The 112998-nt window shown below is 62.8% G+C and carries 106 protein-coding genes and 3 pseudogenes (2 of these 109 running past the window's edge); 39 read left to right on the top strand and 70 right to left on the bottom strand.

Features of this window, described 5'->3' with window-relative positions; all coding sequences use genetic code 11:
• The 9 genes from ribE to OXH74_RS11455 form a co-directional block, all read left to right on the top strand.
• Nucleotides 1–164, top strand: the 3' end of a protein-coding gene (ribE, locus tag OXH74_RS11415) for a 6,7-dimethyl-8-ribityllumazine synthase (RefSeq protein WP_215377774.1). Its footprint begins 313 nt before the window's first position; 164 of the gene's 477 nt are visible here — the last part of the coding sequence; the start codon falls outside the window, past its left edge; its stop codon occupies nt 162–164.
• Nucleotides 161–634 carry a transcription antitermination factor NusB gene (gene nusB, locus OXH74_RS11420; protein ID WP_375741272.1) on the top strand — a complete coding sequence of 158 codons (474 nt, stop codon included), beginning with the start codon at nt 161–163 and terminating at the stop codon, nt 632–634. Before ribE ends, nusB begins: the two co-directional genes overlap by 4 nt.
• A 14-nt stretch (nt 635–648) precedes the next feature.
• A complete protein-coding gene (thiL, locus tag OXH74_RS11425) occupies nt 649–1617 on the top strand; it encodes a thiamine-phosphate kinase (protein WP_375741273.1) in 969 nt (322 codons plus the stop codon).
• Entirely contained in the window at nt 1610–2110 is a 501-nt protein-coding gene (locus OXH74_RS11430; protein WP_215377782.1) for a phosphatidylglycerophosphatase A, read from the top strand. Before thiL ends, OXH74_RS11430 begins: the two co-directional genes overlap by 8 nt.
• A 47-nt stretch (nt 2111–2157) precedes the next feature.
• A complete protein-coding gene (locus OXH74_RS11435) occupies nt 2158–2913 on the top strand; it encodes a substrate-binding periplasmic protein (RefSeq protein WP_375741274.1) in 756 nt (251 codons plus the stop codon).
• Nucleotides 2900–3553, top strand: coding sequence for a TIGR02281 family clan AA aspartic protease (locus OXH74_RS11440; RefSeq protein WP_375741275.1), 654 nt, complete (start codon nt 2900–2902; stop codon nt 3551–3553). The genes OXH74_RS11435 and OXH74_RS11440 overlap by 14 nt, the downstream gene beginning before the upstream one ends.
• 116 nt (nt 3554–3669) lie before the next feature.
• Nucleotides 3670–4284 (top strand): GTP cyclohydrolase II, encoded by a 615-nt coding sequence (gene ribA / locus OXH74_RS11445; RefSeq protein WP_375741276.1) that lies wholly within the window; start codon nt 3670–3672, stop codon nt 4282–4284.
• Nucleotides 4281–4700 (top strand): MFS transporter, encoded by a 420-nt coding sequence (locus tag OXH74_RS11450; protein WP_375741277.1) that lies wholly within the window; start codon nt 4281–4283, stop codon nt 4698–4700. The genes ribA and OXH74_RS11450 overlap by 4 nt, the downstream gene beginning before the upstream one ends.
• Nucleotides 4700–5497: a cobalamin-binding protein gene (locus OXH74_RS11455; protein ID WP_375741278.1), complete on the top strand. Its 798-nt coding sequence runs from the start codon at nt 4700–4702 to the stop codon at nt 5495–5497. Before OXH74_RS11450 ends, OXH74_RS11455 begins: the two co-directional genes overlap by 1 nt.
• Before the next feature lie 26 nt (nt 5498–5523).
• Here the strand turns inward: OXH74_RS11455 and dxs are convergent, their stop codons facing one another.
• From dxs to OXH74_RS11470, 3 genes are all read right to left on the bottom strand, one after another.
• The gene (gene dxs / locus OXH74_RS11460; protein WP_375741279.1) at nt 5524–7419 is read right to left on the bottom strand and encodes a 1-deoxy-D-xylulose-5-phosphate synthase; all 1896 of its coding nucleotides are present in this window, start codon (nt 7417–7419) and stop codon (nt 5524–5526) included.
• A 102-nt stretch (nt 7420–7521) separates the two neighbouring features.
• Nucleotides 7522–8475, bottom strand: a complete 954-nt coding sequence (locus OXH74_RS11465) for an alpha/beta fold hydrolase (protein WP_375741280.1) — start codon at nt 8473–8475, stop codon at nt 7522–7524.
• A 14-nt stretch (nt 8476–8489) separates the two neighbouring features.
• Complete coding sequence (locus tag OXH74_RS11470; protein WP_375741281.1) at nt 8490–11759, bottom strand: carboxyl transferase domain-containing protein; 3270 nt, start codon at nt 11757–11759, stop codon at nt 8490–8492.
• Nucleotides 11760–11970: 211 nt separating this feature from the next.
• Here OXH74_RS11470 and OXH74_RS11475 point away from each other — a divergent pair, with 211 nt between their 5' ends.
• Nucleotides 11971–12843: a phosphatase PAP2 family protein gene (locus OXH74_RS11475; protein WP_375741282.1), complete on the top strand. Its 873-nt coding sequence runs from the start codon at nt 11971–11973 to the stop codon at nt 12841–12843.
• Nucleotides 12844–12942: 99 nt separating this feature from the next.
• Nucleotides 12943–13950, top strand: a complete 1008-nt coding sequence (locus tag OXH74_RS11480) for an Ldh family oxidoreductase (RefSeq protein WP_375741283.1) — start codon at nt 12943–12945, stop codon at nt 13948–13950.
• Between the two features lie 63 nt (nt 13951–14013).
• Here OXH74_RS11480 and OXH74_RS11485 read toward each other — a convergent pair whose 3' ends face one another.
• From OXH74_RS11485 to OXH74_RS11565, 17 genes are all read right to left on the bottom strand, one after another.
• Nucleotides 14014–14670, bottom strand: a complete 657-nt coding sequence (locus OXH74_RS11485; RefSeq protein ID WP_375741284.1) for a DUF3313 domain-containing protein — start codon at nt 14668–14670, stop codon at nt 14014–14016.
• 261 nt (nt 14671–14931) lie between these two features.
• Nucleotides 14932–16515: an aldehyde dehydrogenase (NADP(+)) gene (locus tag OXH74_RS11490; RefSeq protein ID WP_375741285.1), complete on the bottom strand. Its 1584-nt coding sequence runs from the start codon at nt 16513–16515 to the stop codon at nt 14932–14934.
• 219 nt (nt 16516–16734) lie between these two features.
• Entirely contained in the window at nt 16735–17652 is a 918-nt protein-coding gene (locus OXH74_RS11495) for a dihydrodipicolinate synthase family protein (RefSeq protein ID WP_375741286.1), read from the bottom strand.
• 115 nt (nt 17653–17767) lie between these two features.
• Nucleotides 17768–18817, bottom strand: coding sequence for a proline racemase family protein (locus OXH74_RS11500; protein ID WP_375741287.1), 1050 nt, complete (start codon nt 18815–18817; stop codon nt 17768–17770).
• Between the two features lie 80 nt (nt 18818–18897).
• The gene (locus OXH74_RS11505; RefSeq protein ID WP_215377818.1) at nt 18898–19620 is read right to left on the bottom strand and encodes an amino acid ABC transporter ATP-binding protein; all 723 of its coding nucleotides are present in this window, start codon (nt 19618–19620) and stop codon (nt 18898–18900) included.
• Nucleotides 19613–20263, bottom strand: a complete 651-nt coding sequence (locus OXH74_RS11510; RefSeq protein WP_375741288.1) for an amino acid ABC transporter permease — start codon at nt 20261–20263, stop codon at nt 19613–19615. Before OXH74_RS11510 ends, OXH74_RS11505 begins: the two co-directional genes overlap by 8 nt.
• 10 nt (nt 20264–20273) lie before the next feature.
• Entirely contained in the window at nt 20274–20939 is a 666-nt protein-coding gene (locus OXH74_RS11515) for an amino acid ABC transporter permease (protein WP_375741289.1), read from the bottom strand.
• A gap of 46 nt (nt 20940–20985) precedes the next feature.
• Nucleotides 20986–21807, bottom strand: coding sequence for a transporter substrate-binding domain-containing protein (locus tag OXH74_RS11520; protein WP_375741290.1), 822 nt, complete (start codon nt 21805–21807; stop codon nt 20986–20988).
• 264 nt (nt 21808–22071) lie between these two features.
• Nucleotides 22072–22815 (bottom strand): helix-turn-helix domain-containing protein, encoded by a 744-nt coding sequence (locus tag OXH74_RS11525; protein WP_375741291.1) that lies wholly within the window; start codon nt 22813–22815, stop codon nt 22072–22074.
• Between the two features lie 132 nt (nt 22816–22947).
• Entirely contained in the window at nt 22948–24195 is a 1248-nt protein-coding gene (locus OXH74_RS11530) for an FAD-dependent oxidoreductase (RefSeq protein WP_375741292.1), read from the bottom strand.
• A complete protein-coding gene (locus OXH74_RS11535) occupies nt 24192–24428 on the bottom strand; it encodes a (2Fe-2S)-binding protein (protein ID WP_375741293.1) in 237 nt (78 codons plus the stop codon). Before OXH74_RS11535 ends, OXH74_RS11530 begins: the two co-directional genes overlap by 4 nt.
• Nucleotides 24425–25543, bottom strand: a complete 1119-nt coding sequence (locus OXH74_RS11540) for an NAD(P)/FAD-dependent oxidoreductase (protein ID WP_375741294.1) — start codon at nt 25541–25543, stop codon at nt 24425–24427. Before OXH74_RS11540 ends, OXH74_RS11535 begins: the two co-directional genes overlap by 4 nt.
• Entirely contained in the window at nt 25540–26484 is a 945-nt protein-coding gene (locus tag OXH74_RS11545) for a 4-hydroxyproline epimerase (protein WP_375741295.1), read from the bottom strand. Before OXH74_RS11545 ends, OXH74_RS11540 begins: the two co-directional genes overlap by 4 nt.
• Nucleotides 26485–26602: 118 nt before the next feature.
• Complete coding sequence (ispA, locus tag OXH74_RS11550) at nt 26603–27490, bottom strand: (2E,6E)-farnesyl diphosphate synthase (protein WP_375741296.1); 888 nt, start codon at nt 27488–27490, stop codon at nt 26603–26605.
• Complete coding sequence (locus OXH74_RS11555; protein WP_215377839.1) at nt 27487–27729, bottom strand: exodeoxyribonuclease VII small subunit; 243 nt, start codon at nt 27727–27729, stop codon at nt 27487–27489. Before OXH74_RS11555 ends, ispA begins: the two co-directional genes overlap by 4 nt.
• Before the next feature lie 139 nt (nt 27730–27868).
• Complete coding sequence (locus tag OXH74_RS11560) at nt 27869–28627, bottom strand: sulfite exporter TauE/SafE family protein (RefSeq protein ID WP_375741297.1); 759 nt, start codon at nt 28625–28627, stop codon at nt 27869–27871.
• A gap of 397 nt (nt 28628–29024) precedes the next feature.
• Nucleotides 29025–29450, bottom strand: a complete 426-nt coding sequence (locus OXH74_RS11565; protein ID WP_375741298.1) for a 3-isopropylmalate dehydratase — start codon at nt 29448–29450, stop codon at nt 29025–29027.
• A gap of 373 nt (nt 29451–29823) precedes the next feature.
• Between OXH74_RS11565 and OXH74_RS11570 the strand changes: the two genes are divergently transcribed.
• Nucleotides 29824–30033, top strand: coding sequence for a cold-shock protein (locus OXH74_RS11570; RefSeq protein ID WP_028626465.1), 210 nt, complete (start codon nt 29824–29826; stop codon nt 30031–30033).
• A 195-nt stretch (nt 30034–30228) separates the two neighbouring features.
• The gene (locus tag OXH74_RS11575; protein WP_375741299.1) at nt 30229–30894 is read left to right on the top strand and encodes a methyltransferase; all 666 of its coding nucleotides are present in this window, start codon (nt 30229–30231) and stop codon (nt 30892–30894) included.
• Here the strand turns inward: OXH74_RS11575 and OXH74_RS11580 are convergent.
• The gene (locus OXH74_RS11580; protein ID WP_375741300.1) at nt 30891–31136 is read right to left on the bottom strand and encodes a hypothetical protein; all 246 of its coding nucleotides are present in this window, start codon (nt 31134–31136) and stop codon (nt 30891–30893) included. The genes OXH74_RS11575 and OXH74_RS11580 overlap by 4 nt on opposite strands.
• A 129-nt stretch (nt 31137–31265) precedes the next feature.
• Nucleotides 31266–31967, bottom strand: coding sequence for a FadR/GntR family transcriptional regulator (locus OXH74_RS11585; protein ID WP_375741301.1), 702 nt, complete (start codon nt 31965–31967; stop codon nt 31266–31268).
• A gap of 281 nt (nt 31968–32248) precedes the next feature.
• Here OXH74_RS11585 and OXH74_RS11590 point away from each other — a divergent pair, with 281 nt between their 5' ends.
• The 4 genes from OXH74_RS11590 to OXH74_RS11605 are packed head-to-tail and all read left to right on the top strand — an operon-like array spanning nt 32249 to nt 35091.
• A complete protein-coding gene (locus tag OXH74_RS11590; protein ID WP_375741302.1) occupies nt 32249–33034 on the top strand; it encodes a transporter substrate-binding domain-containing protein in 786 nt (261 codons plus the stop codon).
• Between the two features lie 26 nt (nt 33035–33060).
• Nucleotides 33061–33726, top strand: coding sequence for an amino acid ABC transporter permease (locus OXH74_RS11595; RefSeq protein WP_375741303.1), 666 nt, complete (start codon nt 33061–33063; stop codon nt 33724–33726).
• Entirely contained in the window at nt 33723–34373 is a 651-nt protein-coding gene (locus OXH74_RS11600; RefSeq protein ID WP_375741598.1) for an amino acid ABC transporter permease, read from the top strand. The genes OXH74_RS11595 and OXH74_RS11600 overlap by 4 nt, the downstream gene beginning before the upstream one ends.
• On the top strand, nt 34360–35091 hold the full coding sequence (locus OXH74_RS11605) for an amino acid ABC transporter ATP-binding protein (protein ID WP_375741304.1): 732 nt from the start codon (nt 34360–34362) through the stop codon (nt 35089–35091). Before OXH74_RS11600 ends, OXH74_RS11605 begins: the two co-directional genes overlap by 14 nt.
• 538 nt (nt 35092–35629) lie before the next feature.
• Here OXH74_RS11605 and OXH74_RS11610 read toward each other — a convergent pair.
• On the bottom strand, nt 35630–36907 hold the full coding sequence (locus OXH74_RS11610) for a tetratricopeptide repeat protein (protein WP_375741305.1): 1278 nt from the start codon (nt 36905–36907) through the stop codon (nt 35630–35632).
• Nucleotides 36908–37018: 111 nt separating this feature from the next.
• On the opposite strand from OXH74_RS11610, the gene OXH74_RS11615 reads away from it, so the two are divergent.
• Complete coding sequence (locus OXH74_RS11615) at nt 37019–38077, top strand: GlxA family transcriptional regulator (RefSeq protein WP_375741306.1); 1059 nt, start codon at nt 37019–37021, stop codon at nt 38075–38077.
• 84 nt (nt 38078–38161) lie between these two features.
• Nucleotides 38162–38317 (top strand): annotated as a pseudogene (locus tag OXH74_RS11620) (transposase); the annotation flags it as partial.
• A 181-nt stretch (nt 38318–38498) separates the two neighbouring features.
• On the opposite strand, the gene OXH74_RS11625 reads toward OXH74_RS11620, so the two are convergent.
• The 6 genes from OXH74_RS11625 to OXH74_RS11650 all read right to left on the bottom strand — a co-directional run bounded on the left by OXH74_RS11625 (nt 38499) and on the right by OXH74_RS11650 (nt 43949).
• A complete protein-coding gene (locus tag OXH74_RS11625; RefSeq protein WP_375741307.1) occupies nt 38499–38969 on the bottom strand; it encodes a DUF1348 family protein in 471 nt (156 codons plus the stop codon).
• 45 nt (nt 38970–39014) lie between these two features.
• Nucleotides 39015–39248, bottom strand: a complete 234-nt coding sequence (locus tag OXH74_RS11630; RefSeq protein WP_375741308.1) for a hypothetical protein — start codon at nt 39246–39248, stop codon at nt 39015–39017.
• A 15-nt stretch (nt 39249–39263) separates the two neighbouring features.
• Nucleotides 39264–41318 carry a pyridoxamine 5'-phosphate oxidase family protein gene (locus OXH74_RS11635; protein ID WP_375741309.1) on the bottom strand — a complete coding sequence of 685 codons (2055 nt, stop codon included), beginning with the start codon at nt 41316–41318 and terminating at the stop codon, nt 39264–39266.
• A 53-nt stretch (nt 41319–41371) separates the two neighbouring features.
• Nucleotides 41372–41998 (bottom strand): glutathione S-transferase family protein, encoded by a 627-nt coding sequence (locus OXH74_RS11640; protein WP_375741310.1) that lies wholly within the window; start codon nt 41996–41998, stop codon nt 41372–41374.
• Between the two features lie 148 nt (nt 41999–42146).
• On the bottom strand, nt 42147–43049 hold the full coding sequence (locus OXH74_RS11645) for a LysR family transcriptional regulator (protein ID WP_375741311.1): 903 nt from the start codon (nt 43047–43049) through the stop codon (nt 42147–42149).
• A gap of 3 nt (nt 43050–43052) precedes the next feature.
• Complete coding sequence (locus OXH74_RS11650; protein ID WP_375741312.1) at nt 43053–43949, bottom strand: LysR family transcriptional regulator; 897 nt, start codon at nt 43947–43949, stop codon at nt 43053–43055.
• A gap of 64 nt (nt 43950–44013) precedes the next feature.
• Here OXH74_RS11650 and OXH74_RS11655 point away from each other — a divergent pair, with 64 nt between their 5' ends.
• On the top strand, nt 44014–44403 hold the full coding sequence (locus OXH74_RS11655) for a hypothetical protein (RefSeq protein WP_375741313.1): 390 nt from the start codon (nt 44014–44016) through the stop codon (nt 44401–44403).
• Between the two features lie 500 nt (nt 44404–44903).
• Here the strand turns inward: OXH74_RS11655 and OXH74_RS11660 are convergent, their stop codons facing one another.
• The 3 genes from OXH74_RS11660 to OXH74_RS11670 all read right to left on the bottom strand — a co-directional run bounded on the left by OXH74_RS11660 (nt 44904) and on the right by OXH74_RS11670 (nt 46517).
• Nucleotides 44904–45362 (bottom strand): MarR family winged helix-turn-helix transcriptional regulator, encoded by a 459-nt coding sequence (locus OXH74_RS11660; protein ID WP_375741314.1) that lies wholly within the window; start codon nt 45360–45362, stop codon nt 44904–44906.
• A 171-nt stretch (nt 45363–45533) separates the two neighbouring features.
• Nucleotides 45534–45986: an Ohr family peroxiredoxin gene (locus OXH74_RS11665; protein ID WP_375741315.1), complete on the bottom strand. Its 453-nt coding sequence runs from the start codon at nt 45984–45986 to the stop codon at nt 45534–45536.
• Nucleotides 45987–46064: 78 nt separating this feature from the next.
• Nucleotides 46065–46517, bottom strand: coding sequence for an Ohr family peroxiredoxin (locus tag OXH74_RS11670; protein WP_375741316.1), 453 nt, complete (start codon nt 46515–46517; stop codon nt 46065–46067).
• Nucleotides 46518–46971: 454 nt separating this feature from the next.
• On the opposite strand from OXH74_RS11670, the pseudogene OXH74_RS11675 reads away from it, so the two are divergent.
• Nucleotides 46972–47594: pseudogene (locus tag OXH74_RS11675) on the top strand (transposase); the annotation flags it as partial.
• A gap of 392 nt (nt 47595–47986) precedes the next feature.
• Here the strand turns inward: OXH74_RS11675 and OXH74_RS11680 are convergent.
• The 7 genes from OXH74_RS11680 to OXH74_RS11710 all read right to left on the bottom strand — a co-directional run bounded on the left by OXH74_RS11680 (nt 47987) and on the right by OXH74_RS11710 (nt 55317).
• A complete protein-coding gene (locus OXH74_RS11680; RefSeq protein ID WP_375741317.1) occupies nt 47987–49618 on the bottom strand; it encodes an AMP-binding protein in 1632 nt (543 codons plus the stop codon).
• A 6-nt stretch (nt 49619–49624) separates the two neighbouring features.
• Nucleotides 49625–50374: an enoyl-CoA hydratase/isomerase family protein gene (locus tag OXH74_RS11685; protein ID WP_375741318.1), complete on the bottom strand. Its 750-nt coding sequence runs from the start codon at nt 50372–50374 to the stop codon at nt 49625–49627.
• Nucleotides 50375–50376: 2 nt separating this feature from the next.
• Nucleotides 50377–51618 (bottom strand): CaiB/BaiF CoA transferase family protein, encoded by a 1242-nt coding sequence (locus tag OXH74_RS11690; RefSeq protein ID WP_375741319.1) that lies wholly within the window; start codon nt 51616–51618, stop codon nt 50377–50379.
• Entirely contained in the window at nt 51615–52361 is a 747-nt protein-coding gene (locus OXH74_RS11695; RefSeq protein WP_375741320.1) for an enoyl-CoA hydratase/isomerase family protein, read from the bottom strand. The genes OXH74_RS11690 and OXH74_RS11695 overlap by 4 nt, the downstream gene beginning before the upstream one ends.
• 14 nt (nt 52362–52375) lie before the next feature.
• Nucleotides 52376–53338, bottom strand: a complete 963-nt coding sequence (locus tag OXH74_RS11700) for an NAD(P)H-dependent flavin oxidoreductase (protein ID WP_375741321.1) — start codon at nt 53336–53338, stop codon at nt 52376–52378.
• 3 nt (nt 53339–53341) lie between these two features.
• Nucleotides 53342–53875 (bottom strand): MarR family winged helix-turn-helix transcriptional regulator, encoded by a 534-nt coding sequence (locus OXH74_RS11705; RefSeq protein WP_375741322.1) that lies wholly within the window; start codon nt 53873–53875, stop codon nt 53342–53344.
• A 62-nt stretch (nt 53876–53937) separates the two neighbouring features.
• Nucleotides 53938–55317, bottom strand: coding sequence for an aspartate aminotransferase family protein (locus tag OXH74_RS11710; protein ID WP_375741323.1), 1380 nt, complete (start codon nt 55315–55317; stop codon nt 53938–53940).
• Between the two features lie 254 nt (nt 55318–55571).
• Between OXH74_RS11710 and OXH74_RS11715 the strand changes: the two genes are divergently transcribed.
• The 5 genes from OXH74_RS11715 to ltrA all read left to right on the top strand — a co-directional run bounded on the left by OXH74_RS11715 (nt 55572) and on the right by ltrA (nt 61378).
• Nucleotides 55572–56624, top strand: a complete 1053-nt coding sequence (locus OXH74_RS11715; protein WP_375741324.1) for an ABC transporter substrate-binding protein — start codon at nt 55572–55574, stop codon at nt 56622–56624.
• 25 nt (nt 56625–56649) lie between these two features.
• Nucleotides 56650–57720: an ABC transporter ATP-binding protein gene (locus OXH74_RS11720; protein ID WP_375741325.1), complete on the top strand. Its 1071-nt coding sequence runs from the start codon at nt 56650–56652 to the stop codon at nt 57718–57720.
• 104 nt (nt 57721–57824) lie between these two features.
• On the top strand, nt 57825–58685 hold the full coding sequence (locus tag OXH74_RS11725) for an ABC transporter permease (protein ID WP_375741326.1): 861 nt from the start codon (nt 57825–57827) through the stop codon (nt 58683–58685).
• Complete coding sequence (locus tag OXH74_RS11730) at nt 58685–59527, top strand: ABC transporter permease (protein ID WP_375741327.1); 843 nt, start codon at nt 58685–58687, stop codon at nt 59525–59527. Before OXH74_RS11725 ends, OXH74_RS11730 begins: the two co-directional genes overlap by 1 nt.
• Nucleotides 59528–60022: 495 nt before the next feature.
• Nucleotides 60023–61378, top strand: a complete 1356-nt coding sequence (gene ltrA, locus OXH74_RS11735; protein ID WP_375741599.1) for a group II intron reverse transcriptase/maturase — start codon at nt 60023–60025, stop codon at nt 61376–61378.
• 641 nt (nt 61379–62019) lie between these two features.
• On the opposite strand, the gene OXH74_RS11740 is transcribed toward ltrA, so the two are convergent.
• Both OXH74_RS11740 and OXH74_RS11745 read right to left on the bottom strand, forming a co-directional pair.
• Entirely contained in the window at nt 62020–62832 is an 813-nt protein-coding gene (locus OXH74_RS11740; protein ID WP_375741328.1) for a cupin domain-containing protein, read from the bottom strand.
• A 36-nt stretch (nt 62833–62868) separates the two neighbouring features.
• Nucleotides 62869–63792 (bottom strand): hydroxymethylglutaryl-CoA lyase, encoded by a 924-nt coding sequence (locus tag OXH74_RS11745; protein ID WP_375741329.1) that lies wholly within the window; start codon nt 63790–63792, stop codon nt 62869–62871.
• Between the two features lie 170 nt (nt 63793–63962).
• On the opposite strand from OXH74_RS11745, the gene OXH74_RS11750 reads away from it, so the two are divergent.
• Nucleotides 63963–65396, top strand: a complete 1434-nt coding sequence (locus tag OXH74_RS11750) for an NAD-dependent succinate-semialdehyde dehydrogenase (protein ID WP_375741330.1) — start codon at nt 63963–63965, stop codon at nt 65394–65396.
• 236 nt (nt 65397–65632) lie between these two features.
• On the opposite strand, the pseudogene OXH74_RS11755 reads toward OXH74_RS11750, so the two are convergent.
• The 3 genes and pseudogenes from OXH74_RS11755 to OXH74_RS11765 all read right to left on the bottom strand — a co-directional run.
• Nucleotides 65633–66523 (bottom strand): annotated as a pseudogene (locus OXH74_RS11755) (transposase); the annotation flags it as partial.
• Nucleotides 66524–66825: 302 nt separating this feature from the next.
• On the bottom strand, nt 66826–67191 hold the full coding sequence (locus OXH74_RS11760) for a cupin domain-containing protein (RefSeq protein WP_375741331.1): 366 nt from the start codon (nt 67189–67191) through the stop codon (nt 66826–66828).
• A 121-nt stretch (nt 67192–67312) separates the two neighbouring features.
• Nucleotides 67313–69826 (bottom strand): CoA transferase, encoded by a 2514-nt coding sequence (locus OXH74_RS11765; RefSeq protein WP_375741332.1) that lies wholly within the window; start codon nt 69824–69826, stop codon nt 67313–67315.
• A gap of 711 nt (nt 69827–70537) precedes the next feature.
• Here OXH74_RS11765 and OXH74_RS11770 point away from each other — a divergent pair.
• From OXH74_RS11770 to gcvA, 4 genes are all read left to right on the top strand, one after another.
• A complete protein-coding gene (locus OXH74_RS11770; protein ID WP_375741333.1) occupies nt 70538–72103 on the top strand; it encodes a BCCT family transporter in 1566 nt (521 codons plus the stop codon).
• A gap of 94 nt (nt 72104–72197) precedes the next feature.
• On the top strand, nt 72198–73355 hold the full coding sequence (locus OXH74_RS11775) for an iron-containing alcohol dehydrogenase (protein ID WP_375741334.1): 1158 nt from the start codon (nt 72198–72200) through the stop codon (nt 73353–73355).
• Between the two features lie 57 nt (nt 73356–73412).
• On the top strand, nt 73413–74909 hold the full coding sequence (locus tag OXH74_RS11780; RefSeq protein WP_375741335.1) for a CoA-acylating methylmalonate-semialdehyde dehydrogenase: 1497 nt from the start codon (nt 73413–73415) through the stop codon (nt 74907–74909).
• Between the two features lie 208 nt (nt 74910–75117).
• Entirely contained in the window at nt 75118–76041 is a 924-nt protein-coding gene (gcvA, locus tag OXH74_RS11785; protein WP_375741600.1) for a transcriptional regulator GcvA, read from the top strand.
• 20 nt (nt 76042–76061) lie between these two features.
• On the opposite strand, the gene OXH74_RS11790 is transcribed toward gcvA, so the two are convergent.
• Nucleotides 76062–76985, bottom strand: coding sequence for a LysR family transcriptional regulator (locus OXH74_RS11790; protein WP_375741336.1), 924 nt, complete (start codon nt 76983–76985; stop codon nt 76062–76064).
• A gap of 456 nt (nt 76986–77441) precedes the next feature.
• Between OXH74_RS11790 and choX the strand changes: the two genes are divergently transcribed.
• The 4 genes from choX (at nt 77442) to OXH74_RS11810 (ending at nt 81126) form a co-directional block, all read left to right on the top strand.
• The gene (choX, locus tag OXH74_RS11795; RefSeq protein ID WP_375741338.1) at nt 77442–78392 is read left to right on the top strand and encodes a choline ABC transporter substrate-binding protein; all 951 of its coding nucleotides are present in this window, start codon (nt 77442–77444) and stop codon (nt 78390–78392) included.
• Between the two features lie 95 nt (nt 78393–78487).
• Nucleotides 78488–79615, top strand: a complete 1128-nt coding sequence (locus OXH74_RS11800) for a TauD/TfdA family dioxygenase (protein ID WP_375741340.1) — start codon at nt 78488–78490, stop codon at nt 79613–79615.
• A complete protein-coding gene (locus OXH74_RS11805; protein WP_375741341.1) occupies nt 79615–80214 on the top strand; it encodes an HD domain-containing protein in 600 nt (199 codons plus the stop codon). The genes OXH74_RS11800 and OXH74_RS11805 overlap by 1 nt, the downstream gene beginning before the upstream one ends.
• Before the next feature lie 150 nt (nt 80215–80364).
• Nucleotides 80365–81126: a TerC family protein gene (locus OXH74_RS11810; RefSeq protein ID WP_375741342.1), complete on the top strand. Its 762-nt coding sequence runs from the start codon at nt 80365–80367 to the stop codon at nt 81124–81126.
• Between the two features lie 1370 nt (nt 81127–82496).
• On the opposite strand, the gene OXH74_RS11815 is transcribed toward OXH74_RS11810, so the two are convergent.
• From OXH74_RS11815 to OXH74_RS11845, 7 genes are all read right to left on the bottom strand, one after another.
• On the bottom strand, nt 82497–82865 hold the full coding sequence (locus OXH74_RS11815; protein WP_375741343.1) for a hypothetical protein: 369 nt from the start codon (nt 82863–82865) through the stop codon (nt 82497–82499).
• Nucleotides 82862–83068 (bottom strand): helix-turn-helix transcriptional regulator, encoded by a 207-nt coding sequence (locus tag OXH74_RS11820; protein ID WP_375741601.1) that lies wholly within the window; start codon nt 83066–83068, stop codon nt 82862–82864. Before OXH74_RS11820 ends, OXH74_RS11815 begins: the two co-directional genes overlap by 4 nt.
• Nucleotides 83069–83187: 119 nt before the next feature.
• On the bottom strand, nt 83188–84000 hold the full coding sequence (locus tag OXH74_RS11825) for a DUF6387 family protein (RefSeq protein ID WP_375741602.1): 813 nt from the start codon (nt 83998–84000) through the stop codon (nt 83188–83190).
• A 66-nt stretch (nt 84001–84066) separates the two neighbouring features.
• A complete protein-coding gene (locus tag OXH74_RS11830; protein ID WP_375741344.1) occupies nt 84067–85302 on the bottom strand; it encodes a tyrosine-type recombinase/integrase in 1236 nt (411 codons plus the stop codon).
• Between the two features lie 205 nt (nt 85303–85507).
• A complete protein-coding gene (gene ppa / locus OXH74_RS11835) occupies nt 85508–86035 on the bottom strand; it encodes an inorganic diphosphatase (protein WP_375741345.1) in 528 nt (175 codons plus the stop codon).
• 78 nt (nt 86036–86113) lie between these two features.
• A complete protein-coding gene (locus OXH74_RS11840; RefSeq protein WP_375741346.1) occupies nt 86114–86932 on the bottom strand; it encodes a zinc-dependent peptidase in 819 nt (272 codons plus the stop codon).
• A gap of 6 nt (nt 86933–86938) precedes the next feature.
• A complete protein-coding gene (locus OXH74_RS11845) occupies nt 86939–87604 on the bottom strand; it encodes a DedA family protein (protein WP_375741347.1) in 666 nt (221 codons plus the stop codon).
• Nucleotides 87605–87756: 152 nt separating this feature from the next.
• On the opposite strand from OXH74_RS11845, the gene OXH74_RS11850 reads away from it, so the two are divergent.
• On the top strand, nt 87757–89343 hold the full coding sequence (locus tag OXH74_RS11850; RefSeq protein WP_375741348.1) for a protein kinase: 1587 nt from the start codon (nt 87757–87759) through the stop codon (nt 89341–89343).
• A gap of 135 nt (nt 89344–89478) precedes the next feature.
• Here OXH74_RS11850 and OXH74_RS11855 read toward each other — a convergent pair whose 3' ends face one another.
• The 4 genes from OXH74_RS11855 to eat all read right to left on the bottom strand — a co-directional run bounded on the left by OXH74_RS11855 (nt 89479) and on the right by eat (nt 93981).
• Nucleotides 89479–89934 (bottom strand): GNAT family N-acetyltransferase, encoded by a 456-nt coding sequence (locus OXH74_RS11855; protein ID WP_215377912.1) that lies wholly within the window; start codon nt 89932–89934, stop codon nt 89479–89481.
• A 377-nt stretch (nt 89935–90311) separates the two neighbouring features.
• Entirely contained in the window at nt 90312–91145 is an 834-nt protein-coding gene (gene eutC / locus OXH74_RS11860) for an ethanolamine ammonia-lyase subunit EutC (protein WP_375741349.1), read from the bottom strand.
• 17 nt (nt 91146–91162) lie between these two features.
• The gene (locus OXH74_RS11865) at nt 91163–92557 is read right to left on the bottom strand and encodes an ethanolamine ammonia-lyase subunit EutB (RefSeq protein WP_375741350.1); all 1395 of its coding nucleotides are present in this window, start codon (nt 92555–92557) and stop codon (nt 91163–91165) included.
• A gap of 56 nt (nt 92558–92613) precedes the next feature.
• Nucleotides 92614–93981 carry an ethanolamine permease gene (gene eat, locus OXH74_RS11870; RefSeq protein ID WP_375741351.1) on the bottom strand — a complete coding sequence of 456 codons (1368 nt, stop codon included), beginning with the start codon at nt 93979–93981 and terminating at the stop codon, nt 92614–92616.
• A gap of 298 nt (nt 93982–94279) precedes the next feature.
• On the opposite strand from eat, the gene OXH74_RS11875 reads away from it, so the two are divergent.
• Nucleotides 94280–95332 (top strand): AraC family transcriptional regulator, encoded by a 1053-nt coding sequence (locus OXH74_RS11875; protein ID WP_215377922.1) that lies wholly within the window; start codon nt 94280–94282, stop codon nt 95330–95332.
• Nucleotides 95333–95648: 316 nt separating this feature from the next.
• Here OXH74_RS11875 and OXH74_RS11880 read toward each other — a convergent pair whose 3' ends face one another.
• A complete protein-coding gene (locus OXH74_RS11880; protein WP_375741352.1) occupies nt 95649–97169 on the bottom strand; it encodes an aldehyde dehydrogenase family protein in 1521 nt (506 codons plus the stop codon).
• A gap of 316 nt (nt 97170–97485) precedes the next feature.
• On the opposite strand from OXH74_RS11880, the gene OXH74_RS11885 reads away from it, so the two are divergent.
• Nucleotides 97486–99387, top strand: coding sequence for a sigma-54-dependent Fis family transcriptional regulator (locus tag OXH74_RS11885; RefSeq protein WP_375741353.1), 1902 nt, complete (start codon nt 97486–97488; stop codon nt 99385–99387).
• A 228-nt stretch (nt 99388–99615) separates the two neighbouring features.
• Here the strand turns inward: OXH74_RS11885 and hpaI are convergent, their stop codons facing one another.
• The 8 genes from hpaI to OXH74_RS11925 all read right to left on the bottom strand — a co-directional run bounded on the left by hpaI (nt 99616) and on the right by OXH74_RS11925 (nt 107101).
• Nucleotides 99616–100419, bottom strand: a complete 804-nt coding sequence (hpaI, locus tag OXH74_RS11890; RefSeq protein ID WP_375741354.1) for a 4-hydroxy-2-oxoheptanedioate aldolase — start codon at nt 100417–100419, stop codon at nt 99616–99618.
• A gap of 105 nt (nt 100420–100524) precedes the next feature.
• Complete coding sequence (gene hpaH / locus OXH74_RS11895; protein WP_375741355.1) at nt 100525–101328, bottom strand: 2-oxo-hept-4-ene-1,7-dioate hydratase; 804 nt, start codon at nt 101326–101328, stop codon at nt 100525–100527.
• Nucleotides 101329–101341: 13 nt separating this feature from the next.
• Nucleotides 101342–102646: an MFS transporter gene (locus OXH74_RS11900; RefSeq protein WP_375741356.1), complete on the bottom strand. Its 1305-nt coding sequence runs from the start codon at nt 102644–102646 to the stop codon at nt 101342–101344.
• Between the two features lie 47 nt (nt 102647–102693).
• The gene (locus OXH74_RS11905) at nt 102694–103086 is read right to left on the bottom strand and encodes a 5-carboxymethyl-2-hydroxymuconate Delta-isomerase (RefSeq protein WP_375741357.1); all 393 of its coding nucleotides are present in this window, start codon (nt 103084–103086) and stop codon (nt 102694–102696) included.
• 143 nt (nt 103087–103229) lie between these two features.
• The gene (hpaD, locus tag OXH74_RS11910) at nt 103230–104087 is read right to left on the bottom strand and encodes a 3,4-dihydroxyphenylacetate 2,3-dioxygenase (RefSeq protein ID WP_375741358.1); all 858 of its coding nucleotides are present in this window, start codon (nt 104085–104087) and stop codon (nt 103230–103232) included.
• A gap of 107 nt (nt 104088–104194) precedes the next feature.
• Nucleotides 104195–105655, bottom strand: a complete 1461-nt coding sequence (hpaE, locus tag OXH74_RS11915) for a 5-carboxymethyl-2-hydroxymuconate semialdehyde dehydrogenase (protein WP_375741603.1) — start codon at nt 105653–105655, stop codon at nt 104195–104197.
• Between the two features lie 5 nt (nt 105656–105660).
• Nucleotides 105661–106431 carry a fumarylacetoacetate hydrolase family protein gene (locus tag OXH74_RS11920; RefSeq protein ID WP_375741359.1) on the bottom strand — a complete coding sequence of 257 codons (771 nt, stop codon included), beginning with the start codon at nt 106429–106431 and terminating at the stop codon, nt 105661–105663.
• Between the two features lie 10 nt (nt 106432–106441).
• On the bottom strand, nt 106442–107101 hold the full coding sequence (locus OXH74_RS11925; protein WP_375741360.1) for a fumarylacetoacetate hydrolase family protein: 660 nt from the start codon (nt 107099–107101) through the stop codon (nt 106442–106444).
• 241 nt (nt 107102–107342) lie between these two features.
• Here OXH74_RS11925 and hpaA point away from each other — a divergent pair, with 241 nt between their 5' ends.
• The gene (gene hpaA / locus OXH74_RS11930) at nt 107343–108260 is read left to right on the top strand and encodes a 4-hydroxyphenylacetate catabolism regulatory protein HpaA (RefSeq protein WP_375741361.1); all 918 of its coding nucleotides are present in this window, start codon (nt 107343–107345) and stop codon (nt 108258–108260) included.
• Between the two features lie 208 nt (nt 108261–108468).
• Here hpaA and OXH74_RS11935 read toward each other — a convergent pair whose 3' ends face one another.
• The 5 genes from OXH74_RS11935 to OXH74_RS11955 form a co-directional block, all read right to left on the bottom strand.
• On the bottom strand, nt 108469–109587 hold the full coding sequence (locus tag OXH74_RS11935; protein ID WP_375741362.1) for a class II histone deacetylase: 1119 nt from the start codon (nt 109585–109587) through the stop codon (nt 108469–108471).
• 18 nt (nt 109588–109605) lie between these two features.
• The gene (locus OXH74_RS11940) at nt 109606–110790 is read right to left on the bottom strand and encodes an MFS transporter (protein WP_375741604.1); all 1185 of its coding nucleotides are present in this window, start codon (nt 110788–110790) and stop codon (nt 109606–109608) included.
• Nucleotides 110787–111659 carry a transporter gene (locus tag OXH74_RS11945; RefSeq protein WP_375741363.1) on the bottom strand — a complete coding sequence of 291 codons (873 nt, stop codon included), beginning with the start codon at nt 111657–111659 and terminating at the stop codon, nt 110787–110789. The genes OXH74_RS11940 and OXH74_RS11945 overlap by 4 nt, the downstream gene beginning before the upstream one ends.
• Nucleotides 111660–111770: 111 nt before the next feature.
• The gene (locus tag OXH74_RS11950) at nt 111771–112757 is read right to left on the bottom strand and encodes a LuxR C-terminal-related transcriptional regulator (RefSeq protein WP_375741364.1); all 987 of its coding nucleotides are present in this window, start codon (nt 112755–112757) and stop codon (nt 111771–111773) included.
• Between the two features lie 140 nt (nt 112758–112897).
• A protein-coding gene (locus tag OXH74_RS11955; RefSeq protein WP_375741365.1) for an MFS transporter crosses the window boundary here: on the bottom strand, nt 112898–112998 show its 3' portion. The gene runs 1159 nt beyond the window's last position; only the last 101 of its 1260 coding nucleotides appear in the window; its start codon lies beyond the right edge, outside the window; the stop codon is at nt 112898–112900.

A 112998-nucleotide genomic window follows, 5' to 3' on the forward strand; every position in this document is an offset into this window, starting at 1 on the left:
TTTCCATGGAGTTCGGCGTTCCGGTCGCCTTCGGCGTCCTCACCGTCGACTCCATCGAGCAGGCCATCGAGCGTTCCGGCACCAAAGCAGGCAACAAGGGCGCTGAAGCTGCCCTGTCCGCCCTGGAGATGGTCAGCCTGCTGGCTGCCCTGGAGGCCAAGTGAGCAACGCAGACGGTTCGGCGCCCAAGGCACCGAAAGGCAAGATCGCAGCCCGTCGCCAGGCCCGCAGCCTGGCGATGCAAGCGCTGTACTCGTGGCATATCGCCGGCCAGGCACTCAACGAGATCGAGGCGCAGTTCCGCGTCGACAACGATTTCAGTACGGTCGACGGCGCGTACTTCCACGAGATCCTGCACGGCGTGCCCCGCCTGAAGACTGAGATCGACGCAGCCTTCCTGCCCTGCCTGGATCGCGCCATCGAGGAAGTTGATCCGGTCGAACTGGCGATCCTGCGCCTATCCACCTACGAGCTGATGAACCGCGTCGATGTGCCTTATCGTGTGGTCATCAACGAAGGTATCGAACTGGCCAAGGTGTTCGGCGCTACCGACGGGCACAAGTTCGTCAACGGCGTGCTGGACAAGCTGGCTCCGCGCCTTCGTGCAGCGGAAGTCCGCGGCGGCAAGCGCTGATCGCAGCCTGGCCTGTGGGTGAGTTCGAGCTGATCCGTCGCTTCTTCGCCTCTGCCGCCTGTGCGGCCGGAGGCGAAGGCATTGCCCTGGGCATCGGCGATGATTGTGCCTTGCTGCACCTGCCGGCCGGCGAACAGCTTGCAGTGTCGACCGACACCCTGGTGTCCGGGGTGCATTTCCCCCAGGACGCCGACCCCTATCGCCTCGGCCAGCGCGCGCTGGCAGTTTCCGCCAGTGACCTGGCCGCGATGGGCGCCACGCCCCTGGCCTTCACCCTGGCGCTGACCCTGCCCGATGCCCGGGCCGACTGGCTCGAGGAATTTGCCCTCGGCTTGTCCAGCATGGCCCGCGACTGCCACCTGGGCCTGGTTGGCGGCGACACCACCCGTGGCCCGCTGAGCCTGACCCTCACCGTCTTCGGCCGCGTGCCGGCCGGTCGCGCCCTGACCCGCGCCGGGGCACGCTCAGGTGACCTGCTTTGCGTTGGTGGCAGCCTGGGTGATGGTGCTGGCGCCTTGCCGCTGGTGCTGGGGGAGCGGGAGGACAGCAGCCCCGAGGCGCATTACCTGCTGCAGCGCTACTGGGCCCCGCAGCCCCAACTGGCCCTGGGCCAGGCCTTGCGCGGGCGAGCGACTGCCGCGCTGGATATCTCCGATGGCCTGTTGGCTGACTGTGGCCATATCGCCGCGGCGTCTTCTGTGGCGCTGTGGGTAGAGGCCGCGCGCCTGCCCCTGTCGCCAGCCCTTCAACAACTGTTCCCAAGGGATTTCGCGCTCAACTGTGCGTTGGCCGGCGGTGATGATTACCGCCTGGCCTTTACCCTTCCCGCGAACGAACTGCCTGCCGTACAGGCCGCCTGGCCGGATGTCCGCGTGGTTGGCCGGGTCGAGGCCGGGCAGGGCGTGCATCTGCTGGACGCGGCCGGGAACGAATCACGGCCACCAGCGCTGGGTTATCAACATTTCGGGAGTCAAGGTGACTGATCGCGAATCGGCCTCTACACAGCCGATCCCCCATTCGGTATGGAGCAACCCCTGGCATTTCATCGCCTTCGGCTTCGGTTCCGGCACATTGCCCAAGGCGCCCGGCACCTGGGGCTCGATGGTGGCGCTGCCGTTCATCCCGTTGTGGCAGATGCTGCCCGACTGGGGCTACTGGCTGATGCTCGGGGTGACCATGCTGTTCGGCTTCTGGCTCTGCGGCAAGGTGGCCGATGACCTGCGCGTGCATGACCATGAAGGCATCGTCTGGGACGAGATGGTCGGCATGTGGATCACCCTCTGGTTGGTGCCGGAAGGCTGGCACTGGCTCCTGCTAGGCTTTGTAGTGTTCCGGGTGATGGATATCGTCAAGCCCTGGCCGATCCACTGGATCGACCGTCACGTCCATGGCGGCGTGGGGATCATGCTCGATGACGTGCTGGCCGGCGTGTTCGCCTGGTTGGCAATGCAGTTGATTATCTGGGGCCTGGCCTAAGGCTCCAGGGAGCATTCGTCGGGAGGGGGCCTGCGGGAGGTCGGGTGATGCGCCATTGGATACTGGGTGTTCTGATCGCCTGCCTCGTCCTGCCCGTGGCGCGGGCACAAGACCTACCGCCAACTGAAATTCGCCTGGCCAGTGAAGTCTGGCCGCAACATACCGAGGCTGACGGCACGGGGCTGGGCTGGGACGTGCTGCGCAAGGTGTTCGAGCCCGAAGGCATCCTGATCAAGATCCGTTCCGTGCCCTACACGCGTTCGATCGGGCTGGTACAGCGGGGGGATGCGGACGCCTGGCTGGGCTCCTATCGCAATGAGGTGAAGGGCGTGGTCTATCCACGTTGGCACTATGACGCCGATCAGGTTTCCGCGCTCTCCCTTGCTTCAACGCAGGCTCCGACGCTGGCCACCATCGGCCAGTATCGACTGGTCTGGGTGCGTGGCTACGATTACCAGGACTACCTGCCCAACCTGCGCCACTTCGGGGAGATCCAGCGTCGAGCCGGCGTGCTGTCGATGCTTGACCAGGGACATGTGGATTTCTTCATCGATGCGCACACCGAAGTCGACGGCGTGCTCAAGGATTCGCCGCAGCCCGAGCGCTACCGGGTGACGCTCCTGAGGAGCCTGCCGCTTTACCTCGGGTTTGCCGATACCCCGCGCGGGCGCCATCTGGCTGAGGTCTTCGACCGGCGGATGACGGCACTGGTCGCCAGTGGCGAGTTGCGTCCGCTGTTCAAACGCTGGAAGCAACCTTACCCCTTCGACAAGGACCTGGAGACGCCCCATGCCGCGCAGTGAGTCATACCTGGCAGCCCTCATCCTGCTGGCCGTTGCGAACTTCGCCGGAGCGGCCCAGGTGCAGGTCGTCGGGCTTTTTCCCGGCGCCGCGGTGATCAACGTCGACGGTCAGCGCAAGCTGGTGAAGGTCGGGCAGACTGGTCCGGGCGGCGTTCAGGTGATCAGTGCCGACAGCAAGGGCGCGGTGCTGCGGATCGACGGTGTCGAGCGCGCCTACGGGCTGTCCCGGGAATACAACGAGATGGGCAGCACCGGCTCACTGCAGAAGACGCAGCTGAGTGTCGCTCGTGGTAACGACGGCCACTTCCAGGTGGCGGGTTCGATCGATGGTCACCCGGTGCAGTTCCTGATCGATACCGGCGCGACCAGCGTAGCGATGAACGAGAACCAGGCACGTCGCCTGGGCATCGATTACCGGGTGACCGGGCTGCCGATGAAGGCCAGTACCGCTGCAGGTCCCGTCAACGCCTGGCGCGTGAAGTTCGACCGCGTCAAGGTCGGGGCCATCGAGGTGCTTGGCGTCGAAGGCGCAGTCATCGAGGGCGGGGCCCCGGTCGACGTGCTGCTGGGCATGAGCTTTCTCAACCGTGTCCGTTGGCGCGAAGAGCAAGGTGTGCTGATGCTGGAGTCCAAATTCTAGGGGCCTGCCGTGGCCGTGATCGACCAATTCGATACTTATCCCCAACCATTCAATCTGACTCGCCGGATAGCGCTGCTGCTACAATGCCGGCCTTGCGAATCTCCAGGAGTTTCTCGGTGTCTGTCGTCTTTGTCGCCGCCTCCCAGCTGCCCACACCTTTCGGCGTGTTCACCATGCATGGCTTCCTCGATGAGGCCAATGGCAAGGAACACGTTGCCCTGACCCTTGGCGAGGTGGCCGACGGTGCGCCCGTGCTGGGCCGCCTGCACTCCGAATGCCTGACCGGCGATGCGCTCTTCAGCCTCCGCTGTGATTGCGGGTTCCAGCTGGAGGCAGCCCTGCGTGCCATCGCCAATGAAGGCCGTGGCGTGCTCCTCTACCTGCGCCAGGAAGGGCGCGGTATCGGCCTGCTGAACAAGATCCGCGCCTATGAGCTGCAGGATGGTGGAGCGGATACCGTGGAAGCGAACGAGCGCCTGGGGTTCGGCGCTGACCAACGTGACTACGCCATGTGCCAGCCGATGCTCGAGCACCTGGGCATTACCGCCGTGAAGCTGATGACCAACAACCCGCGCAAGGTCAAGGCGCTGGAAAGCTACGGCCTCAATGTGGCCGAGCGAGTCCCGCTGCAGACCGGCCTCAATCCGCATAATCGCAAGTACCTGGCCACCAAGGCCGGCAAGCTTGGGCACATGCTCGGCAACATGCATCAGGCGGAAGCCGAGTCTTGAGCCGGCCCGAGGTTCGCCGCCGGTTGTCCGTGGCCTGGTGGTGCCAGCTGGGCCTGACCCTGTCGCCGCTGTTCCTGGTCAACCTGTTGTTCGGCGATCGCGAACCTCTGCTGCCCGTGCTGCAGATGCCGATGTTCATAGCCGGGCTGGCCTCCATGTTCCTCAGTCTGCGGTTGTTCGGCGGCTACAAGCGCGCCTTGGTGGCGACTGAGGCCGCACTGGACGGGCCTGAAGAACCGGCAGCCTGGGAAGCCCTGGCCAACAGCCGGCGCCGCGCTTTCCTGGCCGCGGGTCTCCCGGCCTGGATCGCCGCCCTGGGCGTATTCGTCGGCCTCAATGGCGTCGCCCTATTCCTCCTCGCCTTGAGCAGCGTCGTGTTGCTCTACCTCTATCGAATTCCCCGCCAACTCGCCTGATGCGCCGGCTTACCGCTCTCCTGCTGCTCTGCCTGGCGTTGCCCGCTGCGGCCCAGTTGCGGGTGGTGAGCCTGGCGCCGTCGCTGAGCGAGGTGATGCTCGAACTCGAGGCGGGCGACATGCTGGTCGGCGTGCTCGATGCCGGAGAACGACCGGCCGCCCTGGCTGGCCTGCCCTCGGTTGGACGCTATGGCCAGCTGCAGGCAGAAAGCCTGCTGAGCCTGAAGCCCGATCTGGTGCTGCTCTGGCCCGATAGCGTTGGTGCCGCCGGCCGCGAGCAGTTGCGCAAGCTCGACGTCCCGCAGTTGGTCGTGGCTCCGCGCGACCTCGTGCAATTGGCCGGGGCCTTCGCCGAGATCGGCGCACGTATCGGTCGGCCGGAAAAGGGGCGCCAGTTGGCAGAGCGTTTCGCAGCGGGGCTCGCTGAGTTGCGCCAGCGTTATCGCCGCGCGGTGCCGCTTCCGGTTTTCTATCAAGTGTGGGATCAGCCGCTCTATACGTTGGGCGGCCAGCAGATCATCAGTGATGCGTTGCGCGTCTGCGGGGCCGAGAATGTCTTTGCCGAGCTAGTCCTGCCGGCACCCCAGGTCAGTGTCGAAGCCGTGCTGCAGCGCAATCCTCAGGTCATCCTGGTCAGCGAGCCCGCCCAGGCCAAGGCCTGGGAGGCCTGGCCGCAGTTGGCGGCGGTGCGCAACAAACAAGTCTGGGCCGTGCCCGATCGCGGCCTGGAGCGGCCGAGTTTCCAGATGCTGGGGGCGATGGAGGCGCTGTGCCGGCTACTGGCGCGCGCCCCGTAGGAGCGAGCAGGCTCGCTCCTACGGGGTCATTGGTCCAGCAAGGCCATCCGCGTGCGGATCGATGCTTCGATACCCGCGGCATCCAGACCACATTCGGCGAGCATTTCCGCCGGCTTGGCGTGTTCGACGTAGTAGTCTGGCAGGCCCAGGTGGAGGATCGGCTTGACCAGATTTTCGCGGGCGAGGAACTCGCTCACGGCGGCACCGGCGCCACCCATCACGCTGTTCTCTTCAATCGTCACCAGCAGCTCGTGGCTCCCAGCCAGCTCGCGCACCAGGGCTTCGTCCAGAGGTTTGACGAAACGCATGTCGACCACGGTGGCGTCAAGGGCTCCGGCCACCTTCAGCGCCTCGGCCAGTTGCACGCCGAACACCAGTAAGGCGACTTTCTGGCCGCGGCGACGGACCACGCCCTTGCCGATTTCCACTGGCGTCAGGACCGGATCGATCGGTGCGTTCGGGCCACTGCCACGCGGGTAGCGGACGGCAGCGGGGCCTTCGAACTGGTAGCCGGTGGTCAGCAGCAGGCGCAGCTCGTTCTCGTCGCTGGGCGTCATCACCAGGATCCCGGGGATGCAGCGCAGGTAGGAGAGGTCAAAGCTGCCGGCGTGGGTTGGGCCGTCCTCGCCGACGAGGCCGGCGCGGTCGATGGCGAACAGTACGTCGAGGTTCTGCACCGCCACGTCATGGATCAGTTGGTCGTAACCGCGCTGCAGGAACGTGGAGTAGATCGCCACCACCGGCTTGGCGCCATCGCAGGCCATGCCGGCCGCCAGGGTCACGGCGTGCTGTTCGGCAATGGCGACATCGAAGTAGCGGTCAGGGAAGCGCTGGCTGAAGGCGACGAGGTCAGAGCCTTCCTTCATCGCCGGAGTGATGCCCACCAGACGCGGGTCCTGCCCGGCCATGTCGCACAGCCATTGGCCAAAGACGTTGGAGTATCGGGGGCCGGAGGCTTTCTTCGGTGCAGTCGGAGCGTTGATCGGCTCCAGCTTGGTGATCGCGTGGTAGCCGATCGGGTCGGCTTCGGCCGGGGCAAAGCCCTTGCCCTTCTTGGTCACCACGTGGAGGAACTGCGGACCCTTGAGGTCACGCATGTTGCGCAGGGTGGAGACCAAGGTGGGCAGGTCGTGGCCGTCGATGGGGCCGATGTAGTTCCAGCCCAGTTCCTCGAACAGGGTCCCGGGGACCAGCATGCCCTTGGCGTATTCCTCGGTGCGACGGGCGATTTCCCAGGCGCCGGGCAGGCGCGACAGCACCTTCTTGCTGCCTTCACGCATGCTCGCGTAGGTGCGGCTGGAGAGGATCTTGGCCAGGTAGTTGGACAGGCCGCCGACGTTGTGCGAGATCGACATGTCGTTGTCGTTGAGGATCACGAGCATGTCGGCCTGAACGTCCGAAGCATGGTTGAGCGCCTCGAAGGCCATGCCGGCGGTCAGCGCACCGTCGCCGATGACGGCAATCGACTTGCGGCTGGAGCCTTGCATGCGCGCGGCGATGGCCATCCCCAGGGCAGCGCTGATGGAGGTGCTGGAGTGGCCGACGCCGAAGGTGTCGTACTCGCTCTCCACGCGGCGCGGGAAGGCGGCGATGCCGTCCTTCTGGCGCAGGGTACCCATCTGCTCGCGGCGCCCGGTGAGGATCTTGTGCGGGTAGGCCTGATGGCCCACGTCCCAGACCAGCCGGTCGTCGGGTGTGTCATAGACGTAATGCAGGGCGATGGTCAGCTCGACCACGCCCAGCCCGGCACCGAAATGCCCGCCGGTCTGGCCGACGGTATAGAGCAGGTACTGGCGCAGTTCGTCGGCCAGGGTTTCCAGCTCTGCCTCGCCAAGCCGGCGCAGTTGATCCGGCGTCGCCGCGCGGTCAAGCAGGGGCGTTACGGGGCGTTCGCGGGGAATCTCATGGAACGTCGTGGGCATCAGGCGAATCGTTATAGGAAAAAAAGATGCGGAAGTTTACCTGATGCACCCGGAACTGCCCAAACACCGTGTCAGCCAGTTCGCGCCGTAAGGGGTAATCGCCTACGCCGGATACTGTCGCGCGAGGAAGTCCAGCAGGCGCTCATTGACCTGCTCGGGGCATTCGTTCTGGATCCAGTGGCCGCAACCGGGCAGCCGATGCTGCTCGAGGCGTGGCACTAGGTCAGCCATGCGCTTGAGCGTGTAGGCCTCCAGCCGGGCCACCGGGTCCAGGTCGCCAACCAGAAACAGCGCGGGCTGCTCGATCTGCCGACCGGCGAGGTGTTCCGTCTGCTGCCAGTTGCGGGTGAAGTTGCGGTACCAGTTGAGTGGTCCACGAAAACCGTGTTCGGCCAGAGCGCGGTGATAGATGGCGAACTCCTCGGCATCGCACCAGCCCGGCAGCGCTGGCGATTCGCTCAGGCCGTCCAGCAGGCGGGCGTCGGCGGGTTTGTCGCGCAGCATGGCGTCGCCCAGGTCGCTGAGCAGCAGGCGCAGGCTGCGGTCGAGGTCGGCGTCGAGCTCGGTTTCTGCCACGCCAGGTTCCTGGAAATAGAGTATGTAGTTGAAGCGGCCGGCATTCGCCTCACGCATGATTTCGATGGCGGGTCGTTTGGGTCGGCCGCCGAAGGGGACCGACATGGCGCCCATGGCCTTGATGCGTTGCGGCTCCAGCAGTGCCAGGTGCCAGGCGACCGGCGCCCCCCAGTCGTGACCGACCACACAGGCCTGGGGCTGGCCGAGGCTGTCCATGGCGGCCTGGATGTCCGCGCAGAGGGTCAGCAGGGCGTAGTCCTCGATCGCTTCCGGGGCGCTGCTCTGGCCATAGCCACGCATTTCTGGCACCAGGACGCGGTAGCCGGCCGCCGCCAGCGGTTCGATTTGCTGGTGCCAGGAGTACCAGCATTCGGGGAAGCCATGCAGCAGCCAGACTGGCTGCCCTTCGATCGGGCCGGCCATATAGAGGCTGAGGGTAACGCCGTTGACGGCCAGCAGCCGGTGTTCGAGTGGGGGCATTGAAGGGCTCCGGGTTACCAGGTATCGACGAAGGGACGCTTCCTGCCGTCGCGCGGCGTGGACCGGGCGGCAGCATTGAGCCCGCGCAGCAACCAGGCGCGGGTTTCTGCCGGATCGATCACGGCGTCTATCTCCAGGAAGCTGGCCATGTTGATCGCCTTGCCGTTCTGGTAGGCCTTGGCGACCATCTTGTCGAACAGCCTCTGCCGCTCGGCGGGGTCTTCAACGGCCGCCAGTTCCTTGGCAAAGCCCAGGCGCACCGCGCCTTCCAGGCCCATGGCGCCGAACTCGCCACTGGGCCAGGCAATGGTGAACAGCGGCGAATGAAAGCTTCCTGCCGCCATGGCCTGGGCACCGAGGCCATAGCCCTTGCGCAGCACCACGGTAAAGAATGGCGTGCTGAGGCTGGCGGCGGCGACGAACATGCGCGACACATGGCGCACCGTGGCCTGCTTCTCGGATTCCGGGCCGACCATGAAGCCCGGGGTGTCGCACAGCGAAACCATGGGGATGTCGAAGGCATCGCACAGCTGCATGAAGCGCGCAGCCTTGTCACCGGCCTGGGCGTCGATGGCGCCGCCGAGGTGGGTGGGGTTGTTGGCCAACACGCCGAAGGGCTTGCCTTCGATGCGGATGAACGCGGTGATCAGCCCCGGTGCGAAGGCGCGGCGAAGCTCCAGCACCGAATCCCGGTCGGCGAGGGTGTCGACCAGGGAGCGGATGTCGTAGACGCGCAGACGGTTTGCCGGAATGGCATGGCGCAGCTCGCGCTGGTCGGCGCAGGCCCAGTCCTTGAGTGGCCCCTGGAAGTACGAGAGGTACTGCCGGGCGACGCGCACCGCTTCGGCCTCATCCTCCACCAGCACGTCGATCACCCCGTTGGGGCCCTGGATCGAGGTCGGGCCGACCTCTTCGGCCTTGAAGTTGCCGAGGCCGCCACCTTCGATCATGGCCGGGCCAGCCATGCCGATGCTGGCGTTGCGGGTGGCAATGATCACGTCGCAGCAACCCAGCAGTGCGGCGTTGCCGGCGAAGCAGCGGCCGGACACCACGCCGAGCAGCGGCACCAGGCCGGATAGCCGGGCCATGCCGACGAAGGTGTGGCAGTCCAGTCCGGCCACGCCGACGAAATCGGTATCGCCCGGTCGGCCACCGCCCCCTTCGGCGAATAGCACTAGCGGCAGGCGCCACTGCTCGGCGAGGCTGAGCATGCGGTCGGTTTTTTTGTGGTTCATCACTCCCTGGGTGCCGGCGAAGACTGTGTAGTCGTAGGCAATCGCCATGCAGCGCGCCGCCTCGGGACCGAACTGGTCGGCATTGACCGTACCCAGCCCGGCCACCAGGCCATCGGCCGGGCTTTGCTGGATCAGATCCTCCAGCGAGCGGCGGCGGCGCTGGGCGGCCAGGGCCAAGGCACCGTATTCGATGAAGCTGTCTGCATCGAGCAGGTCGTCAAGATTTTCGCGAGTGGTGCGCTGGCCGGTCTTGCGGCGCCTGGCTACAGCGTCCGGGCGGCGTTCGTCGTGGGTGATGGCATGGCGCTCCAGCACTTCGGCCAGATCAGCACGGATGTGGTCGAGGTCGCGGCTTTCTTCGGTCGCGACGCTGGGGCCGTCCACCAAGGCGGGTTCGAGGAACAGCAGCGGTGCTCCCTCGAACAGGCTGGCACCCGGTGCGGCGGCCAGCGCGCGGACGATGCCGCTCTGGCCGGCTTTGACCACGAATTCCATCTTCATCGCCTCCAGCACGGCCACGTCCTGACCGACGGCAACGCTGTCGCCGACCTGTACGTCGAGGCTGACCAGCACGCCCTGGCTCGGTGCGATCAGCAGCACGCAGCCGGGCGGAGCGTCGACCTGCTCCCGGCGGGTATCCACGGCGGTTCCACCGCTGAAGAACAGGTGCGGATGGGCGGCCGGCTGCGCGGCCAGCAGTTCGCTGATGTGGCGTTCGATGAAGTGCGTGTCGAGGCGCTCGCTCGCCAGCTCGGGCCGGCGAAGCAGGTTCTGCAGGAAGTGGATGTTGCTGGCGACGCCTTCCAGACGGAATTCGCAGAGTGCGCGGTAGGCGCGGCGCAGGGTTGTGGATAAGTCGTCACCCTGGACGATCAGCTTGGCCAGCAGCGAGTCGTAGCAGGGGCTGGTGGCATAGCCGGCGTAGCCGTAGCTATCGACGCGGATGCCTGGGCCGCTCGGCGGCTCATAGGCGCTGAGCACCCCGCCCGCCAGGCGGGCGCTGCCATCGGCCTGCATGCTTTCCAGATTGATCCGCAATTGCACGGCGAAGCCGCGCGGGGCCGCGGGGGCCAGCAGGCCGAGCTCGGCGAGGCTAGCGCCCGCGGCGAGGCGCAGCTGTGTCTGCACCAGATCGACGCCGGTGATGGCCTCGGTGATGGTGTGTTCCACCTGGACGCGTGGGTTGGCCTCCATGAACACGAAATCGTCACGTGCTGTATCGACGAGGAACTCGAAGGTGCCGATCCCGCGATACCCGGAGGCGCGGGCCAGGTTCAGGGCGGCGTCGAGGATGCGCTGGCGCAGGCGCGCATCGAGCAGCGGCGCGGGGGCGATCTCGATGACTTTCTGGTGGCGTCGCTGCAGGCTGCAATCACGCTCCCAGAGATGGCTGACCTGCTGGCCATCGCCGATGACCTGCACCTCGATGTGCCGGGCGTTTTCGATCAGGCGCTCGATGTAGAGGTCGCTGTTGCCGAAGGCAGTGCGGGCCTCGGACTGGCAACGCTGATAGGCCTGCTCCAGTTCGCCGGCCTCGCGTACTGCGCGCATGCCACGCCCGCCGCCGCCGGCCAGGGCCTTGAGCATGATCGGGCCGTTTTCCAAGTGGGCGCGAGCCTCTTCCAGACTGGTGGCGCGGTTGCTGCCGGCGGCCAAGGGCACGTCGTATCGAGCGGCCAGTTCGCGTGCGCGGGCCTTGTCGCCGAACAGTTCCAGCACCTCCGGCGAGGGGCCGACGAATAGGATGCCGGCCTGCTCGCAGTGCCGCGCGAACTCTGCATTCTCGCTGAGGAAACCATAGCCGGGGTGCACCGCATCGCAGCCATGGGCGCGGGCGATCTCCACCAGCTGCATCTTGTCCAGATAGGCCGAAGCACCGCTGCCGGCGAGCGGCACAGCAAGGTCGGCCTTGCGCACATGCAGTGAGGCCGCGTCGTCTTCGGCGAACACCGCCACGCTGCGGATACCCAATTCGGCGGCGGCGCGGGCGATGCGGATGGCGATTTCGCCTCGGTTGGCAATCAACAGCGTACGGATGACAAGGCTCACGGCGGGCATTCCGGTGTGTTGGGATGAGGTCCATCTTAGGCAGCGGTCGGTGCTGGCGGCAGCCAACCGTAGTTCGACGAATACCCGGACCACATGGCGGCTGATGGACCTTGCCATCCGGTGATTCGAATTGTCCGAATCCGCCCTTGCTGGGTTGCCCCTGCGTGCAGTATCAGTGGCGGCCTTCGCCCTAGACGCTCAAGGACCGTCCATGAACGAGCTGTTGCACAACCTGGACTGGGTGCTGCCGCTGCGCAGCGATTGGCTGACTCCAACCATGCGCTTCTTCACCCTGCTGGGGTACGAGAAGTTCATCCTCTTCTTCCTGCCGTTGGGTTACTGGGCCTGGAACCGCACAGTGTTCCTGCGCCTGCTGGTGCTGGTGGCGATCACCGCGCTGGCCAATGCCTGGCTCAAGGACTTCTGGCAGGACCCGCGACCGGACGTCGCCCTGCGCATGGACCATGACGTGGGCGAGAGTTTCGGCCTGCCCAGCGGCCATGCGCAGATCGCCGTGGTGCTCTGGTGCTGGCTGGCCTACGAGGTACGTCGTGGCTGGTTCTGGTTGCTCAGCGCCGTGGTGGTGGCTGGGATCATCTTCAGCCGCCTGTACCTGGGTGCCCATGACGTCGAGGACGTTCTCGGTGGTGTGGCGCTCGGCATTGCAACCCTCGGGGCTTTCGGCGCGCTGCATACCTGGAAGGGCTGGCGCGATGCCCCAGCCTGGGTGCATCTGGCGCTGATCGTCGCGGTGGCAGCGCTCGCCTATGTCACCTGGTATGGCCTGCCACCGTCCTACGTGCCGCTGCTGGCGGGGCTGATGGTCGGTGTGCTCTACGGCTACCGCCATGTCCACTTTTCAGTGGAGGTAGCGGCCTGGCGTCGTATGCTGGCGGCCGTTCTCGGTGCGCTGGCGTTCCTCGGCCTGCAATGGGCGCTCAAGCAGATCGGCGTGGCGCTTTCCTTCGAAGGCCAGGCCTGGCAGGGGCTGCGTGGCCTGTTGATGGGGCTGTTCGTCGCTGCACTGATGCCCTGGCTGCTGGTGCGGCTGGGCTTGCTACGGGCTCAGTTACAGGTGGCCTGAGGTGCTGTGCTGAAATCGGCATCGCCCGGGGAGAATGGAGTCAAGCGGAACCTGTCGTGAACCGCCACTGTGGCTGATGGCTACAGAGGAGAGACGCCAATGATCCAGATGACCCTCGGCCAGGTACGCGAACTGGTGGAAGCCGTCCTGCGCCGGCATGGCTTCAGCGAGCCCCATGTGCTTGCGGTGGCCGGCACCATCCTGGCGGGTGAGCGGGACGGCTGCACCTCTCACGGGGTATATCGGCTGCCTGGCTGTATCGCCACGCTGAAGGCCGGCAAGGTATCGCCCACCACCGAGCCGGAGGTTTTCGACTGCGCCCCCTCGGTGGTGCGCGTCGACGCCCACGGGGCCTTTGCCCAATGCGCTTACCTGGCCGGTCTGCCGCTGCTGGTGGAGAAGGCACGGCGCACCGGCATCGCGATCCTGGCAATCAACCGTTGCGTGCACTTCTCGGCACTCTGGCCAGAGGTGGAGCCGCTCACCGAGCAGGGCCTGGTGGCCCTGGCCTTCACACCCAGCCATGCCTGGGTGGCGCCGGCGGGCGGCATCAGGCCGTTGTTCGGCACCAACCCCATCGCCTTCGGCTGGCCGCGGCCTGACAAGCCGCCATTCCTCTTCGACTTTGCCACCAGTGCCGCTGCCCGTGGGGAGATCGACCTGCATCGCCGCGCCGGCAAACCGATTCCGCTGGGTTGGGGCATCGACCAGGACGGTCAGCCCACCACCGACCCGCTCACCGCGCTCAACGGCGCCATGCTCACCTTCGGCGGGCACAAGGGCTCGGCCCTGGCTGCCATGGTCGAGTTGATCGCCGGGCCCATGATCGGTGACCTGACCAGTGCCGAATCATTGGCCTTCGACGAGGGCACCCGGTCGTCTCCCTATGGCGGCGAGTTGATCATCGCCATCGACCCGCGGCGCATCCTCGGTGCCGAAGCCGATCAGCATTTGCAGCGGGCAGAGGCGGTGTTCGAAGGCATGCTCGGGCAGGGCGCGCGGCTGCCATCGCAGCGGCGCTATGAGGCGCGGGCGCGCAGTGCAGTGGAGGGGGTGAGGATTCCCGAGGCGCTGTACAGGGAAATTCAGGCGCTGGTGCAGGGCTGAAGCGAACACATCGTGTGGGCGCGCAGGGCAGCGTTTCCGTTGCTGCCCTGCTGCAGGCCCGACTCACGGATACATGCGAATGTCCTTTGCCATGTCGTTCACGATGGCCTTGAGGTCATCCAGGGTGACATTCTGCTCGTCGTTGTCGAGTGTCTTGCCAAAGCCCTTGCGCACCACGCGAGCGACCGACTTGCCGGTCGCGGCATCGACGAGCTCGCCTTCCATGTACAGCTCGGTGTTCTGATCGCGGTGCCCAGTCGCAGCCATGGCACCAGCGGTAACCAGCGCGATCGGAATCACCTCGTACGGCTTGAGCCCTTGGGTCGCGGTGTCCACACCAGTAATGGCGCCTTTGAAAATCAAAGTACCTGGGCTCGGATTGGTGGTCAGCGGCAGTCGGCTCGCCAGGGCCTGGCTCACCTGGTCATTGGTGTATTGCAGGAGCGATGTCAGTGTTTCATTGCTGATCTGCTCGGTCGGCTTGGGGGGTGGATAGAAGTTGATCGGCTGGTAGACCAATCCGGAATAATTGCGCAGGTTGAAGTCCGGGGCCGTCCAGCGCAAAACGGTTTTGCCTGTGCTTGTTTCGACTTCCTGCAGATTGTCGTAACTGGAGAGAAAGCCCGAGTACTGCTCCTGGCTGGTCGTACGCGAGGTGCAGCCATTCAGGATCAAGGCTGCAGCCAGGCTTCCTCCCATTAGCCACTTGTTTGCGCGCATGCGGTAGTTCTCCGGGGAAAGGTGGTGAAACGATAGATCACTTACCCACTCCTGGCCTGGTGGCAGAAGCTATTTTTAATCGCCCAAAGTTTGCCTTGAATTGATGACCGGCATTGTCTTTTGCCGGTCGATGTCGCGTGCACCTGATTCCGGGTGTCGAAACGACGCGATGGTGTCGTTCCTCGGGAAAGCATGACGAAAGCAAAAAAAGCCCCGGCATTGCCGGGGCGAATCGGGATTCCCTGGGGCTTGCCGGCACACCTAGCCCAGGGCGTCCCGCGTGGTCACACCGTCCACCAGGCGTTGGATGCCCAGCGGATTGGCGTTCTTGAGAGAGTCAGGCAACAAGACGTCCGGATAGTTCTGGTAGCACACCGGGCGCAGGAAGCGGGCGATGGCCAGGGTGCCGACCGAGGTGCCGCGCGCATCCGAGGTCGCCGGGTAGGGGCCGCCGTGGACCATCGCGTCGCAGACTTCCACCCCGGTCGGATAGCCGTTGAGCAGCAGGCGCCCGGCCTTCTGCTCCAGCAGCGGCAGCAGCGTGGCGGCCATCTCCAGGTCACCTGAATCGGCGATCACGGTGGCGGTCAGCTGGCCGTGCAGGCCGCCGAGGGCTTGCTGCAGTTGCACCAGATCGGCCACTTCCACCAGCACCGTGACCGGGCCGAAAACTTCTTCCTGCAGCAGTTCATCGCCCGCCAGCAGCAGGCCGACATCTGCCTGGAACAGCTGCGGCAGCGCCTGGTTACCCTGCTGCGGCCGGCCGGCCAGGTGGCGGATGCCGGGGTGGGCGTGTAGGCGGGTGAGACCGGCGACGTAGCTCTTCAGGGTGCCGGCGTTGAGCATGGTCTGCTCCGACTGGTCGGCCATGCGCGCGGCGAACCGCTGGATAAAGGCGCTGAAGGCCGGCGAACGGAGACCAATGACCAGGCCAGGGTTGGTGCAGAACTGCCCGCAGCCGAGCACTACCGAGGCGGCCAGTTCCCTCGCTATCTGTTCGCCCCGCGTGGCAAGTGCCTCGGGCAGCAGGATCACCGGGTTGATGCTGCTCATCTCGGCGAATACCGGGATCGGCTGCGGCCGCGCGGCGGCCATGTCGCAAAGGGCGCGACCGCCTTTCAGCGAGCCGGTGAAGCCCACTGCCTGGATCGCCGGATGCTTGACCAGCCACTCACCGACACCAGTGCCGTAGAGCATGTTGAACACGCCGGCCGGCATGCCGGTCTGGTCCGCCGCGCGGAGGATGGCGTCGGCCACCCATTGCGAGGTGGCCATGTGGCCGCTGTGGGCCTTGAACACCACCGGGCAGCCGGCGGCCAAGGCGGCTGCGGTGTCGCCGCCGGCGGTGGAGAAGGCCAGCGGGAAGTTGCTGGCACCGAACACTGCCACCGGGCCAAGGCCGAGTTGGCACTGACGCAGATCCGGGCGTGGCAGCGGTTGGCGCTGCGGCAGTGCGCGGTCGATGCGCGCGCCATGGCAGTCGCCGCGGCGCAGCACCTGGGCGAACAGCCGCAGCTGGCCGCTGGTGCGGCCGCGCTCGCCGTGGATGCGCGCCGCCGGCAGCGCGGTTTCGCGGCAGACAGTGGCGATGAAGTCTTCGCCCAGGGCATCCAGCTCGACGGCAATGGCGTCGAGGAACTCGGCACGGCGCAGCGCCGACAGCTGCCGGTAAGCCGGATAGGCCGCTTCGGCGGCGCGCGCGGCGGCGTCCACCTCGGCGGCGGTGGCCTGGTGGAAGGCGCCGGGCAGCGCCTCACCCGTCGTCGCGTCGAGGCTGTGCAGCCGCACCTCGCCCTCGCCGCTGCGGGTGCCGCCGATGAAGTTGAAGCCGGATTGCGATGTCATGGTCATTCGTATCTCGGAGATGGCCCGTAGATCCTATGTTTTAGTGCAAGCCCGGATTCAATCCGGGCCGCAAGTCAGAGTGGCTTTTGTGTGGGGGCGAATTCATTCGCGAAGCAGGCCGAGGGTCTGCCCTGGAGGCTCCTGAGGGGCTGCTGCGCAGCCCTTTGCGAATGAATTCGCACCCACCAGGGAGTCTGCCGCGTAATCACCGCGAGTGGCTTACAGGCCGACGTCCGGCAGTTGCGGACGGTTGGCCATGGCCTTGGCCATGATCGCCTCGACGTGGCGGCGGTCCTCGCCTTGCAGCGCCAGGCGCGGTGGGCGGGTGAGGGCACTGCCGCGACCGGCGATCTCTTCGCAGAGCTTGATGCACTGGACCAGGTCGGGGCGGGCGTCGAGGTGCAGGATCGGCATCAGCCATTCGTAGATCGGCATGGCTTCGGCGAAGCGGCCGGCCTTGGCCAGGCGGAAGATGGTTTCACCTTCCTTGGGGAACACGTTGGACATGCCGGAGATCCAGCCTTGGGCGCCGACGGCGATGCTCTCCAGCACCACATCGTCGAGGCCGGCGAAGAGGATGAAGCGATTACCCACCTCGTTGCGCACGTCGATGAAGCGGCGGGTGTCGCCGGAGGAGTCCTTGAAGCAGACCACGTTCTCGCAGTCGGCCAGGGAGATCAGGATCTGCGGAGTGACGTCGTTCTTATAAATGGGGGGGTTGTTGTAGACCATCACCGGCAGGTCGGTGCTCTTGGCCACGGTGCGGAAGTGTTCGGCGGTTTCGTGGGGCTTGGAGGAGTAGACCAGCGCCGGCATCACCATGATGCCGTCGACACCGACCCGCTCCACTGCCTGGGCGACCTTGCAGGCGCCGGCACTGGTGAATTCGGCGATGCCGCAGATCACCGGCACGCGGCCGCCGGACGCGTCCTTGGCGACTTCGGTGACGGCCATCTTTTCTTCGATGGTCAGCGAGGTGTTCTCGCCGACGCTGCCGCACACCACCAGGCCGGACACACCGTCGCGCACCAGGTTGGAAATGACCTTGTGGGTTTCCTCCAGGTTCACGGAGAAATCGCTGTTGAATTGGGTCGTGACTGCGGGGAACACACCGCTCCAGTTGACGCTCTTGCTCATGGGGTAACTCCATCGTGGGGCTTAGAGTGGGCGAAGCCTGCCCGCCAATCCGGCACTTGGGGACTGGCTGCTTGGGCACACTGGATTCGCTCGGGTTTTCGGGATTGGGGAGGCATCAACTCATGGCGCTACCCTCCGGCCCCCTGGGCCAGGTGTCGGACAGCCGATAGCCGCCGGGCCAGGGATCGCTCGGGTCGAGCAAGTGCTGATGGATGCCGGTGATCCAGGCGCGGCCGCTGATGCTGGGGATGATCGCCGGGTGCCCGGCGACCTCGGTCAGCGCCTCGATCCGGCAATTGAACTGCGAGCCGATGATGGACCGGCCGACGAAGGCTTCGCCCAGCTCCAGCTGGCCCTTGGCGTGCAGCACGGCCATGCGCGCCGAGCAGCCGGTGCCGCAGGGCGAGCGGTCGATCTTGCCAGGGCGGATCACCACGGCGTTGGCCGCGCCTGCGGTGCCTCTTTCTCGGCTGACGGGGGCAGCGATCTGGCAGAAGGAAATGTGGTCCCAGTCCGGGTTGAGCGGGTGAACGAAGCCCAGTTGCTCATTGGCTGCGCGGGTGATTCTCAGGCCTGCTGCGGCCAGGTCCGCAGCTTCGTCGGCCGTCAGGGCAAAGCCCAGCCGCTGGGCGTCGGCGATGACGAAGCTGTCGCCACCGTAGGCGGTGTCCACCTGCAATGAGCCGAGGCCTTCCACTTCGATCCAGGCGTCCAGCTTGTCAGCGAAGGAGGGCACGTTGCGCACGGTGATGCGTTCGGCCTTGCCATCACGGCAATCGGCGGTGACTTCGATGAGCCCACCCGGCGCTTCCAGCACCAGATGAGTTTGCGGTTCGGTCATCGGCAGGATGCCACTGTCCAGCAGCACGGTGGAGACGCACAGCGAGTTGGAGCCGGACATGGGCGGCGTGTCCGCCGGCTCCATGATGATCCAGGCCATTTGCGCCCGCGGGTCCTTGGCCGGGACCAGCAGGTTGACGTGACGGAACACGCCGCCGCGCGGTTCGTTGAGGACGAAGTTGCGCAGGGTCTGGTCGCGGGCGATCCAGCGCGATTGTTCCCAGACGGTAGCGCCGGGCGGCGGGGCGACGCCGCCGACGATCACGTCGCCGACTTCGCCTTCGGCATGGCAGCTGACGACGTGGATGAGCTTGCTTGAACGCATGGGTGGCTCCTGGTTGATGTCCGGCTTCCCTCACCGCAGCCCTCTCCCTCCGGGAGAGGGCCGGGTGCGAGGGATGATCTTCAAAGCACCGACTTGAGGAACTCGGCGGTTTCCGGGCGTTGTGGTTGGCCGATGACCTGGTCCGGTGAGCCGATCTCGTGGATGTGGCCATTGCGGAAGAAGGCCACGCGGTCCGATACGTCGCGGGCGAAGCGGATCTCGTGGGTGACCAGCACCATGGTCATGCCCTCGCTGGCGAGCATGCGCATGGTGTCCAGCACCTCGCCTACCAGTTGCGGGTCCAGTGCCGAGGTGGCCTCATCGAACAGCATGTAATCCGGCGACATGGCCAGTGCGCGGGCAATCGCCATGCGCTGCTGCTGGCCGCCGGAGAGTTTGTTGGGGAACACCTTGAGCTTGTCGCCGAGGCCCACATGGGTGAGCTGGCGCACGGCGATTTCCTCGGCTTCCTGGCGGCTTTTGCCGAGCACCTTGCGCGGCGCCAGCATCACGTTCTCCAGCACGGTCAGGTGGGGGAAGGCGTTCCACTGCTGGAAGACGATGCCGATCTTCTGCCGCAGTTTGTTCAGGTCGGTGCCGGCGGCGTGGACCTCGGTACCGTCGACGCGGATCTGCCCGCCCTGGATCGGCTCCAGGCCGTTGATGCACATCAGCAGGGTCGACTTCCCGGAACCGGAGCCACCGATGATCGAAACCACCTCGCCCTTGTTCACGGTCAGGCTGACGCCCTTGACCACATCGAGCGAGCCGAAGGATTTGTGCACGTTGTCGATCTCAATCATTTTCCTGCCACCTTTTTTCCAGCTGGGCGCCCAGGCGGGCGATCACCAGGCTCATGACGAAGTAGATGACGCCGGCGATGCCGAGCACGAACAGGGGCTCCTGCAGCCGGGTGACGATGGTTTGCGAGGCGCGCAGCAACTCGACGATGCCGATCCAGAGCACCAGCGAGGTGTCCTTCATGACCGCCAGGGTCAGGTTGATCCAGCCGGGGAAGGCGACCCGCGTGGCCATGGGCAGGACGATGTGCAGCAGGTCCTGGGTGTGGCTCATGCCCAGCGAGCGGGCGGCGCGGCGGGTGGCCAGTGGCACCGCCAGCACACCACCGCGGACGATCTCCGCGCAGTAGGCCGTGGCGTAGGTGCCGAGCACCACGCAGGCCACGGTGAAAGCCGTCCAGTCCAGCTCGATGATGGTCTTGAAGGCATTGAGCAGGACGAACTGGATCAGCAGCGGCACGCTGCGGAACACGTCCAGGACCCAGGCCAGCGGCAGGCTGGCGCGTGGCATCAAAGCGCGCAGCAGGCCACAGATCACGCCCAGCACGGTGCCGATGAGCATGGCCCAGGCGGTCAGCGTGAGGGTGGTCCAGGCGCCCTGGAGGAGGAACTGCATGTCGTTCCAGGTGAAGCTCGATGCGTACATGCCGGACTCCTCAGTAGCGGAACAGGCGCCAGGCCATCAGCCGCGCCCCGAGGGCGATCAGCTTGGCAAGGGCGAAGTAGAGGACGGCGGCCAGGGCGAAGTACTCGAACGTGCGGAAGGTCTTCACGTTCAGCGCCTGGGTCACCCCGGTAAGGTCGCTGGTCAGGCCGACCACCACGCCTAGGGAGGTCATCAGCAGAGCCCAGACCATCTGGTTGGTCAGCGGGTAGAACACCACGCGCAACAGCTGTGGGATCACGATCAGCCGATAGGCCTGGAAGGCGCTCATGCCCAGCGAACGCGCCGCTCGCAGTTGCGTGTGGGGCACGGCGTTGAGCCCGCCACGGAAGGTCTCGGCCAGGTAGCCGGCGTTGTTGAAGGTGATCCCCGCCAGCAGGGCAACCCATGAGCCCATGTGCAGGCCGAAAGCGCCCAGGCCGAAGTACAGGATGTAGACCTGGAACAGCGCCGGGGTATTGCGGGCGATGGAGACCCAGCCCATGGCGATGGCCCGGGCTGGGCGGCTGCCGGACCGCTGACCGAGGGCCAGGCCGATGGCGATGGCGGTGCCGAGCAGCATCGACAGCACAGCGATCTCCAGGGTCACCAGCGCGCCGCCGAGCATGTCCGGCAGAGCCATGAACGCGGACCGCCAATGGAAGGTGTAGTCGAACATCCGAAACTCCTCTGCGGAGCCGGGCCCCCGGCCCGGCTCCTCGCGTTTAGCGATAAACGCCGTTGGCAGTCAGTTCCGGCGCGTCGCCGCCGACCCACTGGGTGAAGAGTTCCTGGTAGCGGCCGGACCGCACCTGGTGATTGACGAACAGGTTGAGGTAGTTGAGCAGGCCGTACTCGCTGCGCTTGGCGCCCAGGGAGACGTAATCGATGTCGTACGGCGCGGTGCCGGCGATGGTCAGGCCCTTGTACTTGCCGGACTTGATCAGCGAGGACGCGACGGTGGAGGTCACGGTGGTGGCGTCGATCTGCCCCTGGCTCAGGGCAAGCACGGCGTCGGCCAGCGACTGGTAGGCATGGAAGGCGCCCTTGTCATTTCCCCACTGCTTGACGTCCTTCTCCAGGGCAATGGCCTCGTAGGTGCCAGCCGGACCGCCCACGGAGCGGCCCTTGAGATCGTCGTAGCCCTTGATGCCGGCGTTGTCACGGGTCAGCACCACCATCTGGAAGGCGAAGTAAGGAATCGTCATGCCGACCGTCTTGGCGCGTTCCAGGGTGTCGGAGGTGGAGGCAACGATGACATCGGCGCGGCCGGATACCAGTGCGGGGATGCGGTCGGGAAAGGGCGTTTCGACCACCTCCGCCTCGACACCCAGGGTCTTCGCCAGATCCTTGCAGTAGTCGACGTCGAAGCCGGCCGGGGCGTTCTGCTCGTCACGGAAACCCATCGGCGGGAAGTCGAGGGTGACTGCGCAACGCAGCTTGCCGGATTCGATGATGTCGTCGAGTTTGTCGGCCTGGGCGTTGTAGGCCAAGGTCGAACCAAGTACAGCGGAGAGGGTCAGGGCAACGGCTTTATTGTTCTTCATCGTGGGCCTCGTGAGTGAATGGCGAAGGTGCTTCCGATTGCTGGCCAGGCGGTCGTTTCTCCTGGCGAGGGTTTTGCGGCTGAACTCCTGATGTGAATTCGATGGCTCAAGATTCGCCCTGGAGGGGCTGGTGCGGCTTGATGGATTTCGTTCGGACCCATGACGAAATCGGCACAGCAGCATTGGCGGCAAGCGAGCGCGAGAGCCCACGGTGCGCAGCGTGACCGTGCGAATGGAAATTGCCGGGGAGGAGGGGCAGCCGCGTTAGCGGCAGCTGTCGCGGTACTGGCTGGGGGACAGGCCGGTGAGGGCCTTGAACTGGCGGCTGAAAGCGCTGTGGTCGGTGTAGCCGCAGTTCAGCGCGATGTCAGTGATCGGCATATCGCTGGCCAGCAATTGCGAGGCCGCACCCAGGCGTGCCTTGTGGATCATCTGCCTTGGCGTGAGCTGGAAGATGCGCTTGCAATGGCGTTCAAGCTGCGCGACGGAGAGCCCGGCGATGGCGGTCAGCTCACCGAGGCTGATCGGTTGGGCATAGCGTTCGCGGATGTGTGCATCCACTGCCGCAAGCTTCTGATAGGCCGGGTGGCTGGACTGCGGCGCCTGCAGGTCGTAGGAGATTCCAGCCATGCCGATCACTCGCTGGAACTGATCGCGCAGCGCCAGCTTGTGGGTCAGGCACCAACCGGGTTGGCGACCGGGGTATAGGTGCAGCTCCAGTTGGTCGCTGAGGGGCTCGCCACCTGCCAGCACTCGGCGGTCCTGCTCGGTGTAATGCGGGCCGAAACGAGTGGGAAACACATCCTCTGCCGTGCGGCCGAGCAGGGCCTCCTTGTTCTTCAGGCCACAGCGCCGGGCCAGCGTCTGGTTGACCAGCACATAGCGTGCCTGTGGGTCCTTGATGAAGAACACCACGTCGGGCATGGCATCCAGTAGCGGCGCGATCTGCTCCAGGCTGTCGAGCAGCGTGGGCAGGTCGCGGGCGCGGGGCAGGTGTTCGAGTTTCATGGCGCAACGTGCCTCTATTGGTGGCCCCATCCTACAGGTCGGTTCGTAGGGTGGATGGCGCTATTTACATCCACCTTCAAGCGTCCGCCAAGTCGCGAGGGTGGGTCGGTAAGGCCTCACCTACTCCAAGGGTCAGGTTTCCTCCTGTTCCAGGCAAAGCAGTGTTTCGATCCTCGTCGGCGCCAGCGGTGGGCGGGGTGCGGGTGGCGTCCAGCCGAACAGGAACTGGCTGGCGGCGCCGCACACGCGGCCCTGGCAGGCGCCCATGCCGCAGCGGCTGTGCAGCTTGGCGTCTGTCCAGTCGCGACTGTTGGCCAGGTCGCTGTAGGGCACATCTTCACAACGGCACACCAGCGTATCCGCCTGCGCCAGGTTCTTGAGTTTTGGATCGAGCTCGAAGTTCTGCGCAAGGGCGTCGGCAAACGCCTGCCAGCGGCGGCGCTTGGGCCAGAGTGCGCGGGCTTTGTCCCGTCTGCCTACTGCCGCGTGGCCGGCGATGGCGCCTTCGACCATGGCCAGTTCGCTGCCGCCAAAACCGGTGCATTCACCTGCGGCGTAGTGGTCGTCCAGGCTGCACGCCTGCCAGTCGTTCACGGCGATGGCCTGCTTCTCGATGCGGCAACCCAGGGCCTGGCCAAGCTGGATGTTGGGGATCAGGCCGAAGCCGCAGGCGAGGCGATCGCAGGGGACTTCCACTATCTCGCTGCCCTGTTGCAGGCGCACCGCTTCCAGGCGGTCGCTGCCCAAGGCAGCAAGCACATGGCTGGATGCACGGTAGCGGGCATCGAACAGGCCGATCGCCTGCGCGACTTTGCCTGGCCAGCGCGGCAGGCGAGCGGCGAAGCCGGCCAGGGCCGACAGCGGCGCCTGTTCGGCGACGCGCAGCACATTGGCGCCAGCGGCGCGGGCCGTGGCTGCGCTGGCCAACAGCAAGGGGCCGCTGCCGGCTACCACGATGCGCTCACCAGCCACCGGCAGACCGCCCTTGATCAGTGCTTGCAGGCCACCGGCGCCGGTGACGCCGGGCAACGTCCAGCCGGGGAAGGGCAGCAGCAGTTCGCGGGCGCCGGTGCAGAGGATGAGTTTGTCGTAACCCATCAGCCCGCTGCGCTCGGCGTCTTCGAGTAGAAGCCGTCTGGGTCCGGCAACGGCGACCACGCGCGTACCGCTGAGTACCTGGATGTTGCGCTCCGCCGCTAGGGCCCGGCGTAAGCGCCTGGCCTTTTCGGACAGGTGCGCCTGCGGCCCATCGCGCCAGATTTGTCCGCCAGGCGCCGGGTTGTCGTCGAGCACGGCAATGCTTGCGCCGCTGGGGGCAGCGGCCAGGGCTGCGGCCATGCCAGCGGGGCCGGCACCGATGATGAGGAGGTCTACCTTCATGCTTGCGTCTCCACCTGCATGCCTTCGCGGCACAGGGTCTGGCAGGCAAGGCGGCGTTGGCCGTCGATGGTCACCCGGCATTCCTGGCAGATGCCCATGCCGCACAGGGGCGCACGGCGCTGGCCGCTCACCGAAGTGCGGCTGGTGCCGTCGCCACCCAGCGCGAGGGCTGCGGCTACTGTGGTGCCGGTCGCCACCTGCAGGCCGCGGCCGTTCAAACAGAGTTCGATCATCCTTCTGCTCCAACGGCGTGGGCGGTGGTAAAACGCCCCGGACGATAAGCGGCGCCGGACAGCGGCAGGCTTTCGCCGAACAACTCGGCAGTCAGTAGCCGTGCGGTTCCCGGTGCGGTGGTCACGCCGAGGCCCTCGTGGCCGACGGCGAGCCACAGGCCCGGTTGTTCGGGGTGCTGGCCGATGATGGGCAGGCCATCTGGCGTGGTGGCGCGAAAACCGGTCCAGCAGCGGATGGCGTTGAGGTCGCCGAGCCCGGGGAGGTATTGCCGGGCCCTGGCCAGCATGCGCGCGAGCACGGGGCCTTCGACGCGCGGATCGAGCGTGTCGAACTGGCGCGACGACCCCAGCAGGATCTGCCCTGTAGGGCGCGGCTGTGCGTTGAAGGCCACCGAGGTACCGGTGCTGGCGTGGGCACTGCTGGCATAACCCAGCTCGACCAGTTGGTGATGAATCTGGCCGGGGTAGCGGTCGGTGATCAGCAGGTGACCCTTCTTCGGTGTGATCGGCAGTTCCGGACAGAGCTCCGGCGCCTGGATGCCGTTAGCCAGGATCACCGCACCAGCGTTGAGGCGGCGACCGTCTTCGAGCTGGACATGGGTGCCACTGACGGCTGTGACCCGCGCGTGCTCAAGGGTGATGGCGCTGCCACCTTGGTGCAGCAGCCACCGCGCGGCATTGGGCGCGTAGAGAATGCCGTCGCCGCTCACGCACAGGGCACCCTTGAGGCCGGGTGCCAGGTGTGGCTCCAGAGCCTGGAGCTGACGCGCACCCATCAGCTCGCAGGCGATGCCGTGCTTGCCGAGCGTGTCAGCCTTGCGTGCCGCTTCGTGCAACTCCTCTTCGTTGGTGGCGAGCCACAGGGTGCCGCAGTTACGGTACGCGCAGGCGTCGTCCAGCTGATCTGCCCATTGCCGCCAGAGATCCAGTGAATAACGACTGAGGGCCAGTTCTGCCGGATTGTCATCCAGGGTTACCAGGTGACCCATCCCGGCTCCGGTGGCGCCAGCCTGACCGCTGTCCAGCACCCGCACGCTCAGGCCGCGCTTGGAAAGCTCATGGGCACAGGCGCTGCCGATGATGCCGGCGCCGATGACAATGACGTCAGCTGTCACAGGCGGATGCCCCAGGCGAACGGATCGTGCTCCTCCAGCAGCAAGGTGGCCTCCGCGCTGATATGGGCACGGCCGCGAATGGTGGGGATGATGCGGTCTTCGTGGCCATCGTCCTGCCACTCGAAGCGGCCCTCGAATTGGCTGCCGATGACGCTGGCCTGGCGCCAGGCTTCGCCCGCATGCAGCTTGCCGTCGGCGGCCAGACAGGCCAGCTTGGCGCTGGTGCCGGTGCCGCAGGGCGAACGGTCGTAGGCTTTGCCGGGGCAGAGCACGAAGTTGCGGCTATCGGCCTCGTGATCTTCCGTGAACAGCTCGATATGGTCGATCTCACCGCCGTCCTCGCCCCGTATGCCCTGGGCCTCCAGGGCCTGGCGCACGGCCCAGGTGTAAGCGGTGAGGGCGTCGAGGTTGTCACCAGCGACACGTTGGCCGTGATTGGCGATCAGGAAGAACCAGTTGCCGCCCCAGGCGATGTCGCCGGTGACCTGGCCGATGCCTGGAACCTCCAGGCTGACGTCCTTGCGGTAACGGTAGGCCGGTACGTTGCGCACGCTGACCGAGCGGTCCTCGTGCAAGGTTGCTTCGACGGTTCCGACCGGGGTTTCGATGCGGTGCACGCCCGGTTGGATGCGCCCCAGATGTGTCAGTGAGGCGACCAGACCGATAGTGCCGTGGCCGCACATTCCGAGGTAGCCGGTGTTATTGAAAAAGATGACTCCAGCACAGGCCTGCGGGTCTTGCGGCTCGCAGAGCAGGGCGCCGACCAGCACGTCGCTGCCGCGGGGTTCGAGTACGGTGGCGGCGCGCCAGTCGTCGAACTTCTCGGCGAGAACTCGTCGGCGTTCGGCCATGCTGCCTTGGCCAAGGCTCGGGAAACCCTCGATCACCAGGCGGGTTGGTTCGCCGCCGGTGTGCGAATCGATGACGCGGATGCTCTTCATGGAGGCCTGCCCCTGCTGTGGAAATTTCCCAGCAAGGGTGGCGCTGCGGGTGTCAGTGCGGCTTGAGCGATTTCATGCGGGGCCGTGACGAAATCGGCATAGCCCCGAATAGATGCAATCAGTTGCGGCGTTCGACGATGTAGCGGGCCAGTGCGCGCAGCGGGTCGGCGGCATCACCGAAGGCCTGCAGCGCGGCCAGTGCCTGGTCGTGCAGCGCCAGGGCGTATGCCTTGGCATTGTCGAGGCCGAGCAGAGCGGGGTAGGTGGGTTTGTCGTGGGCCTGGTCCTTGCCCTGGGTTTTGCCCAGAGTGGCGGTATCGCTTTCCACGTCGAGAATGTCGTCCTGCACCTGGAAGGCGAGGCCGATGGCCTGGGCATAGGTGTGCAGGGCTTTCAGGGACGCCTCGTCGGCCTTGCCGCTGGCCAGGGCGCCGAGGCGCACGCTGGCTTCGATCAATGCCCCGGTCTTGTGCCGATGCATGGTCTCCAGCGCTTGCTGGTCCAGCTTCACGCCGACGGAGCCAAGGTCTATGGCCTGGCCGCCGACCATGCCGGCGGGGCCTGCGGCGTGGATCAGGCTGGTGAGCATGGCAAGGCGGGTTTGCGCATCGTGGGGATTGCGGGCCGGGTCGGCCAGCACTTCGAATGCCAGCGCTTGCAGGCCGTCGCCAGCGAGAATGGCGCAGGCTTCATCGAAGGCGATGTGTGTGGTCGGCTGGCCGCGACGCATGTCGTCATCATCCATGGCCGGCAGGTCGTCATGGACCAGCGAATAGGCGTGGATCAGCTCCACTGCGCAGGCCGCTCCGTCCGCTTTCTCGATGTCACCGCCGAGGGCTTCGCACGTGGCATAGACCAGCAGCGGGCGCACGCGTTTGCCGCCGTTGACCACGCTATAGCGCATGGCCTGGTAGAGGCGTTGCAGCTCGCTGCGCGGAGCATCGAACAGGGTGTCAAGTGCAGTATCCACTCGCTGCTGGCAGCGAGCCTGATAGGTACCGATCATGGCTGCTCGTCCGCGTCGAACGGGGCCTCTTCCAGCTGACCGTCGCGCTCCAGCAGGATCTGTACCTTTTGCTCGGCCTGATTCAACGCGGCTTGGCATTCGCGGGTCAGGCGGATGCCTTGCTCGAAGGCACTGAGGGAATCCTCCAGCGACAGCTCGCCGCTCTCCAGGCGCTCGACCAGGGTCTGAAGGTCAGCAAGGGATTGTTCGAAATCGGGGGTGGCTTTTTTGCGGGCCATAACTGCTGTCTCGCGGGGACGAATCGGTCGCGACACTAGCAGAGCCGCACCCTGCGGGCAAATGAAGGGGGCGGATGGTGGTCAGTGGTGGGGCCTGTTGTGGGCGCGAAGTCATTCGCGCCCACAGAAGCGGTGCGGATCAGCCGGTATAGAAGTAGTACAGCGTCATGCCCGTGCCGACCGCGATGACCAACATCCTTAGCCAGTGGCTGGGCAAGCGGCGGGCCAGGGCGCCGCCGGCGTAACCGCCGCAGCTGGCTGCGCCGAGCAACACGGCGAGTTCGGCCCAACTAACCCGGCCGGCGATCACGAAGGTCGCCACCGCCACGCTGTAGATGCAGCTCGATAGCAGGTTCTTCAGGGCGTTAGCGCGCAGCAGCGGGTGCCCTTCGATGGAAAAGGCCGCCAGTTGCAGGATGCCCATGCCGGCCCCGAAATAGCCACCATAGATGGCCACCAGGGCATGGGCGAAGCTACCGAGAGGACCGTGGGGCGGTAGTGCGCCGGCCTCGCGCTGACCATTGATCAGCTTGCTCAGCCAGGGGCTGGCGGCGAACAGCAGGGTGGCGGCCAGCAACAGCCAGGGGATCAGCCGGCGGAAAGTTTCGTCACCACCTGCCAGCAGCAACAGCCCACCACCCAGGCCTCCCAGCAGGGAAAGCACCACCAGCGGCACCACATAGCGGCTGAGCGGACGCAGTTGCTCCCGCGCCGCCCAGCTCGCCGCCAGGCTGGCCGGCCAGAGGGCAACGGCATTGGTTGCATTGGCGGTCACCGGCGGCAGGCCGCTGGCCAGTAGCGCGGGGAAGGAGAAGAAGGTGCCGCCCCCGGCGAGGGCGTTCATACCGCCAGCAGCGAAGCCGGCAAGTAGCAGGAGCAGGAAGTCGGTAAGCGTCATGGTTGGAGCGTGCAAAAGCCGGAAGCTTACGCGCGGGGTCATATCAGGGCAAAGCCGGTGGTGGTCATCGCGGATGACCGAGCGCCCCTGCGGCCGACCAAAGAGCCAAATCGCTGACCAGCGGGAAGGCACCGCATCAAGTGGGTCCTATGCTTTCAGATACTCGTATGGGGCGGGGAAGTTCCAGTGCATAGAAGCTCTTGGTACGTGCCTTCCCAAGGTGTGATCGGGCAAGGCAACAGGGTCGTGTCATCAGTGCTTCAGCTTTAGCGTCAGGCCGTGGCAGGGTTAGTACTCGTCCGCGGCCTTTTTCATTGCGGAATCTGGCCCGGCGCCGACGAGAGTCATCGTCAACCTGCTCGGTTCTACCGAAACGCCTAGTGCTCAGGTCCGCGCCTTAGTGATCGTCTCTCTGGATCGCGAACCCATTTCTATTTTCGCTGACGATGCGGAAATGCCGGCTTTCCCCAGCGGCCAGCGGCAGCGCCAGCTCGCGGCGCAAACGGCCCTTGCTGCAGAGCGTGTCGTCCTGCTCGTCGACGCCGATGCCGACGATGCGGTTGCCGGCCGGTACCTGGAAGCTGGCCTCCTCGCCAATGCCAATGCGTGCCGCCACTTGGCGGTCGATCAGCACGGCAATGTAGCAACCGGCGCCGAGGCCGCCCATGTCGCGGTTCACCACGATTTGCCCGCCACCCTCGACAGGCTGCTGGTAGGCAAGCAAACGGTCGCTGGGTACCTGGGTAACCTGGTTGGGATCGGCGCGGAACGATGAACAGCCGGCCAAGGCCAGCAGAGGTAGAACGGCACAGATCATTCGCATTGGAGCCCTCCTTGGGCAGATCATCACGGGTGCTGGTTCAACTCTAGTGGATCGGAAAGGATTTGCCGTGTCGTCTCCATCGGCCTGATCAGCCGGCTGCGGGCTTCCCGATGGTATCGATGGCCATTCGCGTTACCGCCAAGTGGATGATTAATAAGGCCATTCATCCGCGAAGATATTTCCGGAAAAATAAACCTGTACATTCGGGAAGGACCGCGTATAGTCCGTCCTCACTGCGCTGCAATTGACACTTCGATACCTGGTTTGATGTTCTGATTGACGTCCTTCATCTCCTAGATTCGTTTTAGATTTTCGCAATTCAGTATCTTCCTGAATTTCTCAGGAACTCGTTAAATATTCTGGAGATGTAAAGATGTCCAATCGTCAAAGCGGTACCGTTAAGTGGTTCAACGATGAGAAAGGTTTCGGCTTCATTACCCCGGCTGAGGGTGCCGACCTCTTCGTTCACTACCGTTCGATCGAAAGCACTGGCTTCAAGAGCCTGAGCGAAGGTCAGCAAGTTACTTTCGAAGTAGTGCGTGGCCAGAAAGGCCTGCAAGCTGACAAAGTTCAAGTCGTCTAAGACGCTTGAATAAGAAAAGCCCCGTTTAACGGGGCTTTTTTGTTTTTGGGGTGTTCATTTTTTAACGCTACAAAGTTCAATCTATTCGGGTGTCGATTCAGAAGCCCGTTCCTCCTTTGTGTCCGTGGTGTTCTGCATTCGAGCACCCTGCCCGGTCTACCCGGCGGCACTCATCATTCTTCAAGAGAGTTCCGCATGCTGGGTTATCAGGTCAAATACCAGACCGTTTCGGTCGGTGATATGGACTTTCAGATACGTTCGCTACTGGATCACCAGCAGTATCACGATCCAGACCACGAGGCAGAAGACCGAGGCATTTCGCCGGAAAGCTGGCCGCTGTTTGGCCAGGTCTGGCCTTCCAGCCTCGTGCTGGCCGAGGCGATGCGGACGATGGACCTGCAGGGCAAGCGTATCCTCGAAGTGGGGGCTGGCTTGGCACTGGCGAGCCTGGTGGTGCATCGACGTGGCGGTAATATTACCGCCAGCGATTACCACCCGCTTATCCCGACATTCCTGGATGAGAACCTGCGCCTGAACGACCTGGGGCCGCTCAAGTACCAGTCCGCCGATTGGGCAGAGATGAGTTCCGATCTGGGGCAGTTCGACATGATCATTGGCAGCGACCTCATCTACGAACGCGACCAACCGTCAGCGCTTGCCGACTTCATCGATCGGCATTCGGCGGAAGTTGTCGACGTGCTCATTGTTGACCCCAACCGGAGCAACAAGTCGAAGTTTTGTCGGGAGATGAGGGAGTTGGAGTACGAGCAGCACATCAGCAGCGCGAACTGCCTGCTCGGAAGTGGTGAGGCCTACAAGGGGTCATTCCTGCACTTCCAACGCGACGATGCCCTGCTTTAACAGGATGTCGAACTGAATACTGGCGTATCGAACTCGTCGATCCGAACCAGTTTGCTCAGCGCGTCTTCCGCGGCGGCACAGGCCTCCGATAAGCGAGGAAAGTGCGAGCCCTCGTAAACGAGGTGGAAGGCAGCCTCCGCCTCCGGAGCATCCTGTTTGATGGCCACGAACGCCAAGGCATGGTCCCCATTCATGCAGGCTTCACTCCAGGCCACGTGCTTCGGGAAGGTGCGACTTTTCATGGACACCTCTTATTTGGGTTGAGCTCAGGGTCGTGCCATCGACCACTATCCGCTTCTTTACTCGGTAGTGGCGCGAATCTGACCAAAGGCGGCCCGTCGAAACGGCCATAGGGCCGTGGCTCAGGCTCGCTAGAGGGGAAACACGATCCCCGTGCGTGAGGCCGCATTGCGAATATGTTCCTGCATGGCTTTCTGCGCTGGGCCGGTGGAGTGACGGGCAAGGTGGCGAAGGATCTTGCGGTGCTCCTGCCAGGTTTCCATGGCGCGCTCCGGGCGAATGAAGGGGAGTTTCTGGCTTTCCAGAAAGATGTCCTGGCTGGCGGTGATGATATGAAGCATCGCGCGGTTGCCGCCGGCTTCCAGCAGACGCTTATGGAACTCGAAATCAAGCTGGGTTGCGGCTTCGAAGTTGCCTGCGAGCAATTCCAGACGCATCGCCTCGACGTTCTCCTCCAACTGGTCGATGTCTTCAGCCGTGAGACTGATGGCGGCCTGGCCAGCGCAAAAGCCTTCAAGTACATAGCGCAGCTGAAAGGTGTCGGCGGCAGATACCTGTTCCGCATAGGGCCAGGAGAAGCTCCGGGTCGCACCTCCGTTGACCGCCGAACCTGCCTGTACGAACACACCCTTGCCCGGCTGCACGCTGATCTGCCCCAGCGCGCTGAGTGATGACAGTGCCTCACGCAACGAGGCGCGGCTGACGCCCAGTTGTTCGGCGAGGTCGCGTTGGGAGGGCAGGGCGTCGCCGGCCTGGTAGCCACCTTCGCGGATCAGTTTCTGGATGGCCTGCAAGGCATATTCGGGTACGGCGCGGGGGGAGGTATCGAGCATGCTGTTCAGACCGGTAGGTTCAGCGAGTTGCCCTTTGTAAGGCTTTACAGGGTGGCCCGGCAAGTGCCGCCCCCTTGTGGCGCAAGGGCTGGCGGGTTGCACGAAATGGAGGCGAATCCGAATCTGACAGGGTGGACAACTTCATTGACTGTTCAGACCAGTAAGACCTTGTCAGTGCTGGCCTAATCGATTCAGTTGGCCCTTCAATGCGGGATATGGCATGGGCTGTGCACCGGGCGTCGGCAGGAAAATCGACCTGCCACGTACCCGAGGTAAGCACCATGCGCAATTTTCGGAACCTGTTCCTGGCCACTCTTTTCTGCACAGGTGTGCTGGCTCAGCCGGCGGCCCAGGCTGACGTCCTGAGCGACATCAACGAGCGCGGCGTATTGAAAGTGGCGGTGCCACAGGACTTCCCACCCTTCGGTTCGGTGGGGCCGGACCTCAAGCCGCGTGGGTTGGACATCGACACCGCCCAACTGTTGGCCGACAAGCTCGGCGTGAAGCTGGCGCTGACGCCGGTGAACAGTACCAACCGCATACCCTTCCTCACCACGGGCAAGGTGGACCTGGTGATCTCCAGTCTGGGCAAGAACCCCGAGCGTGAGCAGGTCATCGATTTCTCACGTCCCTATGCACCCTTCTACCTGGCGGTGTTCGGCCCTGCGGAGGCAGCCATTGGCTCGGTCGAGGCGCTGGCCGGCAAGACCATCAGCGTCACCCGTGGCTCGATCGAGGACATGGAGCTCAGTGCCGTCGCAGCCAAGGGCACCACGATCAAGCGTTTCGAAGACAACAATTCAACCATCGCCGCCTACCTCTCCGGCCAGGTTGACCTGATTGCCAGCGGCAGCGTGGTGATGGCAGTGATCGCCGAGAAGAACCCGGCGAAAGTGCCGGTGGTGAAACTGAAACTCAAGGATTCTCCGGTCTACATCGGCCTGGCGAAGAACGAGCCGGCATTGCTGGAGAAGGTCAACGCGATCATCAACGAAGCCAAGGCTGATGGCAGCCTGAATCGCAATGCCGAGAAGTGGCTGAAGCAGCCGCTGCCTGCCGACCTCTGACCAGCTGTTCGATCGGAGTTCCCTAGATGGCTTATCAATTCGACTTCGCGCCGGTGCTGGGGCAGGGCGGGGTGCTGCTCGAGGGGGCGCTGTTCACCCTCGAGCTGACCGCAATCGGCGGCTTGCTGGGCTTGGGCATTGGCATCGTCGGTGCGGCCGTTCGCGCCTGGCGCCTGCGGCCCTTCGACTGGCTGTTCGGCATATACGTGGAGCTGATCCGCAACACGCCCTTCATCGTGCAACTGTTCTTCATCTTCTTCGGACTGCCATCGCTGGGTGTCCGCCTGACCGAGTGGCAAGCGGCGGTGCTGGCGATGGTGATCAACCTCGGTGCCTATTCAACCGAGATCATCCGCGCCGGTATCCAGGCGATTCCCAAGGGGCAGTTGGAGGCGGCCGCGGCGTTGGCGATGAGTCGCTTCGAGGCCTTCCGTCATGTGGTGATTCAGCCCGCGCTGGGCAAGGTCTGGCCGGCGCTGTCGAGCCAGATCGTCATCGTCATGCTGGGTTCGGCGGTGTGCTCGCAGATCGCCACCGAGGAGTTGTCGTTCGCCGCCAACTTCATCCAGTCCCGTAACTTCCGGGCGTTCGAGACCTATCTGCTGACGACCCTGCTCTACCTGGCGATGGCCGTCCTGCTACGCCAATTGCTGGGCTGGGTCGGCCAGCGGTTGATCGGGGGGAGGCACTGATGGACTTCAGCTTCTGGGATATCGCCCGCAACCTGCTCATCGGCCTGCAATGGACGTTGCTGCTATCGCTGGTGGCTTTCATTTGTGGCGGCATCGCCGGGTTGCTGGTGATGCTCGCGCGGATCTCCGACAACCTGACGCTGCGCGTCCTCGCTCGCGGTTACATCGAGTTGTTCCAGGGCACGCCGCTGTTGATGCAGCTGTTCATGGTGTTCTTCGGCATTGCCCTGTTCGGGGTGGACGTCTCCGCCTGGCTCGCCGCAGCGACGGCGCTGACCTTGTTCACCAGCGCGTTCCTGGCGGAGATCTGGCGCGGCTGCGTCGAGTCGATCCCGCGTGGCCAGTGGGAGGCCTCGGCGAGCCTGGCCTTGGGGCGTCTGGAGCAACTGCGCCACGTGGTCCTGCCACAGGCGCTGCGCATCGCCATTGCGCCCACCGTGGGCTTCTCGGTGCAGGTGGTGAAAGGCACGGCGGTGACTTCGATCATCGGCTTCACCGAGTTGACCAAGACCGGCGGCATGCTGGCCAACGCCACCTTCGAGCCCTTCATGATCTATGGCCTGGTCTCCCTGGGCTACTTCATCCTCTGCTATCCGCTCTCGCTGAGCGCACGCCATCTGGAAAGGAGGCTGCATGCCCCTGCTTAGAGTTTCTGCATTGCACAAGTACTACGGCGACAACCATGTGCTCAAGGGCGTCGACCTCAGCATCGACGAAGGCGAAGTGGTCGCCATCATCGGTCGCAGCGGCTCGGGGAAGAGCACCTTGCTACGCACCCTCAATGGCCTGGAGTCGATCAACGACGGGGTGATCGAGGTGGACGGTGAATACCTCGACGCCGGGCGTGCCGACCTGCGTTCGTTGCGGCAGAAGGTCGGCATGGTGTTCCAGCAGTTCAACCTGTTCCCGCACCTGACCGTGGGCGAGAACGTGATGCTCGCCCCGCAGGTGGTGAAGAAGGTCTCCAAGACCGAGGCTCGTGCCTTGGCCGAGCAGATGCTGACGCGTGTGGGGCTGGCCGAGAAGATCGATGCCTACCCCGAACGCCTGTCGGGAGGCCAGCAGCAGCGCGTGGCGATCGCCCGTGCGCTGGCCATGTCACCCAAGGTACTGCTGTGCGACGAGATCACGTCCGCGCTGGACCCGGAGCTGGTCAACGAAGTGCTTGGCGTAGTGCGTCAGCTGGCCCGCGAAGGCATGACCCTGATCATGGTCACCCACGAAATGCGCTTCGCCCGCGAGGTGGGCGACACGCTGGTATTCATGCACCAGGGGCGGGTGCATGAGGCGGGGCATCCGAAAGAATTGTTCAGCCAACCCCAGACGCCTGAGCTGGCGAACTTCATCGGGATGGTCGGGCAGTAGCTACGTAAAACCCGGCAGGACGGGAATGCTGTTCACTTAGGCATTGTCGGCAGCGCATATGAGGAGGGGCGTGACTGGCCTTCGGAGCAGTCTGCCATCTCAAGCCCGATCTCATGAAGGCCCTGTACGAGCGAGCTCTGCTCGCGAAGGAGGCGGGTTCGCGAGCAGAGCCCACTCCTACGAGAGATTCCTGCCCAACAGAAACAACTTCGTGATGATGTAAAACCAAAAACGCCGCCCTCCTGCTGAAGGAAAAGCGGCGTTTTTTCTTAAGTGAACAGCATGACGGCAGGACGGGGCAGTTCCTTGGTCCTAACTAAAAAGGCGCATGGCACGATGGGGTTCGCGAACAGTACGCGCGCGCGAACCCTGATCCTGGCCCTGCGGGAAGAGTTCGTTGTTGGCGAGCGACGAAATTTAACCAGGTCCCAGTTTGGCGACGAGTACGGCAACCCCTGAGGCGTGGGCTGCCATACCCGACTAAGCGGTTACGAGTTTTTCGGCGGGTAGTTGCCGCGCCCGCATCCCGCCGCGCGCCTCAGTGCACCGCGCGCTGGCCGGCGAGCAGGTGCCGTTCGCGTTCCAGGGCCGTGGCCAGGCTGGCCTGGCCGTCGCGCCTGGCCGCGACCAGCAGCGTCTGGTCGAGCAGGTCGCGCTGCGCGTGGCTACCGCCGAAGCCGTGTGCCTGATTGCGGATCGCCCGCAGCAGCTCTACGCAGCGGGCGTAGCGGCCGTCATGGTAGGCCAGCAGCGCCTCGATGGCCGGCGCGCCGATCTCGCGGGTCATTCGCGTATTGTCGTCGTCGCGCTGCAACGCGCACGCCTGTGCCCGCTGCACCCGTTCCAGCAGATCGCCGCGCCCGGCACTGGCGAAGGCCATGCAGGCGTGCAGGTCGTTGAAGGCGTAGTGGCCGTCGTCGGCCAGCAGCGCCCAGCGCTCGGCCAGGTCCTGCCAGCGCTCGCCCGGGTCGACGCCGCGCAGCTGCAGGCGCCAGAGCAGGGCGCTGGCGTCCACCAGTTCGAGGGCGACCTGCGAGCCGCAGGCGTCGATCGCGTTGTCGAACAGCTCGAGCACGCTGTCGCTATCGCCCAGCTCAAGGTGGTACAGCGCCAGGTGCCACCAGTTGTGTACGGCGAGCATGTTGTCCTGCTGCCAGGCGGGGTTGCCGCGCATCCAGGCGATGCCCTCTTCGCGCCGGCCCTGCATCTCCAGCACGTGCGCCACCGCGTGCTGGGCCCAGGCGTCCGCCGGCTCGTGGGATACGGCCTGGCGACCAAAGCGCTCGGCCAGGCGGTAGTCGCCGCATTCCTCCAGGCCGAAGGCGTACATGCCTAGCAGCGCGTGGTAGCCCGGCACGTCCGCCGACCAAGCCGGCAGCACCCTGGCAATGCGGTCGCGCAACATGCGTGCGTCGCCGGTGAAGAAGTCCAGCTGGTGGCCGACCTGCAGCGCCAGCAGGTCGTGGGGGTACTCGACGCTGAGGTCTTCCAGGCTACGCCCGGCCAGCAGCCAATGGCCGTCCACCCACTGCCCCAGGGCCTGCAGGTGGCGCGCCTCGCGGTCGTTGTGCGGCAGGGCGCGGGCGCGCTCCAGGGCGGCGCGGGCCTCGGGCACGGCGCCGCCTTCGCTGCTCATGAGATACAGCCAGGCGCGCAGCACATGGCCCATGACCAGTTCGGGGGAGGCCATCAGCGCCGCATCGGCGCTGGCCAGCGGATCGTTGCGCAAGCAGCGCAGTTGCGTCAGACCGCGCTCGAGCAGTGCCAGGGCCTCGGCGTTGCAGCCGGTCAGTTGGTGTCCGTGTGCATCTTTCATTGTTCTATGCTCCAAGGGTCGGGTTCGCTGGCCACTGCCAGTGCGTTCATCTTCGGCCTGCCGCGCGAACCGCACCAAGGTCATCCAGGTCAGAAAATGGGCATTTCCGCCATGTCCCGCCCCGATTCCACAAACCGTGACCGCCCCCTGAGCGTCGGCCTGCTCGCCCTGCCCGATACCACCGCCTCGACGCTCTTCGGCCTGTTCGACCTGCTGCAGGGCACCCGCCGCGACTGGCAGATGCTGCTCAACCAGACCGAGGTCGCCTCGCCGTTCCGGCCGCTGATCCTCAGTCGCGACGGTCTGCCGCTGCGCGCCGCCAACGAAGTGCTGATCCAGCCGCATGTCGGCTTGGCCGACGCGCCCCCGGTCGATGTGGTGATCGTCAGCGACCTGGCGGTCAGCCCCTGGCAGCCGCTGGGCGAGCGTTATGACATCGAGGTGCAGTGGCTGCGCGAGCGCCATGCTGCCGGCGCGACTCTGGCCTCGGCCTGCTCCGGCGCGCTGCTGCTGGCGCGCACCGGGCTGCTGGACGGCTACGAGGGCACCTCGCACTGGGGCTACTGCGAGAGCCTGCAGCGCGAACACCCGCGTGTCCGCTGGCAGCCGGGCAAGGCCCTGGTGACCTCCGGCGAGGGCCAGCGCCTGGTGATGGCCGGCAGCGGCACCAGCTGGCATGCCCTGGCGCTGTACCTGATCGCCCGTTTTGTCGGCGCCGAGGAGGCGATGCAGATGGCGCGGATCAACCTGCTGGACTGGGACTCCACCAGCCCGCTGGCCTACGCGGCAATGATGCGCACCGGGCAGCAGGCCGATCCGGTGATCGCGCGCTGCCAGGAGTGGGCTGCGCTGCACTACGAGAGCGAGGCGCCGGTGGCGGCCATGGTGCAGATGAGCGGGCTGGCCGAGCGCACCTTCCTGCGTCGTTTCTCCCAGGCCACCAGCATGTCGCCGCTGGATTACGTGCACAACCTGCGCCTGGAGGATGCCAAGCAGATGCTCGAGTCCGGCGAACTGCCGGTCGAGGCCATTGCCCTGGAGGTGGGCTACCAGGACGCCGGCTTCTTCGGCCGCCTGTTTCGGCGCAAGGTCGGCCTGACCCCGGCGCAGTACCGGCGCCGCTTCGGCGTGCTGGCGCGGCGCCTGAGTGGGGTGGCTAGCGAGGACTGAGCGGTTGGCTCCCCGGCTAGCGCTCGTCGCCTGGGGCAGTCGCCACGCGGGTAGAATCGCCGCCATGATTGGCTGGAGGCCCGCATGGCAAGGCGCTACGAACTCCCCGATGCGGCATGGGAGTTGATCAAGGATCTGGTTTCCCCCGAACAGAAGATGGGGCGACCGCGCAGTGATGATCGACTGGTGCTCAATGGCATCTTCTGGATCCTGTGCTTCGGGGCGGATAGCAACGACCTAACCTAGATCACTGCTATGGATGTTCAGACCTCGGTCTGTTCCGACAGCTCCAGCGCGTCATTTTATAGTTCCTGATTTTGTAGCCATCCAATGGCTACTTTTGGCCGATAGCGCTTGTCGCAGGCACCTTCCAGCGAGATAGAGAAGTCGACGGCCTATTTGCTTGCGTAGGCGGGTTACGTTAGAGGCCCAGCTCCGATAGCCCCGGATGGTCATCTGGCCGACGTCCCAGTGGCCAGCGAAATTTTCGCTCAGCCTCGCTGATGGGCAGGTCGTTTATGCAGGCAAAGCGATGGGCCATCAGGCCGTTGTCTGCAAACTCCCAATTCTCGTTGCCATACGAGCGGAACCAGTTGCCAGAGTCATCATGCCATTCGTAGGCGTAGCGGACGGCGATGCGATTATCCGTGAACGCCCATAGCTCCTTGATCAGGCGGTACTCAAGCTCCTTGTTCCACTTTCTCCTAAGGAATGCCTCGGCCTCGGCACGGCTGGTAGCGAACTCGGCGCGGTTGCGCCACTTGGTATCCAGGGTGTAGGCGAGGGCTACCTTGCCCGCATCGCGGCTGTTCCAGCCGTCCTCGGCCAGCCGGACTTTCAGAATGGCATTCTCGCGGGTGAAGGGTGGAACCGGTTGACGGACTTCAGACATGGCGCTTGCTCCTGTTGGCGAAGGTGAGTGGGGCTGAGTTCAGGATTACGTGGCTTGGGCCACTGGCTGACGAATGTTCGCGCGCAGCGCTCGCCACAGACTTACCAGACGGTTCGCCGACGTGCCGCCGCAAGGATGTTCAAGCGCCGCGGCCATCTGCGGCAGCAACAGGTTCGACTCCCACTCCATGGGCGCAATATCCGGCGACGCAGACATGCGCGAGTCGCGCCACAGCGGACGCTGATCCGTGTCCCAGCTGCGCACATCGGTTGTGTTCATGTCACGGCCTCCTCGTCAGAGATCAAGAACCAGGGGCAGCGGGCTACCGTCGGCTTTCGCCGGCACGGCACAGCAGATGAGTACTTTGTCGCCCTCCGGCAACTGCGCCGGTGGATTGGGGTAATGCACGGCACCGCTGACCAACCTGGCGGCACAGGTGCCACACGAGCCGCCACGGCAGCTGAACTCAGGCGTAAGACCGCGGCTTTCGGCCAGCTCTAGCAGGCTGCCGCTCTCGGGTTTCCAGCGTGCCTCGGTGGCCGAAGCGGAGAAGTACACCGGCACTGGTGCCGTGGCCGCCGGAGGCTGCTCCAGGGGCTGCGGCTGTTCGGTCTGCGAGCGGCGCAGGGCAGAGGGGCCGAAGGCCTCGGCGTGGATGCGCTGGTCGGGGATGTTGAGGCCGCGCAGGCCGTCATACATGTCCTGGAGAAACCCGCCGGGGCCGCACAGGTAGAAGTCGTAGTCGTCCAGTGGCAGCCGTGCCTTGACCTGCGCGAAGCTCAGACGGCCGGCCAACTGGTAGTCGCGTTCGAGTTGCGCATCGGCGCCGGGGCTGCTCAGGGCGCGGTGGATGTGCAGCAGCCCGGCAGCCTGCTGTTGCAGCGCCGTCAGCTCCTCGCGGAAAGGCAGGTCGGCGAGGCTGCGGGCGCTGTGGAACAGATGAATATGGCGCGCACGCTGATACTGCCGGTTCTGTGCCACCAACTCCCGGGCCATCGAGACCATTGGCGTGATGCCGACGCCCGCACCGATCAATACCACCGGCCTGGCGATGTCATCGACCAGTGTGAAGCTGCCCAGCGGAGCGCGCACCTCCAGTACGTCACCCACCTGTACGTTTTCGTGAAGGTGGCGCGAGGCCTTGCCCTGCAGTTTTACGCTGATGCGGATATGCCCGTCGGACGGCGCGCTGGAGACACTGTAGGTCCTGACCAGTGCTTCCGCCTCGCGGGTCACGATGCGCATCGGCAGGTGCTGGCCAGGGGCGAAAGGCACGGCAGCGTTGTCCAGTGGTTCGAGGAACAGCGAGCGGATGTCGCTGCTCTCCTGCTGGGCTCGCGTCACGCGCCATTGCTGCCACTGCCGGCGTTGCTCGTACTGGCGTATGCGCTCGTCGGTCTCCGCCCAGGTGCCGGTTGCCAGGCTGGTGGGGGCGTAGTCGTGAAACTGCCAGCGAATGCTCACGGCCGCCGGCCGCAGCACCACATGCTCGACCTCGACCGTCCACAGCCGCTCCGCACCCTCGAAGGCCTTGGTCAGCGGGCTGTCCAGCAGCAGCTCGGTGCGTCCGCTGAGTTGCAGCATGTCGCCGGTGGCGAAGTCGACGAAGAGCAGACCGGCGATCGGGTTGGTCTGCAGGTTACCCAGGGTGTTGAAGAACAGGTTACCGGCGTAGTCGGGAATGGTCAGACGGTTGCCTTCGACCTTGACGAAGCCGGCACGGCCGCCGCGATGGGAGACGTCCACCGAGCGGCTGTAATCGTCATGCTCGACGTAGCTGGCCACGAAGAAGGTGTCGGCGGCGCGGATCAGGGCGCTGCTTTGTTCGTCCAGACCCGCGAAGTCCTGGCGTGGTGCCTTGCCGCCCCGTGCGGTGACTCGGGTGTAGGAGCGTTCCTGGATGTACTTGGGGCAGTTGCCGTAGGAGTGTTCGACCTCCACCGCGAAGCCCGACGCCGAGGCTTGCAGGATCACGCCGTTGATGCGGTTACGCCGGCGCGTATGCAGCTCGACGCCAAGCATGCCGATAGCGCAGCCCGACCGCATCCCGGAGGCGGCTGGGTCCTGCGGGTCGGGGTGGCTGGCGAGGAACAGGTGCTGCGGGTCAGGCGAGGTGACGAAGCCTTCCGGCCCTTCGAGCAGGGTGGCACAGGGGCGGCCGTCGGCATCCACTGCGCCGACCACCATGAACGGCAGCTGCTGATAGAACTCGCGGTGCTGGTCGGGCATGTAATCGCGGATGACCTTCTGCCCGATCACTTCCATGCGCTCGGTGGCGTGCACGCTTTCCTGCAGCTGGCGTTCGCCGGCGTGCCAGGGCGATTTACGGTGCTTGGGCAGATGATCCATGGCGGCGCTCCTCGGAAGGGCCGCCGGGACCCCCCCGGCAGCCTGGTCGACACTCAGCTGGCTTGCAGACCTGCGGCGGTACGTTGCATCGGCACGAAGCCGGGCAGGGCTTCGATGCGCTGCAGCCAGGCACGCACGTTCGGGTAGGCCTCCAGCGATACGTTGCCTTCCGGGGCATGGGCGATGTAACTGTAGTTGGCGACATCGGCGATGCTCGGTTCGCTGCCCACGAGGAACGGGCGGGCCGCCAGTTCGCTCTCCATCACCTTTAGCAGGGCATGGGCGCGGGCAACGACCTCGTCGGCATTGAAGGCCGCACCGAACACCGTGATCAGCCGTGCGGCGGCCGGGCCGTAAGCGACCTGGCCGGCGGCTACCGACAGCCAGCGCTGTACACGTGCTTCCTCGAGTGGATCGTTCAGCTGCCAGCTACCGCTGCCGTACTTCTTCGCCAGGTAGACCAGAATCGCATTGGAGTCACTGATCAGGGTGCCGTTGTCATCGATCGCCGGCACCTGGCCGAAGGCGTTGATGGCCAGGTATTCGGCCTTCTTGTGCGCACCGTTGGCCAGGTCGACGAACACCTGCTCGGTGGGCAGCTTCAGCAGCGAGAGCATCAGCTCGACGCGATGGGCGTGGCCGGACAGTGGGTGGCGATAGAGTTTGATGGCGTTGGTCATGATCGTGGCTCCACAACTGGGTTGGATGGTCAGCGAGGTGTTTGGAGGGTGTTGCGCTGTTGGAGCCATGCTGCGCCTATGCAGAGGCGAGCAGAATCACCATGCTGGGCAATCCATAATTCCGTTTTTTGAAAGAATCGCGAGCGTGTCAGCCGCGGAAGGCGGGGTGGGCGCGCAGCCGGGGGGTGGCGAAGTCGATGAAACCGCGTACCCGCGCCTCGGCGCGGCGGCCATGGCGGTAGATCAGCTGCGCCGGCAGGCCCGGGCTGGCGAACGGCTGCAGTACCGGTTCGAGCAGGCCGCTCTGCAGCTCGGCATGGGCCTCGTAACTCATGCAGCGGATCAGCCCTAGGCCCAGTGTGGCGGCGTGGATGGCGGCACGCTGGGTGGTGCAGGTCAGCACTGGCATGGGCTTGACCAGGCGCGTGTTGCGCTCGCAACGAAATTGCCAGGGCAAGTCGTAACCGGGGGCCGAGGCGACCACCGCGCGGTGGGCCTTGAGATCATCCGGCGTCTGCGGCTTGCCCCATTGGGCCAGGTAGCCGGGCGCGGCGCAGACGATCGGCCTGACCTCGCCCAGGGGCTGGGCGAACTCAGACGAATTGGCCAGATGGCCCACCACCAGCGCTACATCGATGCCTTCCTCCAGCAGCTTGGGCATGCCATGGCTGGCGCGGGTGGCCAGGTGCACGTCGGGGAAAGCGTCGAGATAGGCGAGGGCGATGGGCGTGAGTACCTGGTGTTCCATCAGCAGGGGCAGCGCCAGCGTCAGCTGCCCGCTCGAGCAGGCATGCACGCCTGCCGCCGAGCGTTCGGCTTCTTCGGTCTGTTCGAGGATCTGCCGGCAGCTCAGGGCAAACTGCTCGCCGGCAGGGCTCAGGGTCACTCCGCGCGGGCCGCGAATGAGCAGGGTAGCGTTGAGGCGCGCCTCCAGAGCGCCGATGGTGCGCATGATGGTCGCCGCCGACAGTTCGAGTTGACGCGCGGCGGCGGCCAGGCTGCCGGCCTGCACCACGGCATCGAACACCTGCATCTGCCGATAGCGGCTCATGCCTCATGCCACCGTCGCTGACTGCAGCGCCGGGTCCTGCTGGAAGCGCCGGGTGCAGAGGTCGACGAACGTGCGCACCTTGGCAGATATCCGCTTGTTGTCCTGGTAGAGCACGTGCACCGGCAGCGCCGCGGTTTCGTAGTCCTCGAGGACGATCTCCAGCTCGCCCTTGGCTACCAGCTCGGCGACCTGGTACGACAGCACCCGCGTTAGCCCCCAGCCCATGCGCGCGGCATTGATCGCGGCCTGGTTGGAGCTGACCATCAGACGCGGCTTGGGATGCAGAGTGAGGGCGCCCTGCGCGCCGTTGAACTGCCAGTCGGTGAGCAGGCTGCTGGCCGACGACATGACGATGGGCGCGCTCATCACATCCTTGGGCACCTGTGGCCGGCCGGCGCGTTCGAGAAAGGCCGGTGCGGCGCAGATCACCGGGCGGATGGCGCCCACCCGGATCGCCTGCAGGCCGGTGTCGGGCAGCTTGCCGATGCGCACGGCCACGTCCAGGCCCTCGTCGACCATACTCACCAGGCGATCCACCAGCAGGGCGTTGATCGACACCTCCGGGTGTTCCGCGAGGTATTCGGTGATCAGCGGAATCAGGAACAGCTCGCCGAACATCACCGGCGCCGTAACGGTCAGGTTGCCCCGCACTCGGTTGCTACTGCCGGCGGCCAGTTCATCGGCCTCTTCCAGATCGAGCAGGATACGCTTGCAGTCATCCACATAGCGCCGGCCCGCCTCGGTCAGGCGCAGACTGCGTGTACTGCGGGCCAGCAGCAACGTGCCGAGGCGATTTTCCAGGCCGGCGATCACGCGGGTCACGCTCGGCGGCGACATGCCCATCAGCTTGGCGCCACCGGCAAAGCTTTCCGCCTCGGCGACAGCCAGGAGCACCTTCATCTCCTGAAATCTATCCAAACTCACCGCCAGTTTGCAGATTGGGTTGGTTGCCACAGCTTAGCGTTTGAAAGTGGTGCCCCAGTGGATAGTCGAAAAGCAACGCAGCTGGAGCGATTGTCACGGCGACGTCGAAACACGCTTCAGCAAGGACGATCTTCTGACCACGATCATGATCTACTGGGTTACGCAGAGCTACGGCACGTCGGCGCGTTACTACTACGAGGCAGCACACCATCCCTGGACGCCAGTGCACAATCGCATACCTGTAGTCGAGGCCCCAGTCGGTATTTCGGTGCTACCGGAGGAAATATGCAGCTCCCCGCGCCGCTGGGCTCAGCGCTACTACAACCTCATGCAGATGCGGCATCACGCTAGCGGCGGACACTTCGGGGCTTGGGAAGAACCGCAGGCCATCACCACGGACATCCGCGATTTCTTCCGTTCGCTGAATTGACCCCAACCGTTATGCTCACTTCCTCTGTGTGGCGGGTCTTAGCTCGGGGCCAGTCTACAGGGTCGGCAGAGGCAAATTAGCGCTGCCGTTCGCGTGTCGCGATCAGGCCCTTTGCATCAGATAGTAGGCCTGAAATATGGTCAATACGCTGACTTTCTAGCTTCTGCCGCTAGGTTGAAGCACCCACGGCTGTTTGTTGCCAGACCTTTTCCGCGCACAGAGTTTATCCAAGAGGTCACAGGCGGACTTGAATGTACTGTGAAGGTCCGGGTCTATGAGGAATACACCGGCCGCAGAGGCGCTCGTGCCGTGAATCGCGCTTTTTTCGGCTTCGCGTGAGCGAACTGGGAGGGCACCAACTTTTTCAACAGAATCTGCCAATTTCACTGGCATCTCCGGGTCGACTTCTGCCAGTCACGGCCGGCGCAGACCCGCCAAAAGCAGCCGGTTAAGTGAGCCTCGAAAACCTGGGTAAACTCACCATTCTTGCTCGATACTACTTATTCCCGATCTTTCGTTGAACGGATGAGATTTCCCCGCAACTTCACAATTGCCTTTTGCAATTGCACGAAGTCCTCGGGATCAAGACCAGTTTGTGGGAAGTTATCTTCCGAGAGGCCTTCACGCAGTTTACGCCCCTCTTCTGTGAGACTGATCCGCACCTGGCGTTCGTCTTCCGGGTCGCGCTGGCGCAGCAAATAACCCATCGCTTCCAACTTCTTCAGGATCGGCGTGAGGGTGTTAGATTCGAGGAACAGCTTTTCGCCGAGGCTGCCAACGGTCTGGTTATCTTCCTCCCACAGCGCAACGAGCGTGATGTATTGCGTATAGGTCAGGCCGAGCCGTTCGAGCATCGGCTTGTAGGCCTTACCAAAAGCCAAGTTAGAGGAATAGACCGCAAAACAAAGGAAGTCAGAAAGCTTCAGATCGAGTGTGACTATCTTTTTAGTGGATTTCATGAGCACTCCCTGTGGCCAAAGACGGATGGCTTGCATGATTAAACTGTACATCGCATGCGATGGTATCGGAAGTGCCGCCCCTTTGGCAGTCGTTATCTGAACGCATCAGATCTGTAGAGATCGAAGACCGGCTCATCAGGGATGACCCTAACGAGCCGGCTGTGCGGGGCGTTAAGCGGTAAGGACGTTGATGGCAACGTCAATGTTGCCGCGGGTTGCCTTGGAGTACGGGCAGATCGCGTCAGCGTTGTGTGCCAGTTCGGTCGCCACTTCGTGCGACAGGCCTGGCACGCTTAGGGTCAGTCGGGCCTGGAGGAAGTAGGCTGCACCGGTCTGGCCCAGGTCCACTTCGATGTCGACGGCCGTATTGGTCGGCAGCGTCACCTTCATCTGTTGGGCGGCCAGACCCACCGCTGCGATGTAGCAGGCCGACCACGCCCCGGCGAACAGTTGCTCGGCTTTCGGGTGTGGCTGGACGGCGGTGAATACGTGTGCCGGTGTGGTGCTGCCGGGCGACGACAGCTCAATGTCGAGGTTGCCGTTATGGCCGCGTGACGTATTGCCGGCGCTGTTACGGGTGGTGTGGGTTTTGCCGCTGGCCAGTACTTTTTCGATTTTGCTCATGATGATTTCCTCAGGTTTGCAAGGCTTGTGATATGTATGCGATTAAATCGTATACGATATGTGTGATGTGTCTAAACTTCACGCCGTGATTACGTTCAGGGCAACATCGATATTGCCGCGTGTGGCTTTGGAGTACGGGCAGATGTAATCGGCGATGTGCGCCAGTTCTGTCGCGACATCGTGTGCCAACCCCGGCACGCGGAGGGTCAGTCGCGCCTGAAGGAAGTAGGCCGAACCAGTCTGGCCCAGGTCCACTTCGATGTCGACGGCCAGATCAGCTGGCAACACGATGTTGCGTTCCTGGGCGACGAGCCCGACTGCGGCGGTGTAGCAGGCCGACCACGCCCCAGCAAACAGTTGCTCGGCTTTCGGGTGCGGTTGGGTGGCAGCGAACAAGTGCGCCGGTTGGGCGGAGCCGGGTGACGACAGTTCGATGTCAATGCTGCCGTTATGGCCGCGCAGGGAGTTGCTTGCGCCACTGTGGGTGGTATGGGTTTTGCCAGTAGCCAGTACTTTTTCGATCTTGCTCATGGAAGCTTCCTCGGACTGATATTTTTTGCGATAAAATCGCATGCGATATTTGTGGTGTTAAAAGCTGCCGCTTATCAATCGCTTGGTGCATTGATCCAGTTGTTGCGGTTGTGGCCATAGGAAGCGCGATCGTTAGAGATGCACATCTTTTGGCTGCTTCCGTTGTTCATGGCTGAATCTCCAAGCGGTAAGGTTGTGGTGGTTTCTTATCGCCAGCGATCAAATCGTACGCGATTTGTTGATACTCTCCCAAGGACCCAATGCTGTCAAATATTTTTTCACGCCTCGATGACGAGCGGTAGGCGCGGAACCGACCCTGCCCCCACTCAATAATCAGGAGTAGGTGCATGGGCTGCTCGAAAGCATGCGCTCCTCCCACCTGACGAAATTGTAGTGGTCTACTGATTCCGGACACCGATTTAGGCGAAAATCCTCGCCGTGAGAGAGGTGTCTGATGAGCAAGCAACGACGTACGTTTTCCGCCGAGTTCAAGCGAGAGGCTGCGGCTCTGGTGCTGGATCAAGGCTACAGCCATATCGAAGCCTGCCGTTCGCTGGGGGCGGTGGATTCGGCCTTGCGCCGTTGGGTGAAGCAGCTCCAGGCGGAGCGCCAAGGCGTGACCCCGAAGAGCAAGGCGCTGACGCCCGAGCAGCAGAAGATTCAGGAGTTGGAGGCCCGGATCAACCGGCTGGAGCGGGAGAAAGCGATCCTAAAAAAGGCTACCGCTCTCTTGATGTCAGACGAACTCGATCGGACTCGCTGATAGACCAGTTGAGTGAGCAGGAGTCGGTAGAACCGGTCTGTTCAGCTTTCGATGTGGCGCAGTCTTGGTACTACGCCCACCGTCTTCGACGGCGTCGTGTCGATGCTCGCCGCGTTGCGCTACGCAGCCAGGTCAACCAGTTGTTCAGCCAGAGTCGAGGCTCGGCCGGCAGCCGCAGCATCCTGGGCATGCTGCGCGAAGACGGCGTGACGATTGGTCGTTTTCGCGTGCGTCGGTTGATGCGTGAGTTAGGCCTGGTCAGCAAGCAGCCGGGTTCGCATGCCTATAAACAGGCCACAATTGAACGGCCGGATAGCAGGAGGGGCTGGTTGGTAATCGATATTCGCTGAGCGAGCTGGGTTGGCTGTAGTGATTGCGAAATTGGCTCTAGTGTCGCACTGGCAAGTAGATGGCCATGCCAGCTTCGGAGGAGTGGGGGAACAAATGGGGGAACAACTCACATTGTGGTCGCGAGAGGCTCCATATTTTCTGGGCTTCAGGCAATAAAAAAGCCGGCTTGTGGCCGGCTTCTTATTGTCTGTAATGCCTGTAAATACTGCAGATTAAGCGTGTGTGTCGATTTATCCCCCCACTTATCCCCCCATGATTCGCGTGCGTAGCCGCAAGCTATTCATTTTGTAGCGGGGCGGGGCATCCAAAAAAAAGCCTCCTTGCGGAGGCGAGTGAGTCTTGCGAAGTGGAGGCTCTACTTCAGGCCAAACTGCTGTATTGCATGTTCGCGCAGGCGGCCTTTCTGGACTTTGCTGGAGCCAGTCATGCCAATGCTTTCGAAGTCCTCTACGATGGCCAGGAAACGCGGAACCTTGAAGTTGGCACATCGTTGCTTGCAGAAGCAGATGAGCTCATCCGAGGACGCTGAGACACCTTGCTTCAAGGTGACGTATGCCGCTGGCACTTCCCCCAGTCGGGCGTCGGGTACACCGATCACTTGCGCCAATTCGACGGCCGGGTGCTTCAGCAGCACTTGTTCCACTTCAAGCGGGGACACGTTTTCGCCACCGACACGGAACATGTCTTTGAGTCGCCCCACAAAACGCAGGCGTCCATCGGCGGAAAGTACGCCAAGATCCCCAGTGTGCAGCCAGCCGTCACGCAGGGCCGACGCAGTCTGTTCGGGCAGCTTGTAGTAGCCCTTCATGAGACTCCAGCCGCTGGCGCAAATCTCGCCCGGCTGGCCTGGCGGCAACGCCTCGCCGGTAGCCGGGTCGCGGATTTCAATCTGCAAACCTTTGTGGGGCTTCATGGAGCCGTCCAGGCGATATTCGAGCGGCTCGCGATAGTCGGAGATGACAATGTTGGGAGATGCTTCGGACAGGCCATAGGCATTGCAGATCTCCGCTGCTCCCATCTTGTCGACTACATCCTGGAGGATCTGCGGGCTGGCAGCGGCCCAGCCACCACGCAGGTATAGTTTTTTCTCTTCGAAGCTCGGGTCGGCGAGCAGCATCAGGAACATGGTGTCGTTGCCTGAGGTCAGCGTGCAGCGTTCCCGGCTCATGATCTCCAGCGCCTGTGCGGGGTCGAAGGTGGCAGCGGTTACCAGGGTAGCGCCATGCACCAGTGCCACGAGCAGCGACATGGTGCTGCCGGCCACATGGTAGAAGGGGCGGGGACTGAAGTAGCGGTCTTCGTGACGCACGCCCATGCGTTCCGCCACGGACTTCGCGACACCCAACATGGAAGCATGGCTGAGCATCACGCCCTTGGGAAACGCGGTGGTGCCCGAGGTGAACTGAATTAACAGGGTATCGTCCTGTTGCACCCGGTTACGTGCCTGGCCCAGTTCTGCAACGCCAATACCCTTCCCGAGACTGAGGAAACGCTCTTCGCTTATAGCGCCTGCCGGAACGTTCTCCCCAAATACGACCACGTGTCGCATCAGGGGAAGGGCCTTGCCGGGAAGCGTTTGGTCGATAGCAGGCTCGACTTCGCGGAGCATGGCGCTGAAGTCGATCTTCCCCAGGAAACGGTCGACACAGAAGAGGGCGCGCACGTCCTCGTGGGCCAGGCCGTAGCCAAGTTCCTCTGTGCGGAAGCGGGTATTGAACGGCACGCAGACAAGTCCGATTGAGGCTGCCGCATACCAGATCACTGCCCACTGCACGGAGTTTCCCATCAACACGCCAATATGATCGCCGCGCTGGAGGCCCAGGGCGATCATGCCCTTTGCCGTGGTCTCGACCTGCTTGAGCAAGGCGCTGTAACTCAGGCGGCCGTCTTCGGCTACCAGCGCATCATTGTCCGGATGTCGGCTGGCGACGTCCCTGAGGACTGACCAGAGCGGACCGGGAAGCGGAGAAGCGAATGCAGTCATCATTTGTCCTCAGGAAAACGAAGTCATGCCGGCACGCCAGGTGCCCTGGTTGAGGTTTTCCTCGATCGCGAGGATTTCGTGAGCAAGTGCGCCGAAGCGGGTGTCGTCGACACCCCGGTCAATCGTGCGCTTGGCGCTGCGCATGGCTGCGCCAGGTGCTGCAGCGATGCTCCGAGCCAGCTCCATGACGAAGTCGGGGAATTCCTCGTTGGGGCGTACCTGGTTGACCAAGCCAATTTCGACGGCTTCCCACGCAGACACTTCGCGGCCGGTGAACATCAGCTCCTTGGCGATACGACGGCCGACGATGCGTGGCAACCGCTGGGTAGCGCCAACGGTGCCCCAACGTGCCTCCGGGTAGCGGAAGCTGGCCGCCTGGCTGGCAATGATGAAGTCGCAGGCGCCGGCAATCTCGCAGCCCGAGCCCACGGCCGGTCCCTCGACGACGGCGACAACTGGCATCGGCAGTTCTTCAATGGCTGCGTACACCGCGAAGGCTTTGATACGCCGCGCCCGGATCTGGTCCTCGTTCATCTCTTTGCGTTCTTTCAGATCGGCACCGGCGCAGAACACAGGGCCATTGGCGCGGATAAGGACCACATGAACGTCCTGGCGTGCGCCGACTTCACGAATGGCGGCATGCAGGTCTTGGCAGAGCGCGGTATTTAGGGCGTTACGCGCTTCAGGGCGATTCAGAGTGATTGTGGCAATGTTTTCGTCGAGGGACAGGCTTACGCTGCCCAGTTCCAGAATTTGCATGTTCAGATCGCTCCGTCAGTGCGCAGTGCTTCGATTCGCTGGGGGCTGTAGCCCAGGCCAGACAGAACCGATTCGGTGTGCTCGCCCAGCAGTGGTGGGCGGCTAGGGGCCGGATTCTCCAGGCCATTGAACTGGAAGGGCAGGCGGATCGCCGGGAAGCGCCCGCCCTCCGGGTGCTCGAACTCGCTGAACACACCGCGGGCGTTCAGGTGGGGGTCTACCACCACCTCGTCCAGCGTCTTCAGTGGGCCTGCCGGTACCCCGGCAGCGTCGCAGGCGGCGCAGAGTTCGTCGCGAGTCATACGCCCTGTGGCTTCGCTTAGGGCTGCCATCACCTCGTCGCGGTGCAGGACGCGGCCGCTGTTGACCTGCAGCCTCGGGTCCTGAGCCAGATCGTTGAGCCCCAGAAGTTCGCACAGTGGGTGCCAGTGTTGATCGGCACCTGTGATGTGAACGAAGCCTCCGTCAGCGCAGCGGAAACTGGCGGAGGGCACACGGCCCGGGTGCTCGGTGCCGAGGCGCTCCGGCACTTCGTCCAGCGCGAAGTAGCGGGCCGCGGCGAGCGCCAGCAGGCTGATCTGGCCGTCTAGCATCGAGAAGTCCAGATAGGAACCAGCACCGTCGTGCCCCCGGCCTTGGAGCATCGACACGATGCCAAGTGCAATCCAAAGGCCGGAGCTGAGATCCGAGACCGGGATGCCGGGCTTGACCGGCCCCCCGTCCTTCTCGCCGGTCAGGCTCATGATGCCGCTCATGGCCTGGAAGACAGTGTCGTAGCCTTTACGCTTCGCGTAGGGGCCGGTCTGGCCGAACCCCGTACACGACACATAGATCAGCCGCGAGTTGACTTCCTTCAGGCTGGGCCAATCGAGCCCATAGCGTTTCAGAGTACCGACTGGGAAGTTCTCCAACACCACATCGGCGCTGCTGACGAGCTTACGAACGACCTCCTGGCCGTCGGCGCTGCGCAGGTTAACGGTGATGGACTCCTTGCTGCGGTTAAAGGCGTAGAAGTACGCGCTGCGTTCATGGCCCAAGGCTGCTGCCAAGGCATCTTCATCCAGTTGGTCTCGGACCAGTTCGTCTTGACCGACGAAGGGTTCGTAGCCGCGGGTTTCGTCGCCGCAGACCGGTTGTTCCACCTTGATGACCCGGGCTCCCAGTTCAGCCAGGATCATCCCGGCGAACGGGCAGGCCAGCACCCGAGCCAGTTCGATGACGGTAATTCCTTCCAAGGGTTTCATGCGACCTGCTCCTTCTGCCGGAAGGCGCGCATCTGGGCGTTCAGCTGCTGGCCCAGCTTGAGCCCTTCGCTGAAGGGGAGCTCCGCCACCTGGTGGAAGATCTTCTTGGTGGCCTGCATGGCGTTCTGCGGGTGCGCCGCCAATGCGAGTGCCAGCTCCTCGGCTTCGGCCAGCAGTTCATCGTCTGGCACTACGCGGTTCACCAGACCCAGCTTCAGAGCTTCTGTTGCATCGACCGTGCGACCAGTAGCCACCAGCTCAAATGCCGCCTTGCGGCCTACGTGCTCGACCAGGCCTGCCATGACGATGGCAGCGACAATCCCATGTTTCACCTCGGGGTAGCCGAAGCGTGCCGATTCGCTCGCCAGTGCGAGGTCGCAGGAGATCGCCAGTCCACTGCCGCCGCCCATCGCGTAGCCGTTCACTGCCGCGATCACCGGCTTGCTCATGTGTTTGACCAGCCCTTGGAGTTCGGTGGTAAGGGCGGCACGGCGATCCACCAGTTCCTGGTTGTCCGGGGTCAGCACTGCGAATTCGCGGGTGTCGGCGCCTGCGCAGAAACCGCGCCCGGCGCCGGTGACTATCACCGCGCGCACGGCTTCGTCGGCATCAGCTGCCTTCAGTGCTGCTACCAGGCCTTCGGTAAGGGCGAAATTCAGCGCATTGAGTTTGTCGGGACGGTTCAGCGTGATGGTCTGGACGCCGTCGGTGGTCTGGGTCAGAACGACTCGCTCTTGGGTCATGGTGCAGGCTCCCGTCAGGATTGCATGGCGCGCAGGCGGGATAGTGCCTGCTCAAGTTCTTCGATCAGCGAATGCATGATGGCGCTGGCGGGCAGCAGCTCGCGGACAAGGCCGGCGGATTGGCCTGCTTCCACTTTTCCGTTGCCGATGTCGCCATCAAATGACGCTTGCTTAAGGCTTGCGGAGGCCAGCAGGGCCTCGTACGCAGCCGGGTCGCGTTCGGGGAGACCTTCGCGCTCGGCGTTCGCCACGCGTTCCGTGAACGCATTGCGAAGGCTGCGGACGGGGAGCTTGCGTCCTACGAGGACGGTTTCATCAATCTCTGCCTCCAGCACCCGCTGCTTGTAGGCAGGGTGCAGGTTGGCTTCTTCGCTGAGCATGAATCGGGTGCCGAGCTGAACTGCGTCGGCGCCAAGGGCCAGCAGGGCAGCGATGCCGTAACCATCGGCAACACCACCACCGGCCACGACGGGAATGCTGACTTCCTGGAGCACCCTACGCACATTCACCAGGGTGCTCACTTCATTGGCCGGTGGATGGCCGCCAGCTTCGCTTCCTACGACTACCAAGCCGTCGACGCCGACTGCACTGGCCTTGATCGCGTGCTCGACGAAGGCGACAACGTGCAGCCAAGTAGCGCCGTAGTCTTTGAAGCGTGCCAGATGTGCCTTCGGTGAGCCCTGACTGGCGATAATCACCGGGACACGTTCGGCGACCAGCAGATCCAGAACTTCTTCAGCACCCTTGCGGTAGAGAGGCATGTTCACCGCAAAGGGCTTGTCGGTAAGTGCTTTGACCTCACGAATTGTCTCTGTGAGATCCGGCAGGCGCATGGGGCCCGCCGCGATGACGCCCAGACCGCCGGCGTTGGAAACTGCTGCCGGCAACGCCGCGCAACTCGATGCCCAGCTCATGCCAGCCTGAACGATCGGATAGGAGATACCCAGCAAACGGGTCAGACGGGTATCGATAGGCATCGATCAGTCCTCATGGTCTTCATCTTCAGGGTGGTCGTAGGGGGTGTGCTTCTTCAGCTCGCCGAAGTAGGCCAGGCTGTTGGCGTAAACCCGCTGCATCAGGGCCTTGAGTTGCTCGCGTTCCTCACCGGACAGCCCGTCAAGCATCGCTTCGTTACGGGCCTGGGAGTCATTGAGGATGCGGCGCACCAGGTCTTTGCCTTCAGGGCTCAGGCACAGCAGTGCACTCCGCCCGTCCTCAGGGTTTGGTTGGCGCTCAATCAGTTCGCGTTTGCTCAGGTTCGTCACCAGACGGCTCATCTGGCTCTTGAGCACGCCAGCGTGCTTCGCTACTCGAACCAACGGGGCTTCGCCCAGATAGTCGAGGATCGCGAGGGTCCGCCATTCCAGCACCGTGAGGGAGAAGTGCTGGGGAATCACCAGTGCCGCGATGCGGCTGGAGAGTCCCGCCAGCCGCTGCAGTTGCACGGAGAACAGGTCGCGCATGTCCGTGAATGCTTCGGTATCGCGTTTGACTGCGGTCGCTTGTTTTTTCATGGGGTCACCTGTGAGTGGTTCCTGTCATCAGTGCCTCATTGTTCTGGACTACCCGGCCTTGCTCAACGGCTGAATCGCGACTGAGCGACAAGTTTCTCGAGCGTGGCATCCAGGCCCTTGGCGAATGCGTCCAGTACCAGATCGACTTCGGCCTCGGAGATGATCAGCGGCGGGGCAAACACCACCGAGTCGTTGAGGGCGCGAGCGGTCACACCGTTGGCTTCGGTTTGCTGCGAAACGGCCAGACCGACTTTCCATTCCCTGGGGAAGGCGGTTTTGTTCGCTTTGTCCGCAACGACTTCCACACCCCACATCAAGCCTTCGCCACGCACTTCGCCCACCAGCGGATGGTCGGCCAGCTTGCGAAGGCCCGCCCCCAGTCGGCTACCAACGCGCTGGGCATGCTCAGGCAACTGGCGCTCCTGATAGATGTTCAGGCACTCGAGTGCGACGGCTGCTGGAACCGGATGCCCGCCGTAGGTGTAGCCATGGCCGAACACGCCGATCTTCTCGCTTTGGCTCTTCATGGCCTGGTAGATGCCTTCGGAGATCATCAAGGCGGAGATCGGCAGGTAGGAGGCTGACAGCGCTTTGGCGCAGGTCAGCATGTCCGGTTTCAGACCGAAGGTCTGCGAACCCCACCAGTTGCCAGTGCGCCCGAATCCACAGATGACTTCATCGGCCACCAGCAGGATGCCGTGGCGCTTGAGTACGACCTGGATCTTCTCGAAGTAGCCGGCTGGCGGGGTGATGACGCCACCAGTCCCCATCAGGGGCTCAGCGAAGAAGGCAGCGATTGTGTCTGCACCTTCCCGCTCGATCAGTGCTTCCAGTTCCGCGGCAAGTCGAGTGGAAAATGCTTCTTCGCTCTCTCCCGGCAGGCCTTCCCGGTAGTAATGGGGGCAAGTGACATGGAGGAAGCCGGGCAGGGGCAGCCCGAAGTCCTGGTGCAGGTGCGGCAAGCCGGTGAGGCTGGCGCTGGCCACTGTAGTGCCGTGATAGGCACGGTTGCGGCTGATGATCTTGCGCCGCTGGGGCTGGCTGACTGCACTCCAGTAATACCAGGCCAGCTTGATCGCGGTGTCGTTCGCTTCGGAGCCGGAGCAGGCGAACAAGACCTTGGACATCGGCACTGGTGCGAGCTGGATCAGACGCTCGGCCAACTGAATCGCCGGCTCGGTGGCGCGATGGGCGAAGTTCTGGTGATAGGGCAGTTCCTGCATCTGACGCAAGGCCGCTTGTACCAGTCGCTCTTCGCTGTAGCCCAGGGCCGCACTCCACATGCCCGACATAGCATCGAGGTAGCGCTTGCCCTTGTCGTCCCAGGTATAGACCCCCTCGCCACGAACCATGACGGTCGGGCCTACCTGCTCGTGGACCGCAAGGTTGGTCTGGCTATGGATGTGGAAAGCGATATCAGCTGCGTGCAACGAGTTTGACATGGCAATTGCTCCTATTCGGACCGGCGATTGGGCTGCTCGCTGAGAAGCCCTGTTCGTTCAATATGGTTGACAATGTGAATCATGTGGTTCATGTTGTCAACCATCTCAGGGGCCAAACCGGCGATAGAGATGGCTGGCGGACAGAAGGCACTAAAGACCCGCTCCCGATGCCGCAACAGGATGTAGCTTTGAGAATTACCGCTGCCTAAGAACAAGTCCCGCGCCTTCTAGGCGCTAGAAATAGGAGCTGGAAAATGATCGATACACTCCCCTCACCCAAGGCGATCCGACTCTTCCTGGGCGCCATGGCTGTCAGTCTGGTCGCGCCCGTGATGGCTGCCGACGAACAGACAGTTACTGTGGCCGGTTATGGCGGCAATCTGCAGGACGCGTTGATCCAGACACTGTGGAAGCCCTCGGCAGAAAAGGCCGGCCTGACCCTGCGAACTGAATCGCATGATGGCCAGCCGTCCGTCCGTTTGCAGGTGCAGTCCGGAAAGCCGAGCTGGGATGCCATTCATATCGGAGCCAATGACTGTGCGGCGCTTTCCGAGCAGGGCATGTTCGAGCCGCTGGATTTCTCTGTCATCGATGCCAGTGGCATTCCCAGCCGCGCTCGGGGCAAGGACTGGATTGCGACCAATAGTTACTCGGTGGTGATGGGCTGGCGCACCGACAAGTTCAAGGAAGGGCCGAAGAACTGGCAGGAGTTCTGGGACGTAAAGAAATTCCCCGGACGTCGCGCATTGTCGGTAGCCCCGGATGAAATGCTCGAAGTCGCCCTGTTGGCAGACGGCGTGCCGCGTGACCAGCTCTACCCGCTGGATATCGAGCGCGGCTTGGCTTCGTTGGAGAGGATCAAGTCGGATGTTGCGGTTTGGTGGACGTCTGGCGCTCAGTCTTCGCAGCTGATCAAGGACGGAGAGGTCGACCTGATTGCCATCTGGAGTAGCCGCGTCGACTCCGTCGTGAAGGATAAGGCCCCGGTTGCCTACACCTACGATGACGGGCTGCTGGGCTATGGCTGCATGGCCATCTTGAAGGGGGCGAAGAATGTCGCCGCCGCCCAGAAGCTAATCGCTAATACAGTCTCCGCCGATATCCAGGCACGTATCCCGACCATGATGGGCTACTACGGGCCTACCAATAACCAGGCCTTCGAAAAGGCCAGTTTCTCAGCGGACATTCTGAACCAGTCGAACATGTCGCCTGCCAACCGCGCCAAGCAGACCATGATGGATCCGCGCTGGTGGGGGCAGCATGTCACTGAGGTTCAAGAAGACTACAAAGAACTGATCGCACAATAGTTCTGGATTTGCGGAGGTCGGAGTTATGCAAGGCAATATTGCGATTCGGGATGTCTACAAGGGCTACGGTTCATTCATCGCAATCGATCATGTGTCCCTTGATGTGCATGCCGGTGAGTTTCTCACTCTGCTCGGTCCTTCGGGGTCGGGAAAGACCACGCTGCTCAATGTGTTGGCGGGATTCATTCGCCCTGACTCGGGGAGCATCAAGGTTGACGGAGTCGAGTTTCTCACTCGACCTCCGCACAAGCGCGACGTGGGCATGGTGTTCCAGAACTACGCGCTGTTCCCGCATATGACGGTGGCGGAAAACGTCGCCTACCCACTGCGCTTGCGCAAGGTGGGCGGCGCCGACCGGGTCAAGCGGGTCAAGGCGGCGCTGGAAATGGTGCAGATGGACCATCTTGGTGAGCGTGGAATCCACCAGTTGTCCGGTGGACAGCGTCAGCGCGTGGCCTTGGCCAGGGCAATGGTGTTCGAGCCGAAAATCCTGCTGATGGATGAGCCGCTCTCGGCCCTGGACAAGAACCTGCGTGAACACATGCAACTGGAGCTCAAGCGGCTCCATGCACGCTTGGGCATGACCACCATCTATGTCACCCACGACCAGAAGGAAGCGCTGACGCTTTCCCATCGTATTGCCGTACTGAACAAGGGAAAGCTGGCCCAGCTGGATACGCCCGATGCGTTGTACGAGCGACCGACGGACCGCTTCGTCGCCGGGTTCATTGGTGAAAGCTGTTTCCTGGAAGTTGAGGAGGGGAGCGGTGGCGTATTACTGCAGGGGCGTCCGTTGAAACTGCCTCAGGGAACGGCCACTCGACACCCGCAGAAGCGCTTCCTGATGGTGCGACCGGAACGTCTGCAGTGGCAGGTCAGCGGTGATGGTCATGCGATGAACCGGATCCAAGGGACTGCCCGGGACGTGGTCTACCAGGGGGACAGCTACCACGTTGGCCTGGTTCTACCGGATGGCACGGAGCTGACTGCCAGACACCAAAAAGGATTCCGGGATGTTCCGGTACCGGTGCCGGGAGCACCGGTCGAGCTCTGGTTGCACGCTGAGGACACGCTGTTGGTGGCGGAGTCGGCATGACTTCCGATCACGATCATCCTCACGCGCTTCGACGAGGTCCGAAAATGAAGACGATAAGTTCCCTGCACATGTCGCAGGGCGCTGCAGGGCTTGATAGCCAAACTATGGCAGTCACTCTTGCGCGCGCCGAGCGGAAGGAACGCTGGACATTGCTCTCGCTGACCCTCCCCGGTTTCCTGTTGGTATTCGTGGTGTTGGCCATTCCGCTGGCCTGGCTGTTCTGGCTGTCGGCCTTTGACAGCAGTGGCGCGCTGACCCTGGCGAACTACGAACGCTTGTTGCGGCCGGTCTACATGAGCAGCTTTGTCATCACCTTCAAAGTGGCGTTCTGCGTCACCCTGATCTGCGTGCTGCTTGGCTATCCCCTGGCGTACTTGTTGTCGCAGTTACCCGAACGGGCCAGTCAGATCTGCATGGCCTTTGTCCTGCTGCCGTTCTGGACCTCGATCTTGGTCCGCACCTATGCCTGGCTGGTACTGCTGCAGCGCCAGGGCATCATCAACAACTGGCTGTTGGACCTGGGGCTGATCGACCAGCCACTGGCGCTGGTCCATAACTTCTTCGGGACGGTGGTGGGGATGGTGCACGTGATGTTGCCGTTCTTGGTGCTGCCGCTCTACGACAAGATGAAGAATATCGATCCGCTGCTGCTGTCGGCCGCTGCCAATTGCGGTGCCACGCCATCCCAGGCATTTCGCCAGGTGTTCCTGCCGCTGTCCCTGCCGGGGCTTGCCTCCGGCATTACCCTGGTCTTCGTGCTGTGTCTCGGTTTCTACCTGACGCCGGCACTGCTGGGTGGCGGCCGTGTGTCCATGTGGTCGATGAAGATCAGCGACACCATCGCCCTGTACGGCAACTGGGGGGCTGCTAGTGCGCTCGGCGTAGCACTGTTGGTGGTGACCGTACTCATCCTGCTGGGAATGAGAAGGGTGTTCGGACTCAACGACTCGGGGAGGAAAGCCTGATGCTCAATCTCAATGAATCGGTGACACCGACCCAGATCACCCACCTGCATCGCCTTTGGCTCTATTGCCTGGTGGGTCTGATCCTTTTGTTCCTGATCATTCCCTGCCTGATCGTTATTCCCATGTCGTTCTCGGCTTCGCAGTACCTGGAGTTCCCGCCGCGGGAGTGGAGCCTGCGCTGGTATGAAGCGTATCTCGGCTCGCCGGAGTGGATGACTGCGACCTGGGTGTCCTTCAAGGTGGCTATCATCTCCACCTTGGTCGCCACAGTGCTGGGGACCCTGGCGGCCTACGGACTGTCTCAGGTGCGTGGTGGGCTGGCGAAACTGGCCAACGGACTGATGATGCTGCCCATGTTGGTGCCGATCATACTGGTGGCGGTGGGCGTGTTCTTCGTCTATTCGCGCACTGGCCTGAACAACACAGTCACCGGGCTCGTACTGGCCCATAGCGTACTGGCGATTCCATTCGTCCTGATCGCGGTGGGCAACGGCCTGCAGGGATTCGACATGAACCAGGAGATGGCGGCTCGCAGCCTGGGAGCATCCCGTACTTGGGCGTTCCTCAGTGTGACCTTGCCGCAGATCCGCCTATCGATCTTCTCTGGCGCGCTCTTCGCTTTCATTGCGTCCTTCGATGAGGTGGTTATCGCGCTGTTCATCGTGGGCGGGGAGAGCTCGACCCTGACGCGTCGAATGTTCGCCAACATCCGCGACCAGATCGACCCGACAGTGGCGGCCGTCTCCACATTGATGATCGTGCTTTCGATCCTGCTGCTGGTAGTGATGCAGTACATCAAGGGGCTGGAAAAGCGGCGGCAACGCGCGTCGGCTCCTGTCTGATTGCGATTGGCTGGACTTTTGCGTGGCTTTGGCCACGCTTTTTTTTGTGCGCCCGGCAGGGCGCACTCACTCGGAGGTGAAAGTCCTCTACACACCCGGCAAGGGGAAGTGTTAGCCAGAGGCAAGGGTGGCGCGGGTGACTGCGCATCCGGAGGAAGCCCGAGGCAAAGCGCTGGCCTGACGAACAGGAAGCGGATAAGAGGCGACGCGTTGGGGTAAGGCAGCAAAAAAGGTCGAAGCCCGATACTTGCACGGAACGACGCGGCGTATATCCGACAGGCATAAGCGTGAAGGTGGGTGCGTGATACCCGGGGAGATCTGCACGGCTGCCCCAGGGCTACTGACGTCGCGAGGCGTGAGGAGGGTCGTGCAGAAGTCAGCAGAGGCCATAGTAGGTGCGGTCTGACCGAAGGGCCGAACATGAGTGACCGCAATTAGGACGGCAGAGACTCGATGCGGACCGATGAGACACACGTGCGTGGAACAAGCGCAGCCATGACCACGTTGCTGGGGCGGAACTCCGGCGGCGCTGCTCATGGTGTCGAGGTCTGCACGGCGGCTGCCGGGCAAACGAAAGCGGGGGCGCCATCGCTGATGGAGGCGGTGGTGGATCGAGCCAATCTGTGGCTGGCGTATCAGAAGGTGGTCGGTAACCGCGGTGCGCCGGGAGTCGATGGACTCTCGGTGGAGCAGTTTGCCGACTGGCTGAGGATGTACTGGCCGAGCATCAAGGCAGCGCTGCTGAACGGGCAGTACCTGCCGCAGGCGATACGCGCAGTGGACATCCCCAAGCCTGCGGGTGGGGTGCGGACACTGGGTATCCCGACGGTAGTGGACCGCCTGATCCAGCAGGCGCTGCTTCAGGTTCTTCAACCGATCTTCGAACCGACGTTCTCTGAGTCGAGCTACGGCTTCAGGCCGGGGCGCAGCGCCCAGCAGGCGGTTCTGGCGGCACAGCGGTACGTGCAAGAGGGCCGCCGCTGGGTGGTGGACATTGATCTGGAGAAATTCTTCGACCGGGTCAATCACGACCTTCTGATGGCGAGGATTGCGCGGCAGGTCAAGGATGTGCGGGTGCTGAAGCTGATCCGGCGGTACCTGGAAGCGGGTCTGATGCGTGATGGGCTGGTCGCGCAGCGACGCGAAGGCACGCCGCAAGGCGGGCCGCTTTCGCCGTTGCTGTCGAACATCCTGCTCACGGATTGGGATCGCGAACTTGAGCGACGAGGCCACGCCTTCTGCCGTTATGCCGATGACTGCAACATCTACGTCCGAAGCGAAACGGCAGGTGAGCAGTTGCTGAAACAGATGAAGAGGTTCCTCGCGGAGCGGCTGAAGCTGCGGATCAACGACGCCAAGAGTGCCTGTGCCAAGCCATCGACGCGCAAATTCCTGGGCTACAGCCTGACAGGTCAGCGTCAGGCGCGACTGCGCATCGCCCCGCAAAGCCTGCAAAGGTTGATGGCGCGAGTAAAGGAGCTGTTACGCCAAGGACGAGGAAGAAGCCTGCGCCATACCATCGAGACACTGAATCCGGTGCTTCGCGGTTGGATCGGCTACTTCCAGTACACGCAGACCAAGAGCGCGCTGGAGAATCTGGACGGTTGGCTGAGACGGAGGCTGCGCTGCCTGCTCTGGCGGCAAGCGAAGCACCGTCAAGGACGAACCACGATGCTGCGCCGGCAGGGGCTGCCGGAAGATCGAGCATGGCGCTCGGCCCACAACGGGCAAGGTCCGTGGTGGAACTCGGGCGCATCACACATGAATGTGGCCTTCCCGAAACGCTTCTTCGGTGCCCTGGGCTTGATCTCGCTGCTGGATAGCCAGCAGCGCCTTCAGTGTCACCCATGAACCGCCGTATGCGGAACCGCACGTACGGTGGTGTGAGAGGGCGGCGGGAGTAATCCCGCTCCCTACTCTATGCCCGTCGTTTTAGCGGCCGGCTCTGCATGTAGCCACTATCGACTGGGGCTTCGACAAGGCGTGGGGGGAAGCGGATAGCGTCTCGTGTCCCCCGTGGGCAGTGGTCCTACCTTGTTGCAAACAATCGGTACCCATTCAGTGCTCCGCGACTGGTGCGCGCCAATTTGAGTGTCGTGCCGCAAATGAGCGGCCTGTCATGCCCTCCCAAAGATTTCTCTGAAGCGGCGGTAGTCAGTGCATAGGACATTAATTTCAAGGACGGCTGAACAGGCCAGTCCCGGGGCGAGATTGGTCGATGCGTCGGGTATCACTTTTAATTGCTGGAGTCCTGCAAGCGGCAACCTGACCCTCAGGTATCGGTCGTCGTACTCAAGCGGAATGTTGCTGAGAAGAGGCCGCAACTGAAGAACGAAAGTCGTGGCGGAGGACGGTTGCAAATGGAACGAGTGTCCACGGAGTGCGAATCTTCGGCTTGTTCACGGTGGTTCGGGGCAATCGGATGGCTCAAGAGGGAACCGCCATACCGCTGGCGTGGCGCGGCATGGCGGGGTACTGCAGGGGCGAGTGGATTACTCGAAGTAAATGGTCTTAGCGGGGTCGTAAGCGGGAGCGTCGAAGCTGATGAATAGGGCCGGTTGGCCGCCTTCGACGTAATACTTGTGGGGGACGTTCTGCGGGATCGACACGTAGTCGCCAGGCTTGAGTACGCGCTCTTCCTTAGGGGTGACTACCCGAGCACTGCCTTTCAAGAGGATCAGCGAGTGGTCGGCGTCCGGGTGGCTGTGATTTTTCAGCTCGGAGAACATTTCCACCAAATTGACGCGCTTCTCCGCTGTCTTCACCAGGGTCCAGCCGCGGTCGCTGGGATCGTTCCAGTTGGTTGGACTGGCCATGATTGCCGCCTGAGTCTTGATGACAGGGGCAGCAGCATTATCCGGGGTGGTGAGGTCTCCGCGGGTGCTGCTCTGCATGCTGATGACCGGTACGTCGAAGCCGAGAAGCAGGGGCTTGGACTCGCCGACCGGTGCCATCTGATAAGTCTGTCCCGCCGGAATGGCCACGTAGTCCCCAACCCCGAGGGTTTTTCGCCCATCGGCAAAGGCAAAGTCCACCTTGCCTTCAAGGACGATCAACGTGCGTTCGCCCTGGTCGTGCTTCACGGCAGGAGAGGCTTCATCAAGGCGGACGATGCTGGTGCGAGACAGGCTGGTCCTGTGCATATCCCAGATTTTCTGGCCCAGCAGCGTCTCTCCTGGCGGGGTGCTCAGAAGTTCGCTGCGGTGGACCAGAAGCAACTTGTCTTCCGCCTGCGCTGCGCTCGCGCACATCAGCAAAGCGAACATCAGGCTCAGCGGTTTGGCTTTAGCTTTGGTGCCGATCATGTTGCATCCTCTTTATTGTTGGTGGGGTTGGACCTTTCATGTCAGTAGCGGGTTGAGGCCGCTGCGAACGACGCGGCTATGAAGCTCGCGGCCGAGCACCGCTTCGCATTCAGCGGCGACTTCGAGCATGGCTTCGAGGTCGATGCCGGTCCGAACCCCCATGGATTCGAGCAGGTTGACCCAGTCCTCTGTGCTCACATTGCCGGTGTGCCCGTCGCCGTACTTGACCTTGGCCGGGTGTCCGCCCACGCCTCCGAAGGCGCAGTCGTAGTAACGGACGCCGGCTTCTAGGGCAGCGACGTAATTCACCAGGCCGGTAGCGCGCGTATCGTGAAAGTGAGCGATGGGCGTGACGTTCGGGAACTCGGCAAGCACCTTGCCGAACAAGCTACGGACGCTGTGGGGCGTCGCGACGCCTGTCGTGTCGCCCAGGGTGACGAAGCTCACTCCACGCTCGGCGAACGCTGCTACGTCCTGGAGCACACTGTTCTCATCGACCCTGCCTTCGAACGGGCAGCCGAACGCCACCGAGATGGTGCCAATCAACCGAAATCGACCATTGGCAGCGCGGGCCATCTGTTCGATGTTCAGCCACTGATCCTGGCGACTGCGCTTGAGATTGCGCTGCGAATGGGATTCCGAGGCGGATACCAGCAGGCTGATCTCATTGGCACCAAAACCCGCGTCCAGGTCAGCCAGGGCTCGTTCCACGGCACGCACATTGGCGCAGGTCGCCTTGTAGAACACATCCTGCTGGCGATAGAGACTCGCCAGCAGGTCGCTGGCGTCGGCGAATTGGGGGATAACGGCAGGGTTGGAATAGGACGTGGCTTCTACTCGGTTGAATCCGATGCTAGCGAAACGCTCCACCAGCTTGCGCTTGGTTTCGGTGGGCAGGAAATCGGGTTCATGCTGCAGGCCATCTCGAGCGAAGCACTCGCACAGGATCACGTCTTTCATGAGGGGCGTTCCAGGGTGACGGGATGAAGTGGTTGACAATGTGAACAAAATCTACTGAGATATGGTTCACCTTGTCAACCTTGTTAGGCCGTCATTTGGGGGGGCGAAACCGCTGCCAATGCGGAATCCGTTCGATTGGCGCCCCGGTCCTATTGCAGGAGGAGTGAGCGATGTACACCGATTTGATGTTTTACATAGACGGGGAATGGACTGCCGGTGACGCAGATCGCACCTCAACGGTCATCAATCCAGCTACGGGCGAGGAAGTCGGCCAGTTGCCATTGGCTTCCAGGAGTGACCTCGATGCTGCCCTGGTTGCAGCTGCGAAGGGTTTCGAGAACTGGTCAGTTACCTCCGCGTACGACCGCTCTGCCATTCTTCGTCGCGCTGCTGCATTGGTTCGTGAGCGCCATGAACACATGGCGCGCTGCATAACCCTGGACCAGGGCAAGCCCATATCCGAGTCGACTCTCGAGGCCAAGAGCGCAGCCGACCATATCGAGTGGTACGCAGAGGAGGGCAGGCGCGCCTACGGGCGGATCGTGCCGTCGCGCAATCCTGCCGTGCGTCAACTGGTGGTTCGTGAGCCCGTCGGTCCAGTCGCTGCTTTCACCCCTTGGAACTTCCCGATTAACCAGGCGGTGCGCAAGATTGCCGGTGCACTGGCGGCCGGTTGCAGCATCATCATCAAGGCGCCTGAAGAAGCCCCTGGCTCGGTGATCGAATTGGTCCGTTGCTTCCACGATGCGGGCGTGCCCAAGGGCGTCCTGAATCTGGTCTTCGGCGTCCCGGCCGAGGTTTCTGATTACCTGGTCCGCTCTCCCATTATTCGGAAGGTGTCGTTCACTGGCTCCACTGCTGTAGGGCGTAAGTTGGGTGCTCTTGCCGCAGAGCACCTGAAATTGACCACCATGGAGTTGGGCGGCCATGCGCCTTTCATCGTCTGTGAGGATGCTGATCTGGACGCGGCTGCCACATTGGCCTGTGGGCTCAAGTTCAGGAACGCCGGCCAAGTCTGCGCCTCGCCTTCGCGCTTTTACGTGCATGACGCGGTGTTCGAGCGCTTCTCTCGGAAATTTGCCGAGCTCGCCAGCCAGCTCAAGGTGGGTGACGGCTTCGATCCGTCCACCCAGATGGGCCCCCTGGCCAATGCACGGCGCCTGACCGCCATCCAAGAGCTAGTGGCCGATGCGTCTGACCTTGGCGCTGAGGTGGTGACCGGAGGTAAGCGGATAGGACAAAAGGGCAACTTCTTCGAGCCCACCGTGCTGGCGGACACCCCTGCGGAAGCACGACTGCTTTGCGAGGAGCCCTTTGGACCAGTAGCCCCGCTGATGCGTTTCGACGATTTGGATACGGTGATCCGCCAGGCCAATAGCCTCGAATATGGCTTGGCAGCATTTGCCTTTACCGCGTCACTGAAGACCGCTACTGAGCTTGGCAATCGCCTGCAGAGTGGCATGGTTTCGATCAACCATTTCGGTCTGGCACTGCCGGAAACACCGTTCGGTGGAATCAAGGCGAGCGGGCACGGCAGTGAGGGCGGTACCGAAGGGCTGGATGCCTACTTGACTACGAAGTTCATCAGTCAGCTCGGCTGCTGATTGGCCGATGCAATGACCTGGGCTTGCTCAGGTCTTTTGTATTCCTGCTGCTCGTGGGCCGGGAAGAATTCAGGCGAGAACGTCCGCTTCTGGCCCAGGCTGTGTAAAAACGCTGAGGATGACGAATAACCGGATATTGAATGGTTTAGCCGCGTCCAGTGACCTCGTGGGCGCTTGGCGTGTCCATCCGACGCATTCAGCTGATTCGGGCACCCGCCGCTGTGCGCTCGGTGTGCAGCACAATCTTGGCAATGCGAACTCCAGTAACGGTGCAGCTTCAGGCCTTTCTCAACCGTCGCAAAGCGCCAGATCAGGCGTTCTCCGGCTGGGCAGCGGTACTCGTTGTGGGCCGCGTCGTAGATGAAATCTTCGCGGCCAAAGCGACCCGCTGCGGCGAGGGGCGAGGTGTTGGCCTTGGTGATGCCAGCCTCGTGGCAGGCTAGGATTTCCTCGCTCTTGAAGTAGCCCCGATCGGCGACCACCGACAGTGACTCTACGCCCATCGCGTCCCGCGCTTGCTTGGCCATGGCACTCAATTGATCACGGTCGACGCCGTCGTTGGTGACTTCGTGCGTCACGATCAGATGATGTTTGGTGTCGACAGCGGCCTGGATGTTGTAACCAACCAGGCCGGTGCCGCGCGTCATCATCCTGCGTGCGTCGGGATCGGTCAGGGAGATCTGTTTGTCCGGTGCGGCCTCAAGCTGGCCCTCGATATCCCGAAGTTTCTGCATCTTGGTTTTCAGGGCGGCGATCTTGCTGTGCAGGCGTTCGGCCTTGGCCTGTGCCACCGCAGGCTCCTGGCGGTCAGCAGTGTCGAGCGCAGTCAGGTAGCGGCTGATGCTGGACTCGATCTCTTCCATCCGTCGTTGCAGCTTGGCACTGGTGAAGTTGCGGTCGCGATTGTTGACCGCCTTGAACTTGCTGCCGTCGATGGCCACCAGCGCCTCGGCGAACAAACTGAGCTGCTGGCACAGCACCACGAACTGCCGGCAGACCCGACGAATCGCCGGGCCGTTGTCCTTGCGGAAGTTGGCGATGGTCTTGAAGTCCGGTATCAAGCGCCCGGTCAGCCACATCAATTCGACGTTGCGCTGTGCCTCGCGTTTGAGGCGGCGACTGGACTCGGCCATGCGGACGCTCCCGCTGACCTGACCCAGGCGCTGGGCCAAGGCGGGGTAAGGGTAATGTTCTCGTCGAAGTGTTTGGTGCGTCCCCTCCAAGAGCCTCGCCATTTGGCTGAGGGGTGTTAGGGCCGGCTTGCGGTCCGCTTCCTGCCCAGGCTGTGTGAAGGCGTTGGCCTCGCCGAGAGCTGCTGTCGCAACGTTCGAGGGGCGGCGCATGAAGCGATTCATCAAGGAGGTGTCCGTATCAGGACACGATGGAAGCTTGTAGAAACGGTGGTGGCAATGCCCAGCGCTTGCGAACCTCAACGACACTTGGCGATCACGTAATACTTGCGAACCCGGGTTGTAGATTCCCAGATACCGTCGAAACCTGGCTCTACTACGAAGGACTCACCAGCGTTGAACACGCTGCTATTTCCTTGTAGGTCAGAAATCTTTACCTGGCCCTCTATCAGATAACAGAACTCCATCTCATCGGGATGGCTCTTCCTTTTACTGAAGGGGGCTGATTCCCAAACTCCGCAAAGGACGGATTCATCGTCAGCCTGAAAAAAACTCCAGGCAGTAGTAACTCCATTGCCACTGAGCAGGATCGGGTCCGGGGTGGAGGAGGAAACGCCTGGAGTGGAGAGAACTGCTGCAATCGGTCTGATGAAGCGCGCAGACATAAGCACGTCCGTAGTCGGTGGTGTCGCTTTCGATGGAAGAGGGCACGCAACCTGGCTTGTTACGCTACCCATCGGGACTAGCAGCTGGCCGGGTCAGGAGACCCGGTCAGCTTGATTTCGCTTAGCTGGGGAGGAACTCGTGAGCCCAACCCAGGCTGGCGATATTCCGTTCGATCATGGATTCCACTTCCGCTGCGCTGTAGCCGGCCTCGCTCAGCACCTCGCGAGTGGAATGCCCCCAACGTTCCGGAAGCGATGCAGCGTAGACGCGAGATTCCGTGGGACGAATGGCGTAGTGGTCGATCTGGGTTACGCAGTGCCCGCTCGGATGGTTGCGGTGAACGGAGAAGGCGAAGCTGCCCTTGTCGATGCCCACGGTGCCGTCGCCTTCACGAGTGTGTTGTGCGCGCAGGTGCTCGATCGATTGGGGCACCGCCGCAGCGATGTCCATCTCATGCAGGCGATCCGCCCAGTAGTCGGCCGGAGCTTTGAGCAAAGCATTCCTCAGGAACTGCCCGACATCCTTGGCTGCGCTGATACCCTGCAGCCCTTCCACCTGCTCAAGCTTGCCGAGCTCTGCCTTGCTGGAGTCGAGATAGATCCAACCCTCGCCAGTCTTGTAGAAGTGCGAGAGTGCGTTGTAACCCAGCGCCTGCCGGCCGGAGGGTTCGTTAAACGGCGCACGGCCCTTGTAGTCGAAGGCGAAGGCAATCTGCGCCAGGTTGGTGATGGCCGACAGCGAGGTCCTGGAGCGCGAAATCTGCCCGGTCTTCAGCTTGTGGTAGATCTGCACTGCCATGCCCAGGCCTGCGGCGAAGCCGCAGTTCACGTCCAGAGTGCCCAGATGGGCGTGTTCCTCGGGAGTTTCCGGGCCGCCGAAGCGGCTCATGATGCCGCTGTGCGCCTGGATGATGTCGTCGTAGCCGATGTAGTTGGTCTTGGGACCTTGCTGCGGGCCGCCCAGGCAGTCGAGGCGGCAGAACAGCACGCCCGGATTGACCGCTTGCAAGGCGTCGTTGTCGAGACCCAGGGACTTGAGCTGACGCTCGGGTGCGTTGATCACCACCATGTCCACAGAGCGCACCAGGCGGTTGAAGACCTCACGCCCCTCTGGAGTCATGATGTCGACCAGTGCACTGCGTTTGCCCATCCCTGTCTGGAAGGTGAAGAGGGTGCCGATCAGGGGGTCGTAAAGAGGCTTGACCGGGTCGAGCTTGATCACTTCGGCACCGAATCGGGCCAGGAAGGCGGTGGAGTGCGGCCCCGCGATCACGTTGGTCAGGTCGAGGATGCGCAGGCCATCGAGCCAACCCGCACCATTTGCAGGCTGGACTGCGGCGCCGACCGGATAAGTGGCCGGATGATTGGCAGCTACATCACGCAGCTCGGCCAAGGCTTGCTCGAAGGTGACCTTGCGGCGCGGACGCGGCGCAACCATCAGGTGGGCGCACTCCTCGAACCAGACCACCGGACCGGGCTGTTTCATGAGGCCGTATTCCGGATCATCCACCTGGACGATCAGGCCGGCAGCATTGGTGTGCTCGTGGTTGACCCATTCCTGGGTGGTGCGGTGCGGCGCACCCGGAATTTGACTCTCGCCGAAGATGCGGCCCCATTCTTCGGAAGTCTTGGTCAGGAACGCCTTCTTCATCTTGACGGAGATATGGTCCGCCCATTTCTTCGGCAGCGGGTAGACGCCGATAGAGGTTTCACCATCCCACTCGCTGATGGGGGCATGCAGGTCGCTGACCTCCGGGAGGCCGTCCGCGATCAGCTCTTCATAGATTCCCAGCACCTTGAGCGCGCGCTTGGCGTGATTACGGTGAGACGGGCAGACGCAATAGAACATCCGGCCATCGGCGCACTGATAGGTGCGATAGAACGGGTCCAGGTACTCCTGCAGATCCTCGTAGCTGAGATCCATCGGAATGTTGTTGGCCTTGCGGTACTCGATCTCCAGCTCGCGCATGGTCTTGTAGCGCTCCGGTAGGCCCTCGATGACGTACGAGTTGTACGACAGGCCTTCCATCAGGGCGGCGATAACCGGCACTTCAATAGCGTCGCCGCGGCCAGTGCGTTCGCGGGCCTGGAGTGCCAGGGCGACAGAGCTGGCCGCCAGCGTGGTGGCGTAGGCGGAGCCCAGGGACAGCGGAGAGAAACTCGGGTTGAGGCCGAGCAGCACCCGGTTGAAGCCCATGTCGGTGAAGGCACCGGCAGTGGCCGCCACCACCGCTTCGGTGGCTTTCCACTCGCGGCGAAGGATGTCGTTGCTGGCAAAGCCCGGCACCGACAGGGTGATCAGTTCAGGACGGTCCTTGCGCAGTTGTTGGAAGTCGATGCCCAGACGCTTCATCACGCCAGGACGGAAGCTCTCGATAACGATGTCGGCTTCTGCGATCAGGCTCAGCGCCCGTGCCAGGTCCGAATCATTCTTCAGGTCCAGTCGCAGGCTGCTCTTGTTGCGATTCAATACGGCGTTAGCCGGATGGTCCCACAGCGGGCCCTGCGGCGGGTCAATGTGGACGACCGTGGCGCCAAGATCCGCCAGGATCATCGCAACGGCTGGGCCGGCTATCTGTTGACCGAAATCGACTACGCGAACGCCAACCAAGGGCAATTGATTGCTCTGCTTCATTTCGACTTGTCCTTCTAGAGGCAGTTTCTGGGGCAGCTGAACGACAGACTGCAATGGTTTTCTCGAATTGCTTCGTTGCTTATGTCGGGCTTGACTAATCAACTACGCATATCAGCTGGCAACAATTAAGTATCGGTCGATACAGTTTTCCGACGATATTCAATAGCTGCACCGTTGATGAATCCGAAAGTTTCAACCCTCGTGTGTTCGCTTGTTCCTGCACAAAAGAATCAAGATCAAATCGAACAGTACTGGTCGGGTTTTTTCTCTTCGGTGAAGCCGATATTAGGAATGGAGAGCGCTTCGGGCCAGCAATATAAATTGGTACTCAGAGTCAATTTTTTTTATGACGGTTCACGACGGTGCAGTCATGCCTTTTGTCATGCTTCCCAAGGGATCAGAGGGCGATCAGGCTGGCTCCGTCCTTGTGAAATAAAAAAAATGAGGTCAAAGGGCGATTTTTTGTTGCTTCACAAAGCTCTGGCGAACGCTGAAAAATTGGCTCGTGCCGACAGAGCCTCTGGCTTATGGAACTGTCGTGCGATACGGCTGGATTATAAGAACTTCCCACCAGGCGAACTGGCGGAGAAATAATAGCGAGGCTGAAATGAAAGCTATCTACAAGAACAAGAAGCTTGTCGGGAGGTTACTCCCGTGAAAGAAGTACGGTCACTAACTGATGCTGCCGGGCATCCTATCTGCAGTCCTATAATGTCGTGGGGCGCCGCCCTGTTGGTTCTTGCCTTCGTGGTATTCACCATCGCTGATCCGGAATATGCCGGAGCCATCTACGACAAGGTCAATGCGTTCATTACGGTAAATCTCGGCTGGTACTACATTGCTTACCTGAGTTCATTCCTCTTCTTCGCCATCGGACTCGCATTCAGTCGTTATGGAAAGCTGCGCCTCGGGAAAGATTCAGATCGTCCTGAGTTCAGTGATTTCACCTGGTTCTCCATGCTCTTCGGTGCCGGCATCGGTACCGGCATCCTGTTCTGGAGCATTGCGGAGCCCATCTATCACTACCAGAACAATCCCTTCATGGCCCCGGCCCAGGCGATGACGGTCGAGGCGGCACAAGTCGCGATGCGCATCACCATCTTCCACTGGGGACTGCACGGCTGGGCGATTTTCGCGGTGGTCGGTCTGATGCTGGCCTATTTCTCGTACCGTAAGGGCTTACCGCTCTCCATCAGGTCCAGTCTCTATCCGTTGATCGGAGAGCGAATCTACGGCCCAATTGGTCACGCTGCCGATCTGTTGGCCGTGCTCGGCACCGTGTTTGGCATTGCCACCTCGCTGGGCATGGGCGCGCAACAGACGAATACCGGAATGGCCTACTTGCTCGGCTGGGAGGTGTCGGTAACCAACCAGATCATTCTGATCGCGGTGATTACTGTCATCGCCACTGCTTCGGTGATGACGGGCCTCGGCAAGGGTATTCGTATCCTCAGCGAGCTGAACATGCACCTGACGGCCGTGACGTTGACGCTCTTCGTCGTCCTGGGGCCGACGGCCTACCTGCTGGGGGCAATCTTCACCAACATCGGCGATTACCTGGCCCATGCGATTCCGATGGGGTTGTGGGTCGATCCTGATCCTAAGCACGAATGGCAGGGAGCTTGGACGGTCTTCTACTGGGGCTGGTGGATTGCATGGGCCCCGTTCGTTGGGATCTTCGTTGCCCGAATCTCCAAGGGCCGCACCATTCGCGAGTTCATACTGGGTGTCCTGATCGCACCGACCCTGCTGTCCGCCATCTGGATCACTGTATTCGGCAACTCCGCGATGTTTATCGAGCTCTTCGGCACGGGCGGCATCAAAGCAGCCGTGAACGAGGACATCACCATGGCCTTGTTCAAGACAGTTGAACTGATGCAACTGGGGCACATTCCGGGTCTGCTGGTAGCGGGCATTTGCGGGGTGATGTTGTGGACTTACTTCATTACCGCTGGTGATGCGGCGACCCTGGTAATCGCTACTTTGGCGGCCATGGGCAATGAGCACCCCCCAGCTCGCTACCGTCTGTTCTGGGGACTGTCCTTGGGCGCAGTGGCTGCGGTACTGCTCCTGGCTGGCGGGTTAAAAGCGCTGCAGACCGCATCAGTCATCGCAGCCTTGCCCTTCTCCATAGTTGTTCTGCTGGCCGCATTCGGATTTTGCCGGGCCCTCCGCCAAGAGTCCTTGGGCGCGCCGAAGTCTCCGGCAGTTCCCCCGGAACCTGCAGAACCAGATCGATCTGCATCCAGGGCGCTCCCGAGTCGGCCGCTGATCTGATCCTGTTCAACCCTACTCACTAATCCAACGACTGCAGGAATGGGCTCCTCCCCATTCCTGCGGCCACCTATCGCCCTGAAAAAGCGGAGTCGTCATGCCTACATCAGTAATCCTTCCCCGCCTCATAACAGTCGGTGAAAACGCGAGTGCAGAAATTTCGGCGGTGCTCACCAGTCTCAATTGCCGGCGGCCTCTGCTGGTGACCGACAAGATGATGGTCCAACTGGGCTATGCCACCAGCATGCGCGACAAGCTCCTGGAAAGCGGTTTCGAGGTCGATGTCTTCGATGACACAGTGCCTGAGCCCACGGTCGCTTCGATCAGCGCTGGCGTTCGTCATGCACGTGAAGGGAATTACGACTGCATCATCGCCCTGGGCGGCGGCAGCCCGATCGACAGTGCCAAGGCCATCGGAGTATTGGCGCAACACGGCGGAGAGATGCGCGACTACAAGTTTCCTCGCATCGTGAACGAGCCTGGCCTCCCCATCATTGCTGTCCCAACCACTGCGGGAACCGGCTCCGAAGTCACTCGCTTCACCATCATCACCGACGAGGCGAGCGACGAGAAAATGCTCTGCGTCGGTATCGCCTTCATGCCAGTGGCAGCTTTGATCGACTATAGCCTCACCCTCAGTCTGCCGCCCCGGATCACGGCGGACACCGGCATCGATGCGCTCACTCACGCCATCGAAGCCTATGTGAGCAAAAAGGCCAACCCCTACAGCGACAGCCAGGCCCTGTCCGCCATGCGCTTGATCGGCCCGAACCTGCGACGTGCCTACCGCGATGGCTCAGACAAGCCTGCGCGAGAAGCCATGATGCTGGGCTCGACCCTGGCCGGCATGGCGTTCTCGAATGCATCGGTCGCGTTGGTACATGGCATGAGCCGGCCCATTGGCGCGTTCTTCCACGTCCCCCATGGCTTGTCCAACGCCATGTTGCTCCCTGCAGTCACTGAGTTCTCGATTCCATCCGCACCGGAGCGTTATGCCGACTGCGCCCGGGCCATGGGAATTGCTACTACGGAGGATTCCGACGACGTGGCTAACACCAGGCTGCTCGACGAACTGCGCGCGATCAATGACGACCTGAAGGTCCCCAGTCCGGCTCAGTTCGGTATCGGCAGGGCGGAGTTCTTCGAGCGTATGGAGCTGATGGCCGAACAGGCGCTCGCGTCAGGCTCACCGGGCAACAACCCGCGCGTGCCGACTGCTGAGCAGATCGTCGAGCTCTACAAGCAGCTTTGGTAATTCCCATTCAGCCAACCACGGGCAATCCGCCCTCCGCCAATACTTGAGGAAACAGTGATGATCACCGTAGGACATCTGATCAACGGCCAATCCATTGATGACGGTCAGCGTTACCAAGATGTGTTCAATCCGGCCACCGGAGAGGTCGGCAAGCGGGTAGCAATTGCCCCCAAGGCCACTGTTGAACAGGCCATTGCCGCTGCCGAAGCAGCGTTCCCAGAATGGCGAAATACTCCGCCGATCAAGCGTGCACGTGTCATGTTCCGCTTCAAGGAGCTGCTGGAGCAGAACGCCGAGCAGATCTGCAAGCTCATTGGGGAAGAGCACGGCAAGATTTCCCACGATGCCATGGGCGAACTGCAGCGCGGTATCGAGAACGTGGAATACGCCTGTGGCGCTCCCGAATTGCTCAAGGGTGAGCACAGCAAAAACGTCGGCCCCAACATCGATTCCTGGAGCGAGTTCCAGCCGTTGGGCGTGGTGGCTGGTATCACGCCGTTCAACTTCCCCGTGATGGTGCCACTGTGGATGTTCCCGATGGCCATCGTCTGCGGTAACTGCTTCGTGCTGAAGCCGTCCGAGCGTGATCCCAGCGCGACCCTGTTCATTGCCCAACTGCTTCAGGAGGCCGGCCTCCCCAATGGTGTGATGAACGTGGTCAATGGCGACAAGGAAGCTGTAGATACGCTGCTCCATGACTCGCGCGTCCAGGCTGTTAGCTTTGTCGGCTCGACGCCGATTGCTGAGTACATCTATAAGACCGCCAATGCCAACGGCAAACGTTGCCAGGCCCTTGGCGGAGCCAAGAACCACGCTATCGTCATGCCTGACGCGGACATGGACAATGCGGTCAACCAACTCCTGGGCGCCGCATTCGGCTCGTCCGGTGAGCGTTGCATGGCTCTGTCCGTCGCAGTGGCGGTAGGTGATGCTGCGGCCGATGCGTTGGTTGCGAAGATGCAAGAGGCGATGAAGAACCTCAAGGTGGGCGCCTACACCGACAGCCGCAATGACTTCGGTCCGGTCATCACTCGGCAGCATCAGCAAAAGGTGGTGGGTTACATCGACAGCGCCGAGGCCGACGGAGCCAAAGTAGTAGTCGACGGTCGCAACCCCCAAGTCCCTGGCTATGAGAATGGCTTCTACGTGGGCGGCACCTTGATCGACAACGTGAATCCCGAAATGCTCAGCTACAAGGAAGAAATCTTCGGTCCAGTGCTTCAGGTGGTTCGCGTCGGCAGCATGCAGGAGGCGATGGATCTGATCGACGCGCACGAGTACGGCAACGGCACCTGCATCTTCACCCGGGACGGTGAGGCCGCGCGTTACTTCACCGACAACGTCAAAGTGGGGATGGTCGGCGTCAACGTGCCGCTGCCGGTGCCGGTCGCATACCACAGCTTCGGCGGATGGAAGCGTTCGCTGTTCGGCGATCTCCACGCCTACGGACCTGACGCGGTGCGCTTCTACACCCGACGCAAGATGATCACCCAGCGCTGGCCGTCGGCAGGTGTCCGGGAGGGTGTTTCCTTCTCCATGCCGACCATGAAGTAAGTCGCTGCAGCCACCTGGACAGGATGCCGTCCCAAGACGGCATTCTGTTCATATTCACCAGTCGTTGACGGAGAACGACAACAGGACATCCGGCCTCTTGGCGCCGAGTAGGGACAGCCAATAGCATGCCCGCATGACGATGCTCCCTGACGCACTCTTCTCAGTGCTCGATGGAGTCTTCCAGTGTGTCGATTACGGGCCCGTGGTTCTGATGAAGAAACGACTACCTCCGCTAAACTGGCTGCGATCCTTCGAGGCTTCCGCCCGCCATCTGAACTTCACCCTTGCTGCCAACGAGCTGAACCTGACACAGGCGGCTATCAGCCAGCAGATCAAAGGCTTGGAGTCCCAACTGGGTGTCACTTTGTTCAAACGGCTGCCCCGCGGACTGGAACTTACCGAAGCCGGGATGGCTTATATGCCCGCTGTCCACGAGGCCGTAGAGCGGCTGGCGGCGGCGACCGATGAACTCTTCGGAGAGGGGAGGACCCGTCTTCTTACGGTGCGGGTAAACTTGGTCTTCTTCACCACCTGGCTGGCACCGCGCTTGGCTCGCTTCCGCCAATTGCATCCCGGCATCGGCCTGCACTTCAGCAGCAATATCTGGCTCGCTGATCAGGATAAAGAAGCGGACATCGACATCCGCTACGGCAAGGGCAGCTGGCGCGGTTACCTCGCCCATCGTCTGACCTGGGACGATCTATTTCCGGTCTGCAGTCCTGGCCTTCTCGCCAACGACAGTAATGCAGAGCTGGAGGATGTCCTTACGCGTCATGATTTGCTGCATGTCATTGGCTATGAGGAAGGCTGGGGGTTCTGGCTCAAGCAAATCGGCATGCCCCGTGTGGATCCATCCCGGGGTCTGCAATTCGACACCTTGATCACTGCTCTGGAAATGGCCGCGCTGGGGCATGGATTCGCCCTTGGACGTACTTCGTTAGTGGCTGAGATGCTTGCCAGCGGTAGGCTGGTCGCTCCCTTCGAGCAGCGGGTTCCTACCGATGAGGCTTTTTATGTGGTGACGCCGGAGCATCAGTACGCCACACCTCAGGCCAAGGCATTCCTGGCGTGGTTGCTGGAGGAGGCAGAAGGCGCGCGGAACGCGGCAGGACAGCTGGCATCGGAGAGTTGAAGCACTCAGCCAGTAACGCCTCAACCCGTGCTCGCGGAACTCAGTTCCTGACACAACCAATCGATCACGGGTTGAATGGTGCAGCTGTTCCGGTGTCGGGTGGTCAGGATGTAGCCGTGATCGCTTCGCTCGACGCGGGGCTGAAGTGCTATCAGGCGACCTTCGGAAATGGCGTCCTGAACAAGACAGGACCACCCTAGTGCCAACCCATCGCCACGTATTGCCGAACTCAGCAGCAGCGGGTAGTTGTTGAACTTGAACCCCGTGCCTGCCTGGGCCTGAGGCAGGCCGGCAAGAAGACACCAGCGCGTCCAGTCGAGCCAGCGGGGATTGTTCTTGTCCATATGCAGCACGGGTGCCCTGTCCAGAGCCAAGGCATCTATCAGCCCGTTCAGGTTGTTGCGCTCGGCGAATTCGGGGCTGCAGACCGGGAAGACCAGTTCAGGCGCCAAGAGCATCTCATTGGGCCTTGATCCGACGAACTCGCCGAATCGAATGGATATATCTGCCTCCAGCATTTCCAAGCATGAGTCAGAGTCGGCGGGGGTCACGTCGAACCTGTAGCGAGGGAAGCGTTGCTGCAATTGGCCGAGCCTGGGTAGCAGCCACAGGTGTGCGAAGCCGAAGTTTGCTGCTATCGATACCGATGGCGCGATGTCCAGCGAGTCATCGCGAAGCTTGTCCAATGAGGTGTTGATTTTCGACAGGGCGCTGGAGATCTCTTCGTACAGGAAGCGGCCTTGACCGGTCGGAGAGAGCCGACCTCCGGATCGGTCGAACAGTGCGCACCCGACGTCTTCCTCCAGCGCCCGGATTCGCTGAGATACCACTGGCTGCGTGGTGCCGTGTTCCTGTGCCGCTGCGGTCATGGAACCGAGCCTAAATACTGACTCGAACACCACGAGTGACTTCATGGATGGCAGCGATTTGCGCTCATTGTTCATGGTCTTGAATCCGGTACGGCGCGATAGCGTTGCGGAGCAGGTAGCCAGCTTCCTGCGACTTGCCATACATCCGGCCGTTTCAGGTCTTTCGAATGTTTGCACACTTCGTAGTGGGGCAGAAGTCTGATGCTCGGTATTTCCGCTAACAGCATCCAGCGCATTGGGAACGGTCCTGGGACGCCTCTTTCAAGTGCGCCTCGGCACTGCCCCGGCACCAGACTGGTGCCTGTTTCACGACCTCAGTGCCGCACTCGCGACCCATAAGATTTTTGCATGGGACCGTATCTGCAAAAGCCGGCTAGGCGACCGCCCGACGCTTTGCGAGGCTTCCCTTCAAGAGATGGACGCGAATCCACGGAATCCTCTTCAACCGTTTCGGTTGTGATTACAAGAACTGCCAAAATTGAGCCAAGAGCTCTCACAATCAAACCGCCGTGAGGTGCCGAAATGTTCCACATGAACAAGAAATTCTGCGCTGCTGCTCTTCTTATCGGTCTGGCGTCAGTAGCTCATGCCCAGGACGCTGAGGAATGCAAACAGATCAGGATCGCGGACATCGGTTGGACCGATAACGCTGCGAACAATGGTGTAACTATCGCAGTGGCACGTGCGATTGGCTACGAGCCGAAAACCACCTTGATGTCTGCTCCAATCGCATTCATTTCACTGCACAAGGACGACCTCGACGTCTTCCTGGATTACTGGTCTCCCGCTCTGGACTCCGTGGCCAAACCTATGATCGAGTCCGGCAAGGTTAGCCTTCTTGAAGCGCCCAACCTGACTGGCGCCAAGTACACGCTGGCTGTGCCGAACTACCTGGCCGAAAAGGGGCTTCGCTCGTTTCAGGATCTGACGAAATTCAAGGAAGAATTGGGCGGCAAAATCTATGGCATCGAGTCTGGCAGCGGTGGCAACACCGTGATCAAGAAGATGATTGCCGAGAACATGTACGGCCTTAAGGATTTCAAACTCATCGAATCCAGCGAAACCGCAATGCGCATGGAGGTTGCTCGCGCGGTCAAGCGTGAGGCGCCGATCGTGTTCCTCGCCTGGGCTCCCCATCCCATGAACATCGAATTGCCGCTGACCTACCTCTCCGGCGGCGACGAGGCTTTCGGCCCCAACTATGGCTCAGCCACCGTTTACACGGTGCAATCCACGAAGTTCGCGCAGCGCTGCCCGAATGCAGCGAAATTGGTTTCGAACATGAAATTCGATGTGAACATGGAAAGTGAGCTCATGGCCGACATCCTGGCCAAGAAGGACCCGGTTCAGTCGGCTCAGGCCTGGATCGCCAAAAATCCGAAGTGGCTGGATACCTGGCTCGAAGGGGTCAAGACGTTTGATGGCAGAGATGCGAAGGCTGCGGCTCTCACTCACTTTGGGGCCATTTCCAAAGCTGACTGAGTCCTCGTGACCACAAGAAGACACCCACTGAAGGTGTCCATCTCGCCGGAAACAAATTTTAGAAAGCTGCCAACACAGTTTCTAGGGTTAACGTCATGAGCAAGTTGGAATTCATATTCAAGCAGTTGCCCCCATCGATCACCGTGCGCAAGGGCATCTGGGAACGGGATCTTCCTGCGCTATGGCTGCGTGAGCGGACGCAGGATCCCTCGCAGTTGGACAGCCGGACGCAACAACGGCTATTTGATTCGCACTCTCTCGACGCAGAGATTCGTCTGCTCTCGGTTGATCGGGTTTCGGCCGATCAGGCATGGCTGGAGTTCAATGACGGCCACCGAGCATTGTTCGACTTTTCGCTTTTCGCGTCAGAACTCGACGGGACCTCCGTCTTCCCAGAGGCGGCCGGATGGGACAGCAGTCTGGATCGCACCCTGGTGACCTTCGGCTGGCGAAAAATTGAAGAAGACGTCCAGTTCATGCGCTCCCTTGAGGCGTACCTGAAGTACGGCTTCATCATTCTCCAAGACGTGCCCACGGAGCCGGAGACAATTCTCGAGGTGGGCCGCAAGTTCGGGTACATCAAGGAGACCAATTTCGGCCGTTACTTCGAGGTGTACTCCAAACCCGACGCCAATGATCTGGCCTACACAACCGTGCATCTCGGCCCCCACACTGATAACCCCTATCGGGATCCGGTGCCTGGCATCCAATTACTCCACTGCCTGATCAACGAAACATCAGGTGGACTGTCCACCCTGGTGGATAGCGTCAGCGTGGTTGATCAATTGGCCGCGGAGGACCCGGAGGGCTTCGTCCTGCTGAAGAACACTCCCGTCCGCTTCAGGTTCATCGACAAGGGAACCGAACTGGTGACTCATCGGACGATGATCCAGACGGATTCGAACGGCCGAACGCTGGGTGTCCACTACAGCCCGCGTCTGGACAATTTGCCACTGCTGGACATCGATCAGATGAAGGCGTTTCACCATGCCAGAAAGCGCCTGGGAGAGCTGTTCACCGATCCGGCTTATGAGATTCGCTTCCCGCTCCGGGCTGGCGAGCTGATGTTGTTCGATAACAGCCGAGTGCTCCATGGCCGGACTAGCTTTGATCGTTCGGAGGGGCGTCGTCACCTGCAGGGTTGTTACATCGACCTCGATGGTCCACGCGAGCGTTACGCCAGCACATTGATGAAACAAAAAGCACTCAAGGATGCCGCCTGATGAACATCGTCAACTTTCGCCAGATGAAGGACGGAACCTGCGAGGAATACCACTTTCTCGAACGGCTTGAGTCCGAGTTCAACGAGGGACTCGCGGATCGCATTCTAAATGCTCTCAGGGGCTTGCGCGGCACTCTCAGCGGCTATCAGGTGGATCGTCTCACCCACTCGCTACAGTCCGCGGCTCGGGCAGAGGCAGACGGTGCGGATGAGGACATGATCGTCGGGGCTCTGCTTCACGATCTCGGCGATGAATTGGCCCCCTACAACCACTCGCAGTACTCGGCCTCCATCATCCGGCCCTATGTACGCTCAGAAGTCACCTGGGTACTCCACCACCATGGCCTGTTCCAGAACTTCTATTACATCCATCACTTCGGCGGAAACCCGAATGAGCGTGACCGGTACAAGGATCATCCGGCCTATCAGCTCTGTGTAGATTTCTGCGAACGGTGGGATCAGGCCTCGTTCGATCCGGATTACCCGACGCCGCCCTTGGAGTATTTCGAACCGATGGTGCGACGGGTATTCAGCCGCAAGCCTTTCGATCCCGAAGTGTTAGGTACCGAGTACTCGTTGGAGTTGCTGCCTCGTGGGTAAGGCAATTTCACAGACTGGTCATCAGGAGTCCGATGGCTTGGCAGCCAACTGAGCATTCGACTCTCGATATTGCCCCTCCTTGCGAGGGGCCTTTTTCATTGAGCTCCGCAGAACCTTTTTCCTTGCTGCCCGCAACTGAGTGTCTTGTTAATGGACTGGATGACTAACCCAGAAATCTGGGTCGCCTTCTTCACCCTGACCGCCCTGGAGATCGTCCTCGGCATCGATAACATCATCATGATCGCCATCCTCGTGGGCCGCATGCCGCCCCACATGCAGGCGCGAACTCGCTTCTTCGGCCTGGCACTGGCGATGATCACCCGCATCCTGCTGCTGCTTTCCATCACCTGGATCATGCGGCTCACCAACGACCTGTTCCACGTGTTCGACCAAGGCATCTCCGGCCGTGATCTGATCCTCTTCTTCGGCGGTCTGTTCCTGCTGTGGAAAAGCACCACCGAGATGTATCACAGCCTGGAAGGCGAAAGTGAAGCCGACGACCAGCTTGCTTCCGGTGCGGCGCGCAACTTCATCGGCACCATCATCCAGATCGCCATCATCGACATCGTGTTCTCGCTGGATTCGGTGATCACGGCCGTCGGCATGGTCTCCAACGTGCCGGTGATGGTCGCCGCGATCATCGTCGCCGTGCTGGTGATGATGCTGGCCGCCGGCACCATCAGCGACTTCATCGACCGCCACCCAAGCCTGAAGATGCTGGCGCTGTCCTTCCTGGTCGTGGTGGGCACCGTGCTGATCGCCGAAGCCTTCGAGGTGCACGTGCCGAAGGGCTACGTCTACTTCGCCATGGCCTTCTCCCTGGCTGTGGAGGCGCTCAATATCCGCATGCGTGTCTCACGTGAACGTAAGGAGGATCCAGTGAAATTGCTCAAGGAGCTTCTAGGCGACTGAGGCCGCTTCTGGCCGTTCTCTGTCTGTCACCTCTTCGGCGTGTAGTGGTCAAGTTGGATGTAAGTGGTGGTCAGCGGCAATGCAATTGGGCGGTCAAGTGCGTTGAAATTACGCACAGGATGGCAGCTCAGTAGCTTATGACAAGGAAACGCGCGCCTTCGCAGGCGTGGTTTCCATGGATACCGGACTGGATACCGAACCCCTAGGTTGGTCAACTGCCCCCCAATCAGCGCCAGTTTGAGCGCGCACTTACAGCGCTCTCGCGGCTTACTGTTGGAGCGGTCGTACTGCCGAGTCCGACTCCAGCTATCAGAATCCTGATGATGATCCGAGAGGCCTTTGGATTCCTGGCAATGGGAGCAGTGCGCCGGGCGCGATTACCGCTATCTGATGGTCTTCGAGGACAACCCGTCTGCGGGTGCCTATTCGTGGGCTGATGCATGTGCGTTGCTGAGGCAGCTCTAACTCGCTGACCGGGAAGGGATGGCCACTTCGTCGTCCTGACGGCCATTCAGCTTTTAGTGGCAAACCCGAAACCGAGTACGCAGATACTGCAAGGTGCTCGCGCGCGTGTGCGTATTGCTCCCAACAATTTGTTTCCGCTGTTAATCAGTGCTGTTAACCGAGGCTGTTAACTGCCCTGCCTTACCCCTCGGAGAAAAGGCTGCGCACATTGGGGCGTCCTTGGGGACTGCCGGCGTGCATACCTCGGACTGGGATGCTGCCTCGCTGCCGTTCTGCACGTATTCCATGCGTACCTAGCTGCGTACCACCACTTTGCGTACCGCATGTCAGTGGGAGTGTCGGGCGGCCGCATGCATTGGGGTGGTAATGTAGGAGTGGTCCGAAAACGTTACCTGTAGCGTCTGAAAATTACCTCCACGGGTATCAAAAACGATACCTGTGGCCATACCCAGTTCCTCTAATGGTTCATTTTCGGCACCTGTAGCGTGGTCACAGGTGCCGTTTTTGAACCGGTAGAAATTTTAGGTTGCTACGCCCTCCCAGTCGTTTGTCGGTGCTCGGTTTCGCCAGCAGGGCAGCCAGGTGAGCCGCCAGGTGCGGGTTTTGGACTGCGTTCGGCTGCAAAACAGGGACTCGTCGATCAGCTTAATAAAGCCTCCGGCTACAAGTTCCCGAAATGCGCGTATGGCCAAAGCCCGCGAACAGGGAATCTCGACTTCGGCCTGGCGTATACCAAAGCCGACTGGCCCGTGTGGTGACCAGTGACGTTGCATCAATGTCATGAGCACTTTCGCTTGGGGGCTCAGGTCGAGATACGCTGGTGAGGCCAGAAGGCGGCGTTGAATGACAACAACGCCGCCTTGCTTGTCGAAGGGCAAGCCTTTCCTCTTGGTCATGAGGCGGCTTTAGCGCTGGTGGGCGATCAGCGGTCCGTGGTCGTCGGGCTGCTTGGGGCGGCGGAGGAAATAGTCGAGGAGGTAGGGCATACGTTCTTCCTCGCAGGGTAACAGGCTGTAGCGCGTCACTACGCAGGGATTGCCGCCGCGGTTCAGAGTCTTCTCCGATTGACGCTCGAAGATCACATCGTAGCGATTAGCCAACCTGCTGATGGTACTGCTCAGGCAGTGATCGCCGATACGCTCGGCCTCGAAGCGGTTGAGGCTGGCGCCGGTCATCAGGTGCGCCAGAATGCGAGCGATCTTGCTCGGGGTTTTCGTGGCGGAATTGGCCATGCACAGGTCGTTCAGTTCTTCGGAGCGGGTAGCCTTGTTCATTTGGACACCTCGCCCAGTTGCTTGGATACCCACTCGGAAATTTCGGCAGAGTCCCAGCCTACAGCGCGGGCGCCAATCTTGCGGGCTTGGGGAAACTCGCCACGTTTCATCAGCTCGTAAATCCAAGCACGACCAAAGCCAGTGGCTCGTTGAACTTGGGGGAGCCGCATGATGCGGCGTTCGGGTTGGGGGGCGGTAGACATTGCCACGACCAGATCTCCTTTGCGCTCACTGGCGCTTGGTTGATATGGCTGTGCATTTCATACACCAAGTCGGTGGGGCACCATGCCGAGATTCGATGCGGGAGTTCTTCCGGAATAACTCACCCATGCGGTTTTTCCTGCATGCACTCGAAGGCGGCCAATGCCTCCAACTCAGCAAGGCTTTGCATCAGTTCATTGGCCAGTTTTGGAACTGTTTTCCGGAAACTATCTCCTCCTTTGACATAGCCCACGGCCTTTGACGTGACATCAAGCGTTATCTGGTTGCCGGTTTCCCGTTTCCAAATCTGTAGATCCAAATATGGGAGCAGCCCATAGCTGGTCCAATCCTCATGATCAGGGCGTTCGCGTTTACTTGGGGCTCCTATTCGCTTTGCCCGCGCCTCTTTGAGCCAAGCCGTAAACGAGGCATGTAGAACCGAGTCTGTAGCACTCAGGTCCACCAGCAGAGGCTCATTTGTTTCCCGGAGCGATCCCAGTGGCGCCCCCACCAGTTCTCCTGGGATGCCTGACCATGGCGCATTTCCAATCAAACTCCAGCGTTCGAACTGGATCTCGTGCGCTTCTCCACTCTCAACGCGCTCGTGATCTTGCCGGCATTGGTCCACGAGATCGGAAAAGGTGATTTCTCGTATCGGGCTCGTGAGTGATCCCGCTGAAAAGTCTCCGATGATCATGGCCCAGCTATTGCCGCAATGCTTGTCCAATGGTGAGCTTCTAATCGCCGACAGCTCATCAAGTACGCCTGGCACAGACGACCAAGGCAACCCCACATCTTTGAAGAGTGAGAGGACATCAAGAATGTTTTTGCGTATGCGAAGGCAAGCAACCCAATCCGCAGCGCTGAACTCCTTTGTTGCTCGGTACTTCTCCAGTTCGAACCATTTAGGCAGATCGTCTGATCGGCGAATCATTACCACTACCGTGCTCCCCTTAACACTCCGCTTGCCGTATTGATCACCCTATATGAGCTGAACGGACTAGGTCCGCTTGAAGTCAGCTTGAACGACCTTGCTGGAAGGTGGCGTGGTGGCATAGTTTGCCCAGTCCGCCATCAGTGCTCGCCGTTTATCCAGGAAGTCCGAACGTGAGTAAGCCGCCTCTGTTTGGTCGCGCTCATCGTGGGCCAGTGCCAGCTCGCAGACCTCTCGTGGATAGTGAGTGCGTTCGTTTGCCCAGTCCCGGAAGCTGGAGCGAAAGCCATGTCGAGTGATGTCGTCATGTCCTAGTCCGTGCAACAGATTGCGAATGGCGTTTGCGTGCATAACGCCGCTCTTGCCCTGGCCGGGGAACAGGTAGGGGCTAGCCTCGGTTCGCTCCATGCCGTGGAGCATTTCAACGACTTCCTGCGCCAGAGGAATGTCGAAAGGCTTGCGCATCTTCATGCGCTCGGCTGGAAGCGACCACACGGCTGCTTCCAGGTCGAATTCCGACCACTCGGCGAAGCGGATCATGTGAGAGCGGGCACCTGTGAGAATCAGCAGGCGAGCCGCCACGGCATCGCGGCGCGAACTCTTAGACAGATCAACCATCAGCTTGGGAATGCCACGCCAATCCATCGCGGGGAAGTGCTGGCGCTGCCGGGCTTTTTTCTTCTCGGCCTTGCTCAGAAGATTATCCAGGTGGCCACGCCAGCGGGCGGGGTTATCTCCCTCACGCAAGCGACGAGCCTTGGCCGCATCCAGTATCTGCTCGATCTGCCCGCGCACTTCATCAGCGGTGCGGGTCTTGGTCGCCCAGATTGGACGCAACACTTTCAGGACATGCTCGGTCTGGATGGCGTCAGCCGGTAGCTTGCCTATGATGGGGAAGGCATACAGCTCCAACTTTCGTAGCCAGCCCTTGCGCCACTTCTCCGACCAGGAAGCGCCATGCGCGGCTTGATAATCCGTGGCAAGCATCTGGAAACTCACCTGTCGTGCTGCGGTTTGGTGTTCAACCTCGCGCGTGGCTGCTCGTTCGGCGTCACGGGTAGCCAAGGGGTCGGCACCTGTGGCCAATAGCTTGCGAGCATCGGCAGCGAGTTGACGGGCTAGTTTCAGTGGCACAGTCGGGAATTTGCCCAGCCCCATCTCGCGTCGCCGGCCACCAAGTTGATACCGGAACGTCCAGGATTTGGAACCACTGGCCTTGACCTCCAGCCTCAGACCATCACCGTCTTCATAGGTGCCGGCTTCGACCAGGTTCTCCACTTGCTTGGGGTTGAGCTTTCCCATCCATCCTCCTGCCAGGTGGGGAGTAAAACCATCCCCCCATATGTCCCCCCACTTTTCCACCGGATGACGGTCATATCGAGTGGATATTGCTGGACTGAAAATAGGCTGAAAGTGGCGCTGTGTCTAGGGTTGCCTGGATTCTGATGGAAAGTGGTAGGCAATAAAAAAGCCGGCTTGTGGCCGGCTTTTAGGGGGTGGCTTTGGCTTATTTTTGGTAGGCCGCAACCGCCTTCAGAATCTCAGCGCGGGCTTCATCAGCGTTGCCCCAGCGCTCTACTTTCACCCACTTGCCTTTCTCGAGGTCTTTGTAGTTCTCGAAGAAGTGCTTGATCTGCTCCAGGAGCAGGGCTGGCAGGTCGGTGTATTCCTTGATGTCTACGTACAGCTGGCTCAGCTTGTCGTGCGGCACGGCGAGCAGCTTGGCGTCGCCGCCAGCTTCGTCGGTCATGTGCAGGACGCCAACCGGGCGGGCGCGGATCACGGAGCCGGGTGCCACCGGGTAGGGGGTCACGACCAGCACGTCCAGCGGGTCGCCGTCGTCAGCCAGGGTGTTGGGGATGTAGCCGTAGTTGGCCGGATAGAACATCGGGGTGGCCATGAAGCGGTCGACGAACAGGCAGTCCGTGTCCTTGTCGATTTCGTATTTGATCGGCGCATGGTTGGCCGGAATCTCGATCGCGACGTAGATGTCGTTAGGCAGGTCTTTGCCAGCCGGGATCTTGCTGAAGCTCATGGTCGACTCCCAGGGGATGGGCCAAAAAAGTGGGCGCGATTATAGGCATATTCCCCAGCCGTTGCCACGCGCTTCTGCTCATCCATTAGTCGCGTCCTTGTAGGCAGGATGACTTTTCTGCAGCTCCTTGAGCCGTGTCAGCGGGTCCTGTCGGTAGAACGACATGAGCTGGCGGTACACGGCAGGGTAGGCCTCATGAAGTACGTCAGGGGCGCTGAAGAAGTATTCGCTGGTGACGGCGAAGAACTCGGCTGGGTCTTCGGCGGCGTAGGGATCGATGGGGAGTTCCGCGTCGGGGTTGCGGTCCAGCTGGGCGTTCATATCGTCGTACGCGCTCTGCATCGTCAGGGCCCAGTCGGACAGGCGCATGTCGCGGTGCAGGGGCGGTAGCCCATTGGGTTCGCCATTGAGCATGTCGAGCTTGTGTGCCAGCTCGTGGATCACCAGGTTGTAGCCTGCCCAGCCCCCGCTGGCCTGGACGCCCGGCCAGGCGAGGATGACAGGGCCGCGCTGCCAGGATTCGCCGCTGCGCTCGTCGTCCCATTCGTGGACCACTCCGCTGGGATCACGATGGCGTTGTGGACTGACGAAGTCATCGGGGTAGAGGATCAGTTCGTGGAAGCCCTGGTACCAGTCCAGCTCCGGCAGGTGCAGCAGCGGTAGCTGGGCCTGGGCGGCGAGCAACAGGCGATCTTCCCGGCTCAGTTCGACGCCAGGCAGGGCGGTAAGGTGCTTCTCATGCAGGAACAGCACGCTGCGCTCGCGCAGGCGCTGGTCATCGATGGCATCCAGCCCGTCGAGAATCGGTAAGCGCTGGCGCACCGCCGTCCAGGTCTTCGGCTCGACGGGGTTGCGCGCCAGGGTGCGCTGGCGTCGCCAGTTACGGAAGGACCACATATGGTCTCAGCTGGTGTGCTCGGCGTTCTTGGCGGCTGCTCTTGGGCGCAGGTGCTGGCGGACGAACCCGATGACCATGGGCAGCAGCGAGAGACCGATGATGCCGATCACCATCAGCGACAGGTTCTGCTTGATGAAGGGCACGTTGCCGAAGAAGAAGCCAAGGGTCACCAGGCCTCCGACCCAGAGGATCGTGCCCAGCACGCTGAAACCGAGGAAACGTGGGTAGGGCATCCGGCCGACGCCGGCAACGAAAGGCGCGAAGGTCCGGACGATGGGCAGGAAACGCGCCATGGTCACGGTCTTGCCGCCGTGCCGTTCGTAGAACTCGTGGGTGCGCAGCAGGTAATCGCGGCGGAAAATCTTCGAGTCGGGATTGCTGAACAGCCGTTCGCCGGCCGTCCGACCGATCACATAGTTGAGGCTGTCTCCGCTGATGGCCGCAACCATCAGCAGGCCACCCAGCAGCCATGGATCCATGGCGCCGCCGGCGGCCACGGCGCCAGCGATGAACAGCAGGGAGTCGCCAGGCAGGAAGGGCGTAACCACCAGACCCGTCTCGCAGAAGATGACCAGGAAGAGAATGGCGTAGATCCAGGTTCCGTAGTCGCTGACCAGCATGTTCAGGTAAACGTCAAGGTGGAGGATCAGGTCGAGCAAGTTGAAGTCCATGAGGCGCCTTGTGGTTTGCGGAGGCGGGGATAGGCCGGAGATGACGCATTATAGGGGTAAGTCGCCTTCCTGGAGCGTGTCGTTGGCCAGACGGCTATCGGCATGAAGGCTGCAACTGTATCCATTGTTTTCATGATGGAGGAGAGTTGCGCATGCCGTTGCAGCTCCTTGAACACCCCGCTGTGAGCCTGGCCCAGGGGCATGGGCTGGACCTGCCCAACCAGGCGGCGCGTGCGCGCGCGACCTGGGTGGCGGGGCGACAGGGGCGCCCGCCCTTGCTCCTGGTGGCACTGCTATGGGGACGCCGGTGCATCAATGTGGTGCAGGTGCTCAATCTGTACCTGGACGCACTGTTCGCCGATTACAGCTGTACGCCCGATGGCTGGAGCGAAGCTCAGGCGGCTCGGCAGGTGCTGGCGGCGCTCAATCTGCAACTCTTTCGCCGGCGTCGTGCCGGCGAGCCCGTGCCTGAGCTGAGTGCCGGTCTTCTGTTGGTGCAGGATGGCGAAGCGCACTTCCTCCAGGCTGGTGCGATTGGCCTGGTACGTATCCAGGGCGACGATGTGCACTGTCTGGTGGGGCGCGAGAATCCCCTGGGCGTTCAGGCTGAGTTGGCCGTGGTCCAGCACAGCCTGCCGCTGGTCAGTAACCAGCCGTTGTTGCTGGCACCGCAACCCTTGCTGGAAGTGGCCGACCTGCGAGCATTCAAGGCCAGCTGCGACGATCTCCAGCCGGGGCGATTGGGCGCTGTGCTGGAGCCACTGCTTGGTGCCCCGGGGGCCGCGGCCATCGTGCTGCCAGGCGAGCCGGACAATTTGCCGCCGCCCAGCCCCTGTAGCCGTTGGCCCCGCCTCGAGAACGTCATCGTCGGGGCGAGGGTGGATGGTTGGACGGTTCAAGCGCCCTGCGGCTACGGCTCGCCGGGTCGGATGTTCCTGGCCCGGGATGAAGAGGGCAGGGATGCGCTCTTCTGGTTGGCGGATACGGATGCCGACGAGGCCTTTTGGCAGCGGGAGTGGGTGTTAAGGCGCAGTCCGGTGCCGAGCCTGCCACAGGTTCTGTCGCCGCGACAGCCCAGGCAACATGCCTTCCTGCTGTTCCAGTTCCCGTCGGAACAAATGCGCAGCATGACGGAGCGCCTAGCGGCAGATGGCCCTTGGAATGCGAAGGGTGCAATGGCGCTGCTGGTTCAGTTGATCGAGGCCGTGCGCTCCTTGCAGCGTCGTGGCATGCAGGGGCTCTGGCTCGATCCACGGCAGATCCTGGTGGCGGATGACGGCCGTGTGCTGCTGCTGCCGGAATTTGCGGCGATCCTGCCGGGGGTGTCACGTCAGGCGACGCCGCAAGATGCCGTGCCGCTGGCTCCCGAACTGCGTCATGGTCGTGCATTGGATGGCAGCGCCGATCAGTTCGCCCTGGCATCGCTGACCTACTGGATGCTCTGTGGGCGCTGGCCGGAGATTGCCTGCCCGGAAGGCGGCCAGGTCAGCCGTTACGTGCCGCTGGTTGGCTATGTGCCCGACCTGCCGGCAGGCTGGGATGGTGTATTGGCCAGGGCACTGGCGCCGCAGCCAAGGGCCCGCTTCGAGGCGCTTTCGGAGTTCCAGCAGGCCCTGGAGCGGCCGCTGGCGCAGGTGGCCAGGGCACCGGTGACGAGGCAATGGACCACGCCGTTGCATCTGGCGTTGATCATGCTGATCGGGCTGCTGGCGTCGTTTGGGCTTTGGCTGGGGTGGTGATGAGGTGGGGCCTTCGCTGTAGCAGCCAGCTTGCTGGCGAAGGCGGGGTGAGGTTCGCGAGCAAGCTCGCTTCTACGGGGACAGTGGGTTTCTGGTGTAACCCCTCTCCGGTTTATGAGCGAGGGGTTTGCCTGTTCACTCGCCGTTGATGGGCAGGATGTAGTTCTTGAACTCGGTGTCTTCGTGGAAACCGATGGACTCGTACATCCTGTGCGCCACGGTGTTGCTGACCTTGCTCGATACGCGCATGCGTACGGCGTTGGTCTCGCGGGCCATTTTCTTCGCCGTCTGCAGCAGGCGGTCGGCGACCAGCTGGCGGCGGGCATCTTCGGCGACATAGATATCGTTGAGGATCCACACGCGCTTCAGCGCCAGCGAGGAAAAGCTCGGATAGAGCTGGCAGAAACCCAACAGGCGGTCATCCTCATCGGCGAGGGCCAGGTAGATCACCGACTCTTTACGGCTCAGGCGCTTTTCCAGGAACTTGCGCGAGGACTCGGGGAAGGGCAGCTCGCCGTAGAACTCGCGGTATTTCACGAATAACGGGGTCAGAAGGTCCAGGTGCTCAAGGGTGGCTTGGACAATGCGCATGGCGGGCCTCGGCGTTGGGTAGTGGGCTGGTTTGGTAATGCAGGTGCTATGCCAGCAGACGGCTCTGATCCTGCACCAGAAAATGTGGAATGCGCAATCCAAACAAGCGTTTGAGTGGCAGGCGCGGTGGACTCTCTGTGGGTGCGAATGAATTGGCTCTGTCGGCGTTAGCTTAGCCATCAACGGTCGGGCTGAGAGCCCTGTAGGAGCGAGGGAGACGCCGAGTTCTTGCTCGCGAAATGAGCCCGTTCGCCAGCAAGCTGGCTCCTACAAGGGAGCCAGCCAGTGACAACACTTAACTGGGACAGAGCCAATGAATTCGCACCCACATGAAAGCAACGTCACAGTTCCATCCGGGCTGGAACTCGAACACAGGCTCAGTGCTTGTCGCTCGCCAGCAGGAAGTTTCCGGCCAGGGCCAGGTCGGGTTCGCCCGCGAGGCTCGGCACTTCGGCCTCGTCTTTCAGGCTCACCCCGGATAGCTGCCGACGGCAGGCCTCGCGCATCAGGAAGAGCAGGCGGTGGGCCGCCATGCCGTAGCTGAGGCCTTCCAGGCGCACATTGGAGATGCAGTTGCGGTAGGCGTCGGTCAGGCCCACGCGCGGCGCGTAGGTAAAGTACAGGCCCAGACTGTCCGGCGAGCTCAGCCCGGGGCGTTCGCCGATGAGGATCACCACCATCTTCGCGCCGAGCAACTCGGCCACTTCATCCGCCACGGCTACCCGCCCCTGCTGCACCAGGACCACCGGTGACAGGCTCCAGCCTTCGGCGAGCGCTTGCTCTTCCATGCGCTCAAGGAGCGGCAGGCTATGGCGCTGTACCGCGAGGGCAGACAGGCCATCGGCGATCACCACGGCGAGGTCATAGCCGCCGGGGAAAGCAGCGGCGTGCTGGCGCAGGCGTTCGACCGACGCGGCATCGAGGCGGCGGCCCAGGTCAGGGCGTTGCAGGTAGGTGTCGCGGTCAGGCGCGGCGCTGTGCAGCAGCAGGGTGGCCCGGCCACGCTCGGCCAGCTGCTCTGTGATGCCGGCATGGTCGAAGGGCAGGTGCACGGCATCCCGCGCCTGGGCGTGGGCGTATTGGAAATTCAGTTGCGCCGTGGTCGGCAGGCTGGTGCCGGCGCGGCCAAGGGCGATGCGTGCTGGGGTCAGGCGGCGCAGTTCCTCCCAGGGGTTGGCGGTGGTGCCTGAAGTGAGTTTCGGGTCTTTCATACTGCTCTCCTTCTGGCTTACCCCAACTGTGCCAGCGCGTGGCGGAAGGCCGGTGGCAGCTGATCGCCGAGGATCACTCGGCCATCGCTCTGCACCAGGATGCCCATGCGCTCCAGCCAGGCCTCGAACTCCGGTGCTGGCTTCAGGCCCAGGCTCTGGCGGGCGTAAAGGGCGTCATGGAAAGAGGTGGTCTGGTAATTGAGCATCACGTCGTCGGAACCGGGGATGCCCATGATGAAGTTGATGCCGGCAACCCCGAGCAGGGTGAGCAGCATGTCCATGTCGTCCTGGTCGGCTTCGGCGTGGTTGGTATAGCAGATGTCGCAGCCCATCGGTACGCCGAGCAATTTGGCGCAGAAGTGGTCTTCCAGGCCGGCGCGGATGATCTGCTTGCCGTTGTAGAGGTATTCCGGGCCGATGAAACCGACCACGGTGTTCACCAGGAACGGGTTGAAGTGCCGGGCCACGGCATAGGCGCGGGCTTCGCAGGTCTGCTGGTCGACACCATGGTGGGCATTGGCCGAGAGGGCACTGCCTTGGCCGGTCTCGAAATACATCAGGTTGTTGCCGAGGGTGCCGCGCTTCTGCGAGAGGCCTGCTTCGTAGCCTTCCTTGAGGATGTTCAGGCTGATGCCAAAGCTGGCGTTGGCGGCCTCGGTGCCGGCGATGGACTGGAATACCAGGTCCAGCGGAACGCCCCGGTTGATGGCCTCGATGGACGTGGTGACGTGGGTCAGCACGCAGGCTTGGGTGGGAATCTCGTAGCGCTGGATGATGGCATCGAGCATCTCCAGCATGGTGCAGATCGAGGCGATGTTATCGGTGGCCGGGTTGATGCCAAGCATGGCGTCGCCATTGCCGTAGAGCAGGCCGTCGAGAATGCTCGCGGCGATGCCGGCAGGGTCGTCGGTTGGGTGGTTGGGCTGCAGGCGGGTGGAGAGCCGTCCGCGCAGGCCCATGGTGTTGCGGAAGCGGGTGACGACGCGGATCTTCTGCGCCACCAGCACCAGGTCCTGCACGCGCATGATCTTCGACACGGCGGCGGCCATCTCCGGCGTCAGGCCAGGAGCCAGGGCACGCAGGCTGGATTCGTCGGCGTGCTCGCTGAGCAGCCAGTCACGGAGGCCGCCGACGGTCAGGTGGCTGACCGGGGCGAAGGCCGCACGGTCGTGGCTGTCGATGATCAGCCGGGTTACTTCATCGTTTTCGTAAGGGATCAACGCTTCGTCGAGGAAGTGCTTGAGGGGGATGTCCGCCAGGGCCATTTGTGCGGCGACCCGCTCACCATCGCTGGCGGCAGCGACACCGGCCAGGTAGTCGCCGGAGCGGGCGGGGCTCGCCTTGGCCATGACTTCCTTGAGGCTGTCGAAGCGCCAGGACTCGCCGCCAACGATATGGGAAAAACTGCTCACAGGAAGCTCTCCTCGGTGAGGCGCCCCGCCATGGGAAGGCGGGGCGTGGGCGGGCGTCAGGCGCGGCTCAGCAGGGCATCGGCCGGCGCGTTGGCGCGGTGGTGGGCGGTGAACTGGAAGTAGATATAACCGGCAATCATGAAGCCAAGGAAGACAAAACCGATCAAGGTGTTGAACCATGCCATCGCCAACAGGCAGACCACTGCCAGGACCAGCGCAATGGCCGGTACCACTGGGTAGCCCGGCGCGCGGAAGGTGCGCTCCAGGTCCGGCTCGGTGCGACGCAGTTTGAACAGGCTCAGCATGCTGATGATGTACATGACGATGGCGCCGAATACCGACATGGTGATCATGGCGGCCGTCAGGCTCATGCCTTGCAGGTTCACCAAACCATCGCTGTAGATCGCCGCGATGCCGATCACGCCGCCGGCGATGATCGCGCGGTGCGGGGTCTGGAAACGCGACAGCTTGGCCAGACCGCGCGGCAGGTAGCCGGCCCGGGCGAGGGCGAAGAACTGGCGCGAGTAGCCGAGGATGATGCCGTGGAAGCTGGCCACCAGGCCGAACAGGCCGATCCACACCAGCATGTGCATCCAGGTGGAATCGTTGCCGACCACGGCCTTCATCGCCTGCGGCAGCGGGTCGTTGATGTTCGAGAGTTCGCGCCAGTCGCCGACGCCGCCGGCCATGATCATCACGCCGATGGCGAGGAACACCAGGGTCAGGATGCCGGCGATATAGGCACGCGGGATGGTGCGTTTCGGGTCCTTGGCTTCTTCGGCGGCCATGGCTGCGCCCTCGATGGCGAGGAAGAACCAGATGGCGAAGGGAATGGCGGCGAAGATGCCGGAAAGTGCGGTGCTGCTGAACTCATTGCTGCCGGCCCAACCGTTGACCACGAAGTTGCTGAAGCTGAAGCCTGGCGCCACGACCCCCATGAACACCAGCAATTCCGCCACCGCCAGCACGGTCACCACCAGCTCGAAGGCAGCGGCGATGCTGACGCCGAGGATATTCAAGGTCATGAAGATGATGTAGGCCCCGACCGCTGCGTGCTTGGGGTCTAGCTCGGGATACTGCACATTGAGGTAGGCGCCGATGGCCATGGCGATGGCCGGCGGGGCGAAGACGAACTCGATCAGGGTGGCGATTCCGGCGATCAGGCCACCTTTCTCACCGAAGGCGCGGCGGCTGTAAGCGAAGGGGCCGCCGGCATGAGGGATGGCGGTAGTCAGTTCGGTGAAGCTGAAAATGAAGCAGGTGTACATGGTCGCCACCAGCAGCGCCGTGACGAGGAATCCCAGGGTGCCGGCGGTACCCCAGCCGTAGCTCCAGCCGAAGTACTCGCCGGAGATCACCAGGCCTACGGCGATGCCCCAGAGATGCAAGGTGCCCAGTGTTGGTTTTAGTTGTGATGTGCTCATTGCGACTCCTCTGCCCGGAGGCGTGGACGGATAACCTGTGGTCGATCTTATCGGCCACCCACCCCCCAGGACTTGACCGTCGGATATGCATCAACACACCTGCGGTCAAGTTGTATCGAACTGTTACCCATTGCCCCACGTGCCCGATTGCCCCGATGCGGGGCAAGGCTTCCAGCAATGCCCAGCAATGGCTCGCGGCCTGTTGCAGGGCGACTTGCAGGGGCGTGATCCAGAGCGTTTAGGGGCGAGGCATGAGTCTTGCTTGAATGTTCGTTCAAAAAAAATCCGGTAGCCCGCAATGAGCCAGCTCCTGTTCCCGAGTGCCAGCCTCAATGCTCCGATGGTGAGTAATGTCGGCGTGCTGTCCGCTGCTGCCAGTGGCCTGGATAGCTTCATCACCGGCCAGGGCGGCGACCTCGACCGTGTCTTCGGCCGTGCCGGTATCGACCCCGAGCAATTGCGCCACCCCGCACTCAGCCTGGCCCTGACCAACTATTGCCAGGTGCTTGAGGAAGCGGCGCGGCAATCGGGCTGCGACAACTTCGGTCTGCGCTATGGCCAGCAGTTCCAGCCGCAGGCGCTGGGGCTTTTGGGCTATGTCGGGCTGTGTTCAGAAACCGTGGAAGATGCCCTGAAGAATTTCGCCGCGGCCTTTCCCTATCATCAGCACAGCACCCTGATCCGCCTGGTGGATTGCGGCGAGTGCTATCGCTTCGACTATCAGGTGCGCCACGGTGCGATCCTCGATCGCCGCCAGGACGCCGAGCTGACCATGGGCATGGCGCTCAACCTGCTCCGTCATGCACTTGGTCGCGATTGGACGCCGCGCGCTGTGGCCTTCGAACACGCCCGCCCGGAGGGCTGGCAGGAACACTCCAGGGTGTTTGGTGCACCAGTGCAGTTCGAACGCGCCTGCAATTCGCTGCTGGTACCTAAGGGTGACCTGCATGGGCAACTCATGCCCGAGCGCGATCCAACGTTGTTATTCCTGGTCCAGGACGTGATCCGCCGCCTCGGTGAGCAGGGCGCCCGGCCTAGCCTGGTGGAAGATGCCGGCACGCAGATCCGCCTGGCCCTGGCCGAAGGCGAACCGTCACTGGAGTTGATCGCCGAACGACTCGAACTGACGGCGGCAGGATTGCAGCGGCGCCTGCGCGAGGCGGGCTTGAGCTTCAGCCAACTGGTCGAACAGACCCGACGTGAGTTGGCGGTGCATTACCTGCGTCAGCGGCAACGGCCGATTTCTGAACTGGCGCCGTTGCTCGGTTATTCCGAAACCAGCGCTTTCTCCCGGGCTTTCCGCCGCTGGTTCGGCGTCAGCCCCCGCCAATGGCGCGGCGACGAGCGCTGATGCCAGGGGGCGAGACCACTCTGTAGGAGCGAGCTTGCTCGCGAAGTGCAACCTCGTATTCGCCAGCAAGCTGGCTCCTACAAGACAACCACCCACCCCGCAGGCCACAAGCCGCACCACCCCTGGCGCGGTTTCCAGCCAGGTATCAAAAGCAGCCCAGCGAGTGGGTATGTCGGAGCGAGGGGAACGCCGAGTTCTTGCGCGCGAAGATCACCGCACTATTCGCCAGCAAGCTGGCTCCTACAGGGTTTTTACCCAGGCGCAGAGTCCAATGAAAAACGCGGCCGAAGCCGCGTTTTTCATCACCCACCGGGTATCAGAAGAAGCCCAGCGGATTGATGTCGTAGCTCACCAGCAGGTTCTTGGTCTGCTGATAGTGGTCGAGCATCATCTTGTGGGTTTCACGGCCGACGCCGGATTTCTTGTAACCCCCGAAGGCGGCGTGAGCCGGGTAGAGGTGATAGCAGTTGGTCCAGACGCGGCCGGCCTTGATGGCGCGACCCATGCGGTAGGCGCGATTGATGTCGCGCGTCCACAGACCGGCGCCCAGGCCGAACTCGGTGTCGTTGGCAATCGCCAGGGCTTCGGCTTCATCCTTGAAGGTGGTGACGCCCACTACCGGCCCGAAGATTTCCTCCTGGAACACGCGCATCTTGTTGTTGCCCTTGAGCAGGGTCGGCTGGATGTAGTAGCCGGTGGCCAGGTCGCCTTCCAGTTTCTCGACGGCACCACCAGTCAGTACTTCAGCGCCTTCCTGCTGAGCGATCTCGAGGTAGGAGAGGATCTTCTCGAACTGCTGCTGCGAAGCCTGGGCGCCAACCATGGTCTCGGTGTCCAGCGGGTCGCCGCGTTTGATCGCTTTGACCTTCTTCATCACCTCGGCCATGAACGCCGGGTAGATGGACTCCTGCACCAGTGCGCGGGACGGGCAGGTGCACACCTCGCCCTGGTTGAAGAAGGCCAGCACCAGGCCTTCGGCGGCCTTTTCGATGAAGGCCGGCTCGGCCTGCATGATGTCTTCGAAGTAGATGTTCGGGCTCTTGCCGCCCAGCTCCACGGTCGACGGGATGATGTTCTCGGCGGCGCACTTGAGGATGTGCGAGCCCACCGGAGTCGAGCCGGTGAAGGCGATCTTGGCGATGCGCTTGCTGGTGGCCAGGGCCTCACCCGCTTCCTTGCCGAAGCCTTGCACCACGTTGAGCACGCCGGCCGGCAGCAGGTCGCCGATCAGCTCCATCAGCACCGCAATGCCCAGAGGGGTCTGCTCTGCGGGCTTGAGTACGATGCAGTTGCCGGCGGCCAGGGCCGGGGCCAGCTTCCAGGCGGCCATCAGCAGTGGGAAGTTCCACGGGATGATCTGTCCGACCACACCCAGCGGCTCGTGGATGTGATAGGCCACGGTGCCTTCGTTGATTTCGGCGGCACCGCCTTCCTGGGCGCGGATGCAGCCGGCGAAGTAGCGGAAATGGTCGGCAGCCAGCGGGATGTCGGCGTTGAGGGTTTCGCGCACGGCCTTGCCGTTATCCCAGGTTTCAGTGACAGCCAGCACTTCGAGATTCTGCTCGATGCGATCGGCGATCTTCAGCAGGATGTTCGAGCGATCCTGGACCGAGGTGCGGCCCCAGGCATCGGCGGCGGCGTGGGCGGCGTCCAGGGCCTTCTCGATGTCTTCGGCAGTGGAGCGCGGGAATTCGGCAATGGGCTGGCCATTCACCGGCGAGGTATTGGTGAAGTACTGGCCTTTGACTGGCGCGACAAACTCGCCGCCGATGTAGTTGCCGTAGCGAGACTTGAAGGAAACGATGGCGCCGGGGGTACCGGGTTGTGCGTAACGCATAGTGTTTCTCCTGGCTCTTGTTCTACTGGGGAGGACGCTTGCTGGCGTTTATCTACTCAGAGCAAGGGCTGGGCCAGAGTGCTGAAAATGCCGATTTAGAGGGGTTACTTGCTGGTGTTCAAGCCTGTGCGGATGATGGATGTGGCAGGTCCGGTACAAGGGTGAGTGACACTTTGTCACGTATCTGACACGGCTCATGACCGATGGGTCGAGCAGCCATTGCAAAGCAACCTACGCTGGAGGATGCTGCGGCGATGCGGGTGCCTCGCCAAGGCCCGGGCTGCCTCCCGGAAGTCCGCACTGGAGAAGAACAACAATGCAGAACCCTCTCAGCCGTCACGCGCAGCAAGTGCTGACCGTGGCAGGGGGCAAGGCACAGGCCAGCGGACCTGCTGCCGACCCCTCGATCGCTCGCTCCTGGCTGCGTTGCCTGGAGGACTACCACCTCGATCCGGCCCTCCCCATGGCGCCGACGGTGCTGGAGCACGCGCGCATGCTCGAATGCCGCGAGCGGCTGCAGCAGGTGCTGGAGATCGCCAACGGCGAGATGAACAACCTCTACCGGCAGCTCTCCGGTGCCGGCCATGCCGTGCTGCTGACCGATTCACGCGGGGTCATCCTCAATTGCGTCACTGCCAGCGCGGAGCGTCCGACTTTCGAGCGCGCCGGCCTCTGGCTTGGCGCTGATTGGAGTGAAGCCAGCGAAGGCACCAACGGCATCGGCACCTGTGTGGTCGAACGCCAGGCGCTGACCATCCACCAGGACGAACATTTCCGCAGCCGCCACACCGGCCTGACCTGTTCCGCCAGTCCGGTGTTCGATCCTCAGGGCGACCTGCTCGCCGTGCTCGATGTCTCGTCCGCACGCCATGACGTCTCGCGCCAGAGCCAGTTCCACACCATGGCCCTGGTCAACCTCTCGGCGAAGATGATCGAGAGCTGCTACTTCCTGCGTCGCTACGAGGGCGAGTGGCTGCTGCGCTTTCACCTGCAAGCCGAATATGTCGGCCTGTTCAGCGAGGGGCTGGTGGCCTTCGATGGCGGAGGCCGCATTCGCGCAGTGAACCAAAGCGCCATCAATCTGCTGGGCTCGTCCCGTGAGCGTCTGCTTGGCGAACCGGTGGAAGCCTTCTTCGATTGCCGCCTGGACGAACTGCTTGGGCGGGCCACGCCGCAGCCTGCCACCAGTTGGCCCCTGCGTACGCGCAACGGCCGTGCACTGTTCGCCGCACTGCGCGGCCAGCCGCGCAGCCTGCCCAAGCCTGTCCCGTTGGCACCGGCGAAGCCTGCACTTTCTGGCATCTGCCTGGGTGATGCCGCGTTGCAGACCGACTTCCGCCGAGCCCTGCGCGTCTATGAACGCGATGTGCCGCTGCTGATCAGTGGCGAAACCGGCTCCGGCAAGGAAGCTTTCGCCCGTGCGTTGCACCTGGCCAGTTCGCGCGCCGAAAAGCCTTTCGTTGCGCTGAACTGTGCGGCGATCCCGGAAACCCTGATCGAGAGCGAACTGTTCGGCTATCGCGGCGGCAGCTTCACCGGCGCGCGCAAGGAAGGCATGCGCGGCAAGCTGCAGCAGGCCGACGGTGGCACACTGTTCCTCGACGAAATCGGCGATATGCCCCTGGCTCTGCAGACCCGTCTGCTGCGCGTGCTGGAAGAGCGTCAGGTGGTGCCCATCGGCGGTGAGGCCCAGGCTGTGGATGTACGCATCATCAGCGCCACTCACCGAGAGCTCGAGGTGTGCGTGCAAGATGGCGCGTTCCGCGAGGACCTCTACTACCGCCTCAACGGCCTGGTACTCAACCTGCCGCCACTGCGCGAGCGCAGTGACAAGCCCGAACTGCTGCAACACCTGCTGGCCGAAGAAGCTCGCGGCCAGCGAGTCCGCTTTGACGACGAGGCTCTCCAGGCACTGCTGGACTACCACTGGCCGGGTAACGTGCGGCAACTGCGCAACGTACTGCGGACCCTCGCGGCCCTCTGCGAGGACGGCGTGATCCACCTCGCCGATCTGCCCCGCGAGATCCTCCGCGCCACGCCTCCGGCCGTTCCTGTCGAACCGCCGGCAAACCCCCTGGACGACGCCGAGCGCACCGCCTTGCTCAGTGCCCTGGACAGCCAGCGCTGGCACATGACCCGCACGGCCGAGCAACTCGGCATTAGCCGCAACACCCTCTATCGCAAGCTGCGCAAGCACTCGATCGCGACGCGGGGGTAATGGCCGGGGGGGGAGCGAGTTCTTCGCGATATGGACCGCAGGTCTGCCCACCGGCCCTCTCCCCAGCCCTCTCCCGCACGCGGGGGAGGAGGCTATCCGGGCAGGCCCGCAGGCCGCTCTTTGTGGGGGCGAATTCATTCGCCAAGCGGCCCGTAGGGGCACCAATCCATGGTCGATACGAAAACCGATTTCCGGGGGACTCCAGCTTTCGTATCCCCTCCTGTCCTGTCAGTACACGCCACCTGCTCCGATCACAGGCGCGGAAGCTCCCTTGAAAGCACCCGCCAGGCTCTGCAGACCGCGCATCAGGATGGTGGTGTCCACCCCCACCGCAACGAAGGCCGCGCCCAGTTCGATGTAGCGGCGCGCCAGCGCCTGGTCGGCGGAGAGGATGCCGGCGGCCTTACCGGCTTTCTGGATGCGCAGGATCGCGTCTTCGATAGCAGCCTGCACTTCGGGGTGGCCGGGGTTGCCGCGATGGCCCATGGCGGCGGAGAGGTCGGCCGGTCCGATGAACACGCCATCCACGCCTTCGATCGCCGCAATGACGTCGAGGTTGGCCAGGCCGTCGAGATTTTCGATCTGCACCAGCAGGCACATTTGCTCGTCAGCATGCTCCAGATAGCCGGGGATGCTGTTCCAGCGCGAGGCCCGGGCCAGGGCACTGCCCACGCCACGAATGCCGTTGGGCGGATAACGCATGGCACGCACCAGTTCTGCTGCTTGCTCGGCGGACTCGACCATCGGCACCAGCAGGGTCTGGGCGCCGATATCCAGCAGTTGCTTGATCAGTACTGCATCACCGATGGGTGGTCGGATGATCGGCTGGGATGGGTAGGGTGCGATGGCCTGCAACTGGGCCAGCAGGCTGTGCAGGTCGTTGGGTGCGTGTTCGCCGTCGAGCAGCAGCCAATCGAAGCCGGCGTTGGCCGCCAACTCGGCGCAGTAGGCGTCGGCCAGACCGAGCCAGAGGCCGATCTGCGGCTGGCCGGATTGCAGGCGTTGCTTGAAGGTATTGATCGGCAGGTTCATGGGCACTCCTTGTTAGGGCACCAGCTGTAGGAGCCAGCTTGCTGGCGAATGCTCCGTGCTCGGGACTTTCGCGAGCAAGCTCGTTCCTACAAGGGCGTGCGTGGCTCAGACAAACCGGCAGGCGATGGAGCCGAGCTGGTCGTAGTCGACGTGGAAGGTGTCGCCGGGGTTGGCCGCCACCGGGCGGGTGAAGGAGCCGCCGAGGATGATCTGCCCGGCTTCCAGGGTAACGTCGTAGGGCGCCAGCTTGTTGGCCAGCCAGGCCACACCTTTGGCCGGATGGTTGAGCACGGCGGCGGAGACGCCGGATTCCTCGATCACGCCATTGCGGTAGAGGATCGCTGGCACGCGGCGCAAGTCGATCTCGGTCGGCCGCACGGCGCGCCCGCCCATCACCACGCCGGCATTGGCGGCGTTGTCGGAGATGGTGTCGAAGACTTTGCGGGTGACCTTGGTGTCCGGGTCGATCTGGTGGATGCGCGCGTCGATGATCTCCAGCGCCGGGATCACCCATTCGGTGGCTTCCAGTACGTCGAAGACGGTGCAGTTCGGCCCGCGCAGCGGTTTGCCGAGGATGAAGGCCAGCTCCACTTCCACGCGCGGCACGATGAAGCGGTCGAAGGGGATGTCGCTGCCTTCCTCGAACAGCATGTCGTCCAGCAGTGCGCCGTAGTCCGGCTCGGTGATATTGGAGGACACCTGCATGGCTCGGGAGGTCAGGCCGATTTTGTGGCCGACCAGCTTGCGGCCGTCCTTGATTTTCTGTTGCACCCAGGCGCGCTGGATGGCGTAGGCATCCTCGATCGTGATCTCTGGGTAGTCGAGGGAGAACTGGCGCACCTGCTCGCGAGAGCGCTCGGCGGCGTCGAGGCGGGCGGCGGCCTGGCGGATGAGGGTCTGGTCGAGCATGGGGGAGTCTCTCTTAACGTGGGTTGACCAGGGCGGCCGGGGTGCGCAGCACCAGCAATCCACCGAGGGCGATGAGGAAGGCCAGCACGTACAAGGCCAGGCTGGCGCTGTGGGTGGTGTCGCGCATCCAGCCGATCAGGTAGGGCGCGAGGAACGAGGCGATGCTGCCGAAGGAGCTGACCAGGGCGATACCTGCGGCCTGTACCCGCTGCGAGAGGAAGGCCGGCGGCAGTTGCCAGAACATCGGCAGCGCGGCGCTGGCGCCCATGCCGGCGATCAGAAGACCGGCCATCACCGGCAGTACGCGATCAGGCAGCAAACCGGCGATGACCAGGCCGCAGGCAGCCATCAGCAGCGGCGCGCACAGGTGCCAGCGGCGTTCGTGCAGGCGATCGGAGGAGCGCCCCAGGGCAACCATGAAGAAGCAACCGGCTAGGTAGGGGATGGCGCTGAGCAGGCCAACGTTGCGGTCCTGGGCGACCCCGGCACCGTGGATCAGCGCGGGCATCCAGAAGGCGATGGTGTTGACCGCCAGCATCACCGCGAAATAGATCGCCACCAGTAGCCAGACATGGCGGTCGCGCAGGATGCCCCGGAAGGAGGTGATGGTTTTGCCGCGTTCCTCGCCGGCCATCTGCTGGCGAAGGCTGTCCTTCTGTTGCGGATCGAGCCAGGAGACCTGCTCGAAGCTCTCGGGCAGCGTTCGCCACACCAGCAGGCCCAGCAGCACAACCGGCAGGCCTTCGATAAGGAACATCCATTGCCAGCCGCGCAGCCCCATGAAGTCGTGGAAGCCGTCGAGAATGCCGCCCGACAGCGGGCCGCCGATCACGCCAGCCATCGGCACGGCGATGGCGAACAGCGCAGTGACCTGGCCACGGCGCTGGGCCGGGAACCAGCGGTTGAGGTAGACGAGGATGCCGGGGAAGAAACCGGCCTCGGCCACCCCGAGGAGGAAACGCAGGGTGTAGAAACCGCCGGCAGACTCCACCAGCAGCATGCTAGTGGACATCATCCCCCAGGTGACCATCAGGAAAGCGATCCAGCGGCGCGGGCCGATGCGTTCCAGGGCCAGGTTGCTGGGCAGGCCGAACAACGCGTAGGCGATGAAGAAGAGCCCGGCGCCGAGACCGTAGACGGTGTCGCTGAACTGCAGGTCGGCGCTCATCTGCAGCTTGGCGAAGCCGATGTTGATGCGGTCCAGGTGGGCGAAGAGGTAGCAGGTCAGCAGCAGGGGCATCAGCCGCCAGCTGATCTGGCGGCAGGTCAGGTCGTTGGCTGTGGCGACGGGCAGTGGCAGTGGGTTCGCTTGGCTCATGGACTTGTACTTTTTGAAGGTGCCAATGACGTTGGACGAGGTGGCCTTCAGCCGGCCTGCCCTTGGAGAAACGCGTGGATGTTGTTGTGCTTGTAGTTCAGCTCGGCATCCAGCTCGGTCATTTCGAAGGACAGGGCCAGCAGACGGCGCGACTGGAGTTCGACGAAGTGGCCGGTGATCACCTCGAACAGCTCGTCGGCGATCTGCTTGCGGGTGGCCAGGTCGCGACCGGCGCCGACTTTCAGGGTCATGTGGACGAAGGCGTAGTCGTGCTTGCCATCGGCCATGCGCCAAGTGTCGAGGCGCTGGGCTCGACTGCGGATGCCACCCAGGGGAAAGACGCCGGAGGCACCCAGGCAGGCGTGGACCTTCTCGAACAGGCCGGGCAAGTCGGCCTCGGACTCGATGTTGTCGGTGTATTCGGCGATGAAGTGGGGCATTTCATGTTCCTCATGGGTTGGCGGAGGCCGGCTTCCGACCTCCGCGTTCCAGTAGCTCGGACATTGCCCGGACTTCAGTCCGGGCGTTGGGCCTCGTCCCCGGACTGAAGTCGGGGCTACTGGCAATCAGGCCGCTTGCGCCGTCAGAGTGGGAAGATCGCGTTGATCTGGCCGGTGCCCGAGCTGCCGAAGGGCTCGGTCAGTACTTCCACGGGCTTGTCGTAGTCGGCGCCACCGAGCAGGCCGAGGAGCATCGCGGTGTCGTGCATGCCGCCTTCGCCGTAGCAGTGCTGGGCGTAGTCCGGGAGCATGGCGCAGAACTCCTTGAAGCGACCCTGCTTCCACAGCTCGACTACACGCATGTCCACCTGCTTGTCGAACTCGCGTGTCCAATTGTGGATGTTGGCTTCAGCCTTGCGGTCGTCGGAGAAACGGTGCGACAGCGACCCAGAGGCCAGCACCAGGACTTTGCGGTCGCTCTTCTCGATGGCCCGGCGCACGGCGGCGCCGAAGGTGAAGCTGTCTTCCAGGCGGTGCCAGGCGCACCAGGCCGCGATGGAGACGACCTTGAGCTTCTGCTCTTCCGGCACGTCCATGTGCATATAGCGCATGGGCACCAAGGTGCCGTATTCCAGTTCCAGGCTGGGGATGTTGTGGGCCAGGGTACGCACGTCGGCGGCATTGGCCTCTTCGGCGATCAGCGCGCCCAGTTCGGGACAGCCCTGGTAGTCGTAGGCCATATCCTTGATGAAGTGTGGCAGCTCGTTGCTGGTGTAGACGCCCTTGAAGTGCTCGCCACAGTTGATGTGGTAGGCGCTATTGACCAGCCAGTGCACGTCGAACACGACGGCGGTGTCGGCGCCCAGTTCGCGGGCACGGCGGCCGATTTCCTTGTGACCGGCGATGGCGGCTTCGCGGCAGCCGTGGTGCTTGCCCGGTAGTTCGGACAGGTACATCGAGGGAACGTGGCAGATCTTGGCGGCTAGGACGACTTCGCCCATGGCGGTACTCCTCATGCTGCTCCCCTGTGGAGAGCCTTGTTATTCGGTCGGTTGCACGCCGGCACAGGGGAGGGGACTTGCCCCTCCGTTATCTAATAGTCGTTATCTCACAGGCCCCAACGCGGGATGTGGTGGCTGCCCATGGAAATGCACACATTCTTGATCTCGGCGAACACCTCGAAGCTGTACTGGCCGCCTTCGCGGCCGGTGCCCGAGCCCTTCACGCCACCGAACGGCTGCCGCAGGTCGCGCACGTTCTGGCTGTTGATGAAGACCATGCCGGCCTCGATGCCTCGGGCCAGGCGGTGGGCCTTGCCGATGTCCTGGGTCCAGATGTAGGAGGCCAGGCCGTATTCGGTGTCGTTGGCCAAACGCAGGGCCTCGGCTTCATCCTTGAACTTCATCAGGCACACCACCGGGCCGAAGATTTCTTCCTGGGCGATGCGCATGCGGTTGTCGACGTCGGCAAATACCGTGGGCTGGATGAACTGGCCGCGCGACAGGTGCGCCGGCAGGTTGGCCGGGCGCTCCAGGCCACCGGCCAGCAGGGTGGCGCCTTCCTCGATGCCGATGCGGATGTAGCCAGTGACCTTGTCGTAGTGGGCCTGGGTAATCATCGAGCCGACCTGGGTCTTCGGATCCTGCGGATCACCGACGATCAGGCGCTTGGCGCGGGCGGCGAATTCGGCGACGAATTGGTCGTACACCGATTCCTGGATGAATATCCGGCTGCCGGCGGTGCAGCGCTCGCCGTTCAACGAGAAGATGGTGAACAGCGCGGCGTCCAGGGCGCGGTCGAGGTCGGCGTCGTCGAAGATCAGCACCGGCGACTTGCCGCCCAGTTCCATGGAGTATTTCTTCAGGCCGGCGGTCTGCATGATCTTGCGACCGGTGGCAGTGCCGCCGGTGAAGGAGATGGCGCGCACATCCGGGTGACGGACCAGCGCATCGCCGGCGGTGGCGCCATAGCCCTGCACCACATTCAGCACGCCCTTCGGGATACCGGCTTCCAGGGCCAGGCGGCCCAGTTCGTTGGCGGTCAGCGGCGACAGCTCACTCATCTTCAGTACCGCGGTGTTGCCAAGCGCCAGGCAGGGCGCGGTCTTCCAGGTGGCGGTCATGAAGGGCACGTTCCACGGCGACACCAGGCCACAGACACCCACCGGCTGGTAGAGGGTGTAGTTGAGCATCTGGTCGTCCACCGGGTAGCTGTGGCCGTCCATGCGGGTGCAGACTTCGGCGAAGAACTCGAAGTTGTGCGAGGCGCGCGGGATCAGCACGTTCTTCGTCTGGTGGATCGGCAGGCCGGTGTCCAAGGTTTCCAGTTCGGCCAGGTGCGGCACGTTCTGATCGATCAGCTCACCCAGCTTGCGCATCAGCTTCGCGCGGTCCTTGGCCGGGGTGTTGGCCCACTTGGGGAAGGCTTCCTTGGCGGCGGCCACGGCGGCGGCGATTTCCTCGGCGCCACCGCTGGCGACTTCACCGATAGGCTCCATGGTGGCCGGGTTGTAATTGACGAAGACGTCCTTGCTTTCGACTTCCTGGCCGTTGATCCAGTGCTTGATCATGCTGCTCATGCCTCTTGCTTGCGGGCGAAGAACTCGGCTTCGCTGACGATTCGATTGACCAGGCGACCCACGCCTTCCACTTCCACCACCACTTCATCGCCCGGCACCACATCGGCCAGGCCCTCCGGCGTGCCGGTGGCGATCATGTCGCCCGGCTGCAGGGTCATGAAGCTGGAGAAGTATTCGATCAGGTAGGGGATGTCGAAGATCATGTCGGCGGTGGTGCCTTCCTGTTTCAGCTCGCCGTTGACCCAGGTGCGCAGCTTCAGCTTCGACGGGTCGGCCACATCGCTGGCGTCGATGATCCACGGGCCGACCGGCGTAGTGGCGTCGCGGTTCTTCACCCGCAGGTTGGGCCGGTAGTAGTTCTCGAGAAAATCGCGGATGGCGTAGTCGTTGCAGACCGTGTAGCCGGCGAGATACTTGAGGGCGTCCTCGCGCTTGACGTTGCGCGCCGGCTTGCCGATCACCGCCACCAACTCGCACTCGTAGTGCATGTAGGCGACGTTGTCCGGGCGCCAGGTGACCTGGTTGTGGCCGGTGTAGGTGCCCGGCGACTTGATGAACGCGAGCGGTTCGGTGGGCGCCTTGAAAGCCAGCTCAGCGGCATGGTCGGCGTAGTTCAGCCCCAGGGCGAACATACTGCCGGTGGCGGGCGGCAGCCACTCGATCTGGTCTTCGGTCAGCAGGCGGCCATCGGCGAGGCGGGCGGCGTTGTCTGCTTCCACGGTTACGGCGTGGACTTCACCCTGGTAACGGATGCGTGCGTGTTTCATCTCGGGCTCCTTATTCCGCAACCACGGTGTTGGCGAGGCGGCCGAGGCCGCTGATTTCCACTTCGACGAGATCGCCCGGCTGCACATCGACGCGGCCTTCCGGCGTGCCGGTGATCAGCACGTCGCCTGCGTGCAGGGTCATGAACTCGCTGATCTCCTCGATCAGCTGGGGGATGCCGCGCACCAGGTTGGCGGTGCTGTTCTCCTGGCGCAGTTCGCCGTTGACGAACAGCTTCAGAGTCAGCGCGTGCGGGTTCTGTACCTGGTCAGCGGGGACCAGTGCCGGGCCGATGGGGCAGAAGCCGTCGCGGCATTTGGCCTTTACCGCCGGGCGGTAGTAGCTCTCTTCCGGCAGGCTGAATTCGTTGACGATCACATAGCCGGCCACATGGGCCAGGGCGTCGGCGGCGCGCACGCGGCTGGCGCTCTGGCCGATCACCACGCCCAGGGCCGGGCCCGGCTGCAGGCGTTCGACGCCCTGTGGATAAACCACCGGCTGGCCGTGGCCGTTGCGGGTATTCGGCGTCTTGATGAACAGCACCGGCTTGACCGGCGGCTTCTGGTAGGGCGGCTGCTGGAACTCTGCCAGCCGGCTGTCCAGCAGGCCCTGGTAGTTCAGCGCGATGCCGAACAGGGTGCCGGTGGCGACTGTGTCGAGGGCACAGCTCATGGTGTTCTCCTGTTCATCCCGGGGTTGCCAGGGAAATAAAAAGCGGGAGTGGAGGGTGACCTGGCCACGCCCGTAACGAGGTTTCGTTAATGTGTTAACGTTATATTTAACATGTTAATGATCGTCAAGTCTTGCCGCTTTGCCATTCGTCATCGAATCTGTGCGACAAGAACCTCGCGGGGCCGCCGCCGGCATAACCTGAAGCGGCCGCAAGCCCCGCATTCCGTGGAGAGAAGGCCGCATGTCAGAGCGCCAGCCCATTCCCAACATCAACATCGGCCAGGTCTACGACCAGCGTTACGCTGATGCGGAAGTGCACTACGAAGCCCTGGGCAAGCTGGCGGATTTCTTCGGCCGCAACATGCCGGTGCATCGGCACGACCGTTTCTTCCAGGTGCACTACGTAAAAAGCGGAGCGGTGCGGGTCTACCTCGACGAGCAGCAGTACCGGCAGCAGGGGCCGCTGTTCTTCCTGACGCCGCCGACCATCCCCCATGCTTTTGTCACCGAGCCGGACAGCGACGGCCACGTGCTGACCGTGCGCCAGCAGCTGGTGTGGTCGCTGCTGGAGGCCGAGCCGGGCCTGGCCGATGGTGCGCAGATCGTTCCGGTATGCGTGGCCTTTGCCGAACTGGGTGAGGAGTTCCACGAGGAGGTGCAGCGCCTGGACATGTTGTTCGACCAGTTGCGCAGCGAGTTCAGCGCCAATCGACTGGGGCGGGACGCCAGCCTGTCGGCGCTGACACGTCTGATCTTCATCAGCCTGCTGCGGCTCTCGGCCCGCTCGCTCAAGGCACAGCCCGCGCGGCATGAGGACTTGCAAGTGTTCCACCGCTTCAACGCCGTGATCGAGGCCCATTACCGCGAACATTGGTCGCTCGCCCAGTACGCCGGGCAGATGGGTGTCACCGAGGCGCGGCTGAACGACATCTGCCGACGTATTGCTGACTTGCCGTCCAAGCGGCTGATCCATGAGCGGGTGATGCAGGAAGCCAAGCGCCTGCTGCTGTTCACCGGCAGCTCGGCCAACGAGATCTGCTATCTGCTCGGTTTCAAGGACCCGGCCTACTTCAGTCGCTTTTTCGCCCGCAATGCCGGAATGACGCCGGGCGAGTACCGGCTGAGCCGGGCAGGGGACAAGGAAGAGGCCTGGCGTTAGGCGTTTGGCGCTGATTCGTTGGGTTTCGACAACCTCAGCACCAACCTTGGGACGAAACCCACCGGGCAGGTTGGCGCTGAACGGAGCAAAGCCCAACAAACGCCAGGCTCAGGCCAAACTGAAGTTTGTAGGATGGGTTGAGCGCAGCGATAGCCATCGGCAATGGGTCGTGGGTATCGCGTTGCTCAATCCATCCTGGGGGCCACGCTCACCCAGCCAGACCGAAGCCTTTGGCCATCTGTTGAATCAGTTCACCCTGCAGTTTTCGCTGTGCCTCACACGGCTGTTGCAGGTCGATGAAGTCACGCAATGGGTCCTGAACTTCCGTGCGGACGTCGGAGAGTTCCTCCATCACCGCCAGGCCGCAGAAGGGTACATAGGCTTCGGCGTAGCCGCCTTCGTGGACCAGCACCAGGCGGCCCTGGCACAGGTGCTCGGCCGTTTCGCGGACCATGCGGGTCATGCTGCGGAAGCTGTCGCTGTGCAGCAGCATGCGCGCCAGCGGGTCCACGCCGTTGGCGTCGTAGCCGCAAGCAACGACGATCAGTTCAGGCTCGAAGCGCTCCAGCGCCGGGATGACGATACGCTCCATCGCTTCCAGGTAGGCGGCATGCCCGCTGCCGGGCAGCAGCGGGATGTTGAGGTTGCTACCAAGGCCTGCATCCTCCCCGCGGTCTTCGGTACCGCTGTAACCGGGCGGGAAGCAGCCGTCCTGATGCAGGGAAATGGTCAACACGTCCGGGCGGTTGTAGTAGATGGCCTGGGTGCCGTTGCCGTGGTGCACGTCCCAGTCGATCACCGCTACCTTGCCCAGGCCGTGGCGGGCCTTGGCGGCTTCGATGGCAATCGGAATGTTGGCCAGGAAGCAGAAACCCATGGCCTGGTCGGCCAGGCAGTGGTGCCCCGGCGGACGCGACAGGGAGTAGGCGTTGTCGGCTTCGCCCTTGAGCACGGCGTCCACCGCCGCCATGGCCAGGCCGGCCGAGAGCTTGGCGATTTCGTAGCTGCCGGGGCCTATGGGGGCATGATCCCCCAGTTCACCGCCGCCGGCATCGCTCAGGGCCTTGAAGCGCTCCAGGTAATGCGCCGGGTGGACGCGCAGGAGGTCTTCTTCGCTGGCGGCTGGAGCGCTCTGCAGGTGCAGTTGGCGGGTGAGACCGGAGACGTCCATCAGGTTCTTCATGCGGCGCTTGGTTTCGGGCGATTCGGCATGTCCGGCGGCGGACGGCGGCTGCACCCAGCCGCCTACCGGCAGGATCAGTGCGTGCTGGCTGGCGCTGTGCCAGAGGGAGAGCTCATCGAAGAAGAAAGCGGTACGACGGGTCATATGTGGGGGCTCCATGGCTTACAGGGATTGGGGAGTGGTGACGGGAGTGGGGCGCGTGCGGCTGCCGAGGATGGCCAGCAGCGACAGAGCGGTAAGGGAGGCAGCGCCCAGCAGCAAGGCCTGGTAGTTGCCCTGCTGTTCGATCAGGCGGCCGGCAAGCGCCGGACCCAGGGCAAGGCCGCCACCGATCACCAGGTTGCTGGTATTCATCAGGCGGCCGTCGCTATCCAATTCGGCGAGGCTGGCGAGGATGAACGGCAGCACATAGGTCCAGGTGAACTTGAAGAGCAGGGCGGCGACAGCGAAACGCGCCAGTTGCGGCTGGTCGAGCAGCAGCAGGGTGGCCACAGTCAACAGGCCGAAGCCGCTGCACAGCAGCAGGTCGCGGGGCAGGCGTGCGCCGATCAGAGTGGCGCAGCCCGAACCCGCGATGCCCATTAGAGTGGCGACGGCGAGGATGTCGCCGCTGACCTGGGCGTTCAGCCCGGCTTTGACACCGATGGCGCCGATGAAGGTCCAGACCCCGCTCAGTGCGATGTAGAAACCCAGCAGGCCAAGAATGCCGAGAGCGATTTTGCCGCGTGGCACTGCGCGAGCTTCACCGACCTGTTGCGCGCTCGCCTGGCTGCCCGCCGGGAAGGCTCGGGCCAGGGGCAACGCGAGCAAGCCGAGTACTGCGAGGACGAAGTAGCCGCCGGCCAGACCTTGGCGTTCAAAAAGCGGTGGCAGCAGGCTCAGGCCGATGGCGCCGAGCACCAGTTGGCCCATCACCCAGATACCGTAGACGCGGCTCGGGTTGGTGGTGGTGGCGGCGCTGGAGAGGCAGAGGATCATCAGCGAGCCACCACCCAGAGCGGTGGCGAAACGCAGCGCAACCAGCGTGGCGTAGTCGGCGGCATAGGCCGAGGCCAGGTTGCCGGCGATGAACAGCAGGCCCGCGAGCAGCGCCGCGCGACGCCAGTCGACGCGCTTGAGCCACCAGAAGGCGGGCAGGGTGGCCAGGCTCATGGCGCCCAGTTCGGCGGAGAACAGGTCGCCGATCTGCGCCGGTGCCAGTTGCCATTGCGCGGCGAGTTGGGCAGCGACGGCCGGGGCAGTCATCAGCACGGCTGGAGTGATGGCGGCGAAGACGACAATGGCAGCCAGCAGGGCCAGGGGCGTGGAAGGTGATGGGGTGGTCATGGCGGAGGGCTCCGGGGTCAGAACACGTGGACCAGGCGCAGCAGGGCCTGGTTGCCGTGGTAGCCGTTGTCGGTATCGACATTGCGCGAGAGGGCGAACATCAGTTGGTTCTGCGGGTCGAGCCAGTGGCCGAGTTCGACGCCGAGTTGGGTATAGCGCTGGTGGGTGTCGTCGAGGGTGCGGTCGTTCAGGCGCAGTTCGCCACCATCGGCATGCACCAGGCGCAGGGCGCCGTAGGTGGCCGGGGTGAAGTCGTAGGAGGCAAAGGCTTGTAGGCGGTAGAGCGGGTCCTGTTCGAGGTCGGCACCGTAGTAGTCGTCGTTCTTGCCGTAGAACTGCGCTTCGAGGTTGGCCTCCAGCACCCACTTTTCGCCGATGCCCTGGGTGTAGTTGTAATTGAAGGTCAGGCCCCAGCGGTTAGTGCCGGGTGACACATCCGGATTCTGACTGTGGTACTCGCCTACCGGCAGCGTGAGCAGGGTTAGCAGGCCGCTGTAAGTGCGGGTTTCCGGTTGGTTGATGAAGAACAGCGTGCCGCCCACCTGCGGGTCGCCGAAGCCGCGCTCGCTGGTGTGGTGGGTGGCACCAGGCAGGCGCGCGTCGATGTCGACGAAGGGCACGATGAACTGCGGTGTGCAGAGGGTGCCGCAGATGTCGCTGAAGAATACATGGCGGTAGGCCAGGGCGTTGACCTCCAGCTCAGCCTTGCCGTTGGCATCCGCCGGGCCATGGAAGTCGTTGGCGCGGTTGGTCGGCAGGTAGACCACGCCGAGTTGCGTGCCCACCGGGGCGGAGAAGAAGTCGCGGGCGTTCATGTCGGCTGCCTGTCCGGCGGCAGGCAGCAGCGTGCAGCCGAGCAGGGCGGTGTAGAGGTGGCGAGTCGGGGTCATGGGCGTTGCGTCTCTGTTGTCGTTGTTGTGGCAGGTGGGTTTCTGTGGGCAAAAGGCTGCCCGTGCCGCCCAAGTGGGCAGCTGGAAATCAGGCTGTGAGCAGGGCTGGAATCAGTCGGGAGGCGGTGCGTGGAGGAGGTGGGCGATGCTCGCCTTGTCCTTCACGCCGAGCTTTGAATAGATGGTGCGTATGTGATGGCGGACGGTATTGGGCGCCAGGCCCAGGTCGCGGGCGATTTCCTTGTAGGTTTTGCCCTCGCCGAAGCGCTGGGCGACATCGTTTTCGCGAGCGCTGAGCTGTTGCAGCGGGCTCTGGCTGCGCGCGGCGAGAAGGAACAGGTCGCCTACGGCGGACACTTCCAGTTGCACGCGGGCGCCCTGATAGCCGTCTCGGCTGACCGTTTCGGGCATCTGCGGGCCGGTCCAGTCCGGCCATTCGGTGAGCAGCAGGTCGACGAAGCCACGCTCGGCGCAATGCAGGGTGCCGCGCGAGTCGCACACGGCCAGCGCCAGGTTGCGTGGGTTGCTCAGGCTTTCTCGCTTGGCCACCAGGGTGCGGATCTGGTTGGCGGAGACGGCGGCAGTCAGATGTTGCATAAGGTTATCCAGCAGCAACTGGTCCAGGGTGGTGAAGGGCTTCGCAGCTGGGGCACGGTAGAGGGTGAGGTGATCGCTGAGCTGGGTCTGCGGGTCGACGTGGATCACGCAGAGGAACTCGCCGATCTCGTGGCGCTCGCCGAGCCACTTCAGGCCCGGCGTGCTGTTGGCGCAATCGACGATGACCGACTTGCCCGGCGCGGCGTTGACCAACGGTACCGTGATGTCGTCATGGCGGATCGACTGCCAGTCGTCCAGGTAATGCGGCGGCAGGTTGAACAAGTGGGAACTGTGTTCTTCCGGCATGCCGTCGATCATCGCCGCACGGCCCCACCAGGCCCTATCGAAGGGCAGTAGCTGCTGCACCCGTGCCAGGGCCAGGGCATGGAAGCGCTCGATGGACCTGTCCCTGGCCAGACGCTGGAGTTCCAGCGTGGTGTTGCTGAACTGCTCCAGCAAGGCGGTGGCGATCATCTGATCGCCCTGGTCTTTCCTGCTCATGCGGTATCCCCAGATGCGACGTTGTTGTTGTTCTGTCACGGTTTTGGGTCGTGGCCAATCGTCTTCGCGACGGGGCAGGGCCTGGAGCGAGTATCAGGTTCGCCGGGAAGCGTCGCTATCCTACAGATGCAGGATAGGGGTTAGTGCGGGACCTCCGTGGTCGCGGCTATCTCCCGGCCCAGCCAGCGCTGGCGCGGCAGCAGCCAGATGCAGTAGCCGAGCAGCAGTACGCCCGCCGTGG

Source organism: Metapseudomonas boanensis (genome assembly GCF_042232855.1).
Lineage (GTDB): Bacteria > Pseudomonadota > Gammaproteobacteria > Pseudomonadales > Pseudomonadaceae > Metapseudomonas > Metapseudomonas boanensis.

Coding starts and splice junctions, on each gene's coding strand:
- OXH74_RS11435 (WP_375741274.1), top strand. CDS start 2,158: ATGCGCCATTGGATACTGGGTGTTCTGATCGCCTGCCTCGTCCTGCCC.
- OXH74_RS11440 (WP_375741275.1), top strand. CDS start 2,900: ATGCCGCGCAGTGAGTCATACCTGGCAGCCCTCATCCTGCTGGCCGTT.
- OXH74_RS11455 (WP_375741278.1), top strand. CDS start 4,700: ATGCGCCGGCTTACCGCTCTCCTGCTGCTCTGCCTGGCGTTGCCCGCT.
- dxs (WP_375741279.1), bottom strand. CDS start 7,419: ATGCCCACGACGTTCCATGAGATTCCCCGCGAACGCCCCGTAACGCCC.
- OXH74_RS11465 (WP_375741280.1), bottom strand. CDS start 8,475: ATGCCCCCACTCGAACACCGGCTGCTGGCCGTCAACGGCGTTACCCTC.
- OXH74_RS11475 (WP_375741282.1), top strand. CDS start 11,971: ATGAACGAGCTGTTGCACAACCTGGACTGGGTGCTGCCGCTGCGCAGC.
- OXH74_RS11480 (WP_375741283.1), top strand. CDS start 12,943: ATGATCCAGATGACCCTCGGCCAGGTACGCGAACTGGTGGAAGCCGTC.
- OXH74_RS11485 (WP_375741284.1), bottom strand. CDS start 14,670: ATGCGCGCAAACAAGTGGCTAATGGGAGGAAGCCTGGCTGCAGCCTTG.
- OXH74_RS11490 (WP_375741285.1), bottom strand. CDS start 16,515: ATGACATCGCAATCCGGCTTCAACTTCATCGGCGGCACCCGCAGCGGC.
- OXH74_RS11495 (WP_375741286.1), bottom strand. CDS start 17,652: ATGAGCAAGAGCGTCAACTGGAGCGGTGTGTTCCCCGCAGTCACGACC.
- OXH74_RS11500 (WP_375741287.1), bottom strand. CDS start 18,817: ATGCGTTCAAGCAAGCTCATCCACGTCGTCAGCTGCCATGCCGAAGGC.
- OXH74_RS11505 (WP_215377818.1), bottom strand. CDS start 19,620: ATGATTGAGATCGACAACGTGCACAAATCCTTCGGCTCGCTCGATGTG.
- OXH74_RS11510 (WP_375741288.1), bottom strand. CDS start 20,263: ATGTACGCATCGAGCTTCACCTGGAACGACATGCAGTTCCTCCTCCAG.
- OXH74_RS11515 (WP_375741289.1), bottom strand. CDS start 20,939: ATGTTCGACTACACCTTCCATTGGCGGTCCGCGTTCATGGCTCTGCCG.
- OXH74_RS11520 (WP_375741290.1), bottom strand. CDS start 21,807: ATGAAGAACAATAAAGCCGTTGCCCTGACCCTCTCCGCTGTACTTGGT.
- OXH74_RS11525 (WP_375741291.1), bottom strand. CDS start 22,815: ATGAAACTCGAACACCTGCCCCGCGCCCGCGACCTGCCCACGCTGCTC.
- OXH74_RS11530 (WP_375741292.1), bottom strand. CDS start 24,195: ATGAAGGTAGACCTCCTCATCATCGGTGCCGGCCCCGCTGGCATGGCC.
- OXH74_RS11535 (WP_375741293.1), bottom strand. CDS start 24,428: ATGATCGAACTCTGTTTGAACGGCCGCGGCCTGCAGGTGGCGACCGGC.
- OXH74_RS11545 (WP_375741295.1), bottom strand. CDS start 26,484: ATGAAGAGCATCCGCGTCATCGATTCGCACACCGGCGGCGAACCAACC.
- ispA (WP_375741296.1), bottom strand. CDS start 27,490: ATGATCGGTACCTATCAGGCTCGCTGCCAGCAGCGAGTGGATACTGCA.
- OXH74_RS11555 (WP_215377839.1), bottom strand. CDS start 27,729: ATGGCCCGCAAAAAAGCCACCCCCGATTTCGAACAATCCCTTGCTGAC.
- OXH74_RS11560 (WP_375741297.1), bottom strand. CDS start 28,627: ATGACGCTTACCGACTTCCTGCTCCTGCTACTTGCCGGCTTCGCTGCT.
- OXH74_RS11565 (WP_375741298.1), bottom strand. CDS start 29,450: ATGCGAATGATCTGTGCCGTTCTACCTCTGCTGGCCTTGGCCGGCTGT.
- OXH74_RS11570 (WP_028626465.1), top strand. CDS start 29,824: ATGTCCAATCGTCAAAGCGGTACCGTTAAGTGGTTCAACGATGAGAAA.
- OXH74_RS11575 (WP_375741299.1), top strand. CDS start 30,229: ATGCTGGGTTATCAGGTCAAATACCAGACCGTTTCGGTCGGTGATATG.
- OXH74_RS11580 (WP_375741300.1), bottom strand. CDS start 31,136: ATGAAAAGTCGCACCTTCCCGAAGCACGTGGCCTGGAGTGAAGCCTGC.
- OXH74_RS11585 (WP_375741301.1), bottom strand. CDS start 31,967: ATGCTCGATACCTCCCCCCGCGCCGTACCCGAATATGCCTTGCAGGCC.
- OXH74_RS11590 (WP_375741302.1), top strand. CDS start 32,249: ATGCGCAATTTTCGGAACCTGTTCCTGGCCACTCTTTTCTGCACAGGT.
- OXH74_RS11595 (WP_375741303.1), top strand. CDS start 33,061: ATGGCTTATCAATTCGACTTCGCGCCGGTGCTGGGGCAGGGCGGGGTG.
- OXH74_RS11605 (WP_375741304.1), top strand. CDS start 34,360: ATGCCCCTGCTTAGAGTTTCTGCATTGCACAAGTACTACGGCGACAAC.
- OXH74_RS11610 (WP_375741305.1), bottom strand. CDS start 36,907: ATGAAAGATGCACACGGACACCAACTGACCGGCTGCAACGCCGAGGCC.
- OXH74_RS11615 (WP_375741306.1), top strand. CDS start 37,019: ATGTCCCGCCCCGATTCCACAAACCGTGACCGCCCCCTGAGCGTCGGC.
- OXH74_RS11625 (WP_375741307.1), bottom strand. CDS start 38,969: ATGTCTGAAGTCCGTCAACCGGTTCCACCCTTCACCCGCGAGAATGCC.
- OXH74_RS11630 (WP_375741308.1), bottom strand. CDS start 39,248: ATGAACACAACCGATGTGCGCAGCTGGGACACGGATCAGCGTCCGCTG.
- OXH74_RS11635 (WP_375741309.1), bottom strand. CDS start 41,318: ATGGATCATCTGCCCAAGCACCGTAAATCGCCCTGGCACGCCGGCGAA.
- OXH74_RS11640 (WP_375741310.1), bottom strand. CDS start 41,998: ATGACCAACGCCATCAAACTCTATCGCCACCCACTGTCCGGCCACGCC.
- OXH74_RS11645 (WP_375741311.1), bottom strand. CDS start 43,049: ATGAGCCGCTATCGGCAGATGCAGGTGTTCGATGCCGTGGTGCAGGCC.
- OXH74_RS11650 (WP_375741312.1), bottom strand. CDS start 43,949: ATGAAGGTGCTCCTGGCTGTCGCCGAGGCGGAAAGCTTTGCCGGTGGC.
- OXH74_RS11660 (WP_375741314.1), bottom strand. CDS start 45,362: ATGAAATCCACTAAAAAGATAGTCACACTCGATCTGAAGCTTTCTGAC.
- OXH74_RS11665 (WP_375741315.1), bottom strand. CDS start 45,986: ATGAGCAAAATCGAAAAAGTACTGGCCAGCGGCAAAACCCACACCACC.
- OXH74_RS11670 (WP_375741316.1), bottom strand. CDS start 46,517: ATGAGCAAGATCGAAAAAGTACTGGCTACTGGCAAAACCCATACCACC.
- OXH74_RS11680 (WP_375741317.1), bottom strand. CDS start 49,618: ATGATGACTGCATTCGCTTCTCCGCTTCCCGGTCCGCTCTGGTCAGTC.
- OXH74_RS11685 (WP_375741318.1), bottom strand. CDS start 50,374: ATGCAAATTCTGGAACTGGGCAGCGTAAGCCTGTCCCTCGACGAAAAC.
- OXH74_RS11690 (WP_375741319.1), bottom strand. CDS start 51,618: ATGAAACCCTTGGAAGGAATTACCGTCATCGAACTGGCTCGGGTGCTG.
- OXH74_RS11695 (WP_375741320.1), bottom strand. CDS start 52,361: ATGACCCAAGAGCGAGTCGTTCTGACCCAGACCACCGACGGCGTCCAG.
- OXH74_RS11700 (WP_375741321.1), bottom strand. CDS start 53,338: ATGCCTATCGATACCCGTCTGACCCGTTTGCTGGGTATCTCCTATCCG.
- OXH74_RS11705 (WP_375741322.1), bottom strand. CDS start 53,875: ATGAAAAAACAAGCGACCGCAGTCAAACGCGATACCGAAGCATTCACG.
- OXH74_RS11710 (WP_375741323.1), bottom strand. CDS start 55,317: ATGTCAAACTCGTTGCACGCAGCTGATATCGCTTTCCACATCCATAGC.
- OXH74_RS11715 (WP_375741324.1), top strand. CDS start 55,572: ATGATCGATACACTCCCCTCACCCAAGGCGATCCGACTCTTCCTGGGC.
- OXH74_RS11720 (WP_375741325.1), top strand. CDS start 56,650: ATGCAAGGCAATATTGCGATTCGGGATGTCTACAAGGGCTACGGTTCA.
- OXH74_RS11725 (WP_375741326.1), top strand. CDS start 57,825: ATGGCAGTCACTCTTGCGCGCGCCGAGCGGAAGGAACGCTGGACATTG.
- OXH74_RS11730 (WP_375741327.1), top strand. CDS start 58,685: ATGCTCAATCTCAATGAATCGGTGACACCGACCCAGATCACCCACCTG.
- ltrA (WP_375741599.1), top strand. CDS start 60,023: ATGACCACGTTGCTGGGGCGGAACTCCGGCGGCGCTGCTCATGGTGTC.
- OXH74_RS11740 (WP_375741328.1), bottom strand. CDS start 62,832: ATGATCGGCACCAAAGCTAAAGCCAAACCGCTGAGCCTGATGTTCGCT.
- OXH74_RS11745 (WP_375741329.1), bottom strand. CDS start 63,792: ATGAAAGACGTGATCCTGTGCGAGTGCTTCGCTCGAGATGGCCTGCAG.
- OXH74_RS11750 (WP_375741330.1), top strand. CDS start 63,963: ATGTACACCGATTTGATGTTTTACATAGACGGGGAATGGACTGCCGGT.
- OXH74_RS11760 (WP_375741331.1), bottom strand. CDS start 67,191: ATGTCTGCGCGCTTCATCAGACCGATTGCAGCAGTTCTCTCCACTCCA.
- OXH74_RS11765 (WP_375741332.1), bottom strand. CDS start 69,826: ATGAAGCAGAGCAATCAATTGCCCTTGGTTGGCGTTCGCGTAGTCGAT.
- OXH74_RS11770 (WP_375741333.1), top strand. CDS start 70,538: ATGTCGTGGGGCGCCGCCCTGTTGGTTCTTGCCTTCGTGGTATTCACC.
- OXH74_RS11775 (WP_375741334.1), top strand. CDS start 72,198: ATGCCTACATCAGTAATCCTTCCCCGCCTCATAACAGTCGGTGAAAAC.
- OXH74_RS11780 (WP_375741335.1), top strand. CDS start 73,413: ATGATCACCGTAGGACATCTGATCAACGGCCAATCCATTGATGACGGT.
- OXH74_RS11790 (WP_375741336.1), bottom strand. CDS start 76,985: ATGAACAATGAGCGCAAATCGCTGCCATCCATGAAGTCACTCGTGGTG.
- choX (WP_375741338.1), top strand. CDS start 77,442: ATGAACAAGAAATTCTGCGCTGCTGCTCTTCTTATCGGTCTGGCGTCA.
- OXH74_RS11800 (WP_375741340.1), top strand. CDS start 78,488: ATGAGCAAGTTGGAATTCATATTCAAGCAGTTGCCCCCATCGATCACC.
- OXH74_RS11805 (WP_375741341.1), top strand. CDS start 79,615: ATGAACATCGTCAACTTTCGCCAGATGAAGGACGGAACCTGCGAGGAA.
- OXH74_RS11810 (WP_375741342.1), top strand. CDS start 80,365: ATGGACTGGATGACTAACCCAGAAATCTGGGTCGCCTTCTTCACCCTG.
- OXH74_RS11815 (WP_375741343.1), bottom strand. CDS start 82,865: ATGAACAAGGCTACCCGCTCCGAAGAACTGAACGACCTGTGCATGGCC.
- OXH74_RS11820 (WP_375741601.1), bottom strand. CDS start 83,068: ATGTCTACCGCCCCCCAACCCGAACGCCGCATCATGCGGCTCCCCCAA.
- OXH74_RS11825 (WP_375741602.1), bottom strand. CDS start 84,000: ATGATTCGCCGATCAGACGATCTGCCTAAATGGTTCGAACTGGAGAAG.
- OXH74_RS11830 (WP_375741344.1), bottom strand. CDS start 85,302: ATGGGAAAGCTCAACCCCAAGCAAGTGGAGAACCTGGTCGAAGCCGGC.
- ppa (WP_375741345.1), bottom strand. CDS start 86,035: ATGAGCTTCAGCAAGATCCCGGCTGGCAAAGACCTGCCTAACGACATC.
- OXH74_RS11840 (WP_375741346.1), bottom strand. CDS start 86,932: ATGTGGTCCTTCCGTAACTGGCGACGCCAGCGCACCCTGGCGCGCAAC.
- OXH74_RS11845 (WP_375741347.1), bottom strand. CDS start 87,604: ATGGACTTCAACTTGCTCGACCTGATCCTCCACCTTGACGTTTACCTG.
- OXH74_RS11850 (WP_375741348.1), top strand. CDS start 87,757: ATGCCGTTGCAGCTCCTTGAACACCCCGCTGTGAGCCTGGCCCAGGGG.
- OXH74_RS11855 (WP_215377912.1), bottom strand. CDS start 89,934: ATGCGCATTGTCCAAGCCACCCTTGAGCACCTGGACCTTCTGACCCCG.
- eutC (WP_375741349.1), bottom strand. CDS start 91,145: ATGAAAGACCCGAAACTCACTTCAGGCACCACCGCCAACCCCTGGGAG.
- eat (WP_375741351.1), bottom strand. CDS start 93,981: ATGAGCACATCACAACTAAAACCAACACTGGGCACCTTGCATCTCTGG.
- OXH74_RS11875 (WP_215377922.1), top strand. CDS start 94,280: ATGAGCCAGCTCCTGTTCCCGAGTGCCAGCCTCAATGCTCCGATGGTG.
- OXH74_RS11880 (WP_375741352.1), bottom strand. CDS start 97,169: ATGCGTTACGCACAACCCGGTACCCCCGGCGCCATCGTTTCCTTCAAG.
- OXH74_RS11885 (WP_375741353.1), top strand. CDS start 97,486: ATGCAGAACCCTCTCAGCCGTCACGCGCAGCAAGTGCTGACCGTGGCA.
- hpaI (WP_375741354.1), bottom strand. CDS start 100,419: ATGAACCTGCCGATCAATACCTTCAAGCAACGCCTGCAATCCGGCCAG.
- hpaH (WP_375741355.1), bottom strand. CDS start 101,328: ATGCTCGACCAGACCCTCATCCGCCAGGCCGCCGCCCGCCTCGACGCC.
- OXH74_RS11900 (WP_375741356.1), bottom strand. CDS start 102,646: ATGAGCCAAGCGAACCCACTGCCACTGCCCGTCGCCACAGCCAACGAC.
- OXH74_RS11905 (WP_375741357.1), bottom strand. CDS start 103,086: ATGCCCCACTTCATCGCCGAATACACCGACAACATCGAGTCCGAGGCC.
- hpaD (WP_375741358.1), bottom strand. CDS start 104,087: ATGGGCGAAGTCGTCCTAGCCGCCAAGATCTGCCACGTTCCCTCGATG.
- hpaE (WP_375741603.1), bottom strand. CDS start 105,655: ATGATCAAGCACTGGATCAACGGCCAGGAAGTCGAAAGCAAGGACGTC.
- OXH74_RS11920 (WP_375741359.1), bottom strand. CDS start 106,431: ATGAAACACGCACGCATCCGTTACCAGGGTGAAGTCCACGCCGTAACC.
- OXH74_RS11925 (WP_375741360.1), bottom strand. CDS start 107,101: ATGAGCTGTGCCCTCGACACAGTCGCCACCGGCACCCTGTTCGGCATC.
- hpaA (WP_375741361.1), top strand. CDS start 107,343: ATGTCAGAGCGCCAGCCCATTCCCAACATCAACATCGGCCAGGTCTAC.
- OXH74_RS11935 (WP_375741362.1), bottom strand. CDS start 109,587: ATGACCCGTCGTACCGCTTTCTTCTTCGATGAGCTCTCCCTCTGGCAC.
- OXH74_RS11945 (WP_375741363.1), bottom strand. CDS start 111,659: ATGACCCCGACTCGCCACCTCTACACCGCCCTGCTCGGCTGCACGCTG.
- OXH74_RS11950 (WP_375741364.1), bottom strand. CDS start 112,757: ATGAGCAGGAAAGACCAGGGCGATCAGATGATCGCCACCGCCTTGCTG.